Here is a 115,343-nt window from a genome sequence, read left to right on the forward strand (position 1 = left end):
TAAGATTGTTCGATTACTTCTAAATTTTCAGATTCTAAATTTCTTTTAAAGTAATCTACAACATATGTAGCATTAACATTCTGGAATTTTTGATTGATTGCCTGTAGCTCGTTTCTGTTTTTAGGTTGCAAATCATCATTATTACAACTGCTAATAATACATAATAACGCTACAGAAAAAATGGTTTTTAGTTCTTTTTTCATTTTTATATTTTTGTGATTTGATTGATTCAAAATTAAAAAAAATAAAATAAATGAACACTCTATCTTAATTAAAACATTGATAATCATCTCAATTCTCTCACTTCCTCATATCAAATCCCCTACAAATTATCAATTACAAATAATCCTTATTACTTAAATACATTCAAATCAAAAAGTCCCCAACAAGCCATGTCAGGGGAAATATTCAATTCATAAATTTCATTTCAATTATTCGGAAAGAAATTTATGTTTCCAGAAATTAATTAAAAGATGCTCTAAATTCTAATGGAGAGACGGAAGTACGATTTTTAAACAATCGATGAAAAGATTGTGGATGTTCAAAACCTAAATGGTAAGCAATTTCGGAAACAGACATTTCAGTAGTAGACAGCAATTCTTTTGCTTTTTCTATCAATTTGTTCTGGATATGTTGCTGCGTAGTTTGTCCTGTTTGTACCCGGAGCATATCACTGAGATAATTGGCACTCAGATGTAATTGTTCTGCAATAAAATGAACACTGGGAATACCTGTTACAATCTGTTTATCATTTCGGAAGTAATCATCCAATAAAGCTTCAAGTTTTGAAAGCAGATCGTTGTTAATCTTTTTTCTTGTCAGAAACTGACGGTTATAAAAGCGATCGCAATATTTAAGTAAAAGATCCAGATTAGATACCAACAAATCCTGTGTAAAGGAATCCATGTTAGCATCTATTTCTCTTTCCATATTATCTATAATATCCATAATGGACTTCTCTTCTTTCTCGGAAAGATTCAGTGCTTCATTTGCTGCATAAGAGAAATAACCATAATCTCTAATCACCGATCCCAATGTATATCCGTGCAGGAAGTCGGGATGCACAACCAGAATAAATCCTTTAACACTATCCAGCAATACATCTTCAAACTGTACTACCTGATGAGGGGCAATAAAGTACATAATTCCTTCATCAAAATCGTAATACTGCTGTCCATATTTGCATTTTCCACCAGCGCAATCTTTCTTTAAAACCACGACATAAAAATCTGTTGTCACCGCACTAAGAATAGTTTCCTGCTCCAGTTTTATATCATCAAAGCTGAATACACTAATAAGTGGGTTTGAAGGCTTCTTCAATCCTAATGCCTTATGCAGGGTACTTATTGACGAAACTTTTACAGGAGTTTTCATATATATAAATTGATATTCAGATTCAATCATCACTAAATTACTGATTTATTCTGTTGTTGAAACTGCTCTTTTTTAATCTGCTCTATTCCTTGCTGGTAACTGGTAACCTTAAATTCAGGAAATCTTTTCCTGAATTTTGAATCATCAAAAATATTATCGTGTTCATATCTCGGCAGAAGCTCCAATAATTCTTTTACTTTTTTATTGAATAAAGCCCCAATTCTAAATATAAATTTTGGTACAACCGAATACTCCAAATCCTTACCATAAATTTCGGAAGCTGTTTTGATAAATCCTTTATAGGTCGGATGGCTTTTGTCTACAGGAAGATGCCACGTCTGGCCAAATGCATCTGGTGTATTACCAATTAAAGCTGTGGCATGGCTTGCATCCGGAGTCCATATCAAGCTTCTTTTTTTATTGGCACTCAATGGCACTTTTAGTTTTTTACCTTCTTTGATATTGTTAAATACCAAAGTATTGGTAATACTTTGGGTTTTACCAGGACCATAAAATTCGGGCGCACGACAAATAACCGCATCCAGCTCGCCAGATTGTATTTCTTTTAGAACCATTTCTGCCATTTCTCTTCTTACCCTACCCTTTCTTCCTACCGGAGCAAATGCTGTATTTTCAGTTAAAATATGATTATTCTGAGGATACATATAAGTATTGTCGAAGAACACCAATTTTGCCCCGTTAATCTTACAGGCATCAATTACATTACGAAGAATAAGTGAAAACTGCTTTTCCCAAAGTTCGGAACTTATTGGCAATCCTAATGTAAAATAAGCTATCTCACTACCTTTTACTGCTTCAATAGCTTTTTCACGAATCGACAAATCTGCAGAAAATACCCCATCTGTATCATTTACCTTTTGAGCATGTCTGCTGACAATGCGTATATCCGAAGTAAAGTTTCTTTTTAGTTCTCTTGCCAGTTCCTCACCAATCTGGCCGTTAGCTCCTAATATCGTTTGCATGATGTTTATATTTTAAAAGTCTGATTCTTAGTTGTTTTTCACATGGCAAAGTTCGAAAGAACAGAAACAACAGGAGTATCCCAATTAAGGTAAGTTGTAACAAAATCTCTGCTGCATAATTATCGCAAAGTAAAATTGTAAATTTTAGTATCTTCACTCTCTAAGAAAAACACCATCAAAACACGATCTATGAAAAAAATATTATTCTACAGCTATATACTTATTCTTTTGTCTGCTTTTAATCTGGGATATTCGCAAAACACAAAGATAAATACCTCTAAAGAAAAGCACAGTACTACCCGATACGACATTGTAAAAGCCAAAGCAAGCTTCAATAAAGAAGATCTTCCGGTTAATGAATACCTTACAGACAAACTGAAACCTATACGGGACAACTTCAAAAGGATCAATTCCATAGAAAAATGGCATTTCATAAAACAGCGGGATCTTTTTGAATCTGCTGAAGGTGGAGAAGCCAAGTATTATTATCAGAAAAATAAACTCGAAAAGATAATTACCAGAATCTTTGGAGAAAGTGGCCAAACACTGACAGAATATTACCTTTTAAACGGACAATTGTCTTTTGTTTATGAAAAAAACTATAAATACAACAGACCTCTATACTATGACACAAAAGCTATGAAGGAAAATAATGATACCGAAGCTTTTGATTTTGACAAGTCTGAAATTACTGAAAACAGAAGCTATTTTGTAAACGGAAAGCTTATTCACATCCTAAACAGCGAGGATTGTGGCGCTCCGTTTAGTAGTGACTATATTGCTGAAGAGCAGAAAAGTATTTTAGGCGAATACCACAAGCTTCAGAAATTAGTCCGGAATAAATAAGATCAATTATTAATCGTAATGTATTCCCATAAAGCTGCTGGCACTTCTGGGATCGTAAACCGACCAGGCATTTCCCCATGGAAAATTAAATGTACAGCTAGGGTATGGTGTTTTTTTATTTTTTGTAGGCTTAATCCCTAATATCATTGATAAAAACTTATTATTTCGTTCAAAGACTTTCATCTCCTTTGCCTCGCTCCAGTCATCCCAAGCTTTTGCATCTGACTCTTTATGGGTATTCATAAAAACTTTGTCCAGCTTGTCCCCCAGAAAGCACAGATCGAAAGATAACTGATAGCCTTTTACATCAACTGCATCAAAATAATACCAGAAATAGCCTGTTTTAACATCACGCATTCCGTTATTATATTTTTTATAAAATTCCGTCTGCTGAAGATCCGACAGTAACATTCCCTTTTGTATCTGCAGGTGATGTTCTTTAAGTATTATACTCCCATTATCCACATTAATTTCCATTGCCCCGTATTATTAAAGCATAAATATACTTTTATTCCTTAACAAGCCGCTAACTCTAATGGAAAGAAAAACTATATCAGGGATTAGAAATGATTAAAGTAGATGGTATATCGGATAGCCATAGACTTTTAGTATCAATAAGATTTCTCCAGCTTTTACTGCTAATCAGCATCAGATCCTGAGATTCCAAAAACTCTCTTTCTATAGTCCTTTCGTTGTACAATGTAATGTGGTTCGGGGCAATCTGTTCGATACTTCTTATCAGCTCACGGATTTCAGTATTTCTTCGGATTTGTCCCACAACATCCAGAATGATAATCTGAGAGTCATTGTTATTAATCAGTCTTTTTGCATATTCTACAAGATAGAAATCATTCAGGTCGAAAATCGGAATAAATACTTTTTCGGCATTTTCAAAATTCTTGTCAACCATTATCCCTACAGGAATATTGGATTTGTCTAATATACCCAACGTAAAGTCGTCGAACGGCGAGTTATAGAACATATAAGACTTGCCTTTTACTGTATTCAGTAGTCTTTCAGGGTTGATTATTTTGGTGGTAAAACCTAATAATCTTCCCAATAAACTTCCTTCATATATAGATCTTCTGAGCATAATGAGCAACAGGTCATAGTTGCCTTTATTGGTAATATTTACGAGATCATTTTCTACATCATTAGAAGCTTTGAACAATGTTGTAATTTGTAATTTGAGTTCATGAGAAGTCTCTACCACGGCTTCAAACTGCTCATTCTCAAAATCCTGCATCTCAAAAGCATGAAGTTCCTGTACCGGCGCAATATTCATTGCAGTAATACTTTTATTTCCGTTCATTTTATGAGTAAAGTTATCAGCAAGCTTTAGCAATGTACTTCCAGATTCTGGTCCATCGAAGGACAACAATACTTTATATTTTCTGCCATTGTCATCTGCTTCTTCCTCATTTTCGGATTTTTTACCTTTGAAAATGTAATTGATAAAATCCAGTGATGGCCCGGTCATAAATGTAGTAAACAAAGCCATAATAACCATCATTGCGAAAATTTCCGGACTTAGTACACCCAAATCATATCCAATATTCAGGACAATAAGCTCCATTAGTCCGCGGGTATTCATCAATGCACCAATAGTCAAACTATCTTTCCAACCTATACGAAGGAACTTTGCTGTGAGTGCACTTCCTATAAATTTACCGGTAACAGCAACTAAGATGATTAATCCGGCTGTTATCCATAAATGCCCATGATTCAGAAGGCCTATTTCTGTCCTCAATCCTGTAAAAACAAAGAATAAAGGAAGCAATACAACTAAGGCTACATCTTCAACTTTTTCTATGAAAATATTTCTGAACTTAGTATTCTCAGGCATGATAGCTCCTGCCATAAAGGCTCCAAACAATGCATGAATACCAATAACTTCCGTTGCATATGCTGAAATAATAAGGATAAGGAAGAATATGGCAACAACAGATTTGCTCATAATTCCTTTTCCGGTCTGTAAATCAGCAATTCTTTTAAGGAACGGTCTCACAACTTTGATCATTAAAAACACATACGCAATTGCCATAATAATGACGTAGATGGAACTAGCAAATGAACCTGCTTTTACAATTGCAATAACCGCTGCCAAAATACACCATGCTGTAATATCATCGGCTGCTGCACAGGTAATAACAATAGTCCCTAGTTTTGTTTTTTGCAGGTTCCGCTCCTGAACAATCCTCGCCAGAACCGGAAACGCTGTAATACTCATTGCGATGGCTATAAAAAGTGCAAATGAGCTAAACTGTACACCATCTGGTGCAAATTCTTTATAAATAAAATAAGAAAGTCCTATTCCTAAAGCAAACGGAATAATAATACTGGCATGACTGATTACCACAGCATCGTGAGCTTTTTTCCGAAGAACACTAAGGTCAAGCTCCATTCCAACGATATACATAAAGAAAATAAGCCCTATCTGACTCAGAAACTGAAGATTTCCTAAAGATTCTTTTGGAAAAAGAAATGCAGAAAATTCCGGAAAATATAAACCTAGAAGAGATGGTCCAAGGGCGATACCCGCAATCATTTCACCAATCACCGAAGGCTGTTTCATCTTCATACAAATCCAGCCAAAGAGTCTTGCCACCAAAATAATGGTCACAATCTGTACCAGTAACAAAGCAAGCGGGTGATGCAAATTCACCATAAAAGAATCTACAAAATTATCCCATGTAGAGCCTCCACTCGTTTTTGATATAATGTTTTCTCCGGCCTCTAAAGTTTTACCTTCTATAAAGAACCAATACATTAATCCGGAGAAAAATATGATCGTTACGATATAAAAAATAATATTCCTGTAATTTTGCATTATGTTACTATTTCTTATCTGCAAAATTCAAAAGAAATTTAAAATTTTCAATACTTATTTTTCTAAAATGTAGTGAAAACTCTTTTTTTTGTAATGAAATTTCCACATCTCGTATTCAGACTTTTTTCGGACTCTATTTTTTAATACGCTTTAATATTTCAAATGTTTAATTACCAATCTTTTCCAAAAGATCCGCCTTATAGACTTCACTAATATGCAATCTGGCAAAGTTTTCTCCATCTTCAGAAATATTGGTAATAATTTCGTTAACAGAAACTACTTTTATAGATTTCAATGCTACAATTTCTTTCTTATTGATCTGTGAGAAGTCTTTTTCCGGAAGCATTTCCAACAGTGTCTTGAAATTGATATTTTTCAGAATAATCCCCGTCCCGTCATTCAGAATCATATCTTTGTCTCTACTATCTATTTCGGATGTTTTAATATAGGCGATCTGATCCGTGAAAATTCGACTTTTTCCCAAGTTGGTATTCCATTCTATAAAATTACTCTTAGGTGTTTCTACAAATTCTTTAGCTTTTGCAAATGCTTGTTGCAAGCGTTCTTTCTTGATAGGCTTTCTTACATAGTCTATAACATTCAGATCAAAAGCTTCGGCAGCATATTCTTTATAAGCAGTTGTAAATATGATCTTCTTATGGGAAATAAGCTCCGCAACCTGTAGTCCGTTTAGCCCCGGCATTTCTATATCCAGAATACACAAATCACAATCAATATCATTAATCTCATCGAGGAAATATCTCGGATTATTAAATACCCGCACCACTTCTACTCCTTCTATTTGCTCACAAAGAAGTTTGAGATAACTTATTGCAAGAAGTTCATCATCTAGTATAACGCACCTGATTGTATTTGTCATTGAGATCAATTTTTAAATATGCTGTATATACATTGTTGTGTATATCTTTACTTATAGAAAATTTCTTTTTGTAGAGCATTTTCAATCTCTGCTCCAGGGACTCTCCACCAAAACCACTATTCCCTTTTTGTAAAGGAGATTTAGGCGAAATTCTGTTCTCAACTTTTATTTCCAGCACTCCACTTTTTAGAGAAAGTAAGACAAAAATAAAAGAATCATCCGCCAGGAAATCTGTATGTTTAAAAGCATTTTCAATGAAATCTACAGTAATCAGCGGAGCTAAAACTTTTTCCTTATACACAGGATCCTCTTTGTCGATCTGTGCTTTTATTCTGAAGTCAAATAATGGATTTACCTTTATTTTATTAATCTCTATCAGATTGCTCGTAAAGTCCAGTTCACTTTCAGGAGTTACAAACTTTTCGCTGCTTTCATATAATATGTAATCCAGCACTCCAGACAATTTATCCAGAGATACATAGGTTTGATATGCATGAGACTGAACAGAATTCAGAATATTTTTGAAAAGATGTGGGTTCAGCTTTGTCTCAATATAGTCCAGTCGAATATTACCCAGCCTGTTCTTCAGCACTTTTTTCTCTTCTGATAAGGCTATTTTCTCTTTTTGTAGTATCCTCACTTTATAGATGAGAAATCCAGTTACTATTAATAACAGAAGTATTAATAACAGTACCAAAGTATTACCGGAAAGTACAATTCCTTCATGATTCATAAATCATTTCTTGTATCGTGCAAAGATATAGCTTAATTCATTACAAAATATTTACCTGATTTAATGATCCTGCAAATGGTGATCTGTAAAAAGTTTTATACATTTGTGTACGCTTTAGGGGTATTCTGAAAAGAATTGAGAGAGTCCCTTTGAACCTGATACGGCTTACACCGACGTAGGGAAAAGTAAAAAGAAAGCTCCCCGGGCTATTACTTTTGTCTCGGATATTTTCCTAAAGCCAGTTTAATAAATGACTATGGAAGAAATACTCTGGAAACACGTTCTGTCAGTAAGACAAAAATCCCCACTTGTACATAACATTACCAATTTTGTTGTAATGAATAATACAGCTAATGCATTATTGGCTGTAGGTGCCTCTCCTATTATGGCACATGCTTTATCCGAAGTAAAAGAAATGGTTAATATTTCTTCGGCTTCGGTTATCAATATCGGCACTCTTGATGAAACCTGGGTAAAATCGATGTTGCTCGCAGCACAGGAAGCTAATACTATTCAAAAGCCATGGGTTCTGGATCCCGTAGGCGCAGGAGCATCTTCTTTTCGGGATGAAACCCTCGGCCAATTATTAAATTACCACCCAACTGTAATTCGTGGAAATGCCTCTGAAATTATTGCACTGGCAAAAGTAAATAAAGCAACAACCAAAGGTGTAGATAGTACAGCTGCCAGCCTGGAAGCTCTAGACGCTGCTAAAAATCTCAACAGACAATACGGAACTATTGTCTCTATTTCCGGAGAAACAGATATTATTGTTGACGGAGAAAAATCTCTATTTATAAAAAACGGGCATGCATTAATGACAAAAGTTACCGGATTGGGTTGCTCCGCTTCTGCATTAATAGGCGCCTTTATAGCTTGTACTGAAAATAAAACGGAAGCTGTGGCTGCAGCAATGGCTTTATTGGCAATTTCTGGAGAAATTGCTGTACAGGAAATTAATGGCCCCGGAAGCTTACAAATAAATCTTATCGATAAGTTGTACAATATTACCAGAGAGGAATTTATAACCCATATAAAGATATCCGGATTATGAGTACCAATTCTTTATTCCCATACCAACTGTATTTAGTAATCTCGGAAGAAGCCTGTAAAGGAAAAAACTTTCTTAAAGTAGCTGAGGAATCTATCTTAGGTGGAACCGATATTATTCAGCTCCGTGAAAAAAATTGCTCAACTGAAGATTTTCTGATAAAAGCTCAACTACTAAAGGAAATAACGGATAAATACAATATTCCGTTAATCATAAATGATAATTTCGAAGTTGCTGAAACTTTAAATACATCGGGTATTCATGTAGGGAACAATGATATCTCTCCCATAGAGCTCAGACAACGGAACTTCTGGAAAGATAAACTTATTGGTTATTCTATTGAATACTTCGATCAACTCTCTAATGAACAAACCCATTTCTCCGATTATCTGGGTATAAGTCCTGTATTTGCTACATCAACCAAAACTGATACAGTGACAGAATGGGGATTAGATGGTATTGCCAGAATCCGTTCTGTAACTAGAAAACCATTAGTCGCTATCGGAAATATTTCAGCAAAAAATGCAGCCGAAATTATGCAAGCAGGCGCAGACTGCATTGCTGTTGTATCTGCCATTTGTAGTACAGATAATCCACAAAAGGCCACATATGAACTCAAAAACAAAATTTTAAAATGAAAAAATATACAAGTCCCTCCGTTTTAACCATTGCTGGGTTTGACGGCAGCGGCGGCGCCGGGATTCAAGCAGATATTAAAACCTTTTCTGCCTTAGGCTGTTTTGCAACATCTGTATTAACAGCTCTTCCGGTACAGAATACACAAGGCGTACGAAAAATATACTCGATTCCAGTGCAAGCTGTAGCTGATCAGATTGAAGCAATATTGGACGATATTTTTCCGGCAGCAATCAAAATAGGAATGGTACACACCCCGCAACTAGTCGACACCATTGTCAATACCTTGAGCAAATACGCCAAAATACCTATTGTATTTGATCCTGTAATGGTGGCAACAAGCGGACATCATCTTATAGAGAAAGAAACTATTGCAGCTCTTGCTCAGAAATTATTTCCTGTCGCAGATGTTATAACACCCAATATGGATGAAGCATCAATTCTGGCGAATATGCAAGTACGTACACTGGATGACATGTATATAGCCGGTGAAAAAATCCTGAATATGGGTTGCAAAAGTATTTTGCTAAAAGGTGGACATCAGGAGACAGATATGATAACTTCATTATACTTTGACGAAACCGGAAAGATATACACATTTGAAACTGAAAAATTCAAAACGAATAATACTCATGGTTCCGGATGCACCCTATCATCTGCCATTGCAGCATATATAGCACAGGAAAAAAATTTACACGATGCCGTTTCTATGGGGCAACAATATGTTTTTGAAGCTATTAAAAGTGGCAAAGACATAGAAATAGGCAAAGGCAATGGTCCTCTTAATCATTTTTTTAACCCTCAAAAATTAATTATACATGAAATGGTCTGAATATACCTGGAAGCAAATAGAAGGATATTACCAATCGATACTAGACATGCCTTTTGTTACTGAACTGGCAGAAGGAAATCTCCCTAAAGAAAAATTCCAGTTTTATATGGCTCAGGACTCATTATATCTTGAGCATTTTGGGCGTGCACTTGCGCTAATAGGAGCCAGAGCATATAATATTCAGGATGTTCTTTCTTTTATCCGTTTTGCAGAAAATACTATTGTCGTAGAAAATGCATTACATGAATCTTATTTTAAAGATTTTGATGTTACGGAAAAAGGAAAAATGCAACCCGTTTGCCATCATTATGTTCATTTTTTGAAAAGTACCGCTGCATTAAATTCTGTAGAAATTGCGATGGCTGCTGTTTTACCGTGTTTCTGGATTTATCAGAAGGTAGGTGACCATATTTATGAAAGCAGACAGTCTGAAGCCAATCCTTATAAAAAATGGATTGATACTTATGCCGGTGAAGAATTTGCTATTGCTGTTCAACAGGCCATTGAAATTTGTGATAAAGCAGCTGAGACGACAACTCCGGAAATCAGAACCAGAATGACTGAAGCTTTCATTACTGCAACACAAATGGAATATTATTTCTGGCAGGCTGCTTATGAATTAAAATCCTGGATATAAAACAAACCATGGATTGACTTCAGGGTTTTATTTTTGAAATAATATTGAGTATAAAAAAATGAATAGTAATATTCAAAAAAAATAAATTTCAAATAACTGATTTTATTACAGTTACACGTAATCAATAAGATAAAATCAATATGATTGGTATAATAGCAGAACTGGTTATTTCATGGCTTTTACTTTGGTTATTTGCTAAAACTAATCTGGAAGCATTAGGCCTTCTTCCATCAAAAAACAGATTAGCTAATGTAGGCATCGGGCTATTGTTATCAGGAATATGTTGTATACTTTATCATATATTGAAAACATATCCCGCAGATAACAGTTGGATACTAAATAAACAAATTTCCTTTATAGCAATATTAAAAAATATTTGGTGGGTTTTTAAATCAGTATTATTTGAAGAGCTTATATTCAGGGGTGCTATTTTATATTTACTAACAAAAGCATTGAATGTAAAAACGGCATGTATTGTATCCGCAGTTTCTTTTGGAATCTATCATTTATTTTCTTACAATGCCTTTGGTAATCCGGTACAGATGGTTATCATATTCTTAATGACAACAATCTTAGGTATGGCATTAGCCTACAGTTTTACTAAAACCCAGTCCCTTTATTTGCCCGTAAGCTTACACTTCGGATGGAATTTCTTTAATATCGTTGTTTTCTCAAGCGGACCACTTGGATCACAACTCTTTATAAAAGCAAATACAAATAAATTACAGGACGGCCTATCATTAGCAATTTTAGTATTTCAGGCAATAACATTACCTCTTCTTATATGGTGGTATTTAAGCTATATTTCAAAAAAAGCCTAAACAGATTTAAAACTCTGTTTAGGTTTCGTTAAAACTATTCATTTGTAGATGATTTCATTTCATCAATATCTTTTTTCCTCTTTTTAATAAATTCAGTTGGACGAAGTCCATTAATTTCCTGAAATAAATCGGAAAAATTCTGTCTTGAGGCTATTCCGCATTCATCTGATAAACCCTGAATGGTATAATTAAGATACTTTTCATTTTCATACATCAGCTGTGTAATATAATTTATTCTCAAGATTCCTAAGTACCTGCTAAAGTTCATTCCTTTTGTCTCATTGATAAATTGAGAAAGATATGTACTGTTTGTTTCAAAGATACCTGAAAGTTTATTTAATGTAACTCCCTTTTCAAGGAATTGTTTTTCTTTTTCAAATTTTTCTAATTTATCCTGAAGATCTTTATAAACATCTTCGCTCATTGTAGATTTACTTTGAGAAGAAATATTCTCATATGGAACCAAAGACGGTTCATTCTCATGATATTGAAGATTATCTTCTAGTTTTCTATATTTTGTTCTGATTTTCTTTTCGTTCTGATAATATTTCCAAACATTGTAAACCAATACGCTTACAATTATACATAAGAGTATAATCATTCCCAATCCCCATTTATTCTGATTCTCCAGTTTATTCTGAATATCTACAAGATTCTGCGTATCATATTCTCTGTGTATTTTAGAAGATAAATAGGTGAAGTCTCTGGTTAAAATCCCATCAGCTTTTAGCAGAACCTTTGTATAATATAGTTCCTGTACATGATCATTATGCTTCCTATAATAGCTAATCAAAAGTTCATAATTATCCCTTAATTCCGGAAATATAAAATTGTGTTTTTGGAAAATTGAATCTACTTTTTTAAATTGCTCTACAGCTTCATCTTCTTTATGAAGCCCCATATAACTTTTACCTATATAGAAATTTACAACTGCAATCCATGCAAAGTCATTATTATTTTCCATTACAGGAATAGTATGATTAAAAGTTTGGATTGCTTTACTAAACTGACCTTCATGGAATTCTAAAGTACCTCTACACTTTAATAAATATGCCTTCTCTAATGAAAACTCATTTTTCTTATCTCTATTAATAAATGCTAGTCCTTTTTCAGTTAAAAATTTGGCTTTTTCAAAATTTCCAAGATGGATATAACAAACTATAGCAAGATGCAAACTATTAAGATATATCCTACTATTATTATAAATTTCATTTGGATGATAATTCCCTGTTGTTCTTGGTTCAAAATATCCAATACATTCATTAAAGAGCTCTAATGCATCATTATAATAGCCTAAATAGCTTTTAACAACACCTAAAAAGTAGATTAATTGATTTTTCTGATAATCATTATTTCCTTTTTTAGAATATTCATACGCTTTCAGATATTCATCTAAAGCTGATTTGTATTTTTTATAATTATAATAATAAATAGACCCTTTTACCAGATATGCCCTACTAATAAGATCGTTATTCATAGTTTTCTTTGCTACCGCAATACTACTATCTGCATATATAAATTTTTTTTCGGGTGTTGGAGAATAATAGAAAGCATCTTCATAGGCACGCATTAATTCTTCGCTGTTCTTTTCTTTTTTTGCTTTTTCAATCAGTATCTTAACTATGCTAAGTGCTCTTTCATCATTTTCTTCTAAATTTTCATACTTTTTTCTCAAATCATCATACGATTGACCCTTCAAATTTTCAATCTGAAAAATAAAAATTAGTAATAAAAAGTATGATATGTATTTTTTTATATGCATTGCTGTTAAAAGTGTGCAATTTATTTACTTCAAAAATAATGAAAAAGCATTAAATAATAATATATACATCATAAAATTAAATAATAATATTTCATCATCAATTTAAACACAAGTACCTACATATCATTCATTTACATCTTAAACTACTGTCCTAATTTATAAATTAAGACGTCTTTATCTGTAAATTAACTAATATAGGACTAGTATTTCTTGTGGTTCAGAATATTCTCCCATAATTTAGTCAAAGCAAAAAGAAATGAAAATTGACCTTTGTAAAACACTGGTCAAATATAAATAAAATCAATTATGAAAAAGTTAATCTTATTAGCAACAACAGTAGTTCTATTATTTTCGAATATAGGCTGTAGAGAAGCAGAGGAGCTTGGCACTATAGGATCTACTCAAAATAATAATACAGCTAGTGCAAATGACACTAAATTAACAAACGATAGTATAATCAAAAACTTAAAAGATCAAGCAGTTCCAGAAAAGAAAAAAACAAACCCTATTTCAGAAACTGCAGAGTCTAGCGATACTCCTCCTATAAAAGATAAAATTCGCTATTAGAATTAGACCAATTTCACATTCATCATACATTTTAATCTTCTTCTTTATGGGGGTTTTCCTACTTGCGAGAGCACTTTTTGGAAAACCTCTGTTAAAGAGGTTTTTTCGTTTATATCAATGCTCTTATCCAGATAGATTATCAAAGATTAACAATTACTGATACCATATTGTAAAAATTATCTGAACCGACACTACAACATAGTATATTGTTTTGGATTAATTCCGATATGTTGTTTAAACACCTTGGAAAAGTGTCCTAGGTTTGTAAATCCTAACCTATATCCTACATCCGAAACCGAGGATCTATTTTCTTTCAATAATTTAGCAGCTTCTTTCATTCTAAATTCCTGATAATAGCTAAAAATACTATTTCCAAAAATCTGACTAAATAAACGTTTTAGCTTTGTTGGGCTCATTCCCGCAAGAGCAGATAATTCACTAATAATCGGAGGCTTTCCCAGATCTTCGAGCATTAATCCTCTTATCTTATAAATAGTTTCTATATCCTGAACATTTAGAGCATAAAGTTGTTTATCATCTCGTTTACCCAACTCCATCAATAGCCTGCAAATAAGTTCTTCTGCTTTCACTCTTAAAAAAAACAACTCAAATGCTTCCTCAGGATTTTCTGAAATTATATCATTAACTATCTCCTGCAAAGAAGGATAAAGTATTTGCTCAAAAAGATAAGGCTGTGTATTTTGTAGCAAGCCTTTTAAAATTGAAGACTTCTCATATGAATAAAATAAACTACCCAGATAACAAGCATCTATCTCTATATTAATAGTGGCAGTATTGGAATGGATAGAAATGACATCATCAGTATTCAACCGGCTGGTTCCAATCATAACGGAAGGAATTCCTGATTTTGAAAAAACATTCTGAAGCTTAAAAAATATCATCTTCTTAGCGACATCTATATCCGGATTCTTAATAGTTAGATCTTCATAAAGCTCATAATTACTTATAATCATTCGGATATTTTCATTAAAAACAAACCCTCGACAATATCCTTTGCCAAATTTGACAGGGATTCCTAACCTTCTATTTTCTATTTTCACCCCCAACAGATTGGAAAAAAATTCAATAACCTTTGGAACTGTAATATCTTTCATTCAATAAAAGTCTTTTACGACTATTTTCATGTCTAATGTAATTATTTTATCCATAACAATACTTTCAAATTTGTATCATAATCAAATAAGACAAAAATAATGTTACTAAAAGATAAAAAAGTCGCCATTATTGGCGCTGGTCCGGCAGGGCTAACTATAGCAAAGCTATTACAGCAAAAAGGAGCTGATGTAAAAGTTTATGAAAGAGATAAAAATTCTCAAACAAGAATTTGGGGAGGAACTCTCGATATCCATAAAGATTCAGGACAAAAGGCTCTTAAAGAAGCAGGATTATTAGAGAAATACTTTGCTCTGGCAACACCGATGGGCGCAACAATTACCGATGAGAAAGGAAATATCTTATCTGTAAAACAGGTCACATTGGACAATCAGCACGACAACCCCGAGATTAACCGAAATATGCTAAGAACAATGCTTTTAGACAATCTAACTGAGAACACTGTTATTTGGGATCAAAAATGCATTGATATTGAAGTAAGTCATAACAAGTGGTTATTACATTTTGAGAATGGGACCCATGACTTTGCTGATTTTGTAATTGGAGCAAATGGAGGTATGTCTAAAATAAGAAAGTATGTAACAGATGCTCTTGTTGAAGATACCGGAACTATAATTATTCAAGGAGATATCCAACAACCCGAACTAAATGCTGCCGAGTTCTTCCAGTTTTGCAATGGTAACAGAACTATGACATCATATCAAGGGCATTTATTGGTTGTAAATCCATATAACAACAACGAACTATCTTATGGTATAATTTTAAAAAAGCCGGATCCACAGGATATTGCTACTCAGGATTTACAGGATACAGAAAGTATCCGTGAATTCCTTTTAAACAGATTTATGCATTGGGATGAGCTTTATAAACGATTATTAAAGTCTACTCCCTTTTTCCGAAGTCTGCCCATAAGAAAATTCCCACTCGAAAAGCCATGGAAAAATAACCGTCCTCTACCGATTACCCTTATTGGAGATGCAGCGCATTTAATGCCTCCTTTTGCAGGTCAGGGTGTAAATACAGGTCTTATAGATGCTCTTGTATTATCTGATAATCTTACGAACGGAAAGTTTGAAACTATACAAGCAGCTATTAACGACTACGAGCAGCAAATGTACATCTACGCAGGTAAAGCTCAATTAGAATCCTGCAAAAATGAAATATTAATGCAACAACCAGATTTTTCTTTTCAGCAATTAATCTTGTAAATAAATAACAGAAGAAAAAACAGAAATGAACCAATATAGCACATATGATTATGCTATCTCTGGATAAAGAATGAGCGACGAAATGGCTATTAACTTAAACGAAGTAGACAATGGAAAATAAACTAATATCAATGGTAGCTTTCATTCAACAGCAAAAACAATTTTGGAGTGGTAATAAAAACGAATAGGAAGAAATAGGAAAAGACTGTGTACGTTATTCATCTTTCCTAAAACAGCCACTCATACTCGCAATGTTTATTCCAGCAGACGAAAACAATGTGCTCTCAGACAAACCTAAAAGCTGCAATAAGCCGTGTTCTTCTTCAGGCTGGAGTGAAACAAACAAATGTAAAAATTGTAGATTTTAATCAGGTAAATACAAACAGAAGAAAATGTACTTTTAAAGGGTTTGAAGTTGAACTATCTAAGAGTAGAGTAGATATTTATCTTCCAGAGTATAATCACATATCCTATTCTCGTATTCAAAACAATTTTTCGTCACCATCAATGTGGCTGGCAACAATTGAAGACTCGATAATGTATTTAGGAATCACCCTAGCCGCAACCGCAATATACAAATCTATGGAAGCAGTAATAAAAAAAGCTATGGAAATATTTAACGAGAGGAAATAAAAACGGCTGGGTTAATGCCAGCCATTAAATAAATTATTTCTTATCAAGTAATCTTAATTCTGCTCCTTCAACACAACTTGCATCAACTCCAGGCGCAACAGTTACGGGAGTGCTACAATTATTAGTGCCTGCCCAACAACATACATAAGTACAACCTGTGTCATAAGACGGTTGTAAAGGTCCTGCTCCTGTGAATACCTTTAAAGAATCTCTAGTTAATTTTTTCATTGTATAATATTTAATTGATTAGTCTTACCAAACTAACATTATATCTATTTGTTTTGATATATAAATTGATATTCGCTTGGGTTTATTAAATATTTGCTAAAGATTTTATAATATCCGACTTTTGTTTAGCCATCTCACTTATAATATTTTTCTTTTTTCGTTGAAAATTTAGCCTTTTGACTCATTTTAAGATATTTTCAACGGGTTCCTGGTCTTTTGTGAAGGCTATGCTATGACCTAGATCAGGAAATAACTTATATTGATTGGTACTTGAATTTGCACTTATTTATATGTCTAATATAGAGAGAGAATCTGAAAAAAACTTTTTTTTGATATTCTTCCAGTTCTTTTCTAAAGTGATCAATGGATTCAAACTCTTGTAAATATAGGAGCTTAGATTTTAATATACCAAAAAAGTTTTCTATAACTGCATTATCCAAACAGTTCCCTTTACGGGACATACTTTGTTTTATTCCCCTTTCCTTTAGTTTAAACTGAAACACTTTAATTTGATATTGCCAACCTTGATCAGAATGAATTATTAAATCGGAATTATCAGGAATGTGCTTTATAGCACTTTCAAGCATGTTCATTGTCTGAAGTGAAGTTACTCGCTCAGAAATATTGTAACTAACTATTTCTCTGTTATATAAATCCATGATAGGAGATAAATATAATTTCCTCCCAAATAAAGAAAATTCTGTCAAATCTGTCACCCATTTTTTATTAGGCTTATCCGCTATAAAATTGCGTTTCAATAGGTTTGGAACGACTCTGCCAACTGCCCCTTTATAGGAGCGATATTTACGCAATCGTACCATGCATTTTATACCACAAAACTCCATTAATTTGAGAACTGTTTTGTGATTAATTTTGTAACCACGGATCTTCATTTCCATCGTTATACGTCTGTAACCATACCTTCCTTTAAGCTACTTCAAGTGAAAAATCAAATGAGCACAATATTCCATTTGTCAGGAAATATTAAAATAACTGCTAAAATAACGGTATATTATTGTATAAAGCATTACATATTATGATGTATCGTATGAAAATAATTATATAGCGAAGTGATGCGTTCGCTGTCATATACATTAATATATTCCAGAAACATTTGTTCAGACGAATGGCCTGTGGCATGCAAGAGTAAAGGTGTAGGGATTTTTCCATAAAAATTTGTGGCAAAGCTCCTCCTTCCAATATGACTTGTTAGGGTTTGCCATTTTTCCATTATAAATGGTTGCGCCCTGTGCCCTATGCGTATTCTGGCATTTAAAACACTATTGATTCCTGCAATTTTTGCAATAAGTTTTATTTGTGCATTATAGGTTGAAATATTAAGAGGTTTAGGAAAGGAATTACCATTTCTGTTAATTATATTTACAACATTCGGATGTAGAGGTAAGGTAATTTCCTTTTTTGTTTTTTGTTGAGTAAATCGAATGCATTTTATACCATTGAAATTCAGAGTCTTACATATTGAGAACTTCATGAAGTCTGAAAACCGTTGCCCGGTGTAGCAGCTGATAATCAGCCAGTCTCTTGCAATTTTTAATTCTTCAGGTAATTTAGCATTATTAATCTTATGAATCTCTTTTTCAGATAAAGAAACAATTACCTTTTGTTGTTTTTCCCTTTTAATATTGATTTCTCTTACTGAAGTTCTGAGACCTTTTTTTTCTACAAAGTTCAAGATTGTCTTTACAAAATGAATCGTTCTGTAAATGGTATTTTCACTGTATTTTTCTTTCTTACCAAATATCATAAATTTTTTTACAAACTCCATATTGATATCCTCAATAGCTAAATATCCCATAAGATATCCCTCAAATCTCTGTATTAGATTATAAAATACTTTGTAACGCTTATAAGTGGAATAACAAATGAAATCCTTTCTATCGCTAATATAGCTATGCATAAAAAAAAGTAGTGTATTCTCAGGCAATGACATTTTATTTTGTAATGTAATTTTATGTATTACCTTGGAAAGAGCCTTTTGGTTAATTTCTTTTCTTTGAGTCTCCTTTTTACTTACATATAATCCTAACTCTTTTTTTATACAATCCAGCTTATTATTAAGTTTCTTATATTTTTTAAAATAAATATTTTTCGGGCGTCTTTTTTCATCATCCCATTGTTCATGGTGAATCCTTAGAGAAGTATAAAACTTAAATTCATTACTATTTGTATTTAATGTTAAATTAATGTTTTTGACGACAGTATTACCTGAGATATAGAATTCTAGAGTCATAGCTGAAAGTATTTTGAGAAGTTACTTGTCAGCTAATTTAATATAAAAAAATAGTCCTAACAAGACTATTTTATACCTGCAAATATAGAACATTTTTTCAAATAACCAAATAGAATAAAAAACTATAAACCAAAAGAATACGCCTGTTTTATTCTTTTGAGTATGCGATGGTATACAAGTAAGAAAACCCCACCAACACCTATATTTTCAGATTCTTTCAAGTAAAAGTATTGAGCTATAAATCAATAGATTATAAAAATAGTCTTGTTAGGACTATGTATTTAGTAAATGAAATTTTATAATGTGTTATTGAAATATAAAAAAGCAATTATCTGGCATTAGTGAAATTAAATAATAAAACAAAAACTCTTCTAAAATTAAAATATAAAAGATACTGATAAATATGTAAGATCATAACCCAAAATACATTTGTCAAATATCATTATTCATTTGTTTGTGAGAGTCTGTCAGGTCGATTTTAACTATCATCTTTTTTTGTTACCTGATGGACTGAAGGGGGTTTATACAAAGCCCCCTTTTCTCAAAACAAAAGGCATAAATAATATAGATTCTAAACAATTTAAAATTTTAAAATAAATATTATGAAAAAAAAACAAATTATGAAAAAAAAGCAAACCGTACACATAGAATTTCTTGAAGAGAATCGGGGAAAGAGAAAATATATTCCCCCGACATTAGATGTACTAATTGTAGAGATGGAATGTGGAATAGCCTCTAATTCAGCTGCTGTTTCTCCAGTGACTGTAGCAGGAAATACAGACCAGATCCAAACAGACTGGGGGAATAATAACGATACACCAATTGAGACGCCATTTTAGAAATATAAAAACCAAAAAATGAAAAAGAAAGTATATTTAATAAAAAATACGTTTGGAATTACATTGTTGTTAATTTTTAACGCATGCCGCAGTGCAAATTCGGATGATAATTTAATGGGAAACGGAAGTTCAGCAGTTAGTTTTAACCTTCTGGGCAGCGAATTTGGTGATTCCGATAAATTGGCAAATCAGGCTTCTCTAACCAAAGGGAATTTATCAAATTATGCAAATTCGGTTCAGCATCAGAGTGTTCTTATAACTCCCAGTAGCATAATTACAGTAGAACTATCACCTTCAAAAGAATCCCTAAAGGTTACTTCTTTAGGCGTAAACTCTACAGCAGCTATTCCCGGAAATCCCATTACATCAGGAATGAAATTTAGAGTAATTGCTTACCGCCAGAGTAATGGTAATTATCATACACACCAAGATTATACAGTTGGCCAACTTGCTGTACCAATGATGTTGGATAATGGAGCTGCATATAACATTATAGTATACTCTTATGGGACCACCAATCTTCCTTTGATAAGTTCAGGGGAGCAAAATAATCTGAGCAGTGCTACTATAAATTATGATGACAACCAAAGGGACTTTATGTATCAAAAGATTCCTTTTATTCCTATTAATAGTACTAACACTTTAAATATAACTTTAAGACATAAGATCGCACAAATTACAGCTATAGTAAATTCAGGCGGGATTGGAAATATTACAAATATTACTGGAGGATTACTAACACCTCATTATAGTAATGGCATTGTTTCTTTGTCTTCGGGAACGATGTCGGGAAGAACCACATCAAGTACAGGAGCTGTATTAAACTTTTCAGGATTTAATACAACAACTTCTACTTCAAATCCTGTATTTGTAAATATGGATACAGGAGGGAATACTACAGGCGGTTTTTCAGCTGCTATAACAATAGCAGGAATTACTAAAACGGTTAGCCTACCTAATTCTTTTAAAATCACTCCTGAGAATAAAAGTAATTTGACTATTAATTTAAAAAAATGTGGTGCTTATATTGGACCGAATACAGATCCTGCAAATTATAAGGAGTTTATGTGTCAAAATTTAGGTGCTACTGCAGGAGTAGATGCGTTTAGTCCTGAACCTGGCAATCATGGAGCCAAATATCAATGGGGAGCTCAGACCGGAGAAGCAGGGAGGTATTATACCCAATCTAATGATCAATCCAATTCAGGTACTATAAGCGGATGGAATGCGACAGCAAAGCCTAATGGCTCTTGGAGTGATACCAGTAAGACATCTAATGATCCTTGTCCGGCAGGCTACCGTGTGCCAACCAGAGCTCAATGGCAGGCTGTTTTAGCTAATAATACTCCAGACAAAGTGGGTTCTTGGAATGATGGAAATTATACGACTGCACTTTACTTTAAAAATCCTTCAAATATACGTACATTAATGCTCCCTGTTGCTGGTTTTCGTTACACGGCGAGCGGAAATCTGTTTTCTAGAGGTGTCGATGGCAGCTATTGGAGTTCTAGTCAGACTGGTAGTTCCAATGCGTACTACATGCAGATACTTCAATCTACCGTCCTAATGCAAATCATCGATCGTGATTACGGTTTTTCTGTTCGCTGTGTTGCAGAGTAGATTATATTATTTAACTATTTGGGTGGATTTTTTCTACCCAAATAATTATGATAAAATGTTTTATGAAATTATCTGATATTATTTCCAGGGAAAATTAGAAGCAAAAAATCAAATAGAGATCATTAGGCTTATGTTGAGAATTTATAAAGATTTGCATCAAATTTCGGTTAAAGATTATTTTAAAGTTTTGGAGAAATTAGAAAGTTGTAGTAAACAAGTTAATGTTTGGAATAAAAGTCAAAAGAAATAAAAGTCATCTACATAATGGAATTAATCGTTGTATGGAAGTGTTCATAAATATGCAGGAAATATAAAAAATAAAGTAAAATCATGAAATTGTTTAAATATTTGTTATTACTGATCGGCTTATTTAAGCTTCAAGCTCAACAGATTAGTATGAATTTTCCTAAATTTTCAGGAAAAAGTTATGATTTTATAATATTCCAGGGCTCAGAGCAAAAGACCATCATTCAAGGAATAATACCCACTGATGGAAGATTTACTTTATCAATTCCTAAGGAATATATACCCTACATTGGTATGAGTCGTTGGCTCATAACTGGAACTAAAGAAGGAGGAGGTCTTGATATGTATATTCCGGGACACGTTTTTTCAGTGAGTTGTTTAAGTGCTGAGCCTAATGAAAAAAATATTATTTATTCAAATAATACAGGGAATGATCAACTAAATGCTTTGAAGAAAGTACAAGATTCTATTTTACTACGACATCAATCAATGACTATGGCTTTAAGATCCTATGCTAAATCAAGTTCTTACTATAAGGCATTTGTTCGAGAAGAACAAATGCAAAAAAAGGTATTTGAAGTTTTTCAAAATGGTCTTAAGACTAAGGATAATTTTGTTAATAATTTTTTTGGGATAGTAAATATTGAAAATGGGATTACTAGCATCTTAACTGAAAATCAAAAAATTAAAGCTGATGAAATTGTTAAATATATTTCACAAAATTTAAATTGGGACACTTTATATACAAGTGGCTATTGGGCAAATATAATTCAAACTTGGATATATATTCACTGCAATGTATTAAAAGATGCAGTAAGATTCGAGAGAGAATTTAAGATTATTAGTGATAAAATAGTACTGATGGATCGTTATAGTGACTTTTTTAACAAATTGAACTTTTATCTTAAAGAACTAAATAAATCAGACTATCTGGAAAAGATAAACTCGGTAAAAAGAATTGATAATTGTAATAATAAACAATAACAATAGTGATTTAATGTATTTTACTACAGATTTAACATTGGCCAGGAATACTAATACTAGTTTAAATGGAACAATGCTGCATCAATTTGCTAGGCTAAAATTACATATAAATACTTCAAGCATAAATTCAATAACAGCAACACTTGGAAATATAACAGAAGTAGGAGGTATTTCTGTTTTACCTGTTGGGAATAGTGTTAAAAGTTTTAGATTTATACTTGGTCAATTACCTACGGCCCCGTAAATCGCGGTTATAAATAACCTTCACAAATCCTCAGTTAGCACGAATTTCCATTACAACAACAAGCAGATTTCCTGGAAATTCACAGTACGACAGCAAAGCACTTGTTTAATTAACTACAACTAACAGACAAATTACAATCAGCAGAGTTGTTACGGATGGAGTTTATGGGAAACATCACTATAAATAATGCAAGGATTACAGAGAAAACTGATTATGATATGAGTATAACACTGAATCTCAGTAATATTATATCTACTGGATCATATGGTTCTTTTTATAACTGTTCTACTGAAGGGAATAGTTTTAATAATACTTTTTCAAATGTTGTATTTAATGGTCGTAATGGAGGGTTGGCTTCTTATGCAGGGATCATGTTAGATGGATATGCTCGAACAGATGGCTATTATGTTCCAATGATAAGGAATATAACAGGTCTTCCAATTGCTTATAATCTTAAATGTCTTGCTTGTTACACATATAGTTAATAGAGAGCTTCAAGGAGTAGACAGGGATAAGAAGGCAAAAGGAATAAAGCTCCATATGATAATAGATGAGAATGGTTTTTTGATGATATGTGTAGCTAATATTCATGATAGTAAGACTGGATTGCTTTTGCTTATTATACTAAGGGAAGTTTCAAATGCATTCTTGCTGACGCAAGCTATAGAAGTGATTTTCCAGATATAGCTCATAAGCATTATTCATATCTGATAAAAGTTGTAAGCCGAGATAAAGAAAAACAGGCTAAAAAAGAGTTTAAACCTGTAGGCAAACGCTGAGTGACAGAAAAAATTTTTGTTTAGTTTGACAGTGATAGAAGACTTTACATAAATTATGAATTGCTTCATGAATCTTCCGAAAATATGATCAAGTTATCTGCTATAAAATTATTATTGAACAAAATTTAAACAGTATCTATAAACTCTAATCATTATTAAATAAAATGAGTGAACAAAAATTATTTCAGATTCAGTCAGAGGTCATCCAAACGCTAAAGGCTCCTCTTGTTATCTTAGTGGTGTTTTCACATATGTTGCCCTTTAATCAAGATCCTTTAAACCTCAGTTTTGAAAGTAAAGATATTTATCATTTTGTTTCAGAGTTAATATCCCATCACATCGCAAGGCTTACAACCTGTTGTTATTTTATTTTCTCTGGATACTTTTTCTTTATTAAAATGGACAGGTGGAATACATTGGATTATTTTAATAAATTGAAAAAAAATATTAAGACTCTACTGATTCCTTATTTAATTTGGAACCTAGCAATTATTATAGCTACCCATATCAAAAATTTACTATTTATTAAAGTAGGATTACCCCCGGAAGACTCCTATTCAATATTTAGTCATTTATCTTTGTATGAATTATTTTGGAAAATGCCAGTTAATTACCCATTGTGGTTTATTCGTGATTTAATCATCATGAGTATATTTTCACCTTTATTTTATCTGCTTTTTAATTACACGAAGTTTGGAGGACTAATCTTCTTGTTTGTGTTATATGTCTTAGTATTAGAGATTCCGGCTCCAGGGTTTAGCAGTATCGCTATGTTTTTTTTCGGACTAGGATCATTTATGGGGATGTTTAAATATTCTATGCTTAAAATATGCCTGTCATACTGGAAAATTGCAAGTCTGATGGGAATTGTATTTTTAGTTATAACCATGAGCTATATGGGAACTCCTCCATATGAACATTGGAAACGTATTTATTTAGTATGTGGTACTATTTGTCTTTTTTATTTTGGCATAAATCTTTATGATGTAATAAATGAGAGATTAAAAAAAAAATTGCTGCAATATCATCAGCTTCTTTTTTCATCTATTTAACACATGAAATCTACGTTATAAATTGGCTTAAGGGGGTACTGGTAAAATCTCCTTTGGCCAACTCGGGTTGGGGAATATTACTTGGATATTTTGTGGTTCCTTTTATATGTGTTGGAATTCTATTAATTCTTTATAATCTACTACGAAATTTTATACCTGAAATATTAAATATCCTTATCGGAGGGAGAGAGAAAAGAAATTAGTCGTGCAAACACAAACGATTAATGAACTGCAATAGTATTATTATGGATAATAATATTATATACGATATTGCCAAGAAAGAGGTTAACATTAGAAGTTTTATAAAATATTAGATTTGAAATCAGCAGCCAATATTTTGTACTCAATAGATGTAAGATTACCAAGTGATTCATGTGGTCTTTTGTGATTATATTCTTCCATTCAGTCTTGATTTAGTCCTCTTACCTGATCAAGACCAAAGAACAGGTAAGCATCCAATACCGCATCCCATACTGGGGTTCTTTTTTAGTCGTTTTTGCGGTGATTTGGTTTTAACAATACCTATCCAGACTACAAGATCTTCATGAAACAGGCTGTAAAAAGTTGCTGAATCTTTTTTTACGATACTTTCTTTAAACTGTTGAACCTCCTTTTCGATTTCAGTTTTTTCTTTTGCAAAATGTTGATCCATTGTCAGATTGGACAATAGCGTAACAATAATAAGATTAATGCTTTTCATATTCAAATATTATTGTTTTAATGTTCATATGTTACTTTTAGCCTTTGCTCTTTAGCTGGTTAATGGCTATTCAATGAATTTATTTTTGATTGTAGCCGAAGGTTTCTCAATGCAGTACCAGTAGAGTAGCAATACTTCTCAGATGATCAGTCCGTGGAACATTTCTCTCTCTCTCCATTAATTTTTCTGGCAAAATTCTGCTTATTGACAATAGATTTGAAACGAGTGATATATAATATGTGATTTTGAATGTATAAAGTATAAAGCATGATTTTATATTCAAATGCTATCTTTGCTATTCATATAAATCAAGTTTGAAATAAGAAAATTGTTTTATGAAATATAAGGGGCGTGGATTATTTCTCAGTTTTTATGTCACAAATATTTTAGCCCTATATTATTATAATGTAAGACATCATATTTATATACTCACTGTTTTTTAATTTAATCGAATTGGAAAATGTTCTGCACCCATATTACCCACAGTAAATCAATTAGTTAATTCAAAAACTGGATAGAGTGGATAAAGAACTGGATAACACCTGCATACTGAAATACCCAACCTTTGCAATGTAAATATAAAATCATTGCATATGTCTACAATACAATTCATCGGAACCATTCCAACCGACCTCATTAAAGAATTAAAAGAAGCTTTAATTCCGGAACTTAGGGAACAACTCTCAAAAGACTTTCAACCCAAAGAACCCACGCAATACTTAACACGCACAGAAGTTTGTGAGCTTTTGAAGATAAATCTATCTACTCTACACCGCTGGCGAAAAGAAGGACAGATTCCCTCTTATGGCTTCGGTAATCGTGTATATTTTAAACATGATGAGGTAGAACAGATCATAAACCAAAACAAGCTTTCCTAAGTTTTCGTATAGCTTTCTTTACAGATGTTTCTTACTCTTCGCCTGTTTACTTATGTTACTGGTATTTCATATTCAGCATTCAGTATTCCATTACCATACAATATTCAAAACTTCTCTATAGTACAATTACACATCACTACGAAAAAGAAAAGGGAGTAAAATAATTACTCCCTGTGTTCAAAATATTTGTGTAATAGTGGCAACCATTACAACCTTTCAAAGGTAGTGAAAAATAATAGTGTTAAAAATTATTATGTTGGACAATCTCAAATTAATAACTACCAACCCCGATATTATTCGTCGGCTATCTTTGGAAAATAAGTTTCCAAAGATAGCCGACGAATAATAATTACTTAAGTTTCGGAGTATATGGTAATAAGTTGAGGTTAGACTTTAGAAAAGTCATGCAGTACGGAAACCTCATCGGATTTGGTTCCGTAGCTGTCAATATCAGCCCTCACTATCACTTTAATAATTATCAACACAACGGAAACGATTTAACACCTGAAGACTGTATGACCTCCATTATCACAATTCTTAACAGTATTGGAATAACCCAATCAGAATACCTTGATTTTAAAGTCGTCAATATCGAATTTGGTATTAATATTATTCCTGATATAGGCATTGAAAATATTATTAAGGGTATTCTATACCACCGGAAAACACCTTTCATAATTAAAGGCTTTCCGTACTTTAAAAAATCAGATGCTACAGAATTTAAGCAAATCAAAGCATATGCTAAAGGCATACAGTTTATAAATAACCCGGAATATAATATTGATAAAGATATGTTCCGGTACGAAGTAAGAACCAAACAGACAAAGAATATATACAGGTATGGTATTTATACCGTAAATGATTTACTCAATCCTAAAGCATATAATACCTTATGTGGGGAGCTGGTAAAAGAATGGGAAAGTATGCTTATTGTGAACATTAATCCGGTTACTGATAACATTAATTCTAAAAATATGCAATTCCTTACAGAGAATTACCATGAACAGGGAAAAGTGCATTTTGAAAAAATACCCCAAAATAAGATAAACGTGGAAATTGCACATTTTTTATTAAAATAAGTAAGAGAAAAGTAGAAGAAAAACGAGAGAAAAAAGACCCGAAAAATTGAACCTAATTTTTGTTTAAAAGTGATGAGGTTTTACTACAAATAATTTACTGTAGTGGAATAATAAAATTTAAGATTATCCGAGTTTATTTACCCGTAAAAAAAGAAGAGATATTTAAACAGATTCTTAGAATATATCCGTATCTGTACGCGTAAAAAAAACTTCATTACTATCTGTTCATGTATTGAGAAGATTAATATAAACCCAAATAAAGCGATGGGTTTTTCTGGGTTTTAAAACACCCCCACAGCTCTTTGGAATAATCTCTATCATACTATTTCCCATTGTCTACTACCCAAGTTTATGCCTCTTAATTCATTGCAGTTAATTACATGTTTAATTTTTACAAGCTTCACAATATTAGCCCAATGTATTTTAAACTCTCTTTTAATGACATGAGAATAGTTAAGGTGAATGAAACGACTTCATTCGCTTTAAATATTTTGAAGGCATCATTCATGTACTACATAGTCATAATATCTGTTTGACAACTGTAGGATCTAAGTAGGATATTATTTAATTACATTTTACAAAAAAATAAAACCCAACTCCTGTAATTTAGTTTTTATGTAATTCTCTACATAGAGTTACGTGATTTGGTGAAAAGTCATTGCAATAAGGAAAGGGAGGTAGATACATCTTAATTTTTTGTATTAGCCATTAAAATATTTTAAACAGATTTTTGATATTTCAATTCCCTCTGTTCTGAATAATAGGTTATTTATAAATACTAATCTTTCCTTTTGCTTTGATGATTAATTGGGACAAATGTGCCTTCTCCTGCGTAAAACAAAAGTCAGTTTAAGAAAGCTAACAAACTGATTTTTATATCCATAATAAACTAGTTGAATTATTATAAATATGAAAAATCTTTACCTTATTGGTGCTGGTACACTTTTTTTTAGGAATGGATGTGTAGGCACAAAAAAAAGAAAGTGGACACAACTAAAACAAAACACATTGATGAAGTAGTTGTACTTGGTTACAATAGGAAGTTCACAAAATCAAAAGATGTTTCTGCTTCCTGTAGTGTTCGGGTGAATTACATTTGGAATAAATTACTCCTTGTAGATTTCTTTGGGACTTAAAATGGGTTCTACAATCTTCTTCTGTTATAAAATTTGTAGTAAAACTGAATATTTTCATCTTTAATACGGCTTTTATTCAAAGGCATGAAATTTAGGCTGTTTTGGGGATCTTTAAAACATTATGCGAATTTACTATTAAAATTTAAGAATATTTATTTTTTTTCACCAAATTAAATATAGTTAACACATATACAGTGGTTAAAAATCAAAATTATTAATATGAATGTAAAATTACGAGTACTAAGTGCAGGCGCTCTGTTCTTTATAGGGCAAGGCGCTATGGCACAAAAACAGAAAAAAGACACATCTTCTGTAAAAGAAATACAGGAAGTAACAGTGTCTACAGGCTATCAAAAACTGTCAAAAAGGACATTTACTGGTGCTGCCAGTAAAATTTCAGCAAAGGAATTAAAAGTCGAAGGAGTTCCGGATGTTAGCAGAATGATCGAAGGGAAAGTAGCAGGGGTTAATGTACAGAATATTACAGGAACATTCGGTACGGCTCCGAAAATTACCATTCGTGGAGCATCTTCGATATTTGGTGACACAAAACCGTTATGGGTTATTGATGGGATTGTTCAGGAGGATATTGTTAATGTTTCTTTGCAGGAGTTAGCTTCCGGTAATGCTGCAACTTTACTTAGTTCGGCAGTTTCGGGGCTCAACAGTTCCGATGTGGAAAGTATAGAGGTGCTAAAAGATGCTTCGGCTACTTCCATCTATGGTTCCCGAGCAATGAACGGAGTAGTTGTTGTAACTACAAAGAATGGAGGAAGAAGATCTAAAATGAATATTAGTTATTCTCAGGAACAAACCATTCGTGCGGTGCCCTCTTATAGTCAATACAATATATTAAATTCTCAAGAGACCATGAGTATTTTGCAGGAAATGGAGGATAAGGGTTTTCTCGGTACTCCATCCGTAATGCAAGGACGATATAGCGGTCCTTATGGCTTGCTCGCTAGAGAAATATTTCAATATGACACCAATACGAATTCTTTTGGGGTTAAAAATAATTTGATTGATAGAAATGCCTTTTTGAGAAGGTATGAAATGGCAAATACGGATTGGTTTAAGCAATTGTTTAGGTCTTCTATTACTCAGAATCACTCTCTTAGCTTTAGCGGTGGTGGAGAAAATAATGCTTTTTATGCTTCATTAGGTATGTATTTTGATCCGGGATGGTCTATTGCAGACAAGGTTTCCCGATTAACTTCAAATATCAAAAATACCTTTTATATTAGTGATAAGTTTAATGTAACCCTCTCTACAATTGCATCTGTACGGAATCAGAAAGCACCTGGGACTTATAATAGTACACCCGATGTTGTGTTTGGTAGTACTACCAGAGATTTTGATATCAACCCATTTAATTATGCTTTAAATACTTCCAGAGCTTTAAGACCCTATAATGATGCAGGGGAAAAAGAGTATTACAGAGCTAACTGGGCTAATTTTAATATATTGAACGAACTTCAGAATAATAAAATTTCGCTTGATGTAAAGGATATTCGTTTTCAAGTGGATGGAAATTATAAAATATTACCGGAATTAACCTATAATTTCAATGTTTCGGCCAGATATGTTACCTCGAAAACAACACATGATATGTATGAGGGATCAAATGTTGCAAAGGCTTATAATGCAGCAGAAACAACCCTGATAAGAGATGCAAACATTTTCCTGTATAAAGATCCAAATGATCCGACGGCTCCCAAAACAGTAGTACTTCCCAATGGTGGTATTAGAAAGAGGTTGGACAATTCTTTGGAATCATTTCTTGTAAGAAATACGCTTAATTACAGTAAAATTTTTAATGCAAGGCATGAATTAGACGTGTTTTTAGGTCAGGAAGTGAGATATGTCAACAGGTCTTCTGAGGATTATACTGCATTTGGATTGCAATATGACAAAGGATTGATTCCGTTCACAGATCCTAATATATTAGCGAAAATGATTAATGAAGGGAACAATTATTTTGGAATGAGTGAAGAGAGGGAAAGAGCTGTTAGTTTTTTCGGAAAACTGAATTATACTTTTGACCGGAAATATACACTTGCACTAACAGGTCGTTATGATGCTTCGAACAGACAGGGGCAAAGCACTTCTTCAAGATGGTTGCCTACTTATACCGTCAGTGGTAAATGGAATATGAAGAATGAAAACTTTTTGAAAAATAACCAAACTATTTCTGCACTGAATTTAAGAGGTTCTTATGGTCTAACGGCTACCTCCGGGCCCGCAACTAATTCACTTGCAATTTATAGAAACTCGGTTACTCTTAGACAATTTATAAAAGATAGAGAAAGTGCTCTTTTTATTGATCAGTTACAAAATGCAGATTTAACATGGGAAAAGCAGTATGAAACTAATATTGGGGTAGATTTATCATTGTTTCATAACCGAGTTCAGTTTGTTGCGGATGTTTACCAAAGAAAAGCTTTTGACCTTATAGACTGGGTAACTACATCGGGTATCGGAGGACAAAAACTAAAGCAGGGTAACAATGCCAACATGAAAACTAAAGGTATAGAATTTTCACTTACTCATGTGAATTTCTCAACTCATAAATTTAGATGGTCGAGCACCTGGAATGCGTCATATTATAAACAAGAGATTACCCATCTGGAAAATAAAGCAATGCTTTTTGATCTTGTTGGAACAACCGGGGGTAACGTAATAGGACGACCAAGAAACAGTATATTCTCATATCATTTTGAAGGTTTGGACAATCAAGGTTTACCAATCCTTGTAACCGCAGATGGCTCTAAAAATATTTTAGATATTAATTTTCAGGATAGAGAAAATCCTACAAAATATCTAAAATATGAAGGTAGTATAGAGCCTAATAAGACTATCAGCCTTACGAATACTTTTAAGTATGACAACTGGTCAGTTTCATTCTTGGTTGTAGCCTCAGGAGGTAATAAAATACGTCTGACTCCTGCGTTTGCAAGTGAGTATAGTGATATTACAGTGTTTACAAAAGATTATACAAATCGCTGGATAAGACCTGGAGACGAACAATATACTAATGTACCTGTTATTGCAGACAAAAGATTAATTAATCAAATTGGAGGATCTGACATCCAAAAACTATATAATGCTTATAATTACTCGGACGAAAGAATAGCAAGCGGAGATTTTGTAAGATTAAAAGATGTTTCTGTAGCCTATGAATTTCCACAAGAAGTGAAATCAAGAATCGGATTGACATCATTTGGACTGAAACTTAGTGCAGCAAATCCATGGCTTATTTATTCTGATAAAAAGCTAAGAGGTGAAGATCCTGAATTTTTTCGTTCTGGAGGTGTTTCAGCTCCTATTACTAAGCAATATACCTTAACCCTAAATATAGGTTTTTAAAATTTTAAAAAATGAAAAACAATAAAATATTCTTATCATTAGCAGTTATATTATGGCTTACAAGCTGTAATGATATGCTTTCGGAGTTGCCAGATAACCGTACAGTATTGGACTCTCCGGAGAAGATATCAGAGATATTGGTAAATGCTTATCCTAAAGGCACCTATATGGATTTTACAGAAACTATGTCTGATAATACCTACGATACAGAGCAAACCAATGTATCCAGAGAAGAAAATACGAAAGCCTTTAAATGGGAAATAATAACTACTACAGACAGTGATACTCCATCCAATTTCTGGGATGAGAGCTATAGTGCTATTGCTCATGCTAATCAGGCATTGGATGCTATTCAGAAATCTGACACCCCGGCATCTTTAGCTAAACAAAAGGGAGAAGCACTTGTTGCAAGAGCATACAATCATTTTATGCTATTACAAATTTTTAGCATGGCATACAATCCCAGTACAGCAGACAAAACACTGGGGATTCCTTATGTAAAAGAAGTAGAAAGTTCTCTGAAAAAACAATATACGAGACAATCTATGAAAGAGGTAATGGATAATATACAGCATGATCTGGAAGAAGGTTTACCGCTTATAAAAGATGATTATAAAGAACCCAAATATCATTTTACTAAAAATGCAGCTAAAGCTTTTGCTACGAGATTTTATTTGGTAAAGGGGGACTTTGCCAAGGTTGTAGAGAATGCGGGCTACTTGGGTACCAGACCGACAATAATAAGAAGTTGGGAGGGTTTTTCTGCATTGGGGATATATGAACGATTAGCAAATTATAGTTCTAGTTCGGTTAGTACCAATTTGTTATTATCAACTGAATACTCTACCTATGGTATGAGAAAATTACCAAGTGACAGATTTGCATTACCTAAAAAAATGGTAACACAAATATTTAGTTCGGGCAAGAATCCCACAGGAAAAGCTTGGTATTATTCAACGGTTTCTTCTAACCAAATAAATGATTTTATTCCAAAATTCGACGAATATTTCAAGATTACCAACCCAACAGCAGGTATAGGCTATGCAATGTATAATTATACTTTATTATCTAATGATGAAGCTTACCTTAATAAATTAGAGGCTTTGGTCATGTTAAATAGAATTGATGAAGCAGTAGATGGTTATAATTATTTTATTTCTACAAGAACTAGAGCATTCAACCCTGCTACAGATAATCTTACTTTTGACAAAATCAAGAGTTTTTATCAGACCAAAATCACTCCTGATGAAATGGCTCCTTTTTATGCACTAACAGATAATCAAAAAATTATGGTTAAGGCTATTTTAGAAATTAAAAAACTAGAGTTTTATCATGAAGGTTTAAGATGGTTTGATATAAAAAGGATGAATATGCCTGTATCTCATACCATTCTGGGAGAAGCACCAATGATACTTACAAAAGATGACCCAAGAAGAGCCGTACAGATCCCACAATATGTTATTGCAGAAGGTATACAAGCAAATCCAAGATAATAAGAAATAAAAAAATGAAAAAATATAATTTATTAAAAAAGGCAAGTCTACTATTGTTATTTGTTATCATCAGTAGTTGCAGACAAGATAATGAAAAACTAGGCGACAGTATTTTAGTTGATCAACTGCCTTATACCCCAAATGCGACAGATGTTTGGTTAAAAACAAATTTTGAAATCCCTTTTAATATTGCTGCGCTATATCGTTGGGAGCCACAGTATGTTGACTATAATAGGTATCTTTTCCCTCCGAAAGTTACTAGTGTCAAGCCAGCAATGGAAATTGTAAAGACAATGTGGGTTGATACTTATTCTAAAATAGGAGGTAATGACTTTCTAAAAAAGCTTGCTCCAAGAGAAATCATTCTAATTGGTGGAGTGAATAAGAATAAAGAAGGTACTATTACTTTAGGTGTTGCTGAGGGTGGAGTTCGTTTTACTCTTTTTCAGACGGATGATCTAATTGATAAGATAACGGATAAGAATGCAAGTTCAGATAGTAAAAAAGTTCAGATTAGACAATTTATCCATACCGTTCAACATGAATATGTTCATATCCTGAACCAAAATAAGCCGTATGATGAAAAGGCACTTCAGGCTATTGTTAGAGAAGGAGGATTAGGACAATATAAATCGGATTGGTATTCGGATAGTGATGATGTTGCAAGAGAGAAAGGCTTTATCACTGCTTATGCCCAGTCTAATATTGGTGAAGATTTTGCTGAAATGGCTTCTTTTATGCTTCAATATTCTAAAAGCGAATATGATGTAATTATAAATAATATAAAAGAAGCTAAAGCTAAAAATCTTATCAGAGCTAAAGAGAAGCTGGTTGTTGATTATTATAAGGACAAGTTCGATATTAATTTTTATGACCTTGTTGCGGAATCTGATAAAAATTCTCAAATAGTTTTTAATTTATATAAATAAGTAAAAATGACAACAAAATATTTTAAATTACATATTATACTTCTATTATTAGCGATGCTCTTATTCTGGGGGTGTAATTCTAACAGAGATTCTGAGAATTTTACTCAGACTCCGTCAGAACGTATAGTACAGGCTAAATCTGAGTTAAGGAATATACTGACGAACTCTAAAGATGGCTGGAAGATGATTTATTTTACAAAAGATTCAGAGTTTGGAGGATATACTCACCTAATGAGTTTTACACCAGATGGGAAGGTAACTATGGCTTCCGATTTTAACGAAGATGCCCTAACGGCAAGTGCTAGTGACTATGAGCTACAATCAAGCTATGCCCCGAATTTAGTGTTTACAACAAAAAATAAGATACATTTATTGTCAGATTCTAATAATTCTCCTGGTAGTCAAGCTGGAGCAGGTTATAAGGGAGATTTCGAATTCGTGTATCAGAAAACCGATGAAAAGGGGAATATCATTTTTAGGACAGCAAGAAGTAACACTATGATTATTTTTACGAAAGCCACCGCAGACGACTGGGCTAATCTTCCCAAGAACCTCAATACCGAAAACAATGTTTTTTCGCCAGATCCTGATAATACCCCGTATTTCAGTCTTATTCAAATAAAAAATGGGGATAAAGTATCGAATTATACATTCAGTTATAGCCAAATAAAAAGATTCTTAACCTTAGACAAGCAAAGTGCAACAGATGCTTTCAATGTTAAATATGGTGTAGGCTTCAAAGAGAATTCAATTGTATTAAGCCCGGCAATGAAAATAGGCAATGAAGAAGTATCAGAATTGGTATACGATCCGGTAGCTAAAAAATATATAGGTAAAACTGCACAGGGTGATGTGTCTTTAAACTTTACCAGTGTACCACCTAATACGGATATTTTTATGGGCAAGGAAATTGTAAATGGTCTATCGCTTACAAATGCTTATATTAGTCCTTACTCTATGCAAGATGCAATAGCTATGACTAATTTAGGTAGTAAAACTATTTCTGCTGTTAAGAATACCGGTAGCTATACTTATACTCTTAATCAGGTTACATTTTATTTTAATTATATGGAAAACGGACAAAAGATAAATAAAATTGTGTATCAATTAAATATCGGAAATATAACACACTATGTGGATATTGCCTTAGGAGCTAATAATACTGTTGTTTTAACCGACAAAAACTGGGTACCCGATTTTGTTACTACCCATCCCGATTTTGCTCCGTTAATGACTTTGGATAAATATCTAACGGACCCCAAAGGACTTTATCTGAAGAGAGAGAATTATACTGTAATTTATTCTAACCCAATTATTAGTTTAAAGGCAGCGTCTTCACTTGCTATTAAGAGTGGTGCATTCGGAATGTCTACATACAATCTGAATCCTTAAGGTTTTACAAGAAACTAAAAGAGGTCTGAAGACCTTGTTTCAATAAAATTAAAACAGATACTGAAGAGCTCTCTATATTGTAAATACAGTTTTGAAGATTTATATAATCTCATTAGGTTCTTCTAAAATATGACTAGTCCTAAATAAGCGTTACAGATTAATAGGATAAAAACACAAGTATATTATGAGATAGTTGCTGGGGCATCCAACAACTATCTCTGTTTTTATAGGTTCTTATTTTAACACGATCTTGTTTGTGTATTTGCGGATATTTCCATGAGGGATCAACTGTACAATGTATTAAGTACTGCTTTTTTCAGTGATTGGAATTGGGGAGGTTTCCTAAAAGCTATAGCATTTGGAGCCTTAGGAGGTGCTGTTTCTGTGGGAATAGGAAGTTTATTCCAGGCGGCTGCCCATAGTATCTCTCAAGGTATTTCTAAGTGCGGTACAAGGAGGAGACTTTTTACCGGCTTTTGCTTCAGGTGGCTTTAGGAGCTTAGGAGCAGGTGCATTTGGTCTTATGGGCGGTAGCTTTGCTAACAGTGCAGTTGGAACAGTTGTTTTCGGAGCAATCGCCGGTGGAATTGGTTCTGCACGAACAGGAGGAAATTTCTGGCAGGGAGTTGTCATCGGAGGTATTGTAGCTGGATTAAATCATGCATTTCACAAAACTAATGAGCCTCAAAATAAAGAAAATGATAATGGAGATGACAAAGGGTATAAAATTTTAAGGAAGGTTTTCACGTTTTCAAAAACCCAAGCACTATACGTTCTCGCTGAGAGGCTTGGAATAGCTGGCTCATTTACAATTAGTGGCACATTATATATAAATATAGCAAATATTAGAAATTGAAAACGCTTAGTCAAAAAAGCTAGAAAAGTACAAAGAGTAGTGCAAATGTCGTGCTATTATTAAAAACAAAAAAGCTAAACCATTGATAATAAATAGTTTAGCCTTTCATTCTGCGGAAAGTGAGGCTCTTGATTTACACCACATTAAAACACAACAAACAATCATTTCATTGAATTGCAGCATTTTACATACATCCATAACACAATAGAAATCAATAAAACACAATAAACCTACCCTGTTTTAGTCCCTGATTTTATAACTAGGGACTAAAAAAATTCCTACATAAATAGTTATACATATATACTTTTTATGGCTTTTTTCTCGCAAATTCGTACCCTAAATTCTCTACTTTTAAGTTGTCTCGTTTTTCGGGAAGAGGTCAACAACAAAAAAACATCCTCTACGAGGATGCTTAAATTTAATAAGATATATTAATAATACTATACCTATTTCAAAATCTTCACATCAGATTCCTTAATATTATAGTATTTAGCTACAGCATCATAGTCTTGATAGTTCACAGGTGAAGTTCCAACATTTCCTTTAGTACTTGCTTGTGCAGACGCAGACATGTTGCCTGGTATAATAACAGCTCTGAATCTCTAAGAAATAAAAAGCAACCTGAAAAAACTCAGAATAAACAGTTGCAATTACAAGATAATGTAGAGCAAGAGTAACAAAATTTTAACCTCATAATTTTGTACTTTAGCTAACTTCTTAGAGTTGTTTTTACTCTTACTTTTATATGGTCACTTTAAACAACATTTGACTGTTCACTTTCACAAGAATCTACAATCAACAGAATAAGATACAATCTTTGGAGTTGTACAGTGAAGTTCTTTTTTTTCATTGTCTAAGTATTAATTAGATTTTGAAAACTTCAAGTTGTCTGGGGAGACGGTAGATAGGTTTGTACATATTTTGTACACATCTACTATTAAGAAATTCAATATTGCCCTAATTAAAGGGCTTTACTGAAATAATGCGGAGAGTGAGGGATTCGAACCCCCGGACCTGTTACAGTCAACAGTTTTCAAGACTGCCGCAATCGACCACTCTGCCAACTCTCCTTTCAAATTCTGTTCTGAATTTTTAGTGGTGCAAATATAGGGGGATTTATCGTTACACTCCAAATATTTTACTTAATAATTTACAAATATACCTTTAAAATACTGGGGATCAATCACAAAAATTTCGTTACACAATTCCTACAAACCATTATACTCAGGCTGTTTTACAATTTTCACCAACATTAGAAAAAATAAAATGCACTAAGTCTTAATCAAAACTTAGTGCATTTTTATATTTAAATTTATTCAAATCGAATCTTAATTCTCAGCGTGCTCAAGACCGCTAAGATATTTCTCAGCATCCATTGCTGCCATACAACCACTTCCTGCAGCTGTAATCGCTTGTCTGTAGATATGATCCTGAACATCTCCTGCTGCGAATACACCAGGAAGGTTTGTTCTGGTAGAACCTTTCTCTGTAAGGATATAACCGTTTTCATCTAAATCAAGCTGACCGCCAAAAACTTCTGTATTAGGCTTATGACCGATAGCGATGAAAATACCATGAACATCTATTGTAGATTTCTCGTTGGTAACATTATTAATTGCTACGGCTCTTTCTACAAGGTTATTTTCACCTTCAATAGCTACTAGCTCATGATTGAATTTCACTTCAATATTAGAAGTATTCATTACACGATGAACCATAGCCTTAGAAGCACGGAAATGATCTTTACGAACCAGCATAATCACCTTATTACAGATCTTGGACAGATAAGTCGCTTCTTCAGCAGCAGTATCTCCTGCTCCTACAACAACAACATCTTTTCCTTTGTAAAAGAAACCATCGCAAGTAGCACAAGCAGATACACCTCCACCACTATATTTTTTCTCGTCATCTAACCCAAGATATTTAGCTGTTGCTCCTGTAGAAATAATTACAGTTTTAGCCAGTATTTCACGGCTACCTGTACTTAGCTTGTGTACCCCACCTGCTTCTTTAGCAAATTCTACAGTGCTAATCATCTCATAGTGAACTTTAGTTTCAAAACGCTCCGCTTGTTTTTGCAAATCCATCATCATTTCAGGCCCTGTAATTCCTGATGGATACCCCGGAAAGTTTTCTACTTCGGTTGTTGTAGTTAATTGCCCTCCCGGTTCAAGTCCGGTAAACAGTTCTGGCTTCATGTCTGCTCTTGCAGCGTAAATAGCTGCTGTAAATCCTGCAGGCCCAGAGCCTACGATCACACAATCTAAAATATTTTCCATATAATCTCAGTTCGGATACAAATTTCGGTAATCTTATATTACTTTGTCAAATTTTAATATTGAGTTTTATCAATAACTTTTATAGCAAATTATTAATAAAGTTTGTTGGATTTATAAATTATTAGATGTAGGTTTCAACACCATCATAATATACCTTTATATCTCCTATTATTAATCGTTAAATTTATACTTTTACCTTCGTCTTATCTACATTTAGTATCTTATAAACCATCTCGGTAAGCAACTCTGCATCATCTGTATTATGAGCTCCTAACCCTTTACTCTTCATATCCATTTCCCGCAGGACAGAAATAATACGTGTCGCATGCTTCATCGGATAAAATTTAGCCGATTGTTCATAGTCTTTCAAAAAGTATGGATTTACTCCCATTGCTGAAGCAATAGCTGCAGCAGGCTGTCCACGCATTGCATGATACATCAATATATTGTTGAAGTAATTGAATAAATTACCAATAATCAGCAGCAAAGGGTTAGTTTTCACATTTTTCCCCATATAATAGGCAATCCTCATAGATCTTTCAGCATCTTTTACTCCTAAGGCTTTTTGAAGTTCGAAGACATTATAATCTTTACTAATTCCTATATGAAGCTCTACTAACTTTCCATCCAGTTCTTCTCCGGGTTTCAGAATTAATTTTAGCTTATTGAGTTCATTTGAAATTCTAGACAAGTCATTCCCCAGATATTCAGCAAGAAGATGGGATATATTCGGAGCCGTTTTAATGCTGAAGGCCTGAATCTGTTGTTGGATCCAGGTTGCTAACTGATAGTCTTTAACGGGTTCACTGTAATACAGCCAGTTATTCTTATCAAGTTGTTTTACAAACTTCTTACGAGAATCAACTTTTTTATATTTATGGGCAAATACCAGGATAGTTGATTCTACAGGTTGCTCGATGTATTTTAGCAGAATATCCCCCTCCTCTTCATTTAATTTCAGATCCTGGGCTTCTTTTACAATAATCAACTGCTTATCTCCCATCATAGGATATTGTCTCGCAAGTGAAAGTACCTCACCATAAGAAGTATCTTTCCCATACACTACGGTCTGATTAAAAGCTTTTTCATCTTCTGTCAGCACATCGTTTTCCAGTGATTTAATTGCGACATCTGTAAAATAAGGTTCTTCACCATGAAAAAAATAGATAGGCTGAAATGCCTTATTTTTAATATTTTTGAGGATGTTTTCTAAATCTTTCATAATCTATGCAACTGCCTAAACTTAATTTCAGTAAACAATTTGATTTTCAATTCAGGCAGGACAAAGATAAGTTTTTTATTTATGATGTACTGCGCAAAAAGTACCTTTTGCTTACTCCTGAAGAATGGGTACGCCAGCACTGGATTCAGCACTTTCTCAGTCTAAAAACCTATGCGCCTTCAGCTCTTATAGCTGAAAAAAAAATAGAATTAAATGGACTCACCAAAAGAATAGATTTGTTGGTTACTGAAAAAACTGAACCCAAAATTCTTATAGAATGCAAAGCTCCGCAGATAAAACTTACCGAAAAAACTTTTGAACAAACCGCTCGTTACAATTCTGTATTGGGCGCTGGAGAAATTATTTTAAGCAACGGTTTACAACATATTTACGCTAGCTTAACACAAAATGGTTACCAGTTTAGTAATTTTGGTACTTAGATTCCTGATTGGGGCATAAATATTGATGCCACTTTTAAGAAACAACTATTCACCATGATCAGAAAATACTACATCTTTATACTTCTTATATTATTTTTTTTTACTAAAGCTCAGGATATTCATGAGATCAGACTCTTTCAAAAGAGTAAGAACTTTATTATATTCTTCAATATCGACAACACCTATATTGCAATGGATTCGCAAGGAAAAGTATTATCACTTTTTCAAAAAAGTAGAAACCCCGGATATTTCGATAACATAATCACACCAAACGGACAATCTGTTAGTACTACTGAAGATTCTGACTTTGATTATACAAAAGACAACAGTAATCCTATAATCAAAAATTCAAATAACAATAATATTGAGTACTACAACAGTTTTACATCAAATGATCGGGGTAAAATAAGAGCCGTTAATGGAGAAATATTTCAATATTATAGTGAACTTAGTGATGGTTTAGCCGGTAATATAAAATCTATAGGAAATATAAATTTCAATTATTATAGCTCTTTTAATAATTATGAAAAGGGAAAAATAAAATCCATTGGTAATATTACATTTTCATACTTCAATGAATTTGATTCATATAAGACTGGAAAAATAAAGTCAATAAAAGGAAATAACAACAACACCATTATCACCATTATCAATGATTATTAAGAACATTATATTTGACTTTGGGGGCGTCCTTATGGACTGGGATCCCAAATATCTCTATCAGAATGTCTTCAACACTGATGAAGAAATGAATTACTTTCTGGATCATATCGCTACACTAAAATGGAATGCTGAACAAGACCGTGGCCGCAGTTTTCAGGAAGCAACAGAAATCTTACAAAATCAATACCCAGAATTTTCAAAAGAAATAGCTTTGTATTATAGCCAGTGGCCTGTAATGCTAAAAGGAACCATTGAGGAGAATGTAAATATACTTCGTAATTTGCATGGCCGCTATCAACTATATGGCCTTACCAACTGGTCCGCAGAATCTTTCCCTTACGCTTATCAGAATTATGATTTCTTTAGTCTTTTTAATGGTATTGTGGTATCCGGAGAAGAAAAGCTTATTAAACCTGACGAACGTATTTATCAACTATTACTGAACCGATACAATCTCAATGCTTCGGAATGTCTGTTTATAGATGACAATTATGAAAATATTCGTGCAGCACAAGCTATGGATTTCAATACCATCTACGTGGGACCAGAAACAAACCTTCAGGAAGAATTACAAAAATTCAACATATAAAATTAAAGGGGCATTCAGAAAAATGATCCTTTATTTTTTTAATAAAACAGGCAGATACTATACAATAAACGACATTATGAGAAATAAATACCTGACATCCGGTAGGAAGTTGTTTGCAATATTTCAATGTATCTTATAAATCTGCTCCGGTAGTTATGATAATTGCTGATAATTTTATTTAATGAGAGATTCATTAGGTAATTAAAACCGGAGCAGAAGATCTGATATAAACTAAATAATTTATGTCTGTACAAGATAGATTTTACTATATATTTTCCAAAGAAAAATATATTTCATTTTCTTACGTTGCTCCTTCTGATTTACTATGCAAACGTTAAAACAAGTATATAGCTGAAGTTTTTTGATCAATATTTTTCACTTCTTTCGAAAAAAATACACAAATCGATATCTGAAAAAATATAATTATAACCTCGTAAATAAGAAATAGTAATAAGTCTAAAGTCCTGACTAAAAAACAAACGGGTCATCAAAAAGCTTTTTGATGACCCGTTTTATAAAAAAAACGATTGAAAAAATGATGACGAAGTTATTCTATCATCAGGATTTTAAAAATTCTATCTCAAATTGCTGATCAGTAAAAATGCTTTACGCAAATGAGATAGAATTCAGGAGACATATTTTACTGGTTGACAGTTAGCAGTATACAGTAGAAATTTATGGATATACTATTTTGGCAGGTACTGTTCACCACTAACCGACAACTCTTTAATTTATTTTTCCCATTTAACCTCTTCTCCCTGAGGGGAAGCTCCTCCTTGCTCAACCTTCACAGGAGGAGTTTCCTGATTAATATGGTATACATAAGCTGCAATCTTTTCTGCATCCCTGCCGGAGATAGTACCATCTTTAATAAATGGTCTCATCGTTGGATTATTTGGAGAGCCATTTTCCAGCATCCAGAATACATTATGAAATACATCCTTTTCTTTTACATTAATCCAATAATTGTCTGTCAGGTTTGGCCCTATTCCACCTTTACCTCCTTCCGAGTGACAGGTTGCACAATTGGTTTTGAATAACTGCTCCCCTTCAGCAATATTAGAAGGGTCATATTTAGCAGTTTCAAGTGTTATTTTTGGTGCTGTTTTCTCATATTCTTCAATAGAAGCCAGCATTGTTTTGTGTTCTTTTTCATATTCTGCATCCTGATGGGCATAATCTGTGAATACATAAGCCAACATATAAATAACACAGAAGATATTTCCGAAGTAGAATAAACCAATCCACCACTTAGGCAAAGCATTATCCAGCTCTGTAATCCCGTCGAAACCATGATCTATAATAAGATCTGTTTCTTCTTTCTGAGACTGCTTTTTAACAGCAGAATTCCACAATCTTCGCAAAAAGGAAATCTTTTTTTGCTCCAGATAAAGCTTCTTATCCTCATCAGTTAACTTCTTAAAATTTTCGTTTTCTACAAGATCCTGAAGTGAACTCACTATTAATAACAGCAAGGCTGACATAATCACTACAACCCAGAAATAGGGAGATGTAAGGTAATGAACTTCGGGAGCAAACATCTCGAAAGCTAAAGCTATCAGGCAGAATGTAAGTACTATATAAACTGAAATCGGTGTTCTTACTTTCATAACTAAATTATTTAAAGTTATTTAATAGAGGCTGTTTGTACATCTGTAGTCTTAATATCTACCCCAAGTCTCTGCAGGTAAGCGATAAGTGCTACAATTTCTCTCTTCTCAATCGGAATAAATTTGTCGCCTTTGGCAATTTTTTCCTGTGCTACCTGCTCTTTAATATCTGCAGCTTCGGAGTAAATTTTCTGTACGATTACACTAGCCTGATTATCGGCCCATGCGTTTGCAGAATCTATCTGCGCCTTGGTATATGGTACATCAAATGCATTTTTCATTAGCTTCATTTTATTTACCATTTCCGAGCGATCCAGTTCATTTGTAATTAGCCATGGGAAACGTGGCATAATAGAACCTGCTGATGTTACTCTTGGATTATACATGTGTTTAAAGTGCCATGAATCTGGGTTCTTATTACCTTCTCTCTGTAAATCCGGACCAGTTCTCTTAGATCCCCATAAGAAAGGTCTGTCGTATATAAACTCTCCTGCTTTGGAATATTGTCCGTTTTTACCATCAAATCTTACAATTTCATCACGGAAAGGTCTGATCATCTGGGAGTGGCAAGAGTTACATCCTTCACGAATGTATAAGTCTCTACCTTCTAATTCTAATGGTGAATATGGTTTAACAGCTGCTATATTTGGTACATTACTCTTTACACTCAGAGTAGGGATAATTTCAACCGCACCTCCTATTGCCAGTGTAACAAATGCTCCGATGGATAATACAGTTGGCATTCTTTCAATCCATAAGTGAACAGGCTCTCCATCTTTTCTGTCGTTACCAATAACTGCTAACGCTGGTGCTTCTGCCGGAACATTTTTCTCGAATACTCCTTTTCTTACTGTTTTGAATACATTCACTACCATCAATAGTGCTCCTGTCAGGTACAATATCCCACCAAGGAATCTCAACTTAAAGTATGGAATAATTGCTGTTACAGTATCTAACCAGTTTTTGTACATCAAAGTACCATCCGGGTTAAATTGTTTCCACATCAAACCTTGTGTGAAACCAGAGATATACATTGGTACCGCATAGAAGATAATCCCCAGAGTCCCCAGCCAGAAGTGCCAGTTAGCTAATTTCACAGACCATAGTTTGGTTTTCCACATTAATGGTACAAGGAAATAGATAATACCAAAGGCCATAAAACCATTCCATCCTAGTGCACCTAAGTGTACGTGACCAATTACCCAGTCGGTATAGTGACCAATTTTATTTAGAGATTTAGTTGCTAAAAGCGGTCCTTCGAATGTTGCCATACCATAACATGTAACAGCTACTACAAAGAATTTAAGTACCGGATTCTCTCTTACTTTATCCCAAGCTCCTCTTAGTGTCAGTAGTCCATTTAGCATACCTCCCCAAGATGGTGCAATAAGCATGATGGAGAAACCTGTTCCTAATGCCTGAGCCCAGCCAGGTAAAGAAGTATACTGAAGGTGGTGAGGACCAGCCCAAAGGTATACGAAGATTAGAGACCAGAAGTGGATAATAGATAATTTATAGGAGAATACTGGTCTGTCTGCTGCTTTCGGCATGAAGTAGTACATAAGCCCCAATACTGGTGTTGTCAATACGAATGCTACTGCATTGTGACCGTACCACCATTGCACTAATGCATCTTTTACCCCTGCATATACTGAATATGATTTCCAAAAGTTTAACGGAACTTCCAAGTTGTTTACAATGTGAAGTAAAGCTACCCCAATCCAGGTTGCAATAAAGAACCAAATGGCTACGTATAAGTGTCTTACTCTTCTCTTAGCAATTGTACCAAACATATTGATACCGAAGATAACCCATGAGAAAGTAATTAAGATATCGATAGGCCATTCATGCTCTGCATATTCTTTAGATGTATTAATCCCCATAAGGAATGTAATAACCACACTTACAATCATTAACTGCCAAGACCAGAAATGTATCCATGAAAGTGTATCACTGTACATTCTGGTTTTCAGTAGTCTCTGCATACTGTAATAAGCACCGCAGAAAAACGAGTTACACACAAAAGCAAAAATTACTGCACTGGTATGCAGCATTCTTATTCTGCCAAAACCAAGCGCTCCTTGTGTATTAATTAGTCCCTGAATATTTCCGCTTCTTAAACTCTGAATCGTCGTATCGTCCGTACCGAAAAGGAATTCCGGTAGCTCAGGGTAGAACAACATTAAAGCTGCCGTAAGCCCAAGAAGAAAGCCTACGAGACCGAACGCTATTGTTGCATATAAAAATGCCCGAACAATATTGTTGTCATAATGAAACTTTTGCGCCTCCATTTTTCTACTGTATTTATTTTATAAGGTTATATTCCACTAACTGATTAGCAAAAAATAGCTAAAGAATTACACTAAAAACAGTATTTTCCACCTGTTTTATTTGTGTTTCAAAGGTATTCGTTATCTTTGTGGTGTACCAGTAGACCAACTACTAAAGTATACCGAAATCTACTAAAAGCATAAGCGATGAAAGAATGTGGCAACAGTATCAGACAAATCCGGAGAAATAAAGATTTAACCCAGGAGTATATGGCTCTGGAGCTGGGTATTTCCCAAAAAGCATATTCTGATTTAGAAAACTGCAAAGTTAAAATGAACATGACAACCTTACTAAAAGTTGCAGATATACTGGAGATTAGCCCCTCCGAAATTTGCAGCCTTTCAGGAAATTGCACCAACGATATGCAGCAAAAACATGAAAGTCTTATAGATTATCTGAAGCAAAATAACATCCAGGTTCCGGATGAATACTTGTAATTACAATAAGAACAGTATATAAAAAAGCAGCGGGGAGTTTCTCCCCGCTGCTTTTTTATACGTTATGTTTATTTACTATCTAACGGCTTTTCATTGTCCTTTTCCTTCTTTCGTCCGGCTTTTATTAAAGCCTGATGAACAACAAATTCAATCTGTCCATTTACACTCCGAAATTCATCTGAAGCCCATTTTTCAATAAGCTTATAAGTTTCTTCATCAATCCGGAGGACAAAGCTTTTTTTTGCACTCAAAATTTTTATTTTTTCTGTTAAGCTTTCGCTTAGTCTACATTCTAATTATACAAAGTACCAGCATTTAGTATAGGCTGTGCAGCCTTTTCACCACAAAGTACAACCATAAGATTGCTTACCATAGCCGCTTTTCTTTCGTCATCCAACTCTACTATGTTTTCTTCCGATAGTTTTTTCAAAGCCATATCTACCATCCCTACAGCACCTTCCACAATCTTAGCCCTTGCTGCTACAATCGCGGTAGCCTGTTGGCGCTGAAGCATTGCTCCTGCAATTTCAGAAGCATAAGCCAAGTGGCTAATTCTGGCTTCCTGAATTACAATTCCGGCTTTTGAAAGCCTTTCTGTAAGTTCCTGCTCCAGGATCTGATTAATTTTTTCTCCACCTTCTCTTAAGGTTATCGGCGCATGATCATCTTCAAGATTATCATAAGGAAAACTCATCGCCAAATGACGAACCGCTGCTTCACTCTGCATTTTCACAAAATCGGTATAACGCTCCACCTCAAAGGCTGCCTTATAGGTATCTCCTACTTTCCATACAATAACAACTCCTATCTCAATAGGATTTCCCATTTTATCATTTACTTTCAGTGTTTGTCCCTGAAGGTTCTCTGAGCGAAGACTCATTCTTTGTGAAGAATAGAGAGGGTTGATAAAGAACAATCCATTCTCTTTAACAGTTCCTACATACTTTCCGAAGAAGTTAAGCACTCTGGAGTGGTTAGGCTGAATAATCATAAGACCTTTCATAAAAAATATTGCAAGAATAAAACACAATACCCCCACAACGGACAAGAAAGGGTTATACTGCATTCCTGTAAAGAAAAGAGTAACAGCACCAAATAATAATAAGATACTTATAAGTAGTGCCACATAACCAGACATTGGTTTCAGATTTTTTTCCATATTGATATTAATTTGATATCATAAAGATATGAAATTAATAATATAAAAAAGCAATAAAATTATTTCTCATAAAAAACTCACTACAGTTAGAAATATGAATAAAATCAGGTTAAGCTATTTTAATATGCTACTACTGGGAATATTCCTAATTTTAGATGCGAAATCACAACCCACTAAAACTACTATATATGCGCATAAACCGACTTTTTCTAATTATCCTTACTGGCTATTTAAGCTCTTGTAGCAACAATGACAACCGAGATGGTGGTGACAACACTAAACCGCCAATAACAATAGCAAAAAAAACATACACTTATCAGTTTAATAATAGCTATAAAATTGAAAACGGAGTTTCTTTAAAAGGACCAAAAGGGGCAGAAACATCAGTTGATGTAAATATGTTAAACCAATATTGGTTTTCAGTGGATACTTCGGATGATAAACTTGTTATTGATTACAAAAAAGACTCTTTGTTTGTTATAAATGGCAAATTGAAACTAGCCTACAAAATTAAAGCAAAACAAGATTCTATATTTCTTGAGGGAACTAAACCAGAATTCTTTGGATTGCATACTTCTGATAAAACAGGGCTTACAATTTACAAAAGAGTTATAGTCTATCACAGAGCTCCGAGAGAAAATGACAACTCTTCTTTATACAACAGAAGCGGCCTTAATTTTGGAAGAACCTCTCAGCAGGAAGTATCAAAAATAGCTCCTTTCAAAACACCCTCAGAAATGGTTTCGGCTCAGGATTTTTTAATATGGGCCAATCTTAGCTATTTCTATAAAGAAATCAAATAAGAATATTTACACAAACAAAAAAAGCCAGGAAATATCCTGGCTTTTTATTTTATTGTATACTGATTAAGGCTCAATCTCTGTTCTTTCTTCTGCTTTCTTCGATTTATTATTAGACGAAGATTTAGCACTGTGAAGCTTTTTGTATTTAAACCATGCTCCTATACTTAGAGCAAGCACGAAAGCTAAACTCAAGTATACCCATAACGGAACCGGAATTGGATCTCCTGCCGCATAGGAATGTAATCCTGAAAGATAATAATTAACCCCAAAATAGGTCATAATCATAGAACAGAAAGCAAACATTGTTACTACGTGGAATGTATATCTGCCTCTAAGCCCTGGTACTAAACGCATATGCAGTACAAATGCATAAATAATAATGGAAATAAACGCCCATGTTTCTTTAGGGTCCCAAGACCAGTAACGGCCCCAGCTTTCATTTGCCCAGATACCTCCAAGGAAGTTACCTACGGTAAGTGCAAACAATCCTATTGTCAATGACATTTCACTTACAATAGTCAATTCTTTAATCGTTTTATCATTATGCTCTTTATAGACCTTAGAGTTAGTTACAATATAAAAGAACAATGTAATCACTGCAATAATAGCCGAAAGAGCAAAGAATCCATAACTGGATGTAATAATAGCAACGTGTACAATTAGCCAGTAAGATTTAAGTACTGGTACAAGAGGGGTAATCTGTGGATCAAGCTGCGCTCCTCCATGTGCAAACCCCATCATAATAACAGCTACAAGGAAACCTGCTGCTGGTATAAGTGCATTAGAGTTTCTGTACAGGATAAGTCCTGCAGTAATTCCGACCCAGGAAATAAACATAATAGCTTCGTAACCGTTACTCCAAGGTGCGTGTCCGGAAACATACCAACGGCCTACAAGACCAAGGAAGTGTGCAACATATCCTACAATTCCGATCCAGATTATAATATTGATTGCTTTATTTAAATTTTTATTTGGTTTGAATAAATAAACGAAACCTAATATAAATATTAAACCACCGATTATCGTATAGGCAATAAGGAGCTTGAAGAATAAATTCAGATCATTCATAAATACCTCTACTTTCACCTTTGTGTCAGAAGGCATAATCTTAGATCCCCACTTGTGCTGATAATCTTGTAACTTTACTAGTTCTTTATCAGCAGTAGCCCAATCTCCATTTTTTGTAGCATCCAGAACACTTGCAAAATATGGTCCCATCACTTTCTGAGAAGCTTCATCTGGTTCGAATTTGTTATCTAACCATGAATGCCATGTATAGTTATTGTCATTTGGTACCGGAACAATACGCATATATTGTCCAGAAAGAATTCCATTGAAAACCTGAACCTGATCATTTAGTTCAATAATTCCCTTATCATACATGCTTTGTTCTCCCGGTTTTTTTCGGAAAGCTGTATTATAATCCTGCTCTAATACAAAACGAGGCTGTCCTGTAACAGGGTCCATCGGGAAAAGGTTTAGTAATGTTGTATACTCATCTTCATTTGCTTTAGTTTTCTTAAGCAATTCATCCCCACCCTTCTTTGGTACTTTAATAAGTGGTACCTGAGTCCACATAAAAGGATTAGTCGTAATGGAAAGGAACCACTGATTGGCATCCATTCCATGGAAAGAATCTTTCTTGTATAACTTTCTTAGTATATCTAAAGCGAGTGTATTAACAGGTACAATACGCCCCTCAACATTTTGTACCAAAGCATAGCCAAATTTATCAGCATGCTCTTTATTGACATTAGAATGCTGAACCACAGTTTCAGGATCCAAAACCTTAGGCTTCATAGGGCCTGCAGGCTTTCCTACTTCCATTTTCTCCACATTAGGAGCTCCGTGAGTCTCCTGTCCGTGCATGTCGATCTTACCTTTACTGCTGCCACCATCATAGGTTTGTGCATTTACACTACCAAAAGCAAACAATAGGAATGCTACAACTACAGCTTTTTTCTTGCTAATATCTTTCAACATTTTGTTCAGTTGCCAGAAACGAGTTCCTTTCCAGAACAATGAAACGAAGAGCCCAAGGAATAAGAAAGTATATCCTACGTAAGTAATGTTGGTTCCCCAGAAATCGTGGTTTACAGAAAGATGAGTTCCTTTTCTGTCAGGATCAAATCCTGCCTGGAAGAAACGATATCCACCGTGATTAAGAACGTGGTTCATATAGATCTTATATGGTGTTTGCTTTCCGTTTTCTATAATCTGTATATGAGATTCATATGCAGATGGGGAATTACTTCCCGGATAAGTTTCCATTACAAATTTATCAAGCTTCAGAGAGAATGGTGTCTGTAAAACTTTAGGACCAAATCCTAACATAATGTTTTTACCATCTACCATAATCTGCTTAGCCATATTAGGATTATTTTTATCAACTAATATATCAACAGGCTGTTTTGTCTTAGGACCTTCAACCATTAATCTCAAAAGATCTGGTGTTCCCTGATCTTTTTTCTTATCACCTTCATATTCTATAAGCTTCCCTTTCTTCACTCCTTCAGGTACAACTAATTTCAGATCACCAATTGTATATAAACTTCTTAGCTTTAGGGAATCTAGTGCATCTTTTTTAGCAACACCAGTTTTTTGCGTTGCCATCGTCATATACTGAGCATCGGATGGAGATTTGATCTGAAGGAATCCATTTTCATCATGAATTTCCACAGCACCTTCAATTTTACGGTTATAGGCAACCAACATACCATTTACGCTCTTTGCCTCACCCGGTGCAATGAATATATTTTCTCTCCCCTGATCGTTTGTGGAAACCAGGTGAAGATAATTTTTCCCACCCTCAGAAACTACTAGTGAATCTTTCTTTCTTTGGATATAGTCCAGTGTTTTCACTGTAAACTTTTCACCTCTGAAATCATAAGTAGCATTAAAATCATGATGTAATGGAGACATAATATAAGGTACATCCTCATAATTCAGAATATCACCTTTATCCTCTATCTGTATTTTGAAATATTGTTTTTCACTAACGATCTGATTAGATGTTTCACCTTCACGAATCAGCATCATTCCTTCAAAACTGATGTAACGTGTAATAGCTCCTCCGATAAAAATCAGAATAAAAGCCAAGTGGAATACTAACAACGGCCATTTTTCTCTTCTAAGAAGTCTGTATCGATTAATATTTCCGATAAAATTAATGATAAGAAGCAACATGACCAGCTCAAACCACTTAGCATTATAAATCAATGCCTTAGCTGCGGGTGTCCCGTGATCATTTTCTATAAACGTAGCTACTGCCATCGAGATGGCATATACCAGTAACAATACAGCCATTGTTCTGGTAGAAATAAGTATATCCTGTAATTTCTTCATTATGGGTACTCTAAAAACACATCCGGCAAAATTACACCAAAAAAACTATTATAAGCCAACATGGAGAAAAATCATGTCTATCGTTTTTCACTATATTTTCTATTACCCAAACGCTCTCTTTTTACAATCAAAACAACATTAGTTTTTTTGCTATTTTATTCTAAATTTGCAAAGACCTTATATAACACAGAAAAAGAATGAATCAAAAGCCAGAAGTTGCTAAGACTAAGACCATTTCGAAATTAAGAATTATCTCCGGCGTAACATTCGTTTTCCTTTCCATAGTGCTTACCCTCTCTTTCATTTCTTATCTTATGAAATGGAAGGCCGACCAAAGCCAGGCAGGGACAATGCTAGACAAGTCTATTAAATCTTCCAATGTATTTGGGAAGATTGGCGACTGGCTGGGTAATTTTTTCATTTTTGAATCTATCGGAATAGCAGGTTTCATTGTTGCTTTCTTATTATTTGTTTTCGGAACATTGATCCTGAAAAAAAATTATTTCAAGCCATGGAAAACTATTTCTCATAGTTTGTTTTTTATCTGTTGGCTGCCAATTTTCATGGGTGTTATTACAAAGGGGCAGGGTGTATTATCCGGCGTATATGGTTTCCAGATTATGGATTACCTAAATGCTATCATTGGAACTTTCGGATTATGGATGATACTTCTTTTAAGTATCGGATTATATTTCGTTTTAGAATTTAATTTGCGCCCATCCAACATCAAAGCAAAAATGGATGAACTAAATGAAAACACTTTAGGGAAATTCAAAAATAAAGTTTCTGCAATGGATGATGATTCTGATGACAATGAAGAGGAAGAGCTTCCAGTTGTGGACGAAACACCAAAAGAGGTAAACCTTACGCAGTCTAAAAGACCTTCTCCATTTGATAAAAAAGCTGAAGAGGCTGAAAATAAAATTGTAGTTACAGAAGAGCTTCCTAAAGCGGAACCTGTTCATATACCTACTCCTCCACCTATTATAGAGACTCCTAATCATACTACCACTCCAATATCGACTGTTGCAAGTAATGAAGTCTCTGTTCATAAAGTGACAAGCACGCCAGATATTGCTTTTACAGTAGAACAAAAGGAGGAAGAAGTTATAGTATTGGATGAGGCGGATAAAAAATCTCAAAGCCTGGTAGATCAGCATGGACTTTACGATCATAAATTAGAGCTTGCCAAATTCCAAATGCCTTCTGTTTCTTTGTTAAAAGACTACGGTAACGAGAATATTAACATTAATCAGGATGAGCTTGAAGAAAATAAAAACCGTATTGTCGGACTTCTTAAAAACTTCAACGTAGGTATTACCGAAATAAAAGCAACTATAGGTCCTACTGTTACACTATATGAAATTGTACCTGAAGCAGGTATTCGTGTAGCACAAATTAAAAAACTTCAGGACGATATAGCACTTAATCTTTCTGCTTTGGGCATCAGAATTATTGCGCCAATGCCAGGGAAAGGTACTATTGGTATTGAAGTACCAAACCAAACCCCATCTATGGTAAGTATGCGTTCGGTAATAGCTTCACCAAAGTTCCAGAATACCGACATGGATCTCCCTGTTGTATTTGGTAAAACAATTTCCAATGAGATCTTTATGGCCGATCTGGCAAAAATGCCACACTTACTAATGGCCGGAGCAACAGGGCAAGGTAAATCTGTAGGTATCAATGCTATTCTGACATCACTTATTTACAAAAAGCACCCTAGCGAATTAAAATTCGTAATGGTTGACCCTAAGAAAGTTGAACTTTCTTTATACTCAAAAATAGAAAGACACTATTTAGCAAAACTACCGGATGGTGGCGATGCTATTATTACAGATAATGCAAAAGTTATCAATACGCTGAACTCTCTTTGTATTGAAATGGACAATCGTTATGAATTGCTGAAGAATGCTTTCTGTAAAAATATTAAAGAGTACAACAAGAAGTTTACGGAAAGAAAATTAAATCCTGAAAACGGACACCGATATCTTCCTTATATCGTATTGGTTGTGGATGAATTTGCAGACCTTATTATGACTGCCGGGAAAGAAGTAGAGATGCCAATTGCCCGTTTGGCACAGCTTGCCCGTGCTATTGGTATACATCTTATTGTGGCAACGCAAAGACCATCGGTAAACGTTATTACAGGTATGATCAAAGCTAACTTCCCTGCCCGGGCTGCCTTCAGAGTAATTTCCGGAGTTGACTCCAGAACAATTCTGGATACCCCGGGAGCTGAACAGTTAGTAGGAAAAGGAGATATGCTGTACTTCAATGGAAATGATCTTATTCGTCTGCAGTGCGCATTCGTAGACACTCCTGAAGTAGAAAAAATCGCAGAATTCATTGGAGAACAAAAAGGTTATCCGGAAGCATATCAGTTACCTGAATACTCAGGAGATGAATCTATTGTTTCTGTCGGAAGTTTTGACCCTAATGAAAAGGATGTACTTTTCGATGAAGCTGCCAAAATTGTAGTTTCTACACAACAAGGATCAACATCTATGTTACAGCGTCAGTTGAAGCTGGGATATAATCGCGCCGGAAGAATAATGGATCAGTTAGAAGCCTCAGGTATTGTTGGAAGCTTCAACGGAGCTAAGGCTCGGGAAGTATTGATTACAGATCTGCATTCTTTGGAACAGTTTTTGGAAGAATTGCGCAAATAATCTAAAAAACAAAAAGATGAAAAACCTTATAAAGAAATTATCTGTCGGAATTTTTGCTGTGGCCTTTACTATGGGTTTTGGACAAAAAATAGATGCTAATGCAAAAACTATTTTAGACGGCGTTTCTGCGAATTACAAATCGAAAAAAAATAATTATTTCAAATTTGTTTACCGTAACGGAAGCGGTACGGCCGGAAAAGCAGTTACTGGTATTTTCTATTCTGCAGGGAGTAAATACAAGCTGAATATTATGGGTACGGAACAAATCTTCGATGGTAATAAAGTATACAGTATTAGCGGCGATGATAAGGAAGTTACTATTGCAAAACCTACAGGTAACGAAACGATGTTCTCTCCTCTTAATTATATTGACTCTTACAAAAACGGATATACAGTACAGTATATGGGTAAGAAAAACATTGGCGGAATCAATGCTGATTATATAAAAATGACTCCGGTCTCAAATAATGGGATAAAATATGTAAATTTGTTCGTCAATTCAGCTAAGAAACAATTGGTGAAATTAGAACAGTTTTCGGAGAACAATGAGGTTGCGGTAATTGAGATTTCAAAATATATAGAAAATCAAAACCTTTCTCCTTCAGTTTTCACTTTCAACAAAACCAATTATAAAAATTATCTGATTACAGAATTGTAGTTATAATAAAATAAGCAAAGCATAAAAAAGTCACACAAAGATGTGGCTTTTTATATAGAATATATGATAAAAAAGCTTGACCAATACATTATAAAGACCTTTTTCGGTCCTTTCCTGTTTATCTTCAGTGTCCTTTGTTTCATCTTCATTGTAAACATTATCTGGACACAGATGGGGCAGTTGGCCGGTAAAGGATTAAGTGCCTGGGAAATTTCAAAACTGCTTTTTTACATGGGCGTTACCGTCGTAAAAATGGTACTTCCGTTGACGATCCTGCTTGCAGCTATCATGACTTTTGGAGACTTTGGGGAACGGTATGAACTGGCCGCCATGAAGTCTGCGGGGATATCACTACTCCGCGTAATGAGGCCACTGCTCATTATGGTTATTCTACTTTCCGTACTCCTCTACTTTTTCTCCAACAATATTATTCCGGACTTTCAGCGTAAAGCAAAGAATATGCTTTATAATATTGCCTCCTCTCGTCCTGCACTAAACTTTACACCAGGACAGTTTATCGACACGGTACCAGGAATGACGATAAAATTTGATGAAATAAAGGGAGAAAACGGAGAAAATGTAAATGGCGTATTTATCCACAAAGTAGCCAACTCATACGAAGATAACCAAACAGTAGTTGCCAAGAACGGAAAATTCGTTCAGGCTGTAGACAAACACTATCTTAAACTGATTCTGTATAACGGATATATCTTCCAGGATCAGATTGCTAATAAAGATTTTAAAGAAAGAGAAAAACAAGCTAATCAAGCCATAAAGTTTGATTCACTTGTACAACACTTCGATGTTTCTTTACTTTTAAACAAAGCTCTGGAAGAGCAAAATATTACAGACGATTATCAGTTCCAGACTTATAATCAGATTGCCAAAACACTGAAAAAGAAAAGAAAGGATGACAAAGATGCTTTCAATACAATTTCTCAGGATATTGTAAGTCAGCAAAACGGTTATGTATCCTATATTGATAAGATTAAGACAGATAAAAAGCTGGTTAAGCAACCTTTTAAACTTGACTCTCTGAAGGGAGACAAGAAAATGGAAGCCTTGTATTATGCTCATAATAAGTTGCAGGCTGCTAAAAGCGCTTATCAGATGAAGAACGATCAGATTATAGATATTATTAAATACTACACCAAGGTCGTAATGTACCAGCAGCGTATTATTTCTTATTCCTTCACCTGTGTAATTTTCTTCCTGATTGGTGCATCCCTTGGATCTATCATCAGAAAAGGAGGAATGGGTCTCCCTGTAATCATAGCCATTGTGATATTCATCTTATTTTATGTTATCAACCTAATGACGGAAAATATCGCATGGAAAGGAGAAATGAATCCATATCTGGCTACATGGCTGCCCAATATGATCTTACTTCCGTTCGGGGTATGGATGACTTATAAAGCACTAACAGACTCTCAGTTGTTTGATGCCGAAAAGTACAAGGCCTTTTTCAAGCCAATCATTGATCGTTTTTCCAAATCAAAAGAGCATCAGCGCTATCAGTAAAATACAATTGGAAATAACACTTTAAAAAGCTACTTCTGATTTATTATTTCAGAAACAGCCTAATATTTATAATTCAGTATGAAAAAAAATATTTCGACTTTCGTTTTTGGAATTCTGCTTACTACAAGTACATTATCTTTTAGTACAGCTGTTAAGGCCCAAGCTGTAGCCTCACAAAAAACAGATGGCTATGCTATTACAGAACAAGTTTTAAAAGATATTCTGGAAAAAAACCGTTCTTATTACCAACAGGGAAAAGTTGCGGATTACATTCCGGAACTAGGTAAAGCAGATGCAAAATCTATTGCCCTATCTGTCATTGGTGAAAATGGAAAAATTATAAATGTAGGCGATACCAATAAGAAATTTACCATTCAGAGTATCTCAAAAATTATATCATTAATGATTGCTGTCCGGGAAAAAGGAGAGCAGAATATCTTTGATAAAATGGGCTACTTTGGTACCGACAAACCATTCAATCATTTTTCAAATCTGGAAACAACCGGAAAGCCATTAAATCCTATGATGAATGCAGGTGCTATTTTAACAACTGCTCTAATAGACGGAGAAGGTGAGTTACCTTTCAAAAAAATACTGGAAATGGTACAGTACATTACCAAAAACAGCAATATAAACTACAGCAGAGAAGTTTATAATTCTGAACGGGAAACCGGACACCGTAACCGTGGAATGTTTTATATAATGAAAAACAGCGGACTGATAACTGGTAATGAAGAAAAGCTGAATAACTATTTTAAGCAATGCTCGATAGAAGTTACCGCCGAAGATTTGGCTAAGATAGGCTATTTTTTTGCCCACCAATGCACACGTTATGATGGCGATACTACTTATAAAAATGCAGATATTGCCCAGCTGATAGAATCTCAGATGCTAATTGCCGGAATGTATGAATTCAGTGGAGAATATGCACGGACAGTCGGTTTACCAAGTAAATCCGGAGTCGGTGGTGGTATTACAGTAAGTGTTCCCGGAAAAATGGGAATTGGAGTTTACAGTCCTGCCCTGGATCAGCATGGGAACTCCTTAGCTGGCTACCATATGATCCTTGATCTTGTAAAAAAATATAACCTGAGTCTGTTCAGATAAAATTGTTCTGATCGGTTATTTTATATACGACCAGACTTTCTCTGGTCCATAATGTATAAATTTAATAGTGTTTTTAAATTTTTCACACAAAAATTATATTCAAATGAATCAATATTTTTGTATATTTGCCAACTGAAAATTAAAATAAATGAGTACGATATTTAGCCTTTTCATGGTTCTTATTATCATTGCATGTGTGCTTCTGATCATTGTTATCATGGCCCAAAATCCAAAAGGAGGCGGTCTTTCTGGTACATTTGGAGGTACATCTTCAGCTTCTTTCGGAGTACAGAGAACCAATGAATTTATGGATAAGGCTACATGGTCATTAGGAATTTTTATCATTGTTCTGATTATGTTGAGTGTTATTCTTACAGGGAAACCATCAACAGTAATTCCTCAATCACAACCAACAAAAAAGGAGCTTCCAAACAACCCACAAGCCCCGGTTCAGAAACCTACGGCACAAGCTCCACAAACACAGCAATCCTCTGCGCCAGCGCAGACTGCAAAATAGATAGATTTAATAGTTTAGTTTAGAAGAAACTGCTTACTAGGGCTCTTACGAGTTTTTTTAAGCAGTTTTTCTTTTAATAAGAACTGTGATTCCTGAACAATGTTCAGAAATCACACCAGTTTTCTATACTCTTTTATTCCTGATATGGTAATCGGTATTTAATAGATCTTCCTAAAGAAACCTCATCTGCATATTCCAGCTCATCCCCTACTGCAATCCCTCTTGCAATAACAGAAAAATTCAACGGATAATGTTTCAGTTTCTTGTATAGATAGTAGGCTGTTGTATCCCCTTCCATAGTAGCACTTAGTGCAAATATAACTTCACTTACACCACCAGCTTCTACTTTACTGATCAGACTTTCAGTCTTCAGCTGATTAGGACCTATACCCTCCATTGGAGAAAGTTTTCCACCCAGAACAAGGTATTTACCATTATACTGCCCTGTATTCTCTATAGCCATTACATCTCGTACATCTTCTACTACACATAGCAGGCTATCATTACGGTTACTATTCGCACAAATTTCACAAATATCGTGGTCAGAAAAATTATGACAGATCTTACAATATTTAATATCATTTACCAATCCCTGAATAGCATTTCCCAATGCCATTCCCTGAGACTGAGGTTGCTTTAACAGGTACAAAGCCAATCTTGTTGCCGATTTCCGTCCTATTCCCGGAAGCCCTGAAATCTCTTCAACGGCCTTTTCTAAAACTTTACTTGGAAAATTCATATCTGCAAAGGTATCATTTTACCTTCTTTCTATAAAAAAGTTTGTTGACCATTTATGTTTACGCTATTTTTGCAGGCCCTAACTATAATATATTATTGATGAAAAATCCTGAATACCCGCTATTCTTACAATTCAAAATTACAACCCTGGCCAACGATTTTGTTGCAAAAGACAAAAATGACAATACAATCGCATATGTTCGCCAGAAAATGTTCAAATTAAAAGAAGATGTAATTGTCTTCAACAACGAAACCAAAGCTGAAGAACTTTTCCACATTAAGGCAGACCGTTGGCTGGACTTCAATGCAAACTATTCAATTTCTGAAAGCAAAACGGGAGAATCTCTTGGTAAAATTGGACGAAGAGGAATGAAATCTATATGGAAATCCACCTACATCGGAATGGATAAGGACGGAAGCGAAGATTATACCATCCGTGAAGATAATGGCTGGGTAAAAGTATGGGATAACATGATCGGTGAATTGCCTATTATTGGAATGTTTACAGGCTATATACTAAACCCATCTTACACCTTAACAGACAAAGAGGGCAACAAAATCTTTCAGCTAAAGAAGATGCCTTCATTTTTCGGAAGAAAATTTATGCTGCAAAAGTTTGCTGATGTACCTGACAATGATGAATCCAGACTTATTCTTTCATTCATGATGATGGTTCTGCTGGAAAGAGCAAGAGGCTAAATTTAATTTGATAAAAAATACACACCGTCAATTCTATATTGACGGTTTTTTATTTTGTAAATTTGTCTGTATGATGAACTCTACTTTTCTTTCTAATCTTCCATATCCTATAATTTTGGCTCCTATGCTGGGTGTAGTAACACCTAAGATGGTAGCTGATGTATCGGAGATGGGCGGACTGGGTTCTCTTCCGTTAGGTGGACTTTCCCCGGAAGTGTCCTACAGACTGATTCAGGAGACAAAGCAGCTCACTAAAAATGAATTCGCTGTAAATCTTTTTGTCAATACAGCCCCGGATATCAATAGTAATAAAATTGCAACGGAAAAGATGGCTCATTTTATTCAGAGCATTTTAAAAGAAAAAAACTGGGCCCAGGATTTTGAATTCAATTATCAGTTCTATCCATACCAGGATTTAATTGATCTGATTATTGAGGAAAAGATAAAATATGTAAGTTTTACCTTTGGAATGCTGGATGAAGAAAGTATAAAGAAGTTGAAGACTTATCATATCTATACTATTGGTACTGCCACTTGTGTAGAAGAAGCTGTAGAACTTGAAAAATCAGGTGTTGATGCTATCGTTGCACAGGGAATTGAGGCCGGAGGCCATCGTGGTAGTTTCCTTAACGAAAAATGCCTTCCATATATAGGGCTTATTGCACTTGTTGCACAAATAAAAGATGCTGTGAACATTCCTGTGATTGCTTCTGGCGGTTTGTATGATAAAAGAACTATAGCTGCAGCGTTCGATATGGGTGCAGATGCAGTACAAATCGGCAGTCATTTTATTTCAGCAGAAGAAAGCGCCGCTACCGATGTTTACCGGGACTTAATTAAAGAATCTACAGATACATCTACCGTCTTAACCAGAAGCTATACCGGAAGATGGGCACGTGGTATTTGCAACGATTTCATGAAGCTAACAGAGCTTAATCAGCTGACAATACCTGAATATCCTATTCAGAACGTTCTTACACAGGCTATGAGAAGCCTGGCAAAAAAACATAACGACACTCAATTCACAAATTACTGGGCTGGACAAAATGCAAAATATGCCAAGCATATACCAACCGCTGAAATCATGAACGAGTTAATTTCAATTTATAAAATAATCAAACAATAAAATGGATTTATTACATCTGGAACCAAAAGCCATTTGGAAAAACTTCGCAGCACTTAATGCTATTCCAAGACCATCTAAAAAGGAAGAAAAAGTTATTGCTTTCATCAAAAATTTTGGAGAATCTTTAGGTCTGGAAACTTCGGAAGATGAAACAGGAAATGTTATCATCCGCAAGCCTGCTACTCCAGGAATGGAGAACAGAAAAACGACGATATTACAGTCTCACCTGGATATGGTGTGTCAGAAGAACAATGATACAGATTTCGACTTTGATACTCAGGGAATCAACATGCTGGTTGATGGTGACTGGGTAAAAGCCGACGGAACAACATTAGGAGCGGACAACGGTATTGGTGTTGCTACTATTATGAGTATTCTAGAATCTTCAGATATTGCACACCCTGCAATAGAAGCTTTGTTTACTATCGATGAAGAAACAGGAATGACCGGAGCTTTCGGTCTGAAGCCGGGAGTTTTACATGGAGATATCCTTCTTAATCTGGATACAGAGGAAGATGATGAAATCGATATAGGCTGTGCCGGAGGTATTGATGTAACTGCATCAAAAGAATACAATACTGTAGCTATACAGGGAGAAGGAATCGCTATTGAGATTAAAGGTCTTACAGGAGGACATTCCGGAATGGATATTGATAAAGGCAGAGGAAATGCAAATGTTCTATTAGGGAGATTCTTATTTACAGGTATTGGTCAAAGCATCCAATTATCCGACATTAATGCAGGAGGACTAAGAAATGCTATTCCACGTGAAGCAAGAGCTAGCTTTAGTGTAGCAAATGCAGATACATTTTTAAAAACTGCAGAAGCTTTGAAGGCTGATATTCTTAATGAATTCAAATCAGTAGAAAAAGATCTTACGATTACTATCAGCAAAGCTCAGACAAACGGATCAGGAATAAGCACAGCAGATTCAGAATCTTTCATCAAAGGACTAAAAGCTGCTCATAACGGAGTTTACAGAATGAGCCCGGAGGTAGAAGGTCTTGTAGAGTCTTCTAACAATATAGCAAAAGTAGAACTGAAGGAAGGAAAACTAAGAGTACTTAATCTTTCCCGCTCTTCTGTAGATTCAACTAAAATGGCAGTGGCCGATCAGCTGCGTGCATCATTTGAATTGGCAGGTCTGGATGTAGCATTCACAGGATCTTATCCGGGATGGCAGCCTGACCCTAATTCTAAAATTGTATCAGTTCTTGAAAGAATTTACACTCAGAAATTTGGGGAACAACCACGTGTTGTTGCATGTCACGCAGGATTAGAATGTGGTATTATTGGTGCTAATTACCCAGAAATGGAAATGGTATCTTTCGGTCCTCACATTACTGGTGCACACTCGCCGGAGGAAAAAGTAAATATAAAATCTGTACAGAAGTTCTGGGGCTATCTTCAGGATATTCTGAAAGAAATTCCGACGAAATAATATAAAATAAAAACCCGCTTTTGGCGGGTTTTATATTTTTAAAACATAATCTGTGGATCAATTATGGTTCCGGAGCTATTTCTACTTTTAATCCCTCTATATCCATAGTAATTGGGATCTGGCAGCTTAGGCGGCTATTTTCTTTTACATTTACGCCATCACTATATAACAATGACTCTTCTTCATCTCCCATTTCAGGCACCTCTGTGTCGCTTAGTTTATAACACTGACAAGATGCACACATTAGCATCCCGCCACATATTCCAAAAGTTCCTTCTTCTACAAGTTCATAGGCTCTTATGGTTTCCATAAGATTCATCGACATATCTGTAGGTGCCATAATTTCATGTTCAACACCTTCTCTATCTATAATGGTTACTTTAACGTCTGACATAATAATTTAAATCTTATCCACAAATTTACGAAAGAAAAAAGCATACTTGTCTATCAAAAAGGTAATTTAAATCAGCTACAAAGAAGCTTCTGTAAAGTATTTCTTATTAGATTTTGTTTTATCTTTGTCCCCGACTATGGCAATAAAAAGCTATTTACTATTATTTCTGATGTTTCTGGGGGCATTTATGTACCCGGATCAGTTCTCTGCAGCTGTACCTCAGAAAATGGATTGCCATACTACTGAAAAATCTGCAGAAAGCTGTTGTCAGCATGAAGACAATCATAATGGAAACTGTTGTGATCAAAACTCCGGACATGCCGATAAATCTTGTAAAGACAGTTGCAAAAGCTGTCAAACCTGCTCGAGCTTTGTCAATAATATTATTTTAGAACCAATAGAGACTTCTTTGCATAATTCCATTATCAAAGATTCCTCTGTTTTCTCTTATTCATTCCCTGTTATTCCAAACAGGACATTCAATATCTGGCAACCGCCTAAACTCGTTTAGTTTTATTTCCAGAAAGCAGCAAAAAGCTGCACTTAACCGATTAGAACTAAATTATTTTACAGAATGAAATCAATTTTAAGATCAGGACTGTTGCTCCTGAATCTATTTCTGTTTATGAACATCAATGCTCAGAGCTCTCTAAAAAAGGAAACTTATGTTGTAAAGGGAGCTTGCGAAATGTGTAAAGCCAGAATAGAAAAAGCAGCAAAAACAAAAGGTGTAAAAACTGCACAATGGAGTCCGGAAATGCAGATATTAACAGTGGAATACAACCCGGACAATACGAATACCGATGCAATCCTTCAGCATGTAGCCGATGCAGGACATGATAATGAAAAATATACTGCAAAAGATGCAGTTTATAACAAATTACCAACATGCTGCCACTATAGCAGAGATGCTAAACCGGTTTCAGAACATACGATAGACAAAGTTTCTTTCTTTGTGAAAGGAAACTGCGATATGTGCAAAGCCCGTATAGAGAAAGCATCTAAAGATGCTGGTGCATTAAGTGCTGAATGGAATGCAGATGAACAGAAGCTTTATCTGGAGCTAGATCCAATAAAGGCGACTGCTGAAAAAGTTTTGCAGAAAGTTGCAGATGCCGGGCATGATAATGAAAAGTACAAAGCCGACGACAAAACATACGCAAAATTGCCTGCATGCTGTCATTTCGATCGTACTACTGCATTTGGAGAAGTTAACACAAAAGTACACTCCGATAAAGTAAACACTGCTGTACAAGAAGAGGACCACCAGCAACATGATAAAGGAAAAGAAAAACAGATTGGTGGTGTTACGATTACAAAAGCTTCAGAAGCAACTGCCCTTAATAAAAAAGAAGTAGGTTTAACTTTCAATATTAATCCTAAAGAATTACTAAAGGCTGCTTGTTGTAATCTTTCCGAAAGCTTTGAAACGAATGCAACTGTAGACGTTTCATTCAGTAATGCTGTAACAGGTACCAAGCAACTTAAGATGCTGGGATTGGACCAGAAATATACCAGCCTTACCAAAGAGCAGCTTCCGGAAATACGAGGACTGGCATCAGCATACGGATTGAACTTTATACCAGGACGCTGGATTGGCGGTATCCAGTTAACAAAAGGAGGAAGTACAGTAGTTAATGGATATGAAAGTATCACAGGACAGATTAACACCGAACTTTTGAAATCTGAAAATGAAAAACCAACAACAGAACTTAATCTGTTCTCTGATTTTAACGGACGTGCAGAAGCCAATATTACCCATACTTCTCAGGTTGCTGAAAAATGGAACCAAAGTATATTATTACACGGTAACGGAACTTTTGGGGATACCGATATGAACAATGATGGTTTTCTGGATCGTCCAAAGGGAACGCAATTAAATGCTGCTTACCTGCTTAATTATAATGACCTTAGTAATAGCGGATTCGGTTCTCATTTCGGAATTAACTTTGTAAAAGATGAAAGAACAGCAGGTCAGATTGGCTACAACAAAAGACTTAACCAGGGTCAGCAAAATTTATATGGTGTAGGAATCGATATTTCCCGCTTCCAGGTATGGAATAAGACCGGCTATGTTTTCAAAGGAAAACCTTATCAAAGCTTAGGCTGGATGAATCAGTTTACTTATCACCAACAGGATAGTTTCTTCGGGTTGCGCAATTACTTTGGGAAGCAGTCTACTTTTTATTCCAACTTAATTTTTGAAAGTATTATTGGAAATACCAATCATAAATACAAGGTCGGAGCTAGCTTTTTATTGGATGATTACAATGAAGATTATCTGACGGCTAATTACAAAAGACAGGAGACTGTTCCCGGCTTCTTTGCAGAATATACCTTAACAGGAGCTAAATATGTTTTGGTAGCAGGTGCGCGTGTAGACTTTCATAATCTGGCAGGCACTCAGTTCACTCCACGGCTTAATTTCAAATACGATATCACTCCTAAAACTATTCTGAGACTATCTGCCGGCAGAGGGTTCAGAACAGCCAATATTTTTGCGGAAAGCCAGCAATATTTCGCATCCAACAGAAGTATTGAGATTTTATCCAATAATGGAAATATCTATGGATTAAAACCCGAAATTGCATGGAACTACGGATTGAGTCTACAACAGGAATTCAGAATTTTCAATAAAAAATCTACAATCATAGCCGATGTTTTCAGAACGGATTTCCAAAATCAGGTGATTACAGATCTGGACCAGTATACCAATAAGATTCTGTTTTATAATCTGGAAGGAAAATCTTTTGCTAATAGTGTACAAGTACAATGGGATCTTACTCCTGCCAAAAATCTGGATCTGAGATTGGCTTACAAATATTACAATGTAGAAACCGATTATCTTTCCGGAAGAAGAAAGGCTCCCTTCATGGCAAAGCACAGAGGCTTCTTCAATGCCGCTTATGCTACTAATAAAAATGATAAAGGCGGCTTCTGGAGCTTCGATGCTACACTAAACTGGATCGGAAAACAAAGGATTCCTTTTACACAGAGTAATCCACAAGAATTCAGGCTTCCGGATTATTCCAATGCATATACAACTTTAAATACCCAAATTTCGAAAAACCTGAATGAAAAGGTAAGAATATATGCCGGTGGTGAAAACCTAACTAATTACAAGCAGAAAAACGCTATTCTGGATGCTAAAAATCCTTTTGGTAATTACTTCGATGGCGGAATGGTTTACGCACCAATTATGGGCGCCAACTTCTATATAGGTTTAGACCTTAAGTTTTAATTATTTTTCTCTTAATATAGCCTCAGGTTATTTTTCTAAGAGAGCCTTCTGTTCAGAGGGCTCTCTATTTTTTAATCATCTTTAATCTGTATAACAAGAAGCGCCCGGAAAACCGGGCGCTTCTTCAACTATATATGTAAATATCAATTAGTCAATTGACTTCACTACTGCTTTTTCAGCTTCTTTTCTGGTACCGTCAAATCCATCTACCCCACTCACTGTTGTATATTTCAGTACGAATTTTTTCCCCGGATTTAAACGGTTATAAATCCCCTGACACATTAGAGTAGCTTCGTGGAAACCACAAAGGATTAACTTCATTTTACCTGGGTAAGTGTTGATATCCCCAATTGCATAGATACCCTCTACATTCGTTTGATAATCCAATGCATTGTTTACTTTAATAGAATTCTTCTCTATCTCAAGTCCCCAATCAGCAATAGGTCCTAATTTAGGTGTCAAACCAAATAATGGAATCAGATAATCTGTTTCAATAGAAGAACGCTCACCGTCTTTTTCAATCTCGATTCCTGAAAGTGTTCCGTTCCCTTGCAAACCTACTACTTCAGCAGGAGTAATAAGATTAATCTTACCTTCTTTCTTCAGCTTTTGTACTTTTTCTACAGAATCCAATGCACCACGGAATTCATTTCTTCTGTGGATTAAGGTAACATCAGAAGCTACTTTTGACAAGAAAATAGACCAGTCCAACGCTGAATCCCCTCCACCAGCGATAACAATTTTTTTATCTCTGTACATTTCAGGGTTTCTCACAAAGTATTCTACTCCTTTTTCTTCAAAAGCTTCGATATTATCAATTTGTGGCTTTCTCGGCTCAAAACTTCCTAAACCACCGGCGATAGCAATTGCCTTACCTTTTATCTTAGTCCCTCTACTGGTTTCAACGATAAAATGGCCGTCTTCAGTTTTTTCATAAGACACCGCAGTTTCACTTAAAGAGAAACCTGGTTCAAACTGCTTAATCTGCTCCATAAGATTATTAACCAAAACCCCCGCATCTACCGAAGGAAATCCCGGAATGTCAAAGATTGGTTTCTTAGGGTATAATTCAGCCAACTGACCTCCTGGTTGTGGCAAAGCATCTATAATATGGCATCTTAGCTTAAGTAATCCTGCCTCGAAAACGGCAAATAGTCCTGTAGGACCTGCTCCTATAATAATGATATCAGTTTCAATCATATCGCTCAGTTATTATTTAGAAAAAACAAAGATAGGAATACCATTGCAAATAGCCTGATTGGTTTTCATGATGTTCGTCATTGAATTCATAAAACATTAATAATTTTTTCATCGCAAATACCGATGAAATTTGTACTTTAGGCTTTGGCAAAGTTTTTGAAAATATATAGCCATAAAAATTGTGTATGAGGAATTTTTTTACAGCAATATTTGTATTTAGTATCGTATTTATAAATGCTCAGTTCGACAGTGTCAATTCAGGGGAAATATTAAAATATCGTATCCATTACGGTTTTCTCAATGCGGGGTTTGCAACACTCTCCACCAAGAAAACTACATATAATGGTGCGCCACATCTATACGTAAGAGGCGAAGGAAGAAGTTCTGGGGCTGTACGTGCATTTTTTAAAGTGGATGATATCTATGAAAGTTACATCAATCTAAGAACTGACCAACCAAGTTTCTATGTAAGAAATGTAAGCGAAGGAAGTTACCGCAAAAATCTGGCTTCTACATTCAATCATAGTAATCATACTGTAAGCCTGCATGACAGAATCAAAAATGAGACCCGTAACTTTAATGTAAATAATGATATACAGGATATGCTGTCATCGTTCTATTACCTGCGCACACTGAGTACCGACCAACTAAAAGTTGGCAGCTCTGTAAAGCTGAACGTATGGATCGATGATGAAATCTATCCTTTTATGCTAAAAGTTGTTGGTACTGAAATGATGAGCACAAAGTTTGGAAGAATCAACTGTCTGAAAATTATCCCTTCAGTAATGAGCGGACGTGTTTTCAAGGCTAAAGAAGGGGTAACGATGTGGGTAACAAATGATGCCAATCATATTCCAATCCAAATGAAAGCCGAACTGGCAGTTGGATCTCTAAAGGCTGATCTTATAGAGTATTCTAATGTAAAGAATCCGCTACGTTTTGCTAAGTAACCAACTATTCTGGTTGATCATAATCAGATAAAAAATATTTTAACCTTTGTGGTTATCAAAATAAAATGGCCGGAAATATCCGGCCATTTATTATTTTATATCAGAATAATCTGAATATTACAAATGTTTGAACTGCTCCAACATACGTACGTCATTCTCAAAGAACATACGGATATCTGACATTTGGTAAAGCAACATTACGATACGCTCGATTCCCATACCAAAAGCAAATCCACTGTATTCATCAGGATTAATGTTTACATTTTTCAGAACAGCAGGGTCTACCATTCCACAACCCATAATTTCTAACCAACCTGTACCTTTAGTAATTCTGTAATCGGTTTCAGAATTTAGTCCCCAGTATACATCTACCTCAGCACTTGGCTCAGTAAATGGAAAATAAGAAGGACGCATTCTGATCTGAGATTTACCAAATAATTCTGTAGTAAAGTACTGAATTGTTTGTTTAAGATCTGCAAATGATACATTCTTGTCTATATACAAACCTTCTATCTGATGGAATATACAGTGTGAACGGGATGAAATAGCTTCGTTACGGAAAACTCTTCCCGGCGACAAAATTCTCATCGGAGGTTCGTTGTTTTCCATATATCTGATCTGTACAGAAGAAGTATGCGTTCTTAAAAGAATATCCGGATCTTTCTCAATAAAGAAAGTATCTTGCATATCTCTTGCCGGATGATATTCCGGTAAGTTCAATGCGGTAAAATTATGCCAGTCATCTTCAATCTCTGGTCCGTCTGCTACAGCAAAACCAATAGATTTAAAGATTTCAATAATTCTGTTCTTAACCAGATTAATAGGATGTCTGCTTCCTAACTCTTCAGGAAATCCAGGTTTTGTAAGGTCTATCTTCTCAGTAGTCGTTTCTTCAGAAATACCTGCTTTCAGATCTTCAATCTTAGTATTTACAGCCTGCTTCAGGGTATTAATTTTCTGTCCGAATTCTTTTTTCTGTTCATTCGGAACATCTTTAAACTTCTCAAAAAGCTCTGTTACACTTCCTTTCTTACCAATAAAGGCAATACGGAACTTCTCGATTTCTTCTTTATTTTTGGTATGAAATTGTTGTACCTGACCCAGTAATTCTTCTATTTTCTCTAGCATCTTATAAAAATTGCAGCACAAATTTAAGGTTTTTATCGGACTTTTATAAAAAAGAAAATCCACTCTTGTTTCCAAAAGCAGATTTTCTCCATCACATATTACTTAAAACTATCTCTTTTCTAATGCTTTTACGTTAATCTGCAAACTTACTTCATCTTTAATAACACCATTGCTGGCAGGAGAAGTAAAGTTAACACCAAAGTCACGTCTGTTGATGTCTTTTTTCTCAGATTTAATCGTCGCTACACCATCTTTCACCACTACATTGGTATTAAAGCTTATTGGCTTAGATACTCCTTTTAATGTAAGGTTTCCGTCGATAAGTGTATTATAATCTCCGGTTTCATTCGGAGTAACTTTAGTAATCTCGAAAGATGCTGTAGGGAATTTCTCTACTTCAAAGAAATCACCACTCTTAAGGTGGCCATCAAGCTTTGCCTGGTTTTCTTTGTCATCTTTTAAATCTTCAGAAGTTAAGGTATTCATGGATGCTACAAAATTACCGGATTCCAGTTTACCGTCTTTCACAGTAACTTCGCCACTTTCAAACTTAATAGTCCCGAAATGAGAAGTATTATCTGATTTAAAAATCTTATAACCTGTCCATTCGATTTTACTATTTAGTGTATCAACTGCGAAAACGGCTCCGTCTTTAGTTGTAGTTACTGCACCGGACTCACTTGTTACTGGTTTATCTTTCCCGCAGGAAATAACCAGAACAGTTCCCATAAGAGCCAACGCAGACACCCATAAAAATCTTTTTTTCATTATTTTGTAATTTATTTTAACAATTAGTTTCGTAAATTTAATAAAAAAATACTAATAAACCTACAAAACATTATTTTTGCAAAATGTTACTCAGTATACAGGGAATAGACTTTGGTTATAGTCAAGACAAACTTATTTTCAACAATCTTCATCTCGGCTTAGAGCAGGGAAAGATTATGGCGTTGATAGGTGAAAGCGGATGTGGAAAGACAACATTGCTAAACATTATATATGGTTTAAGCGATTGGTATAAGGGAAAAATATTCTTCGACAATAAGGAAATATATGGTCCGAAAGCAAATATAATCCCGGGTGAAAAAGACATGAAACTAGTGGCTCAGCATTATGATCTGATGCCCTACTCTACAGTTTATGACAATGTGGGGAAATTTCTTTCGAATATTAATCTTAAGGCAAAGAAGGATAAAGTTTATCAGCTTCTGGAAATTGTCGGACTGGAAGATTATATGGATGAATATCCTAAGAATCTAAGTGGTGGACAGAAACAGCGTGTTGCTATTGCACAGGCCTTGTCTCAGTTGCCTAAATTATTGCTTCTGGATGAACCTTTCAGTAATCTCGATTTTTCAAGAAAAACACAACTACGGGATAAGCTATTTGCCTATGTTCGTGAACAAAATATCAGTCTGATTATCAGTACGCATGACATTACAGAAATTCTGCCATGGATAGATGAAGTGGTTGTTTTACAGGAAGGACGTCTTATTCAGAAAGATTCGCCTGAAGCTTTATTTCAATCTCCATACAATCCTTACGTAGCAAGATTGTTGGGGGAAGTAAATCTTCTAACACCTGAACAGCAACAGGAACTTGGTTTATCAAATTGGTTTTATTTTCCACATCAGTTAAAATTTACTGAAAATGAAGGAACAGATGCCGAAGTTATAGAATCTGGTTTTTCGGGAGGTTTTTACAGAAACCTTGTCAATATTAAAGGCCATACATTTATTGTATATACCGCTCAAAAGAAAAAAGGAAAATTGAAAATAAGTTTCCTTTAATAAGCTTTAAAAACTTAAATATTAAATATTTACATCCAATATTTTTGGTTTGTAAACATTTTTTTTATCTTTGCCCAAGAAGATATTCAAGGAAATTTTTGGTTATTCTCTTTCTGCCTTGTAAAACTGAAATTAGCGTTCGCAATGAAAGTTTTTTGAAAGTTACCCTGCCAAATTTTTCCTTTTTTTATTTTCTGTGTACTATACTTAATCTCTCCCCAATATTATTCAGTTCCATATAACGCTAGATTATTTTCTAATCCGAGCAGAAGATCTATTATTGTAGTATTTTGAAGCTAAATGTAATAAAAAAAGACTTTATCCTAATGGATAAAGTCTGTATATGTAAACTTAAATAAAAGTTATTGATTAACCTTTTTTCACAAATTCAGATTTCAAGGCCATTGATCCGAATCCATCAATTTTACAATCGATGTTATGATCACTTCCTGGTCTCAATCTAATATTTTTAACCTTTGTTCCAGCTTTTACTGGCTTTGGCGCACCTTTTACAGGCAAATCTTTTACTACGACTACAGAGTCCCCATCCTGCAATTCATTCCCATTGGAATCAAAAACTTTATCATCACCGTCTGCTGAAGCATCTGCCGGATCCCACTCGTGAAAACACTGGGAACACACCATAAGATTATCCTGCGGATAAGTAAATTCCGAATTACACTTCGGACAAAGTATCGTATCGCTCATAATAATTATATTTTTTGCAAAGATAAGATTTCTGAGACCCAAGTCAAATCTTTCCTTTCTCAGGGCTTAATCTAAGCATTTTTGCGTTTCCTCTAATTTAAATGTATTTTTGCAGTGCAAAACTGCAGATCTAATTATGGAACTTATTCACAGAAACCTACTTATTGGCATCCACGATGCACTACAGGAAACCTTTTTCGAAAAAAACAAATATGCCGACAAGGTTATCGAGAGACTTCTTAAAGCACACAGAAAATGGGGAAGCCAGGACAGAGCTGTTGTTTCTGAGATTTTCTATAATATTATCCGTTGGAAAAAACGTCTTGAATATTACATGGGCGAAGGGGTGAAACCTGGTAATATTTACAGAATGATCCTTGCTTATCTTTTGTGGACTAAAACACACTACAAAAAGTTTGAAGAGTTTGAAGGTATTAAAATTGCCGACATCCTTAATAAATTAAAGAAAGGAACTGTACCTACAAAAGCAATACAGTACTCAATTCCGGAATGGCTTGCTGAAACTCTTGAAAAAGAATTAGGCGCTAATTGGGAAAAAGAAATGGATGCATTAAATGATCCGGCTCCAACTGTACTTCGTGTAAATACCCTCAAAACAACAAAAGATAAACTAATTGAAGAGTTACAGAAAAGCGAAATAGAATCTCACGCTGTTCGTGGTTATGAAGATGCTGTGGAACTGGAAGAAAAGAAAAATGTTTTCCTTACTGAAGCCTTCAAAAAGGGAATGTTTGAAGTACAAGATGCTTCTTCACAGTTAATCGGAAGATTCCTTGATGTAAAAGAAGGGATGCGTGTAGTTGATGCCTGCGCAGGTGCAGGTGGTAAAACATTACACATTGCTGCTTTAATGAAGAACAAAGGACAAATTATCGCTCTTGACATATTCGAATGGAAACTGGCTGAACTTAAGCGTAGAGCTAAAAGAGCTGGTGCCCATAATATTGAAACCAGAGTTATCGATGACAATAAAGTTATCAAAAGACTTCATAATTCTGCGGACAGATTATTGATAGATGCTCCATGTTCCGGATTAGGAGTACTAAAAAGAAATCCGGATAGTAAGTGGAAAATTGATCAGGACTTTATAGACAGAATTAAAAAGGAACAAGAAAACATCCTTCAGGATTATTCTAAAATTATAAAGAAAGGTGGACAAATGGTATACGCTACATGTTCTATTCTTCCTTCTGAAAATACATTACAGACTAAGAACTTTATTGAAAAGAATCCGGAATACGAACTAATCGGTGAAGAAAAAATTATGCCTAGTCATGGTTATGATGGTTTCTATATGGCATTAATTCAAAGAAAAGGCTAATATCAGCCCAAAATATAGTGAAGAGCATTTTCCGGAAAGGTTAATGCTCTTTTTTTTACCTTTGCCAAAAACTAATCTTATGCAAAAAATTTTCCTGTGTAGCCTTATTACAGGCGCTCAGATGATTTTCGCCCAGACTTATGAAGTTACTTATCAGAATTCGTTCGAAGGAAAAGTAAATCCTGGCCAAAACCACATCATCAGCATTACCAATAGTGATAAAACACTATTATTCAATGAGAAAATAAAAAACAAGAAAGCCAATTTCCCTTTTGAGGTTAATGAAATTAACAGAAAAAACAATGAAGTTAGCCAGTTTGCCTTTCTTAATAACAACGAAATTGTAAAGACAAGCGATAATACCATCCTGGCCAAACAGGAGTTCAAACCGACCTCCGAAACCGGAAAAATACTGGGTTATAATGTAAAGAAAGCGGTAACAAGTGTAAATTCCAATACTATAGAAGTATGGTATACGAATGATCTTAAAGTAAAAGGCGGTCCCAGCATATTAGGACAGGATCTGGGCTTGGTACTGAAGACGGTAAGAAATGGAAGCTCTGTCGTTGAGGCAACTTCGGTAAAAAAAATAAAGACACTGGATGACCAGTCATTATTTCAGGGCAAAAATATTACAGAAAAAGATGTACTGACTTATAAAGATATGATCTGGAAGAGCAGATTTATAACTATTCCTGTTTTCGAAAACGAAACCATCAACTTTAGTGATGCTTCTAAATCTGATCAGTATATTCAACGTTTCGGCAACGGAACTATTATTCTGAAGAAAGTAAAAATTCCTGAAATTAAACAAGGCAATACAATCTTTGTAGAGCTAAAACAAAAATCTAATGGTGATGCATACGACCGAACCGGAGATGTATTTATCATTCCACAGGAAAGGGCTACATCTTATTATACAGGTCTAACGCAGGGGGTAAAATCACTTCCGGTATACCAAAACGGAAATGGTAAATCCTATCAGGGTGTTGCTTTAACTCCGGACTATCTTCCGTTTATTGAATTGATGCGGTTTTTCACCCCTTTCGGAATTGGTCATTTTAATGAAAAAATTCAACTGAAAGGAAAAAACTGGCACAACAATACGCCATACCGCCAGGATATCACCGAACTTCGTCCGCAACTAAGCGGAAAAGAGATACTGGTAGGAGCATTTATCGGAAACTATGATAAAGGCGGACATCAGATAAGTTTAGAATTAACTATTCACCCGGATCAACAGAAAATTGTAAACAACAATTTTGTATTACCTGTTTTCAATACTACCAATGTAATGGAAATGGCAGGTCAGGACTACCCTACTATGTTTAGCTCTGACAAAGGAGTTGAAGTTGAATTCACACTGGTCAAAGATCTTAAAAATGCACAACTGCGCTATATCACAACCGGACATGGTGGCTGGGGAGAAGGTGATGAATTTGTACCAAAAGAAAATTCTATTTATCTGGATGGCAAATTAGCCCATGCTTTTACACCTTGGAGAACAGATTGTGGATCTTATAGATTGTTCAATCCTGCATCAGGTAACTTCGAAGACGGTCTTTCTTCATCAGATCTTAGCCGTTCCAACTGGTGTCCGGGCACTACTACTAACCCCGTTTATATCAATCTGGGAAACCTTAAAACAGGTAAGCATACTATACAGGTAAAAATTCCTCAGGGAGCTCCGGAAGGCAGCAGCCAAAGCTTTTGGAATGTTTCTGGTGTTCTTTTAGGGCTGGAATAACGAATAGGTCAATGGGTCAATAAGTGAATATATAATCTTTTGTAAATTCACCCATTTACTTATTCACATATTGACTTAATTGATCATCCCCTCATTGCCCATTGACCTAATTGACTTTCACATTATTGATAATATAAATTTCCCATCTTAATTTTTTTCAGTTAGGGTGGGATTCTTTTTTGTGATTCTTAAAAAAATCCTGTTATAAAATTAATTCATGTATTTTTTCCTAAATCAAATATTTTTACTTGTTTGAAAAATAATCAAACCCCATATTTGCATTAATAAAATAAATTAAAAATTAAAAACATAAGAAAATGTGTGGGATAGTATGCTTATTTGATGCAAAACAAAAAACAGAAACATTAAGACCTCAGGTACTGGAAATGTCTAAAAAAATAAGACACCGTGGGCCGGACTGGTCGGGCATTTTTCAGGACGAAAAAGTAATTTTCTCTCATGAGAGATTGGCAATTGTAGACCCTACTTCAGGGAAGCAGCCACTTTTCTCTAAAGACGGAAATCTTGTTTTAGCAGTAAATGGTGAGATCTATAACCACATGGAACTAAGAAAAGAGTTTCCTGAATACGAATTCCAGACACAATCCGATTGTGAAGTAATTTTAGCACTTTACCAGAAACACGGAAAAGATTTCTTAGAAAAACTAAACGGTATATTTGCTTTTGCATTATATGATATAGAAAAAGGTACTTACCTTATCAGCCGCGACCATATGGGAATTATTCCTTTGTATCGGGGATGGGACGCACACGGAAACTTCTATGTAGCTTCGGAACTTAAAGCTCTGGAAGGCGTTTGCAACAAAATTGAAGAGTTCAAACCCGGCCATCTGTTATACAGCGAAGATGGTGAAGAATATCAGCAATGGTACTCAAGAGACTGGGAAAGCTTTGATACAGTAAAAGATAATCCTACTGATATAGTAGCCCTTAGAAAAGGATTAGAAGATGCAGTGCACCGTCAGCTGATGAGTGACGTTCCATACGGCGTACTTTTATCCGGCGGACTGGATTCTACTATTATTGCTGCTGTTACAGCAAAGTTTGCTTCTAAAAGAATTGAAAGTGGTGATACACAGGAAGCCTGGTATCCGCGTTTACATAGTTTTGCAGTTGGACTGGAAGGATCTCCGGACCTTGCTGCTGCCAGAAAGGCTGCGGACCATATAGGCTCTGTTCACCACGAAGTAAAATATACTATTCAGGAAGGTCTGGATGCAATCCGTGATGTTATTTATCACCTGGAAACTTATGATGTAACTACTATCAGAGCTTCCACTCCTATGTACCTTCTGGCAAGAGTTATAAAATCTATGGGAATTAAAATGGTACTATCCGGAGAAGGATCTGATGAACTATTCGGAGGCTATCTTTATTTCCACAAGGCACCAAGTGCTCAGGCATTCCATGAGGAAAACGTGAGAAAATTGGGCAAGCTTCATCTTTACGATTGTCTTCGTGCTAACAAGTCTTTGATGGCATGGGGTATAGAAGGTCGTGTACCATTTCTGGATAAAGAATTCATGGATGTTGCAATGACAATCAACCCTCAGGACAAAATGATAACACCTGAAAGAATGGAAAAATGGGTTCTGAGAAAGGCTTTCGAAGATATCTTACCGGAAAGTATTGCATGGAGGCAGAAAGAACAGTTTAGTGATGGTGTAGGTTACAGTTGGATTGATACCCTGAAACAAATTGCAGAGGATGAAGTAAGCGATGAAATGATGGCAAATGCTAAATACCGCTTCCCTATCAACACTCCTATGAGCAAAGAAGAATACCGTTACAGAAGCATATTTACAGAATTATTCCCTAGTGACAGCGCAGCGCAGTCTGTACCATCCGTACCTTCTGTTGCTTGCTCTACGCCCGTAGCTCTGGAATGGGATGAAGCTTTCAAAAAAATGAATGATCCAAGTGGGCGTGCTGTAAAAGTACACGAAGTAAGCTACTAACAATCACAGATATTTCAATCAACATCAAAGCGCAACCTTTCGGGGTTGCGCTTTACTTTTATCTATGATGTTGTTTTCTGTTTAAGAGCTTATTTCTTTACCGTCTTAATCTCTCCCTGATATTGGTTATCTACTACAAGAATAAGGTTTGGTCTCATTGAATAACTTTGTTTCCCTTCCACCTTTTCTTCATAAGCCAGTGTTATAATATTTCCACTTTTAGAAAGTGTTGGCATATTCAGATTTGTTAGCATTTCTGTAGAAGGATTGATTACAGCAATAACGTATTGCTTAGAGAAATCAATTTTTGTAGGCATATTATTCATGGTTGCCGCTGCTCCAAAAAGTTTTTCGAAAGCCTCTTCTGATGTAATTTTTTCTACAAAAGTTTGTTTGTCTTCTACAGTATTTTTGATAAAATAGTTTTTAGCAAGTGTAAAAGGAACTTTCATATTCATTCCTGTTTCTTTTGTCGTTTCTTTCTCAGTAGTTTTTTTTGTACTCTGACAAGACATTACCGTAAGCGCTGCTACCAATAAAATGGATGCTGTTTTTTTCATTATAGTTTGTTTAAAATATATTTTTTAGCTAGTTCTCCTGTTATCTCTTTACCATTCTGGTCAAGCTGAATGATGTATCCTTCTGCAACCTTATATTTCTGTACACCATCTTTTAGTTTCAGAGTTATAATACTACCGTATTTATCCCATTCAAAGCTTCCTTTTTCCTCAAAAGTATTATCTTTTCCTTTTCCCTTATATTCACTTTTCTGAACAAAGGTATTGTCATTTTTAAGCTCAATAGTTGTGGCAATCCCTTCACAATCTGCACATGGCAAATCGCCTTTGTAGATTCCATTCCAATCTACAGAATTTTCGGTAGTATCTCCCATTTCAGATGCTACCGGTTCAACTGTTGTATTCAGAGAATCTGTTTTAGCAGAAATTATCTTTTCCGAATCTTTCTTTTTTTCACCACATGAAGCTACAGCCAGCAATGTAACCACTATTGCTGTTAATAACAAATTTGTATTTTTCATTTATATTAAAAATTATTTGTGTTTTCAATTCATAAAAAATAGCCGTCTTTGACTAAAATTCCCATCGACTAAAATTACAACTTATGAAATGCTTCTTTGGGATTTTATACGACAGCTATCCTTTCATCAAATGTGTTTTCAAGATTGCAAATATTATCATAATTAGTGAAAATCAACAAAAAAAACAATACTACACATATACCTCATCAACCACAATGTGCTGATTTACAGAAATATAATTATTTTAACTCAGGTTCTGAAAAAAAACATATAAGTCCTGATTTGTCGGCACATCGAGCTTTTTACGGAGCCTGTGTTTCTTTTGTTGCACCGATTTATGTTGGATAAATGTATAGTTCGCAATTTCTTTTGAAGTAAAATTCAGTTTGATCATAGCACAGAAAGCAAGTTCAGAACTTACAAGATTAGGATTTATTTCGAGCAGTCGATCTATAAATCCTGGATATAATTCCTGAAATCTTGTGAGAAAGGTAGAATCATTCTGCTTTGCCAAAATAACAAGCTCATCAAAGATATTTCCATATGCTGGCTTAGCAGCTTCTCCTTTCACCTCTTTCACATCATGCTTTACAGTATATTTCTTAAGCAATAATTTCCGGTTTCTTTTGTATAGATAAAAGGAAATAATAAAACTTAAAGTAACACCTAAAAAAATATAAAGGAAAATTTTATTCTTATCAGTTTTAAACTCTTCGTCTTTAGCCGCTAATAATTTTTCTATTGAAAGATTAAGCGTTTCATTCTGCCTTGAATTGAGATTGTCTTTAGCCTCTGCATATTTCATCATAAAATCGTGCTCCTGCTCAGTATTTCCCAGACTTTTATAAATACCTGCAATATTCTGATACACAAACGGAATCTGATAAATCCTATTGGTTTCTGTATAAAATTTTAAAGCTTTTTCATAATAATTCAATGCTTCTTTGGGCTGATTTATAGCATTATAATATTGTCCTGAAATCTGATATACCATTCCTGCCTCTGAAGTTACTACAGGCGTTTTCCCCAGTTTGGCTACAGCTTCTTTTAAATAAATATTAGCAGAATCTTTATGTCCCGTATATAACAAATGATGTTTAGCTATAAGAGACATATACAAAGGAGTTCTTTCTATATTCAGGGCATTATGAAAATAAATCAGAGAAGAATCCGAACGTTTCTTAGCATACATAAAATCCGCTCTGTTAGCATATACCCTTCCCAGGAAATAGCTTTTTCGGTCTTCAGCAGATACTTTACGCATAAAGTACATGGCTTTGGTATTATAATTCAAAGCATTATCATGCAGTCCAAGTACTTTATTTAGCTGTCCGTATTCCTGGTATAGTTTAGCAGAAAGCGGAGGATAAGATTTATCTTTCAGCAGATCTTCAGCAGTTTTAATATACTCAAGACCTTTTTCGTAGTTGCCAATTGTAGAATACATATTGGCAATATTGATATAGCATAGAGCTTCCCCCTCATGATATTTTTTTTCCTGAGCTTCGGCAAGATAATGCTGATTAAGTTTCACCAAACTTTTATAATCTCCCGAAAGACGAAGTTGTTCGTTTTTTTTAAGCAAAGTTTTATTAAAACTTTCTCCTGAAAATTGTTTTGACTGTTTATTACATCCCAATACAAAACATAACAAAAAAAAGCTTAAGTATCCATAGTTAAAAAACTTCTTCTTAGCAGATCTCATGTCTAATTTTAATATTTACGCTATTGCAAACATTATTCCCAAAAAGCATTTATTTACCCTTCAATATACATATATTTATAGATATATTTCGATATAAACATCATGAAAATGATATTATAAATAATTAATATACAATTAAAAAACACTTGATAAGCTTCAGAATTCACATTTAATTCCGAGTTTATTATTCCCTATCTTAGTTTTCTCATTTTTTAACCAACAGCTTTGAAAGACAGTATAACAATACATCCACACACTCCTGAAACATCGGTTCCTTACGATATTTTATTACTGGCCGATCCGTCAAAAGAATTAATTGACCAGTACATCACTACCGGACAGCTTTATCTGGCAAAATACAACAATGAGATTATAGGATGTTATGTACTTTACCCGTGGGATTCTGATACCACAGAAATTAAAAACATTGCCGTACACGAAAAATTTCAAAATCAGGGAATTGGAAGCTTGTTACTGAAAGACGCAATACTAAGAGCTAAAAATAGTCTTTATAAAAAACTAGTTATAGGAACCGGAAATTCCAGTACAGGGCAACTTTACCTGTATCAAAAATCCGGATTCAGAATTTCAGAGATCCGAAAAAATTTCTTCAAAGACAATTACCCTGAACCTATATGGGAAAATGGTATTGAATGTACAGATATGATTTTGCTGACAATGGAGTTATAAAAAACTGATTCCGTCGGAATAATACCCAAGTTATAATTTTTACAGACAATAGTATAATAACTACATCTGTACTGGCAGAGCAATTGGTATTTTTGCTATTAAAATTTTAGTATCATGAATACTTCCGGTATTACCCGCAAAGATTTTATTAAAAGTTCAGCCTTAGCTGTAGCAGGATTAGCAATAAGCCCAGGCTTGTTGGCAGCCAGTCCTTTTAATCTTACTAATGATAAGACGCTGAAAGGAGCAAAAAATATATTACTGAAAAATATAAGGCTGGAAACCGGATTTGAATACGACGGAAATGAAGTAGTTGCAACAAAAACCGGATTATTCTGTGTTGAAATGGCTAATGGGAAAATTAAGACTGTAACGCCTAATAATCCTTCCGCAAAAGCAATTGATGCTAAAGGTCTTCTTATGCTTCCGGCATTTAAAGATATGCACATCCATCTTGATAAAACATTTTATGGTGGTCCGTGGCAGGCAGTAAGAAAAAGACAAGGCGGTGTAAAGGGGATGATAGCTCTGGAGCAGCAAATCTTACCAGAAATGCTGAAAACATCTACATATCATGCCGAAAAGCTAATTGAATTACTACAATCATGTGGCACATCTTATGCAAGAAGCCACGTAAATATAGAGCCTACTTCCAAACTGGATTCACTAAAGAATCTGCAAAAAGCTTTGGATAATAAGAAGGCAACTTTTGGAGCAGAGCTTGTTGCTTTTCCCCAACACGGTGTTTATTATACTGATTCCGCACCATGGATGAAGGAAGCCGCCCAAACAGATATAGATTATATTGGCGGGGTGGATCCATACAATGTAGATGGACAGATTGAAAAGACAATGGATTTTACTATTCAGTTGGCACTAGATCACAACAAAGGGATCGATATCCATTTGCATGAAACAGGAGAATCTGGTCTCAAGACAGTGGAATATCTGATTAATAAGGTAAATGAGAACCCTGCACTGAAAGGTAAAACCTTTTTGAGCCACTGTTTTGTTCTGGCAAAACTGGACAAGTCCAAGCAGGAAGAAATGGCGGAAAAGCTGGCTAATGCAAAAATTGGTATTATGTCTACAATTCCTTTTGGAGGCCTTATTATGCCTATACCTACACTTTACAAATATGGTGTAAACATCGGAACCGGAAATGATAGTATTATTGATCATTGGAATACATGGGGAAGTGGAAGCGTTTTGCAAAAAGCAAATCTTATGGCTCAGCTTTATGGTTATTCAACAGAATTCTTATTATCCAGAAGTTTAAAACTGGCAACTTATAATATATTGCCTTTGGATGATAAAGGCACACAACAATGGCCTAAAAGCGGAGATATGGCAAATGTTGTACTAGTAGACGCCAGTTGTTCTGCAGAAGCGGTATCTAGAATATCGCCTGTAAAATCACTGATCCATCAGGGGAATGTTGTTTTTTAATCATCATTAAAATAAAATATATGAGAGTCATTCTTTTTTTGCTTTCTTTCGGCATTCTAAGTAACTGCCACTCTCAGGTAAGAGAAGACAAAGTGGAAAGCACATCAGTACATATTATAGACGCTGTTAAAAATAATCAGCCGGCATTAGTCGAGAAAGCCTTAAAAGAAGGTGCAAACGTTAATACAGAAGACAGAAACAAACGTTCTCTATTACTCATTGCTACTGTTTCCGGAGCAACAGATACTGCAAAATTACTAATTCAGTATGGTGCGGACGTCAATCAGCAGGATGATAAGTTAGATAGTCCATTTTTATACGCAGGGGCTAGCGGACAAACGGAACTTGTAAAACTATACCTTGCTCATGGTGCTCGTTTCGACATCTTCAACCGATACTACGGAACAGCACTTATTCCTGCTAGTGAGCGCGGACATGTAGAAACTGTAAGGCTATTGGCCAATACAAAAGGTTTTCCTTTAAATCATGTTAACAGACTAGGCTGGACAGCCCTAATGGAAGCTGTTATTTTAGGTAATGGTGGTACAAAGCACCAGCAAGCTGTACAAATATTAAAAGATGCCGGAGCCGACCTCAATATTCCGGATCATGACGGAAGAACTCCTTTACAACATGCAAAATCTTTAGGTTTTAAAGAAATTGTTAAAATACTCGAATCTTAGAATTCTCCTGAATGTGATATGCTAAATTTTTTTCATCCATGCAGAAACACTGAGACAGTTTAGATTGATATTATATAAATCATGTTTCTGTATGGTTTTTAAGATTAGTGCACTTCACATAATTCAACACAAAAAATATTATTAAATACTATAAAAAATCACTATTTTTAAAAATAAAATAGCGCATATGAATGATCAATCCGATCATTTTCCTGTATTAGGTATTCAGGAATTCAATCGTGGAATTCCTGCCGATTGTGATTTACTCTTCCATGAATTACACGGAGAAAGATCTATTGACTCTCCACATAAGCACGATTTTTTTATTATTCTCTTGTTTAAAAATGGTGAAGGGGTTCACAATATAGATTTTATAGACTATTCTTTGTCAGATTATCAGGTTCATCTTTTATTTCCCGAACAGGTACATCAATGGGAAATAAAGCCTGAAACCATAGGCTATCAACTTATGATAGGCAGAACTTTATTTGAGGGAATGTCTCCGTCTCTGCGTTTTCCACTGGCTTATTATTACAAGCATCCCGTTATCAGTATTTCGGAAGAGGAATTCGATACGCTTCTGTACGAATTTAGCGCTATTCACAAAGAATTAGAAATAACACCTATTTTTTGGGATATCATCAGTACCCGATGTAAGCTTATTGCACTTATTCTTAGTAGAATTGCCGAGGGTATTTTTAATGATTTTAAAATTTACAGCTCCTCTCCCCTGTTATCAAAATTCCTTGATTTAACGGATCAGTTTTTCAAACAAGAACGTTCTGTTAACTTTTATGCAGACAAACTAAGCATTTCACCTAACTACCTCAACATTATCTGCAAGAAGCACCTGAATTCCTCCGCATCGTCCCTGATTCAGAACCGTACTTTATTAGAAGCAAAAAGGCTTTTAATGTCTACTGATATATCTGTAAAGGAAATTGTATACGAGTTAGGCTTTTACGATCATGCCAGCTTTTCCAAGTTTTTCAAGATGCATACCGGAATGACTCCTTCACAGTTCAAGGAGAAGAAATAAATTATACACCATAAAGCATAAATTGTACACCTTCTACAAAAGCAGGGTGTAATAACTTTGTCATTATTAATTACATTCCTATGTCACAAACAAATAATTATACCTTAAAAAACGTTCTTTTAGAAACTGGTTTTGAGTATGATCAGCAGGAAGTTATCAGAACAAAAACCGGACTTTTCTGTGTAGAGATCGAAAACAATACAATAAAAGCTGTTACACCCAACAATCCTAATACAAAAGCTATAGATGCCAAAAAGCGCCTGATGCTTCCTGCATTTAAGGATATGCACATTCATATCGACAAAACATTATTCGGACTTCCGTGGAAGGCTGTTTCGCAAACCAGAAGAACTGTAAAAGATATGATCACTTATGAACAGAAAATCATTCCTGAATTACTAAAAACTTCTGTAGAACGCGCAGAAAAACTGATAGAGTTTATCCAATCTTATGGTAGCCATTATGCCAGAACGCATTTCAATGTAGATCCTACTTCCGGATTAAAATCCCTGGAACATCTGGAAGTGGCACTAAAGAATAAAAAAGATTCTTTTCAGGCAGAGTTAGTAGCTTTTCCTCAGCATGGTGTATACTATACCAATACGGCACCTTTAATGAAAGAGGTAGCACAATTAAAAGGTGTTGACTTTATTGGAGGTTTAGATCCTTTCAACATCGACGGAAATATCGAAAAACAAATGGACTTTATCGTACAGCTGGCTTTGGATAACCACAAAGGAATAGACATCCACCTTCATGAAACAGGGGAATCCGGAATAAAAACAATAGAATTTTTAATTAATAAAGCACTGGAAAATCCTGAACTGAGAGGCAAGACATTTGTGAGCCATGCATTTGCATTGGGGCATCTTTCTCCTGCTGAAACTGAAAAAATTGCAGAGCGACTGGCAGCAGCACAGGTTGGCATTGCCTCTTCTATACCGTTCAAAAACACTATTATGCCTATTCCTACCCTAATGAAGTATGGTGTAAATGTATTAATTGGTAATGATAATGTACAAGATCATTGGGGAACCTTTGGTTCAGGAAATATACTTCAAAAAGCAAAACTGGCTGCCGAACTTTATGGTTACGGAACCGAATATAATCTTTCCAGAATGCTAAAACTGGCAACCCAGAATATTACTCCTTTGGATGATAAAGGAAATATGCAATGGCCAAAGGCCGGAACTGCCGCCAATATTGTTTTGGTAGATGCAAGCTGCTCTGCTGAAGCGGTTTCCAGAATGGCTCCCGTTCATACCCTAATCCATGAAGGGAATATTGTTTTTCAAAAATAAATTGGTTTGTGAGTAACTCATAATGAGCAGTTAAAATAAATTTCCGTATTTTTCCACCCCAATGGAGCTAAAAGTTCTGGAAAAAATACGGAAATTTGCATCCCCATAATTGACTCTCATGAAGTTGTGTATTGCCGAAAAACCAAGTGTAGCTAAAGATATCGCCAAAGTATTAGGCGCTAATACTCCTATGCAGGGTTATTTTGAAGGCAATGGCTACTGGGTCACTTGGACCTTTGGTCATCTATGCACACTTAAAGAGCCTCATGATTACGGACCTCAGTACAAATCCTGGAATTTAATTTTCCTTCCTATTATCCCACAAAACTTTGGTATAAAGCTTATTTCCAATGGCGGTGTACAAAAACAATTTAAGGTTATTGAAAAATTAGTCGGCGACTGTGAAGAAGTAATTAACTGTGGTGATGCCGGCCAGGAAGGAGAATTGATACAACGATGGGTATTACAAAAAGCAAAATGTAATAAACCGGTAAAAAGATTATGGATTTCTTCACTTACCGAAGATGCCATAAAAGAAGGTTTTGCAAGTCTGAAGCCAGCTGAAGATTACAAAAATCTATATCTTGCCGGCAATGCCCGCGCTATAGGTGACTGGCTATTGGGCATCAATGCAACTCGATTATTCACTAAGAAGTTTGGTGGCAACAAAGCTGTTCTTTCTATCGGAAGAGTTCAGACTCCAACACTGGCAATGCTGGTACAGCGACAAAAGGAAATAGATGCTTTCCAAACGGAGGAATACTGGGAACTAAAAACAACTTATCGGGAAGTCCTGTTTAACGCAGCTATCGATCGTTTAAAAACTCAGGAAAAAGCAGAAAAAGGACTGGAGTATCTGAAGCAGCATCCTTTTGAGATTGTTTCATTTGAGATCAAAGAAGGAAAAGAGAAAAACCCGCGTCTTTTCGATCTTACCGGATTGCAGGTGGAGGCCAATAGAAAATATGGTTTCTCCGCAGAAAGCACGCTGAAATATATCCAGAGTCTATACGAAAAGAAACATACAACATATCCACGCGTAGATACGACATACTTATCTGAAAGTCTGTATCCAAAAATTGGCGGAATCCTGCGCAGTATGTATTTCTACAGAGAATATACAGAATCGTTACTATCACAGCCTATACCTATGTCTAAAACGGTATTTGATGATACCAAGGTAACAGATCACCATGCAATTATTCCAACGGAAGTACCTCCTTCACAAAATCTGAGTAAGGAAGAGAAACTTATTTATGATTTGGTAGCAAGAAGATTTATTGCGGTGTTCTATCCGGAATGTAAAATATCCAATACATTAGTAGAAGGAAAAGTTGGTACTATTCCTTTCAAAGCAAACGGAAAGCAGATACTGGAACCTGGTTGGCGAATTGTTTACGCTAAGGACAAGAAGGAAAGTTCCGAAAAAAATAAAGAGGAAGAACAAAATATCCCTGAATTTAAGGTTGGTGAAAGTGGTGAACACATTCCGGTTATTCATCAGGGAAAAACATCTCCTCCAAAACCTTATACCGAAGCTACATTGCTACGGGCAATGGAAACCGCAGGAAAACAGGTTGAGGATGAAGAGTTGCGCGAATTAATGAAAAACAATGGTATCGGGAGACCTTCTACCCGTGCTAATATTATCGAAACGCTCTTTAAAAGAAAATATATCGACAAAAAGAAAAAGAATCTATACGCAACCAATACTGGTATAGAACTTATTGATACTATTGAGGATGAGCTTCTGAAAAGTCCTGAACTTACAGGAGAATGGGAATTTAAGTTGCGAAAAATAGAAAGCGGAACTTACGAAGCAAACCATTTCAAGGAAGAACTGATCCAAATGGTTACAGATCTTACCCGAAAGGTGATTAATGAAAAAGCCAAGGTGATATCGTTACACCAGATTCCGGAAGTTAAAGAGAAAAAAGAAAGAGCTCCAAGAAAAAATACAGTCATTGAATGGGAACAGGAAAAGTGCCCTAAATGTAGAGATCAGCATCTGATGAAGGGCAAGACCGCTATCGGCTGCTCCGATTTCAAGAATTGTGGTTTCAAAGTTCCTTTCGTTTTGTTTGGTAAGAAAATTACCGAAAAACAAATACAGGATTTAGTCTCAAAAGGAAAAACTTCTAAACTAAAAGGTTTTACAGAACATCCCACAGACCTGAAAGAAGGTATTTTGTCTCTTGATGAAAACTTTAATATACAGTTAGCATAAATAAAATAGCCAGAACTTATTCTGGCTATTTTTATTAGTTAAAGATCTAATCAAGAATTGGCGGATCACAAAGATATGGTCTTGGCCCTGTATTAGGCCCTCTTCTGCAAACTCCATTTGAGCAACATTCTCCTGGTCCACAGCCATCCATGCAACTACGCAAACCTCCGGCAACAGATCTCAGATTTTCTCTGGAAAGTTTTTTTAAATTTTTCATAATATTTTATTTTAGATTGGTTGTTGTCTACTTCTATAAAAAAGCAATATTTTAAATATTATCAATAATACTCAATTACTAATATTTTAAACACATATCATATATACTCGATAAGTGTCACTAAATTAAAAATTTATTTATTACTATCATAATGTTTTGTGATTTATTTCAAAAATATGTGAATTAAAAGCTTTGACATAGGTTGTATCATATTAATTTCAAAGTTCTTCCTATGTATATTCAAAAAAAACTACATTTGTGAAATTTAAAATTTCATTAATGTCTCCAGTTATACTGCTATTAATTGTTTTCGCCTATTTTGCTATTCTACTTTATGTTTCTTACAAAACAGGAAAAGGAAGTAATAATGAAAGTTTTTTTATCGGAAACCGTAATAGTAACTGGATGCTGGTTGCCTTCGGGATGATTGGCACCTCCTTATCTGGTGTTACGTTTGTGAGTGTACCGGGTGCAGTTGGAAAAGATAACTTCGGCTATTTACAAATTACACTGGGATATCTTATAGGTTACATCATTATTGCTTATGTCCTTCTTCCACTTTACTACCGCTTAAAACTTACGTCTATATACAGCTACCTACAGCAGCGAATGGGGAAATTGTCCGAAAAAACCGGAGCTACAATTTTCATTATTTCCCGTTTAGTAGGTGCTACTGCCAGACTTTATCTGGTTGTTAATATTCTGCAGATGACAATCCTGGACAAACTAGGTGTTCCTTTTATTGCTACAACTATTATTATTCTGGGAATGATTATTCTATACACCTACGAAGGTGGTGTAAAAACTATTGTATGGACAGATACACTCCAGACTTCTTGTATGCTGGGTGGATTAATTATCTGTACAATTTACATGCTTTCACATATGGGGATAAGTGTAGGTGAAAGTTTTACAGCAATGCATGAGAAAGGCTATACCCAGATATTTGGTACAGATCCTATGGAGAAAAATTTCTTCATTAAACAGATTATCGCCGGAGCTTTTATTACGATTACCATGACAGGTATAGATCAGGAAATGATGCAGAAAAGCCTTTCTGTAACCAACCTGAAAGATTCTCAGAAAAACATGGTAAGCCTTGGCTTTATTATGTTAGTGGTTATTGGATTATTCCTTTATATGGGTGGATTATTACACCTGTATGGAGCCAAAGAGCATGTTTCAGCGGTTGGTGACGGTTTGTTCCCGGCTATTGCTCTGGAACATATGTCCCCTGTAATTTCTGTTATCTTTATCATTGCATTAATTTCAGCCTTATTCCCAAGTGCAGATGGTGCGATGACAGCTCTTACCTCTTCTTTCTGTATTGACATTCTGAATATTAAGAATAAAGGTTGGGAAGAGAAGAAGCAGGAAAAAGTAAGAAAAAAAGTGCACATTATTGTTGCAATATCTTTCCTTATTATGGTGCTTGTTTTTAAATGGATTAATGACAGTTCCATGATCGGAATAATCCTAAAATTAGCAGGCTTTACATATGGACCATTATTAGGTTTATTTGTTTTCGGAATTTTCACAAAATACAAAGTAAAAGACCATTTGGTTCCTTACGTATGTATTGCAGCACCTGTCATCAGTTATTTTATCGACAAATATCAGGAGCAGATTTTCGGAGATTTCAAAATAGGATTAGAGCTATTGCTTATCAACGGATTATTAACATTTATCGGATTATTTCTGATTAGAAAGAAATAAATACTAAATAAAAAAACCTGAAGTAAAATCTTCAGGTTTTTTATTTTTATACCTTATAACCAGCCTTGCGCTTTCATCCATTCATCATTGTATATTTTACCTACATAGCGGCTGCCATGATCGTGTAGTAATACAACAACAACATCATCTTTTGTAAAGCTGTCTTTCATCTGTACCAGAGCTGCAATAGCACTACCTGCAGAATACCCACAGAAGATACCTTCTTCCAGAGCCAACTTTCTGGCATAGATTGCTCCGTCTTTATCTGTTACTTTCTCGAAATGGTCGATAACACTCATATCATAATTCTCTGGGATAATATCCTCTCCAATACCTTCTGTAATATAGGTATGAATTAAAGATTTATCAATTTCTCCGGTTTCGTGGAAGTGTTTCAAAATAGAGCCATAAGTATCTATACCGATTACCTGAATATCCGGATTCTTTTCTTTGAAGAATGTTCCACAACCTGTAACAGTTCCGCCGGTACCAGCTCCGGCAACAAAATGAGTAAGCTTACCCTCGGTCTGTTTCCAAATCTCTGGTGCTGTACTTTCATAATGAGCCTGTCTGTTGGATGGATTATCATACTGATTTACATACCAGCCATTAGGTGTTTCCTGTGCTAGTCTTTTAGATACAGAATAGTAAGATCTCTTACTTTCCGGCGGTACATCGGTTGGACATACAATAACTTCCGCTCCAACAGCTCTCAGTATATCGCATTTCTCTTTAGACTGCTTATCATTTGTTACAAAAATACACTTGTATCCTTTGATAATTGCAGCTAAAGCCAGTCCCATTCCAGTATTTCCGGACGTTCCTTCAATAATAGTTCCGCCTGGTTTTAGTCTTCCGTCCTTTTCTGCATCTTCTATCATTTTCAGAGCCATACGGTCTTTCACCGAATTGCCCGGATTAAAGGTTTCTACTTTGGCCAAAACCAAAGCAGGGAAATCCTCACCCAACACTCTGTTTAGTTTTACTAATGGTGTATTTCCAATAGTTTCCAGAATATTATTTGCGTATTCCATTTATAATTTAATTTATTATTAGGGTAATTGTTTTTGTAATAACTAAAGATAAAAAAGCATCTAGTTATATTTTATAGACTTTACAGGCGATATTTTACTAATCAGGTAGCTTGGTACAATCATCGCTAAGGCAGCAATCAGAAGGATTCCTACAGAAATCCCAAGAATATAAAGAATATTAAGATCTACCGGTACTACACTGATAAAGTAGTTATCTGGGTTTAGTTTTATAATCCCAAAGTATCTTTGGATAAATAATAATCCTAATCCAATAAGATTCCCGGCTACAAGCCCCGGAACCATAATAAGAAGTGTATTATTAATAAATACCGAACGAATCTGAAAATTAGTTGCACCCAGTGTCTTCAGTACACCAATAGAATTGGTTCTTTCAATAATAAGGATTAGCAACACCATAATAATATTGATAACAACGACTATAAGCATAATAGCGATAATCAGTCCAATATTGGTGTCAAATATATTCACCCAGTCATTAATCTGCGGATACATTTCCGTAGCTTTTTCCGCATAATTTTTATAGCCTATCAGCTCTTCTATTTTAGGGTATTCTTTATCAATATTGTCTATATCATTCAGGTAAATGTCCAGACCACCGATGTCGGTTTTTTCCATTCCCTGAATCTTACGAACCTGATTAATGTCTCCTATTACAAAAAGATCATCAATAAGCTTGATATCTGTTTTATAAATCCCACCTACTTCAAATTTTCGGTAAACTGGTTTTTGATCTTCTTTAGAAAATATGGCAACTATAGAATCTTTTACCTTTAGTCCAAGGTCTGTAGCAATTTTGCCAGATATGATAACCTGATTATTATACCCATCCTCATCATATTTAGGAATACTTCCGGAAATCATAAATTTCTCAAAACGTTCCCTGTCAAAATCTTTTCCCACACCTTTATAAACAACCCCATCAAAACTTTTCTCGTTTCTCATAATACCACTCACCATGGCATAAGACTGTACAGAGGCAACGGAAGGCATTTTCTGAATTTTATTATATTCCAATCCTGCTTTATTCAGTACAGAGGAAGTATAGGAGTTATCCGACTGTGCGGACTTTACAGAAATATGACCGGAAAAGTCTGCCATTCTTTCCTTAATCGCTTTCTTTGCTCCTAATCCGGTACAAACCGTAATCAGAGATACTATAATTCCTAATGCTACAGAAAGCCTCCCGATGAATATGATAATTCGGGAAAGGTTATTTTTGTTATCCTTGGAAAATGCTATCTTGCGTGAATAATATAAAGGAAATTTCAAGCGTATGAATTTTAGCCTCAAAATTAAAAATTTAGTTCTGATCTGCCTAATCTATTTTGGGTTTCAGTCATTTTTTAATGCCCAGAGCACCAATACATTTAAAACCGGAGCCGATCAGCCGGAGATATACATGCCTTTGCTAAAAAATAAAAAAGTAATCGTACTCACCAATCAGACAGGAGTACTAAGTGATAGCAAACATACACATCTCGTAGATTTTCTTATTTCTAAAAAGGTAAATATTACTAAAATATTCACACCGGAACATGGCTTCAGAGGAAATGCAGATGCTGGGGAGCACGTTAAAAGTGATATAGACAAACAAACAGGTTTGCCTATTGTTTCATTATATGGAAACAACAAAAAGCCCAAACCGGAACAAATCAGTGATTCTGATATTATCCTTTTCGACTTACAGGATGTTGGAGTAAGATTTTACACTTATATCTCAACATTAACTTATGTAATGGAGGCTGCTGCTGAAGCTGGTAAAGAAGTTATCGTACTGGACAGACCTAATCCACACGACGGCTATACTGACGGACCGATACTGAACAAAAAATGGACTTCTTTTGTAGGCATACACGAGATTCCGGTTATATATGGTTTAACTATTGGTGAGTATGGCAATATGGTAAATGGTGAGGGTTGGCTCAAAAATAATATTAAAACTAAATACACCGTTGTGAAAATGGCTAACTACCACAAGAAGCAACGTTATGGTATATTGGAGAAACCATCACCTAACCTTCCAAATGATAAGGCAATAAACCTGTACCCAAGTCTTTGCTTTTTTGAAGGCGCTAATATATCTTTGGGTCGCGGAACAGAATTTCCTTTCCAGGCTTATGGATCCCCTTATACAAAAAACTTTAGCTTTAAGTTTACCCCAAAACCTTCTTATGGTTCCAAAAATCCACCTCTTAATGGCCAGGAATGTTTTGGTGAAGACCTTAGAAACTATCCGGAAGCATTAACGGGAATTAATTTGGAATGGTTAATCAAAGCCTATAAAGATTACAAAAGCTCTGCCAGTAAAGGGGATTTTTTCCTAAAAAACCTTTTCTTTGATACACTTGCGGGATCTGATCAGTTAAGAAAGCAGATTATAAGCGGACAATCACAGGAGCAAATTAAAACTTCCTGGAAAAAAGGACTTGAAGACTTTGAAAAGATTAGACAAAAATATATTGTCTACCCTAACTAGTTATGAAGTTAGTGCAAAGTTAATTGTATTATTATCTGTTGCTAAATATTTTATATAGACCATTTGTATAAATAGTTTTGCGATTTTACAGTCTACATAACACTAGAAGTACAAAATTTCAGAATATAAATACTCAAACAATTTATAAAAAAGGCTCCGGAATTTCGGAGCCTTTTATTTTTCAGTCTATATCGTGATGTTTATTATCTCCGCCTTTACCACGCTGATAAATAATAAGTCCAATAGCAATTCCTACTGCTCCGGCTCCACCATTCATCAGTGCTCTGGATAATTTATCAGGTGCATCATTTCCTATATAATTCATCAGGAAAACAATAACAAAGGTTAAAACGATAATAACGTAATATTTGGAATTATTAAATAAATCTTTCATCATTAAAATTTATAAGAAATCATTGCTCCGCCGCGGAACGGAATAAACTCACCACTCTTATTCCAAGCCTGTGCAGAATCATAGCGTTGTCTCGGGTATTTGTCTTTATACCACCCATGATAAAAACTCTGAGAAGCACCACCACCAACATATAAATCTATGCTCCAACGATCGTTTAGCTTCACCTGATAACCAACAGTTGCACCTAACATAAAGTTAAATCCTTTCTGATACACATCAGAATTCCAATAGTTCCATTTCTGCATATTGTAAACTCCCATACCCGCATTAGCTCCTACATACCATTTCTCCATAGCTTTTGTAAAATAATAACGAGCCTCCAGGTGCCCCATATAAATTTGCAAGTGCCTTCCTGCAAAAGATTTCCAAGGAGAGATAAAAACATCAGCCTGGCCTGTCCAGTGCTGATTAAAAGCGTGTTCATATCCTACATTCAAAATCCCAAGAGGTGCAAAAAGCATATTTCCCTTTATCTGATTCTTATACTCCTGCGCACGAATTCCGCCAAGGGAAAACATTAGGATAAAAACCGCTAATATTTTTTTCATAAATAAATTTTCGGTACGAAATTATTGATTTTAGATCTTGCCCACAAAAAAAGCTGCCCAAAAGCAGCTTTTTTAATATAACTTTAATACTTTTAAAGTCTATTTCTTTAAACTATCGAGTAACTTCTGAGTTTCAGCAGCATCTTCACCAGATTTCTTAGCTAATTCAACAGACTTTTCAGCCCATAATCTAGCATTCTTTTTATCTCCGACTTTATTATACAAATTAGCCAAAGTATCAGTATTAGCATAGCTTTCATCTTTCTTCACAGATTCCTGTGCCCAAAGGATTGCTGTTTGCAATGATTTTTTATCTTTAATATTCTCGAAGAAGTTCCATGCAACAGAATTAAGTTCGTTTGAATTGGCTTTAGAAAAGTCTTTGTATTGCTCTAGTGTTAGTTTCTCGTAAGTAGCAAAATCCTTATTTTTCAAAGCATAACTCGCTTTAACTCTTGTCAGCATTTTTTCTGCCTGCTCTTTCCCGAACACTTTTTCCGTCTCTGTAAGGAAATACTCTGTATTCAATGTTTTAGTATCCGGATTGTATGCTTTTTTAACAATAGTATTCATTTTGATATTTTTATCAAATGCTTCATATTGAGCAGCCGGTAATATTTTTACAATCTCTTCTTTCTTACTTTTAAAGATTTCGTATCTCGGATCTTCAGTATTCATTAATCCAGTTAAAAGCAACTGGATATCTTCCTGTGTAAAATCTTTATTTGGCTTTACTGCAAAATATTTTTGTACAACTTTACCCGAAAGATTAGCATCTTCATACATCGTCAGCATAGCCAGATTCTTAAGAAACTCTGGGTCTGTATCTCCTTTTTCGAATCTCGCCTTCAATGCACCAATATTTCTTTTAGGATCTTCTGCATCTTTAGCAAACTGGATGAATGGTTTTTCTTCAACATATCCCAATACGCGGTGAACGATTTCTCCGTCTCCGTTTATAAACAGATAAGTTGGATAAGCTCTTACATTATATTTTTTTGCAAGGGCTACACCTTCTCCTTTCTCCATATCCATTTTAGCATTCACAAAATGGCCATTATAATAATCACCAACAGATTGTAATGTAAAAATATTTTTAGCCATTAATTTACAAGGCCCACACCAGCTGGCATAAGCGTCCAGAAAAATAAGTTTATTTTCTTTTTTAGCTTTAGCCAAAAGACTGGAAAAATTACCTTCGTCGAATTTTATTCCGGCCTGAGCAAAAGCTAGTAATCCTATAAACAGGAATAATGTAGAGATCAGTTTTTTCATTTTCAATATTTCTTTTAAACAATAACAAATGTAACATACATCTCTGACATTATCCCTATCTGAAACTTAAAAATTAAACTATTGCAGCAAATTCTTTCTGCATTTCTTTCGCTGCATTAACCATCTCAATCAAAGCTTTTTCTGTTTCATCCCAACCTCTGGTCTTTAATCCACAATCAGGGTTTACCCAAAGCTGGGCAGAAGGAATAACTTTCGCAGCTTTTTCTAGAAGCTTTACCATCTCTTCTTTCGATGGTACACGTGGCGCATGGATATCGTAAACACCAGGACCTATATCATTCGGGTATTCAAAATCCGCAAATGCATCTAATAATTCCATCTGGGAGCGCGAACATTCTATAGTAATTACATCTGCATCCATATCCGCAATATGATTGATAATATCGTTGAATTCGGAATAACACATGTGGGTATGAATTTGTGTATCGTCTTTTACCGAAGAAGCCGAAATACGGAATGCCAAAACAGCCCATTTCAGGTAAGCAGCAGCATCTTTTCTCCTTAATGGCAATCCTTCTCTTATTGCAGGTTCATCGATCTGAATAATTCTGATTCCTGCTTTTTCCAGATCCAATACCTCATCACGGATTGCTAATGCAATCTGATTGGCGGTATCTTTACGTGGCTGATCATTTCTCACGAAACTCCATTGTAAGATCGTTACCGGTCCTGTAAGCATCCCTTTTACCCATTTGGAAGTTAATGATTGTGCATACTGAGACCAGAATACCGTTAAAGGTTCCGGGCGTGAAACATCACCATAAATTATCGGTGGTTTTACACAACGGCTTCCGTAACTCTGTACCCATCCGTTTTCAGTAAAAGCAAAACCTTTCAGTTGTTCTCCAAAATACTCTACCATGTCGTTTCTTTCGAACTCTCCATGTACCAATACATCAATACCTATTTTTTCCTGACGCTGAATTGTATTTTTGGTTTCTTCTTTCAGCAAATCTGTATAACGTTCAGCAGAAATTTCACCTTTTTTAAACTGAGCTCTCCAACTTCTCACCTCTTTTGTCTGTGGAAAAGAACCAATAGTAGTAGTTGGAAAAAGTGGTAATTTAAGGATTTCCTGCTGCTGCACTTTACGTTGCACAAAAGCAGATTGACGGGATACCGGGATAGCTGCCAAGGCATCCATTTGCTGTTGTACTTTAGCGTCGTGAATCAGTGTTGAAACTTTCTTGTTCTCTATAGCCTTTTTATTTTCCCCAAAAGCAACTAAACTTTCAGCAGAAGGATTTTCTAAAGATAAATCTCTTAGTAATGCTACTTCTTTTATTTTCTGTTTAGTATAAGCCATCCATTGTTTTATTTCCGCCGGTAAGCTTTCTTCTTTTGTTTCCAGATCCAAATCATACGGTACGTGCAACAATGAACTGGACGGTGCAATCAGAATACGTTCCTCGCCTAGTTGTTCCTTAGCTTTCCTGATGAGTTGAAGTGAGCTTTCAAAATCATTCTTCCAGATATTTCTTCCGTCTACAACTCCCAAAGAAAGTTTCAGGTTTTCGGGTATAGCTTCCAGTATATTTTCTAACTGCTCTGGCTTTCTCACCAAATCCACGTGAAGTGTATCCACAGGTAATGACAATGCTAAAGGCAGGTTGTCTTCCAAACCTTCAAAATAAGTGGTCAGAATAATCTTTAGATTCGGAAGTTCTTTCTGAATTTTAGCATATACAGCGGTATAGACTTCTTTTGCTTTATCTGTAAGATCCAATGCTAAGAAAGGCTCATCAATCTGTACATATTCAGCACCATGAGACTGTAAGGATTTTAGTATTTCCAGATATACCGGCAACAGATTATCAATAAGATCCAATTTTTCAAAACCTTCTTCTTTTTCTTTCCCTAATAATAAATAAGAAACCGGTCCTATTATTACAGGCTTAGCATTTATTCCTATTTGCTGTGCACCTATAAACTCATTGATAATCTTGTTGGAGAATAATTTAAAACTCTGTCCTTTGCAGAACTCCGGCACAATATAATGATAGTTGGTATCAAACCATTTTGTCATCTCCATAGCTGTGATGTCCAGTCCGTCTTTCTGGTAACCACGTGCCATTGCAAAATAAAGATCCAGCTCGTTATTGGCCTTATTCAGGATTACATCGTGGTAACGTTGTGGAATAGCTCCCAGAGTAAGAGTAAGATCCAATACATGGTCATAAAACGAAAAATCGTTAACCGGAATAAGGTCTATACCTGCTTCCTGTTGTAATTTTAAATTTTCGTTGATAATTTTACGACTTACATCCAGTAATTCTTTCTGAATAATTTTTCCGGACCAATACTGTTCACAGGCTTTTTTTAGCTCTCGCTTTTTCCCAATACGTGGGTAACCCAGGTTGTGTGTTTGCATTTTATTATATTTTATTAGTTATCTCCTGTATTCACAGCCAGACAACTCTCACACGCCCAAAGGCCGTAAGCAGTAGTATAAGTCCATTGTCTGAAGACTTCCCTCAGACTAAAGTACTGTAAGACCACAACTCCAAATCGCGAGAGTAGTTGCCTGTTCAGAAATTGGCAGGTCTCCTGACTTATACCATTTTATCCTCCTTCCCATATACACAGTGGACTACGGATAAAACCTTGTATGGTATTCACAGTTGCGCGACAGCTCATGATTTTCACATGATTCCCTTTTCATTCACCGCTTAGGTAAAACCAAATTCTACAGATCTATTTTTATTTTTCACAAAGTTAGTTTAGCCAATTTATATTCCATAATATCATATAAAATTCAGCATAATAAATTATAAATATTATTTAAACAGAATATCATTCTGTAAATATCAAAATATTGTACCTTTAACCAAAAATTATTCTATGCTTCAACTGGATGAAATTGATTTACGCCTTCTAAAAATCCTTCACAACGACTCAAAACTAACCGTAAAAGAGCTGGCCGCACAGGTAAATCTGTCACCTTCTCCGGTTTTTGAAAGGATTAAACGTATGGAAAAAGAGGGCTATATCAAGAAGTATATTGCCATTCTGGATGCGGAAAAGCTAAATCAGGGACTTATTGTCTTCTGTAATATCCGACTAAAGCAGCATGACCGTAATATTGGTCATACTTTTGTTGATGATATCCACAATATTGATGAAGTCGTTGAATGTTATAATGTCTCTGGTGATTACGATTTCCTGTTGAAAGTTCATGCCCGGGATATGAAGCATTATCAGGATTTTGTTTTTAACAAATTGGGGTCGCTTACGAGCATCGGAAATACACACAGTACTTTTGTAATGGCTGAAGTGAAGAATACATACGGCGTACAGCCTTTTGAAGATATGGCATAATCGAATATAGTTATAAATTCTAGCTTAATCTAATTTATCTAACCACAAAGACACAAAAGTATTATTGACATACCACTGCTTTTAGGATACAAAGGTTTCATCTAGAGGTAAAATTATTTTCATTATTCAGATATTAAGGCAGTTAAATTTTTAGTGGCCATTACTAAGTTAGCGGCTTTGCATTCCAGTCCAAACTCGATATTTAAAAGCGCCTTCAATTTTGCAGGCGAGTGTCAAAAGCTTGAAAAGCTCGTTAAAAAATGATCATTGTTTGAGCATAGCGCGTTCTGAGCATTTTAGAGATTGAAAGCTAGTTTGACCGCCGAGAAACTAAGGCTTGATCTTTTGTAACTTTTGGATCAAGCCAAAAGTTTAAGAATACAATTAGAAAAACTAAAAATACTTCTATCATTTAGATATTAAGACAGTTAAGCTTTCAGTGATCATTACAGTTTTGCATTACTTTAAAGCATTATAATAAGAATGAAAACTTTGCGATCCATACTAAGCTATACGTTCTTTTACTTTAATGCAAAAGAACCAAAACATCAAGGCCTGGAAACTCCGACTAAATTGTATCTTTATTTTCTAAAATCCCAGAAACTCGCGCCATCACCTTCCCGTTCCAAATCAAACAACTGGTATTTTTCAACGAAAATAATTCCACAATTCTTAACGTCTATATTTCCTGGCTGATTAAAAGTTATATTAACCACAAAGGCACAAAAGTATTGTTGATATATTACTGTTTTTAGGGCACAAGAAAATCAAAGATTTTCATCAGCCTTTGCAAAGGCTACATAGTCAAAGAATAAACAATATTTTGTGGTTAATCCTAAACTATCTAAACTTCTTAATGTTTAAACAAGTTCTCGACACAAAATTATTCTCCAATTCGCTATGTTACAATTATAGAAACAAAAAATGCTTCTACCATTTAGGCATTAATATAATCATCGGCCTTGGCAAGGGTCAAGGCCTTAATAAGGCTATAAAGAATAAAGTATTGCGAAGTAATTCGTGCCTTAAGCAATATCTAAAATAAGCATGATTTGTGCCTTAGTGTTGAATATAATTTCCAAACCGATTAAATACATTTACAATTTTACGATTTAACATTCCCTCAACTTATTAAAATAAAAAAGCCCCGGAAATCCGAGGCTCTTATAATATATTTGGTTGAATATTAACCTAAATAAGGGTATTTGTAGTCTTTTGCCGGAACAAAAGTCTCTTTAATACTTCTTGCAGATACCCAACGAAGAAGGTTCATTTTAGATCCTGCTTTATCGTTAGTACCAGAAGCACGGCTACCACCGAAAGGCTGCTGACCTACTACTGCTCCTGTTGGTTTATCGTTGATATAGAAGTTACCGGAAGCATTTTCTAATGCTTTGTAAGCTTCATTGATTGCATAACGATCCTGAGAGAAGATAGAACCTGTTAATGCGTATGGAGAAGTACTGTCTACTAACTGAAGTGTTTCAGCCCATTTCTTGTCTTCATATACATAAACTGTTAAGATTGGTCCGAAGATTTCCTGCTCGATACTTTCGTAGTGTGGATTTGTTGTTTCGATAACAGTTGGATGTACAAAGTAACCTTTCTTATCATCGCATTTACCACCGATAATTACCTCAGCATCTTTAGCTTTCTCAGCTCTGTCGATGTAACCTTTACATTTATCGAAAGAATTTCTGTCGATTACTGCATTTACAAAGTTAGACGGATCTTCAGTAGTTCCTACTTTGATAGTCTTCATTTGTTTTTCCATTACCTTCTTCACATCTTTCCAGATAGATTTAGGAATGTAAGCTCTGGAAGCTGCAGAACATTTCTGTCCCTGATATTCGTAAGCACCACGTACTAACGCTGTAGCCAAAGCTTCAACATCAGCAGACGGGTGAGCCATTACAAAGTCTTTACCACCAGTTTCACCAACGATTCTTGGGTAAGATTTATAATTATGGATATTGTCACCGATCATTTTCCACATTCCCTGGAATACTTTTGTAGAACCTGTAAAGTGAAGACCTGCAAAATCAGGGTGAGCCAATACTCTCTCAGCTGTTTCTTTACCATCCGTGAAGATCATGTTGATTACACCATCCGGTACACCAGCTTCTTTGAATACTTCCATAATAACGTGAGCAGAGTAAGCCTGCTTATCGGATGGCTTCCATACCACAACGTTACCCATCAATGCCATACAAGATGGTAAGTTAGCAGAAATAGCTGTAAAGTTGAACGGCGTTACTGCAAAACAGAAACCTTCTAAAGGTCTGTATTCAGCTCTGTTCCAGATCCCTGCATCGGATATCGGCTGCTCAGCATAAAGCTCAGTCATAAACTCTACATTGAAACGCAAAAAGTCAATTAATTCACAAGCTGCATCAATTTCTGCCTGATGAACATTCTTAGACTGTCCGATCATTGTAGCTGCGTTGATTCTGTCTCTGTAAGGTCCGGCAATAAGATCTGCTGCCTTCAAGAAGATCGCTGCTCTTTGCTCCCATCCAAGGTCGTTCCATTGTTTTTTAGCGGCCAATGCTGCTTTAATAGCCTCATCAACATGCTTCATAGTTCCCTGGTGGTAAAAGCCTACAGTATGTTTGTGGTCGTGCGGCGGATGGATCGTTACTTTTTCTTTCGTCGTAACGTTTTTCCCACCGATAACCATTGGAATTTCCAGTTCTTCAGCATACATTTTTTTGTATGTCGCGATCAGGCTTTTCACTTCTTCAGAGCCTGGAGCGTAAGTTTTTACCGGTTCGTTTTGTGCAAAAGGCACTTGCGAAATTGCTTTTGACATAATTTTTTAGATTTATTCTCACAAATTTACGACATAAAAGCCACTTTATAAAATATATCAGATAAAATATCTATTCCACCCTGCAGGCTGAAAACGACAAAAGTTTTGATAAAACCTTACTAAAAACAAATGTCAGAAATCATAAGGCCTGGAAGCCATTTAAAAATAAATATTGTTAAATTTTATCCCTTTGTGTTCACCGTTATACTTTCGTAATTTCGTAACTTCACCCCGCAAAATTCAATCTTAGTTATGACTTCAAAAGAAAAAATTGCAGCATTGCGTAGTGCCATGCACAACAATAATATCGACGCTTTCATTGTCTATTCAGCAGACCCGCATATGAGTGAATACTTACCGCAGGAATGGCAGGAAAGATCATGGCTTTCAGGTTTTACAGGTTCCGCAGGTTTTGTGGTTATCACCAAAGACAAAGCCGGACTATGGACTGACGGAAGGTACTTTACACAAGCTCCTATTGAACTGGCAGGCTCAGGTATCGATTTATTCAAAGATGGTATCGAAGGAACGCCAAACTATATCGACTGGATTATTTCTGAAATCCCTGCAGGTGGTAAAGTAGCAGTAAATGCACTGGCTACTTCTCACAGCAACTGGGAGGCTCTTGATTCAAAATTCAGTGCTAAAAATATTACCCTAACAGATCTTCCTTTACTTAAAGAGATCTGGACAGATCGTGGTATTGCAACAAAAAATCCAATCTATGTACATCCGGTAGAAAGAGCCGGACAGTCGGTTTCGGATAAAATTGCAACTATTCGCCAGAAAATGGAAGATCAGCATGCCGATGTGCATATTATTTCCAGTCTGGATGATGTAGCATGGACACTGAACCTTAGAGGAAGCGATGTGCAGTCTAATCCTGTATTCTTAGGTTATATTGTATTGTCTAAAAACGATGCTATCCTTTTCACTGATCTGGAAAAATTGGATACCGATGCCCGCAGGCAAATGGATGAGTCTGGTGTAAAGATGATGCCTTATGATGAATTCTTTAATCACCTGAGACAGATAAAACAACAAAATATACTTGTTTCACCAAACAGCAATCAGTCTGTTTTCGATACATTAAAAGATGCAAACACTTTCATCAAAGCTGCTGTTCCGGGAAATCTGATGAAAGCTCAGAAAAACGAAGCTGAATTAAATGGTTTCCGTACCGTAATGGAAAGGGATGGTGTAGCTATGGTAAAGTTCCTTTACTGGCTAACGCATCAGGCAGGTAAAGAACCGATGAATGAATACAGCATTGGTGAAAAACTAAGGGGCTTTCGCGCAGAAGGTGCTAACTTTGTAGGTGAAAGTTTTGGCAGTATTATCGGTTATAAAGGTAATGGCGCTATTATCCACTACTCAGCAAAAGCTGAAGGCAGCAAGGAGGTAACCAATGACAGCAGTATTCTTGTAGATTCTGGTGGCCAGTATCTTGAAGGAACTACTGATATTACCCGTACTCTGGCATTAGGAGCTGTGACCGATGAGTTTAAGAAAGATTCAACATTGGTATTACAAGGCATGATAAGACTTTCTATGGTGAAATTTCCGAAAGGAACCAGAGGTGTACAACTGGATGCTTTTGCAAGATTACCATTATGGATGGCAGGGAAAGATTACAATCACGGAACCGGACATGGTGTAGGAAGCTTTATGAATGTTCATGAGGGTCCTCAGAGTATTCGTAAAGACCTTAATCCACAAGAATTGCTTCCGGGAATGGTATTATCTAACGAGCCTGGTTATTATGTGGTTAATCAATATGGTATTCGTCATGAAAACCTTATTGCAGTAAAAGAGGCTGAAACAACAGAATGGAATACTTTCTATGAGTTTGAAACGTTAACTTTATGTCCGTTCTTCAAGGATATCATTGTAAAGGAGATTCTTTCTGCAGATGAAATTCAGTGGCTGAACAGCTACCATAAAACTTGTGAAGAGAAGCTTGCTCCTCATCTTGAAGGGGATGTTAAAAACTGGTTCTTGGAATTAGTAAGTCCACTTTAGCCAATAGGGCTTTTCAACAATATTAAAATCTCGTAGCCTGGCTATGAGATTTTTTGTTTTGTTAATACCATAAAAGAGAACGATATCTGTCACTTTATATGAATACCAAATATTTTCTTCACACTGAGCTAATATGCAATTAATATTAGTAATCTATGCAATTCTTCGCTGGTATAAAAACCTATGTTCCTATGTGGTTTAGTATTTAAGCATTCTATATGTTCTTTTACCTTAATGCAAAAGAACCAAAACATCAAGGCCTGGGAACTTCGACTAAATTGCCTCTTTATTTCCTAAAATTCCAGAAACTCGCGCCACTGCTCTTCATTCTACAGCTCAAACAACTGGTATTTTTTAACGAAAATAATTCCGCAATTCTTAACGTCTACATTACCCTGACCGATTAGAAATTGATATTAATCACAATGGCACAATTTATTTGTATTAATAAATAATGTTTTAAGGCACAGGAAAATCAAAGATTTTCAGAGATTCAAAATAGATACTCTGTGTCGTAACCAAAAATCTTACTAAACTATAAAATATTGCGAAGCAATTCGTGCCTTAAAAATATAGCAGGCATAAACCTGTTTGGTGCCTTAGTGTTAAAAATAAATTCCTTAATGTTCAAAAGGAATTCTCGATACAGAATGATTCTTCACTTCATTTCGAATAATTTCACTCGAACTGATGATATGTATTTCCCAAATAAGCCATTTACCATACCAATGAAAAAAGCCGTAAATTTGCACTTATGAATAAAGAGACTATCTGTGCTTTAGCTACTGCCAACGGAATGGGTGCTATCGGGGTGATCCGGGTTTCCGGAGACGATTCTTTTCTTATCGTTAATAAGGTATTTGAAGGCAAAAACCTGGAAAAGGCAGCTTCCCATACTGTACATTATGGCTTTATAAAAGATGCAGATGAAGTAATTGACGAGGTGATGGTTGCGGTATTTCATGCGCCAAAAACTTTTACCACCGAAAATTCTGTGGAAATCTCTTTTCATGGTTCGCCACACATTGCCAAAAGAATACTGGAGGTGCTGATTAAAAACGGTGCCCGCATGGCAAAAGCCGGAGAATTCACCCTTCGTGCTTTTATGAATGGCAGAATCGACCTTTCACAGGCGGAATCTATTGCCGATCTTATCGCTTCGGAAAATGAGGCTTCCAGAAAGGTGGCTTTGAATCAGCTGAAAGGTGGTATTTCTCAGGAAATATCCTTATTGCGCACAGACTTATTGAACTTCACTTCGTTGATTGAGCTGGAGCTTGATTTTGCTGAGGAAGATGTGGAATTTGCAGACAGAACCGCACTAAGCGGACTGCTGAATAAAATAGAATATAAACTCAGTTCTCTTATCGAGAGCTTCCAATATGGAAATGCCATTAAAAATGGTACTGCCGTGGCCATTATCGGTAAGCCTAATGCAGGAAAATCGACTTTACTGAATGCTTTATTAAAAGAAGAGCGCGCTATTGTCAGCAATATTGCCGGAACTACACGTGATACTATTGAAGAAGTTTTACACATCAAAGGTCATGCTTTCCGATTAATCGATACGGCTGGCCTTCGTGAAACAATGGATGAGATTGAAGCGATTGGTGTACAAAAAGCTAAAGAAAAAGTGGCACAAGCAGAGGTTTTGGTTTATCTGGCAGATGCTGCAACAGCTGATTTCTCTGAAGATTTCGAAATGCTGAGATCTCTTCTGCGTGAGAAACTGGAACTGATTATCTGCCTTACTAAAATAGATGAAGTTATTCCTACTCAGTTTGAAGCGATTGAAGCCCTTTTCCGTCAGGAAATCAGTCATCCTTTTGACTTTATTAAAATATCGGCACTGGAAAACCGTAATATCCAGGAGCTTAAAAATGAGTTATCTTCTTTTGTAGAGCAAATGAAATCGGAAGAAGGCAATGTGGTGATTACCAATCAGCGTCACTTCGAAGCCTTGCAAAGATCTCTGGATGCCGTTAATCGGGTAAAAGAAGCGGTTTCTTCTCAAATTACTACCGAACTCCTCGCCTACGAACTCCGAAACGCTATAGAATATCTTGGCGAAATCTCTGGGGAATTTACCAACGACGAGGTACTGGGGAATATCTTTAGTAAGTTTTGTATCGGGAAATAGAATACATAAACAACTGATATACAGTCAATTGCTCTTTTCACCAACATTTCAACAACACCTTGATTTTGTGCAACTTATGTAATTTCGCAATTTTTAAGGTAAGAATTTTTGTCCCTTTTCTTGTCCCTTTGGCATAAAATCACAAAAATTCGAGCAAAAGAAATTGGAATGGTTATAGAATTCCTTGGTCTAAAATAGTCTAATGATTATTAAATGATCTTTAAAGAGGACTAATGGATTCTATATGCCCTTAATTTGGAGAAATCATTAATTTCTGACCTCTAAAGTTTGATGATTTATAAAAATTGCAATCAACCGAAAAACCTATTTAATTTGAATCCCCCCTTAAAAAACTAAATTTTAGAATTATTTTTCACAGATTAACCTAATCTTTGGGCTGAATTTTGTATCCATTTAATTGAGTTGCCCTGAATAAAGGAGTATAATGACATCCCTAATGTCATTATTGAAGCCTATGGCCTGAATTAGTATTTTTTTTTGGACTTAAAAAATCTGATTATGAGCTCAAATATCAGAATTGACAAGGTCTGCCAATATTGTGGTGCAAAATTTATAGCCAAAACAACCGTTACCCGATATTGCAGTCATACCTGCAATAAAAAAGCCTATAAACTCGAACAACGAAATACAAAAATAAGCTATGCCAGGTACAACGCACGCAATATTGAGGAACGACAGCATCCACCAGTACCCCATCCGGTATACCTCACTGTAAAAGAAACTTCTGCAATATTAAAATGCAGTACTAAAATGGTGTATTTCTTAATCAGTATCGGCCGCCTGAAAGCCATCAACCTATCTGTGAGAAAGACAAGAATCAATGTATTGGATCTGGCACTACTCTATTAGAATCAATGACATCCATATCACGGATGAGATTGACTTCATGATATTTTAGAGGACTTCAACAGCATTTGCTATGGGTCAGTTTGACAAACACCAACTATAATCCAATCCCTAATACCAAGATCATGGCAAAAGTAACCCTACGCCATAAGCCGATAGGTAAAGGAAGAAAAAGCCTGTACTTAGACATTTATCCCCCTATCCAAAGTGAAACAACCGGCAAGCTACTTAGAAAATTTTATCTTAAACTATACATTTACAATCGGCCGAAATCCGAATTTGAAAAACTTCATAATAAAAAAACCGCTTCATTGGCTCAGCATGTACGTGCCCAGCGGCAAATTGACCTTGATAATGCTGACTATGGATTTCTAATTAAAACAAAATTGAATGCTGATTTTGTAGAATTTTTTCAAAAAGAAGCAGATAAAAGACCAGGATCCGTGCACTGGAGTATGGCAGTCACCTATTTTAAAAAATTTGTGGGCAAAGTATTTCTCTTTAAATATCTTAATGAAACACTCTGTGAGGCGTATAAGAATTATCTACTATCTTCACCTGCGCTTGGACGCTCAAAGAGGAAAATTCAAAAGAATACTGCTTCCACCTATTTTTCAAGATTTAAATCCGTTCTTAAAAAAGCCTATAGAAACAAATACATTTCGGCAGATCTGGGAAATGCCATTTACAATATCAAAATGGATGATACCCATAGACCTTACCTTTTTAAGGATGAATTACAAAAAATGGCCAATTCTGAATGTAGCTCGCCTATTGTTAAGAAAGCAGGCTTATTTTCTGCATTAACCGGACTTCGCTTTTGCGATATTGAAAATCTAAAGTGGTGCGATATACAGGGTACATCCGGAAATTATTATATTTTATATAAGCAGAATAAAACAGGAAAGGCAGAGTACTACCCTATTTCAGATGATACCCTTTCGCTATTAAATCCTCATGGTGAATATGATGCAAAAGTTTTCGAAGGCCTAACCTATTCTGATGTAATCAAATTCCTCCCTGAATGGATTAAAAATGCCGGAATAAAGAAACATTTTACATTCCATGGTTTTCGTCATACATTCGCAACGTTGCAGCTGACATCAGGTACGGATATCTATACTGTATCAAAATTACTAGGCCATAAAGATGTTAAGACTACAGAAGTATATGTGAGAATTGTGGATGAGTTGACAAAAAAGGCTTCCGAAAAAATTAAATTAGATTTGAATGAAAAAACTAATTAATTTAAATTGTAATAGCCATTACTTTATCTGACAGTTAACGGCTTTTTTTTCGTAACACTGAACACATTAGTTATAATTAACTTAGATATTTTTACCATTCGTTCATCTTCAAATCCTCCGTAAATATATTATATATTCTTAAGAAGTTGATATATTTGCATGAAATGCAGATTAGTATGAGTAAGATGCCCATAAATAGACTTAAAGCTGTTTTAGCTGAACAAGGAAAGACAAACAAATGGCTTGCGGAGCAGTTAAACAAAAACGAAACTACTGTTTCTCGTTGGTGTACAAACGAAGTGCAACCATCTATAGACATCTTCGTAGCGATTGCAACTCTATTAAAAATTGATGTAAGGGAATTGATTAACCCAACTAAAACAGAACAATAATGCGCGTAGAAATAAAAGGTAATAAAATCAAAGCTCCATTAAAAGGCAACGATGTTTGGATACCTATTACTCCAGAGGAGGAAATCCGTCAAAAATATATATGCAGATTGGTCAATATATATGGTTTTACGACTAGACAAATGACTCAAGATTACGATTATTCTAAGCTAACGGATAAAAAAATAAAGACTGATATTTTAGTTTGGAAAAATGAAATGAGCTTACAGAATAATGAAAAACCTTTAATTTTCATTGAGTGTAAATCAGATAGCATAATAATAAGACCTGAAGATTATTTCAAAGGAATTGAAATTTCAAAACAAATTGGAGCAGATTTTTTTGTAGCTACCAATTCGAAACAAACTAAAATTTATTCCAAAGTTTTCAAGATATCTGAAAAAAAACAGCCTCATGAACTAATAAATATTCCCACAAATGAACAGGCTCAAGATGACCGTATAGTCTCTGTTCTATTAGGACAAACAAATGAATTTGCTCGAGATGAATTTAGTAAAACACTTACAAGATGTCATAATATAATTAGGAACAATGACAAATTATCGCCAGAGGCTGCATTTGATGAAATAAGTAAAATTTTATTTGTCAAAACGTTATATGAAAGATCGAATAACGAAGGCAATATATTTAGCAAAAAAACATACTTAGATTTAAAACAAAATTTTGCAGACTTACCTGTAAATAAAAATTTCCCATTCTATCAAGAGCTTTTTGAAAAAGTAAAAAAGGAACTAATTAATGACGACCTATTTGAACCGAATGAAATTATTCGTATTAGAGAAAACAGTTTTGAATCTATTATAGAAGAATTGGAAACTTATAACCTTTCCACAACTTCTGATGACGTAAAAGGAATTGCTTTTGAACAGTTTTTAGGTAAAACATTCAGAGGGGAACTAGGCCAATTCTTCACGCCAAGAACGATTGTGGATTTTATGGTGGAAGTTCTCGACCCCCAAGAAAACGAAGTGATTTGTGATCCTTGCTGTGGTTCAGGAGGTTTTTTAATCAAAGCTTTTGAATATGTCAGAGCAACAATTGAGAATGAAATCCATTTAGCAAAAGAGAAGATCAAAAAGGAGTTCTATGATGCGAAGTATGAAAAACTAACAGAAAAAAAGAAAATAGAAATTGATGAAAAAGTAAACAATCTTTTTAACAAGCTAAATGCTGAATTAGATGTTAACAACCCCCAAAGTAGAATCAGAGAATTGAGCTACGAATGTATTTTTGGAACAGATGCCAATCCGCGCATGAGTAGGACTGCAAAAATGAATATGATAATGCACGGAGACGGTCATGGTGGTGTTCATCATAATGATGGCTTACTAAACGTAAACGGAATCTTCGAAAATCGTTTTGATGTTATTTTGACCAATCCTCCTTTTGGAAGTCGGGTTGAGAAATCTCTTAAAATAACGGAAGCGGACAAATACACGGATGTACATAGAATTGCAAAGTACCGTGAAAGGTATGGTAAGGATTATGATGAAGCCCTAAAACAAATCAATGACAACATAGACAAACCACTGTTGGATTTGTACGATACAGGAAGTATGAGTACACTTACTGAAGTATTGTTTATTGAACGTTGTCTAAACTTGTTAAAAGCAGGTGGACGAATGGGAATTGTATTACCCGAAGGTGTACTAAATAATACCAATTTGCAAAGAATCAGAGATTATATAGAAAGCAAAGCTAAAATTTTGTTTATAGTTTCTATTCCGCAAGACGTATTTATAGCAAGTGGGGCGACGGTAAAACCAAGTTTACTTTTCTTTAAAAAGTTTACCGAAGAAGAAGCTCAACAGTACAAAAAGATTACTGCAAAAGCCGAAAAAGAAATTACTAAAAACTATGAGCTGAAAACTAATCCAATTCTTGCAAAGTTGAAATTAAAAGGTGAAGAAGGACTTAATACCGAAGAAAAAAAGAAGCTACGTAAAGAATTAAAACAAATTAGTGAAAGCATTACAGTAGAAATAAAAGCGCTGGTTAAAAAACAATTTAACTATCAAATTCCGATTGCCGAAGTCAAAAAAGCAGGTATAAGTACTACAGGTGGACAAATTGAAAATGAATTAGAGCCATTAGCAACTGAATTTAAAAAATATAAAGAGCAAAATCAACTTTGGAAAAATTATGTAAAAGAGATTAGATACCAAATAATCGATGAAGAAATAGATCGACGAAGTATTATTGATGGAATTATTTCAGAGCCAGAAGTTTTTTATGCTAAAACAAATAATTAATGCAGGTAGCCGAAAAAAAATATTTAAAATACATAGACTATCTTCAATTAGACAATTGGAGTGTTCAAAGTTTGCTTGATCCTGCCTTCAATTATTCTAACAAATTTTCATTATCAAGAATTGGAGATTTTTTGATAAAAAGTAGAAGTATTATCAATATTGACGATCACATAATTTATAAACGGATAACTGTTAGAATCAATAATAATGGAGTGTTTTTGAGGGATAAGGAAAAAGGGGTAAGTATTGGAACGAAAAGACAATACTTAACCAAATCAGGTCAATTTATTGTTTCCAAAATTGATGCAAGAAATGGTGCCTTTGGTATTATTCCAAAAGAACTTGATGGAGCAATAGTAACCAATGACTTCCCTTTGTATGATGTTGATACAACTAAAATAGATCCTCGTTTTTTACTACTAATAACTACAACCAAAGAGTTTATAAACTTTGCTCAAAGCTGTAGTAGTGGAACAACTAATAGACAAAGAATGGATATTGATATGTTCTTAAACCAAAGAATACCTCTTCCCTCTCTTGTTGAGCAAGAAAAAATCGTAAAAAACTATTATAACAAAATCGAAGAAGCAGAAAAGCTGAACCAAAAAGCAAATAATTTAGAAAGAGAAATTGAACAATATTTATTTGAGGAACTAGGTATTCAAAAAGACATCGTTCCTAAAACCAAAAATAAAAGTATAATGTTTGTGGATTTTTTTAAGATTACAAAATGGGGATTAGATTTTATTGGGAAAAGTATCAATAAAAAACAATTATATAAAGAATTTTCGATTGATCAATTATGCAAAATAGGTAGCGGTGGAACACCATCTAGAACTAGAAAATATTTTTATATTGGTGGAAATATCCCTTGGATAAAAACAGGTGAATTAAATAATGCTGTTTTATTTGATACAGAAGAAAAAATCACAGAAGAAGCAGTAAAAAATAGTAGTGCAAAATTGTACAAGAAAGGAAGTCTTGTAATTGCAATGTATGGAGCTACAATTGGGAAAACAGCTAAATTGGGAATTGATTCAGCAACAAATCAAGCATGTGCCGTATTATTTGATATTGATAACACACTTGTATTGACCGATTTTTTATGGGAATATCTACAATCTCAAACTGATAATTTAAAAAAATTAGCATACGGAAGTGCTCAACCAAATTTAAATGCAGGGATTATTAAATCTTATTTAATACCTATTCCTCCAATTTCAAAACAGGAAGAAATCATTAACGAAATATCAGAGATAAAAAATAAAAAATTGGTATCGGAAACAGAAGCAAAGAAACTTTTAATTGAAGCTCAACAAGAGTTTGAACAAACAATATTTAGCTAAGACATGAAAATTAAGCAATTAAAAATAAGCGACTATAAAAACTTAGATGCCCATTTAATACATAATTCAGATATCATTGCTCTAATAGGTAATAATGGTAGTGGAAAGAGTAATATTTTGGAAGCGATAAGTCATATTTTCAGAAGTCTTTACGTAGCAAAATATAAAGTTACATTCAACTACTTTATCGAATACATTACATCTAAAAATAATCTAGTTAAGATTGAAAAAATTGGCAATGAAATAAAATATCATTTAGATGAAGTGGAAAAATCAGCATTAGAGATTAGTAATTATTTGCCACAAAAAGTAATAGGTATTTACAGTGGTGAAGAAACAAGATTATATGATGACTGTTTTGGTCCATTTTATCTCGAATTTGTTACTAATATAAATAAAGCGCAAATTCAGAAAACAGTATATTCTGATTTACCAAAAATGCTTTTTCTAAACAGCTTTTATTGGAATATTTCGCTATTATGCCTACTAATATCTGATTCTACAGACAATCAAAAATTTGTTGAACAAATTTTGAAAATACAGGACTTAGATAGCATTAAAATTAAAATAGACTTTATTAAAAGAAATTACGCTAACTACAATGACAATCAAGCTCTTCGTTTAGTTAGAGATATTGATTCGAAATCAGAATATACATTAAAAGAGTTCAAAAAACTACTGAGTGAAAAATTTTATACACCACTTGATGTGTTTAAATATCTTTATTTAGCTTATACTCCCAAAGATGCAAAAATTATTGACGGAATTATTATTGAATTTACCAATAATTTAACAGTGTCGGACTTAAGTGAAGGTGAGAAAAAGCTACTTTTAATAAAAGGAGCTTTAGAATTTGCAGGGCAAGAGGATAGCATCTTTATTCTTGATGAACCAGATTCACATATTCATATCAATAACAAAGAGCAAATTACAAACAGTTTTATTGATTATTTGCATAATCGCCAAATAGTAATAACTACGCATTCTCCAACATTAACTCAATGCGTTAATGATGAAAATGTATATATGCTTAGTAATGGAAAAATCATTGATAAAAACAAACAAGAAATTATTGAAGAAGTAACGGGAGATTTCTGGAATAAACATCAACAAAATAGTTTTATTTCCTCTAAAAAGCCAATAATTCTTTTAGTTGAAGGAAAACATGATAAAGAACATATTAATAATGCTTTTGAAAAATTAAAAGATGAATATACTGATTTGAAATTTGACATCTTTTATATGAATTCAGCATGTAATATTCCTTTAATGATGACAGGATTAAGAACAAGTGAAATAGAATATAAAAAAATATTCATTGGTATATTTGATGACGACCAAACTGGAAGAACCGAACTTAGTAATACAACTTGTAAATTTCCTGACAACCAAAATAAAAAAAGGCACAAAGAAGGCTACTACGCATTTATCTATCCTAAACATGAAAATCATAAAAGCTCAATTTTTACAGTTGAAAACTTTTTTGATTCTTTACATTTGGAAACAGCATATAATTTAGCCTTATCTGAATTATCAGGAAAATTTACAGGTAAGTCAATAGAAACTATCAGTGAAGAAATTAGAGAAAAAGCAAAACAAAAACTTTTTGAAAGCAGTAGAAGCTTTGCCAATAAAGAAGATTTCAAAAATTTTAGAAAATTATTTGACTTAATCAGAGATATTAAAGATAAATACTATGAAAGCCTAATTGCTATTCATGATCCTAACCCTATCAACGAAACCGAAAATAAGAATAATAAATCTAATGTTAAAGAAGACGACAATATTGAAATTTACACAAAACGTAGAAATACGGAAGTAGAGGCCAGATATTATAATGATAAGAAAATTGTATTAATACAGGGAAGCAAGTTATCTGTTGATGTTGTCGATAGCTATGGAAATAGCATTGAAAGAAATAAAGAGTTAAAAAAGATTGCTGATTTGCAGGAAAATTGTTGGGTACTAAAGGAGGACAAAACTTTTAATTCAGTTTCAGGTGCTATAAACTATGCAACTGGTGGGAATATGAATGGTTGGGCTCATTGGTTAATTAAAGAAAATAAGAAACCCCTCGAAACCATAAGAGAAAAATAGCATAAGAAGTCCCAAAAATATACAAACAATAATAAATAGTGAAAAATGCAGATAACATCATTGTATATTAACAATTATAAGCTACTCAAAGACTTTACTATTAATTTCAAGAAAGATGTTTCTATCCTAATTGGTATTAATGGTTCAGGAAAATCAAGTATTTTAGAAGTTATTGCTCAAATTTTTAGTGATTGTTATCTTGATGAAAAATCTAAGTTCGGTTTTTCTATCGAGTACGAAATACGTTTAGAAGAAATCCTTGGACAAACAACTACATCTGCTGAATTCAAAACAGAATATATTAAAGTTCAGATAAGTGCAGAAAAAGTAAGACAAGAACTAAAATACAAAGTATTTAGTGGACAGCAAATATTAGAAGATAGTCGTTCTATTGAACGAAAATACGGCTCTATTGAAAAAATATTGCCAAGCAACATAGTAATCTATTATAGCGGTTTGGCAGATATAATGAAAAAAATATGTCTTCCTCACGATGAAAAACTATCTGTCAATTATCGAAAAGGAAATACAGCAATACATCGTCCGTTTTTTTATTTTGAACCACCTTTATTTAATTTAATACTAATCACGCTTCTGTCTTATGAGTATGGAGATATTCCACAATTTCTATCCGATAGAGTAAAAATTGGAGGAGTACAAAGCATTCAAATTAATCTTAAAAAGCCTGCTTGGGGCAAAGGTAAAATCAATGATTGGTGGGGAGCTAAGGGAGAAGTGAAGACATTTTTGGATTTATTAGACACTTTAGATTCTCCTTTAGAAATTAAGGAAGATGATTTGCTATCTGAATCAAAAGGAAATGTAATAATAGAAAGTTGGCAAAATGAAAATCTCATCATTACTATTCTTGGGCAAGAAAAGCTGTTTCAAATAAGAGAATATTTTGTTGAAGAAAAGACCCTGTTTAAAGTTCTAAATACACTTTTAATAGATGGATTTCAACCTGAAGTGAATTTTTCATTTTTCCATGGCGATGATACAGAGAAAATAAATACTTTCGGTACACTTAGTGAAGGAGAGCAACAATCAATTATTATACGAGGATTAATAGAACTTGTCAATAATGAAAATACCCTGTTTTTATTTGATGAACCTGATACTTATTTGCATCCTTCTTGGCAAAGAAAATTCATAGAAAATATTAATGAATTGGCTGAAAATATAGCATACAATAACAGTCAATTTCTCATCACTACACATTCGCCACAACTATTGAGCAATGCTGACCCTGAGAATAGTGATGTACAAATAATGGAAGATGGAGAGATCATAAAAGTTACGCCTAAATATTATGGCAAAGACATCAGTACAATTTTGTACGAAATGATGGGTGTGGAAAGAAGAAATAAAAAAGTGTCTAAGCTATTAAGTTCTTTGTTTAATGCCATAGAAGACGAAGAAATCGAAGAATCACAAAAACAATATAATAGTCTTGTTGAACTTTTGGGAGATAATGACCCTGCATTAGTTAGAGCAAAAACACAGATTGATTACTTAGAAGAAGAAGTCGATGAAGCAGATAACTAAACTTCAAGAACCAAATTCAATGCTTCAACATAGAGCCCAACAGTTCGCTAATTTTGATAATATACCAAATATAACCAAAGAAGAACTAAAGCAAAATCTTCTATCAGAACAAGGCTATATTTGTTGTTATTGTATGAGAAGAATTCCAGAAAAGTCCACGCCTTATATGAAAGTTGAGCATTACAAATGTCAAGACCATTTTCAGGATTTCCAATTAGATTATAGAAATTTATTCGGTGCTTGTACAGGAAATGAAGGACATCCTAAAAAACTTCAGACTTGTGATACCCAAAAAGCTAATGAAATTTTAACCATTAATCCGCTCAATACAAATCCGAACTGTGAAACATTCTTTAAATTTAACTCAGAAGGAGAAATGAGTTCAATATCTGACGACGAAGTTGTAAATAAACAAATAAATGCTATTCTAAATTTGAATATGCAATCTTTAAAAGATGCTCGAAAGGAAGTTTACTATGTTGTGCAAGAAAGAGTCAGAGCAGAAAGTAAAAGAACAAAAAAGGATAAACCTGCATTTGTAAGGTTTCTTAATCAGGAACTTCAAGTGTGGCAGAGCAAAACAAACGGCAAAT

The 115,343-nt window shown here is 34.7% G+C and carries 99 protein-coding genes, 1 tRNA gene, 1 pseudogene and 2 riboswitches (1 of these 103 running past the window's edge); of the genes and pseudogenes, 62 read left to right on the forward strand and 39 right to left on the reverse strand.

The window, feature by feature from the left end:
* The 3 genes from C8J95_RS12895 to C8J95_RS12905 form a co-directional block, all read right to left on the reverse strand.
* On the reverse strand, positions 1–203 hold a 203-nt coding region (locus tag C8J95_RS12895), incomplete at its 3' end, for a hypothetical protein (RefSeq protein WP_146165484.1).
* Positions 204–462: 259 nt separating this feature from the next.
* Positions 463–1,374, reverse strand: coding sequence for an AraC family transcriptional regulator (locus tag C8J95_RS12900; protein ID WP_107810155.1), 912 nt, complete (start codon positions 1,372–1,374; stop codon positions 463–465).
* Between the two features lie 32 nt (positions 1,375–1,406).
* Positions 1,407–2,357: an NAD-dependent epimerase/dehydratase family protein gene (locus C8J95_RS12905; protein ID WP_107810132.1), complete on the reverse strand. Its 951-nt coding sequence runs from the start codon at positions 2,355–2,357 to the stop codon at positions 1,407–1,409.
* A gap of 189 nt (positions 2,358–2,546) precedes the next feature.
* Here C8J95_RS12905 and C8J95_RS12910 point away from each other — a divergent pair, with 189 nt between their 5' ends.
* Positions 2,547–3,203, forward strand: a complete 657-nt coding sequence (locus C8J95_RS12910; protein ID WP_107810133.1) for a hypothetical protein — start codon at positions 2,547–2,549, stop codon at positions 3,201–3,203.
* Positions 3,204–3,212: 9 nt separating this feature from the next.
* Here the strand turns inward: C8J95_RS12910 and C8J95_RS12915 are convergent, their stop codons facing one another.
* From C8J95_RS12915 to C8J95_RS12930, 4 genes are all read right to left on the reverse strand, one after another.
* The gene (locus C8J95_RS12915; protein ID WP_107810134.1) at positions 3,213–3,680 is read right to left on the reverse strand and encodes a hypothetical protein; all 468 of its coding nucleotides are present in this window, start codon (positions 3,678–3,680) and stop codon (positions 3,213–3,215) included.
* A gap of 76 nt (positions 3,681–3,756) precedes the next feature.
* Positions 3,757–6,033, reverse strand: coding sequence for a cation:proton antiporter (locus tag C8J95_RS12920; RefSeq protein ID WP_107810135.1), 2,277 nt, complete (start codon positions 6,031–6,033; stop codon positions 3,757–3,759).
* Positions 6,034–6,199: 166 nt separating this feature from the next.
* Positions 6,200–6,913, reverse strand: coding sequence for a LytTR family DNA-binding domain-containing protein (locus tag C8J95_RS12925; protein WP_107810136.1), 714 nt, complete (start codon positions 6,911–6,913; stop codon positions 6,200–6,202).
* Positions 6,879–7,646 carry a histidine kinase gene (locus C8J95_RS12930; RefSeq protein WP_107810137.1) on the reverse strand — a complete coding sequence of 256 codons (768 nt, stop codon included), beginning with the start codon at positions 7,644–7,646 and terminating at the stop codon, positions 6,879–6,881. The genes C8J95_RS12925 and C8J95_RS12930 overlap by 35 nt, the downstream gene beginning before the upstream one ends.
* A 106-nt stretch (positions 7,647–7,752) precedes the next feature.
* A riboswitch (TPP riboswitch) is annotated at positions 7,753–7,845 on the forward strand.
* Positions 7,846–7,896: 51 nt separating this feature from the next.
* Between C8J95_RS12930 and thiM the strand changes: the two genes are divergently transcribed.
* The 5 genes from thiM to C8J95_RS12955 all read left to right on the forward strand — a co-directional run bounded on the left by thiM (position 7,897) and on the right by C8J95_RS12955 (position 11,623).
* Positions 7,897–8,700 (forward strand): hydroxyethylthiazole kinase, encoded by an 804-nt coding sequence (thiM, locus tag C8J95_RS12935; RefSeq protein WP_107810138.1) that lies wholly within the window; start codon positions 7,897–7,899, stop codon positions 8,698–8,700.
* Positions 8,697–9,335, forward strand: a complete 639-nt coding sequence (gene thiE / locus C8J95_RS12940) for a thiamine phosphate synthase (protein ID WP_107810139.1) — start codon at positions 8,697–8,699, stop codon at positions 9,333–9,335. Before thiM ends, thiE begins: the two co-directional genes overlap by 4 nt.
* Positions 9,332–10,165 carry a bifunctional hydroxymethylpyrimidine kinase/phosphomethylpyrimidine kinase gene (thiD, locus tag C8J95_RS12945; RefSeq protein ID WP_107810140.1) on the forward strand — a complete coding sequence of 278 codons (834 nt, stop codon included), beginning with the start codon at positions 9,332–9,334 and terminating at the stop codon, positions 10,163–10,165. The genes thiE and thiD overlap by 4 nt, the downstream gene beginning before the upstream one ends.
* On the forward strand, positions 10,152–10,802 hold the full coding sequence (gene tenA, locus C8J95_RS12950) for a thiaminase II (RefSeq protein ID WP_107810141.1): 651 nt from the start codon (positions 10,152–10,154) through the stop codon (positions 10,800–10,802). The genes thiD and tenA overlap by 14 nt, the downstream gene beginning before the upstream one ends.
* Before the next feature lie 140 nt (positions 10,803–10,942).
* Entirely contained in the window at positions 10,943–11,623 is a 681-nt protein-coding gene (locus C8J95_RS12955) for a CPBP family intramembrane glutamic endopeptidase (RefSeq protein WP_107810142.1), read from the forward strand.
* A 34-nt stretch (positions 11,624–11,657) separates the two neighbouring features.
* On the opposite strand, the gene C8J95_RS12960 is transcribed toward C8J95_RS12955, so the two are convergent.
* Entirely contained in the window at positions 11,658–13,298 is a 1,641-nt protein-coding gene (locus tag C8J95_RS12960) for a helix-turn-helix domain-containing protein (protein WP_255412808.1), read from the reverse strand.
* A 393-nt stretch (positions 13,299–13,691) separates the two neighbouring features.
* On the opposite strand from C8J95_RS12960, the gene C8J95_RS12965 reads away from it, so the two are divergent.
* Positions 13,692–13,952, forward strand: a complete 261-nt coding sequence (locus tag C8J95_RS12965; RefSeq protein WP_107810144.1) for a hypothetical protein — start codon at positions 13,692–13,694, stop codon at positions 13,950–13,952.
* Between the two features lie 191 nt (positions 13,953–14,143).
* On the opposite strand, the gene C8J95_RS12970 is transcribed toward C8J95_RS12965, so the two are convergent.
* Entirely contained in the window at positions 14,144–15,067 is a 924-nt protein-coding gene (locus tag C8J95_RS12970) for an AraC family transcriptional regulator (protein ID WP_107810145.1), read from the reverse strand.
* A 99-nt stretch (positions 15,068–15,166) separates the two neighbouring features.
* Here C8J95_RS12970 and C8J95_RS12975 point away from each other — a divergent pair, with 99 nt between their 5' ends.
* Both C8J95_RS12975 and C8J95_RS12980 read left to right on the forward strand, forming a co-directional pair.
* Positions 15,167–16,294, forward strand: coding sequence for an NAD(P)/FAD-dependent oxidoreductase (locus tag C8J95_RS12975; protein WP_107810146.1), 1,128 nt, complete (start codon positions 15,167–15,169; stop codon positions 16,292–16,294).
* Positions 16,295–16,570: 276 nt separating this feature from the next.
* Positions 16,571–16,927 carry a hypothetical protein gene (locus C8J95_RS12980; protein ID WP_107810147.1) on the forward strand — a complete coding sequence of 119 codons (357 nt, stop codon included), beginning with the start codon at positions 16,571–16,573 and terminating at the stop codon, positions 16,925–16,927.
* Positions 16,928–16,960: 33 nt separating this feature from the next.
* On the opposite strand, the gene C8J95_RS12985 is transcribed toward C8J95_RS12980, so the two are convergent.
* The 3 genes and pseudogenes from C8J95_RS12985 to C8J95_RS12995 all read right to left on the reverse strand — a co-directional run bounded on the left by C8J95_RS12985 (position 16,961) and on the right by C8J95_RS12995 (position 19,406).
* Positions 16,961–17,155, reverse strand: coding sequence for a hypothetical protein (locus C8J95_RS12985; protein WP_108454155.1), 195 nt, complete (start codon positions 17,153–17,155; stop codon positions 16,961–16,963).
* Between the two features lie 332 nt (positions 17,156–17,487).
* Positions 17,488–18,081, reverse strand: a pseudogene (locus tag C8J95_RS12990) (IS3 family transposase); the annotation flags it as partial.
* A 101-nt stretch (positions 18,082–18,182) separates the two neighbouring features.
* Positions 18,183–19,406: a phage integrase SAM-like domain-containing protein gene (locus C8J95_RS12995; RefSeq protein ID WP_107810149.1), complete on the reverse strand. Its 1,224-nt coding sequence runs from the start codon at positions 19,404–19,406 to the stop codon at positions 18,183–18,185.
* Between the two features lie 602 nt (positions 19,407–20,008).
* On the opposite strand from C8J95_RS12995, the gene C8J95_RS13000 reads away from it, so the two are divergent.
* The 5 genes from C8J95_RS13000 to C8J95_RS13030 all read left to right on the forward strand — a co-directional run bounded on the left by C8J95_RS13000 (position 20,009) and on the right by C8J95_RS13030 (position 25,170).
* Positions 20,009–20,245: a hypothetical protein gene (locus C8J95_RS13000; protein ID WP_255412809.1), complete on the forward strand. Its 237-nt coding sequence runs from the start codon at positions 20,009–20,011 to the stop codon at positions 20,243–20,245.
* A gap of 18 nt (positions 20,246–20,263) precedes the next feature.
* Positions 20,264–21,865, forward strand: a complete 1,602-nt coding sequence (locus C8J95_RS13005; RefSeq protein WP_107810150.1) for an FISUMP domain-containing protein — start codon at positions 20,264–20,266, stop codon at positions 21,863–21,865.
* 396 nt (positions 21,866–22,261) lie between these two features.
* Positions 22,262–23,095 (forward strand): alkyl hydroperoxide reductase, encoded by an 834-nt coding sequence (locus C8J95_RS13015; protein WP_107810157.1) that lies wholly within the window; start codon positions 22,262–22,264, stop codon positions 23,093–23,095.
* Between the two features lie 390 nt (positions 23,096–23,485).
* Positions 23,486–23,824 (forward strand): hypothetical protein, encoded by a 339-nt coding sequence (locus C8J95_RS18995; protein WP_255412810.1) that lies wholly within the window; start codon positions 23,486–23,488, stop codon positions 23,822–23,824.
* 458 nt (positions 23,825–24,282) lie between these two features.
* A complete protein-coding gene (locus tag C8J95_RS13030; protein WP_107810152.1) occupies positions 24,283–25,170 on the forward strand; it encodes an acyltransferase family protein in 888 nt (295 codons plus the stop codon).
* A gap of 430 nt (positions 25,171–25,600) precedes the next feature.
* Here C8J95_RS13030 and C8J95_RS13035 read toward each other — a convergent pair whose 3' ends face one another.
* On the reverse strand, positions 25,601–25,870 hold the full coding sequence (locus C8J95_RS13035) for a hypothetical protein (protein ID WP_107810153.1): 270 nt from the start codon (positions 25,868–25,870) through the stop codon (positions 25,601–25,603).
* A 593-nt stretch (positions 25,871–26,463) separates the two neighbouring features.
* Between C8J95_RS13035 and C8J95_RS13040 the strand changes: the two genes are divergently transcribed.
* The 9 genes from C8J95_RS13040 to C8J95_RS13075 all read left to right on the forward strand — a co-directional run bounded on the left by C8J95_RS13040 (position 26,464) and on the right by C8J95_RS13075 (position 36,999).
* On the forward strand, positions 26,464–26,748 hold the full coding sequence (locus C8J95_RS13040) for a helix-turn-helix domain-containing protein (protein WP_107810154.1): 285 nt from the start codon (positions 26,464–26,466) through the stop codon (positions 26,746–26,748).
* A 404-nt stretch (positions 26,749–27,152) separates the two neighbouring features.
* Positions 27,153–27,827, forward strand: a complete 675-nt coding sequence (locus C8J95_RS13045; RefSeq protein WP_107809248.1) for a hypothetical protein — start codon at positions 27,153–27,155, stop codon at positions 27,825–27,827.
* Positions 27,828–28,810: 983 nt separating this feature from the next.
* Positions 28,811–28,963 (forward strand): hypothetical protein, encoded by a 153-nt coding sequence (locus tag C8J95_RS19155; RefSeq protein WP_158267949.1) that lies wholly within the window; start codon positions 28,811–28,813, stop codon positions 28,961–28,963.
* A gap of 219 nt (positions 28,964–29,182) precedes the next feature.
* A complete protein-coding gene (locus C8J95_RS13050) occupies positions 29,183–32,329 on the forward strand; it encodes a SusC/RagA family TonB-linked outer membrane protein (protein WP_107809247.1) in 3,147 nt (1,048 codons plus the stop codon).
* An 11-nt stretch (positions 32,330–32,340) separates the two neighbouring features.
* Complete coding sequence (locus C8J95_RS13055) at positions 32,341–33,822, forward strand: RagB/SusD family nutrient uptake outer membrane protein (protein WP_107809246.1); 1,482 nt, start codon at positions 32,341–32,343, stop codon at positions 33,820–33,822.
* Positions 33,823–33,836: 14 nt separating this feature from the next.
* Positions 33,837–34,751, forward strand: coding sequence for a substrate import-associated zinc metallohydrolase lipoprotein (locus C8J95_RS13060; RefSeq protein ID WP_107809245.1), 915 nt, complete (start codon positions 33,837–33,839; stop codon positions 34,749–34,751).
* A gap of 6 nt (positions 34,752–34,757) precedes the next feature.
* Positions 34,758–36,143 (forward strand): DUF4302 domain-containing protein, encoded by a 1,386-nt coding sequence (locus C8J95_RS13065; protein ID WP_107809244.1) that lies wholly within the window; start codon positions 34,758–34,760, stop codon positions 36,141–36,143.
* Positions 36,144–36,419: 276 nt separating this feature from the next.
* Positions 36,420–36,638 (forward strand): hypothetical protein, encoded by a 219-nt coding sequence (locus tag C8J95_RS13070; protein WP_107809243.1) that lies wholly within the window; start codon positions 36,420–36,422, stop codon positions 36,636–36,638.
* Positions 36,639–36,666: 28 nt separating this feature from the next.
* Positions 36,667–36,999 (forward strand): hypothetical protein, encoded by a 333-nt coding sequence (locus C8J95_RS13075; RefSeq protein ID WP_107809242.1) that lies wholly within the window; start codon positions 36,667–36,669, stop codon positions 36,997–36,999.
* Positions 37,000–37,445: 446 nt separating this feature from the next.
* Here C8J95_RS13075 and C8J95_RS19005 read toward each other — a convergent pair whose 3' ends face one another.
* From C8J95_RS19005 to holA, 4 genes are all read right to left on the reverse strand, one after another.
* Positions 37,446–37,571, reverse strand: coding sequence for a hypothetical protein (locus C8J95_RS19005; protein ID WP_255412811.1), 126 nt, complete (start codon positions 37,569–37,571; stop codon positions 37,446–37,448).
* A 413-nt stretch (positions 37,572–37,984) separates the two neighbouring features.
* Positions 37,985–38,069, reverse strand: a tRNA-Ser gene (locus tag C8J95_RS13080).
* 258 nt (positions 38,070–38,327) lie between these two features.
* Positions 38,328–39,278 (reverse strand): thioredoxin-disulfide reductase, encoded by a 951-nt coding sequence (gene trxB / locus C8J95_RS13085; RefSeq protein WP_059324413.1) that lies wholly within the window; start codon positions 39,276–39,278, stop codon positions 38,328–38,330.
* 184 nt (positions 39,279–39,462) lie between these two features.
* Positions 39,463–40,500, reverse strand: coding sequence for a DNA polymerase III subunit delta (holA, locus tag C8J95_RS13090; RefSeq protein WP_107809241.1), 1,038 nt, complete (start codon positions 40,498–40,500; stop codon positions 39,463–39,465).
* Between the two features lie 5 nt (positions 40,501–40,505).
* Between holA and C8J95_RS13095 the strand changes: the two genes are divergently transcribed.
* From C8J95_RS13095 to C8J95_RS13105, 3 genes are read left to right on the forward strand one after another with little or no spacing between them, the layout of a single operon-like run.
* A complete protein-coding gene (locus tag C8J95_RS13095; RefSeq protein ID WP_107809240.1) occupies positions 40,506–40,940 on the forward strand; it encodes a type I restriction enzyme HsdR N-terminal domain-containing protein in 435 nt (144 codons plus the stop codon).
* A 54-nt stretch (positions 40,941–40,994) separates the two neighbouring features.
* On the forward strand, positions 40,995–41,603 hold the full coding sequence (locus C8J95_RS13100) for a hypothetical protein (RefSeq protein WP_107809239.1): 609 nt from the start codon (positions 40,995–40,997) through the stop codon (positions 41,601–41,603).
* The gene (locus C8J95_RS13105) at positions 41,593–42,192 is read left to right on the forward strand and encodes an HAD family phosphatase (protein WP_107809238.1); all 600 of its coding nucleotides are present in this window, start codon (positions 41,593–41,595) and stop codon (positions 42,190–42,192) included. The genes C8J95_RS13100 and C8J95_RS13105 overlap by 11 nt, the downstream gene beginning before the upstream one ends.
* Positions 42,193–42,923: 731 nt before the next feature.
* On the opposite strand, the gene C8J95_RS13110 is transcribed toward C8J95_RS13105, so the two are convergent.
* The gene (locus tag C8J95_RS13110) at positions 42,924–43,802 is read right to left on the reverse strand and encodes a cytochrome c (RefSeq protein WP_107809237.1); all 879 of its coding nucleotides are present in this window, start codon (positions 43,800–43,802) and stop codon (positions 42,924–42,926) included.
* A gap of 17 nt (positions 43,803–43,819) precedes the next feature.
* Positions 43,820–46,093: a cytochrome-c oxidase, cbb3-type subunit I gene (gene ccoN / locus C8J95_RS13115; RefSeq protein WP_107809236.1), complete on the reverse strand. Its 2,274-nt coding sequence runs from the start codon at positions 46,091–46,093 to the stop codon at positions 43,820–43,822.
* A gap of 186 nt (positions 46,094–46,279) precedes the next feature.
* On the opposite strand from ccoN, the gene C8J95_RS13120 reads away from it, so the two are divergent.
* Complete coding sequence (locus C8J95_RS13120; RefSeq protein ID WP_021346350.1) at positions 46,280–46,570, forward strand: helix-turn-helix transcriptional regulator; 291 nt, start codon at positions 46,280–46,282, stop codon at positions 46,568–46,570.
* Positions 46,571–46,638: 68 nt separating this feature from the next.
* Here C8J95_RS13120 and C8J95_RS13125 read toward each other — a convergent pair whose 3' ends face one another.
* Both C8J95_RS13125 and C8J95_RS13130 read right to left on the reverse strand, forming a co-directional pair.
* Positions 46,639–46,821 carry an Arc family DNA-binding protein gene (locus tag C8J95_RS13125; RefSeq protein ID WP_034866084.1) on the reverse strand — a complete coding sequence of 61 codons (183 nt, stop codon included), beginning with the start codon at positions 46,819–46,821 and terminating at the stop codon, positions 46,639–46,641.
* 41 nt (positions 46,822–46,862) lie between these two features.
* Positions 46,863–47,729, reverse strand: a complete 867-nt coding sequence (locus tag C8J95_RS13130) for an SPFH domain-containing protein (RefSeq protein WP_107809235.1) — start codon at positions 47,727–47,729, stop codon at positions 46,863–46,865.
* 188 nt (positions 47,730–47,917) lie between these two features.
* Between C8J95_RS13130 and C8J95_RS13135 the strand changes: the two genes are divergently transcribed.
* The gene (locus tag C8J95_RS13135) at positions 47,918–48,532 is read left to right on the forward strand and encodes a hypothetical protein (RefSeq protein ID WP_107809234.1); all 615 of its coding nucleotides are present in this window, start codon (positions 47,918–47,920) and stop codon (positions 48,530–48,532) included.
* A 63-nt stretch (positions 48,533–48,595) separates the two neighbouring features.
* Here C8J95_RS13135 and ccsB read toward each other — a convergent pair whose 3' ends face one another.
* Entirely contained in the window at positions 48,596–51,877 is a 3,282-nt protein-coding gene (gene ccsB / locus C8J95_RS13140) for a c-type cytochrome biogenesis protein CcsB (RefSeq protein ID WP_107809233.1), read from the reverse strand.
* A gap of 197 nt (positions 51,878–52,074) precedes the next feature.
* Between ccsB and C8J95_RS13145 the strand changes: the two genes are divergently transcribed.
* The 5 genes from C8J95_RS13145 (at position 52,075) to secG (ending at position 58,352) form a co-directional block, all read left to right on the forward strand.
* Positions 52,075–54,549, forward strand: coding sequence for a DNA translocase FtsK (locus C8J95_RS13145; protein WP_107809232.1), 2,475 nt, complete (start codon positions 52,075–52,077; stop codon positions 54,547–54,549).
* 16 nt (positions 54,550–54,565) lie between these two features.
* On the forward strand, positions 54,566–55,207 hold the full coding sequence (locus C8J95_RS13150) for an outer membrane lipoprotein carrier protein LolA (protein ID WP_107809231.1): 642 nt from the start codon (positions 54,566–54,568) through the stop codon (positions 55,205–55,207).
* A gap of 63 nt (positions 55,208–55,270) precedes the next feature.
* The gene (locus C8J95_RS13155) at positions 55,271–56,728 is read left to right on the forward strand and encodes an LptF/LptG family permease (protein ID WP_185124618.1); all 1,458 of its coding nucleotides are present in this window, start codon (positions 55,271–55,273) and stop codon (positions 56,726–56,728) included.
* A gap of 78 nt (positions 56,729–56,806) precedes the next feature.
* Positions 56,807–57,835: a glutaminase A gene (glsA, locus tag C8J95_RS13160; RefSeq protein ID WP_107809229.1), complete on the forward strand. Its 1,029-nt coding sequence runs from the start codon at positions 56,807–56,809 to the stop codon at positions 57,833–57,835.
* 148 nt (positions 57,836–57,983) lie between these two features.
* On the forward strand, positions 57,984–58,352 hold the full coding sequence (gene secG, locus C8J95_RS13165; protein WP_009092010.1) for a preprotein translocase subunit SecG: 369 nt from the start codon (positions 57,984–57,986) through the stop codon (positions 58,350–58,352).
* 133 nt (positions 58,353–58,485) lie between these two features.
* Here secG and recR read toward each other — a convergent pair whose 3' ends face one another.
* Positions 58,486–59,091 (reverse strand): recombination mediator RecR, encoded by a 606-nt coding sequence (gene recR, locus C8J95_RS13170; protein WP_107809228.1) that lies wholly within the window; start codon positions 59,089–59,091, stop codon positions 58,486–58,488.
* A gap of 98 nt (positions 59,092–59,189) precedes the next feature.
* Between recR and C8J95_RS13175 the strand changes: the two genes are divergently transcribed.
* The 3 genes from C8J95_RS13175 (at position 59,190) to C8J95_RS13185 (ending at position 62,356) form a co-directional block, all read left to right on the forward strand.
* On the forward strand, positions 59,190–59,789 hold the full coding sequence (locus tag C8J95_RS13175) for a hypothetical protein (protein ID WP_107809227.1): 600 nt from the start codon (positions 59,190–59,192) through the stop codon (positions 59,787–59,789).
* Between the two features lie 70 nt (positions 59,790–59,859).
* Positions 59,860–60,915, forward strand: coding sequence for a nitronate monooxygenase family protein (locus tag C8J95_RS13180; protein ID WP_255412812.1), 1,056 nt, complete (start codon positions 59,860–59,862; stop codon positions 60,913–60,915).
* A 1-nt stretch (position 60,916) separates the two neighbouring features.
* The gene (locus C8J95_RS13185; RefSeq protein ID WP_107809226.1) at positions 60,917–62,356 is read left to right on the forward strand and encodes an aminoacyl-histidine dipeptidase; all 1,440 of its coding nucleotides are present in this window, start codon (positions 60,917–60,919) and stop codon (positions 62,354–62,356) included.
* A 61-nt stretch (positions 62,357–62,417) separates the two neighbouring features.
* Here the strand turns inward: C8J95_RS13185 and C8J95_RS13190 are convergent, their stop codons facing one another.
* Positions 62,418–62,750, reverse strand: a complete 333-nt coding sequence (locus C8J95_RS13190) for a ferredoxin (RefSeq protein ID WP_009092021.1) — start codon at positions 62,748–62,750, stop codon at positions 62,418–62,420.
* A 136-nt stretch (positions 62,751–62,886) separates the two neighbouring features.
* Between C8J95_RS13190 and C8J95_RS13195 the strand changes: the two genes are divergently transcribed.
* Positions 62,887–63,261 carry a hypothetical protein gene (locus C8J95_RS13195; RefSeq protein WP_107809225.1) on the forward strand — a complete coding sequence of 125 codons (375 nt, stop codon included), beginning with the start codon at positions 62,887–62,889 and terminating at the stop codon, positions 63,259–63,261.
* Positions 63,262–63,324: 63 nt separating this feature from the next.
* Positions 63,325–65,991 carry a TonB-dependent receptor domain-containing protein gene (locus C8J95_RS13200; RefSeq protein WP_107809224.1) on the forward strand — a complete coding sequence of 889 codons (2,667 nt, stop codon included), beginning with the start codon at positions 63,325–63,327 and terminating at the stop codon, positions 65,989–65,991.
* Between the two features lie 147 nt (positions 65,992–66,138).
* Here C8J95_RS13200 and C8J95_RS13205 read toward each other — a convergent pair whose 3' ends face one another.
* On the reverse strand, positions 66,139–67,191 hold the full coding sequence (locus tag C8J95_RS13205; protein WP_107809223.1) for an NAD(P)/FAD-dependent oxidoreductase: 1,053 nt from the start codon (positions 67,189–67,191) through the stop codon (positions 66,139–66,141).
* A gap of 185 nt (positions 67,192–67,376) precedes the next feature.
* Between C8J95_RS13205 and C8J95_RS13210 the strand changes: the two genes are divergently transcribed.
* Complete coding sequence (locus C8J95_RS13210) at positions 67,377–68,141, forward strand: DUF3108 domain-containing protein (protein ID WP_107809222.1); 765 nt, start codon at positions 67,377–67,379, stop codon at positions 68,139–68,141.
* A 117-nt stretch (positions 68,142–68,258) separates the two neighbouring features.
* Here C8J95_RS13210 and pheS read toward each other — a convergent pair whose 3' ends face one another.
* Positions 68,259–69,269, reverse strand: a complete 1,011-nt coding sequence (pheS, locus tag C8J95_RS13215) for a phenylalanine--tRNA ligase subunit alpha (RefSeq protein ID WP_107809221.1) — start codon at positions 69,267–69,269, stop codon at positions 68,259–68,261.
* A 108-nt stretch (positions 69,270–69,377) separates the two neighbouring features.
* Positions 69,378–70,037, reverse strand: coding sequence for a YceI family protein (locus C8J95_RS13220; RefSeq protein WP_059154599.1), 660 nt, complete (start codon positions 70,035–70,037; stop codon positions 69,378–69,380).
* Between the two features lie 83 nt (positions 70,038–70,120).
* Here C8J95_RS13220 and C8J95_RS13225 point away from each other — a divergent pair, with 83 nt between their 5' ends.
* Entirely contained in the window at positions 70,121–71,059 is a 939-nt protein-coding gene (locus tag C8J95_RS13225; protein ID WP_107809220.1) for a sulfate/molybdate ABC transporter ATP-binding protein, read from the forward strand.
* A 369-nt stretch (positions 71,060–71,428) separates the two neighbouring features.
* On the opposite strand, the gene C8J95_RS13230 is transcribed toward C8J95_RS13225, so the two are convergent.
* On the reverse strand, positions 71,429–71,767 hold the full coding sequence (locus C8J95_RS13230) for a zinc ribbon domain-containing protein YjdM (protein WP_107809219.1): 339 nt from the start codon (positions 71,765–71,767) through the stop codon (positions 71,429–71,431).
* Positions 71,768–71,903: 136 nt separating this feature from the next.
* On the opposite strand from C8J95_RS13230, the gene C8J95_RS13235 reads away from it, so the two are divergent.
* From C8J95_RS13235 to asnB, 3 genes are all read left to right on the forward strand, one after another.
* Positions 71,904–73,109, forward strand: a complete 1,206-nt coding sequence (locus tag C8J95_RS13235) for an RsmB/NOP family class I SAM-dependent RNA methyltransferase (protein WP_059324390.1) — start codon at positions 71,904–71,906, stop codon at positions 73,107–73,109.
* 79 nt (positions 73,110–73,188) lie between these two features.
* On the forward strand, positions 73,189–74,856 hold the full coding sequence (locus tag C8J95_RS13240; protein ID WP_107809218.1) for a PNGase F N-terminal domain-containing protein: 1,668 nt from the start codon (positions 73,189–73,191) through the stop codon (positions 74,854–74,856).
* 317 nt (positions 74,857–75,173) lie between these two features.
* On the forward strand, positions 75,174–76,835 hold the full coding sequence (gene asnB, locus C8J95_RS13245; RefSeq protein WP_107809217.1) for an asparagine synthase B: 1,662 nt from the start codon (positions 75,174–75,176) through the stop codon (positions 76,833–76,835).
* Between the two features lie 89 nt (positions 76,836–76,924).
* Here asnB and C8J95_RS13250 read toward each other — a convergent pair whose 3' ends face one another.
* From C8J95_RS13250 to C8J95_RS13260, 3 genes are all read right to left on the reverse strand, one after another.
* Positions 76,925–77,395 carry a hypothetical protein gene (locus tag C8J95_RS13250; protein WP_107809216.1) on the reverse strand — a complete coding sequence of 157 codons (471 nt, stop codon included), beginning with the start codon at positions 77,393–77,395 and terminating at the stop codon, positions 76,925–76,927.
* Positions 77,395–77,874: a copper resistance protein NlpE gene (locus tag C8J95_RS13255; RefSeq protein ID WP_221407243.1), complete on the reverse strand. Its 480-nt coding sequence runs from the start codon at positions 77,872–77,874 to the stop codon at positions 77,395–77,397. The genes C8J95_RS13250 and C8J95_RS13255 overlap by 1 nt, the downstream gene beginning before the upstream one ends.
* A gap of 244 nt (positions 77,875–78,118) precedes the next feature.
* Positions 78,119–79,459, reverse strand: coding sequence for a hypothetical protein (locus C8J95_RS13260; protein ID WP_255412813.1), 1,341 nt, complete (start codon positions 79,457–79,459; stop codon positions 78,119–78,121).
* A 345-nt stretch (positions 79,460–79,804) separates the two neighbouring features.
* Here C8J95_RS13260 and C8J95_RS13265 point away from each other — a divergent pair, with 345 nt between their 5' ends.
* The 6 genes from C8J95_RS13265 to C8J95_RS13290 all read left to right on the forward strand — a co-directional run bounded on the left by C8J95_RS13265 (position 79,805) and on the right by C8J95_RS13290 (position 86,968).
* Positions 79,805–80,269, forward strand: a complete 465-nt coding sequence (locus tag C8J95_RS13265; protein ID WP_107809214.1) for a GNAT family N-acetyltransferase — start codon at positions 79,805–79,807, stop codon at positions 80,267–80,269.
* Positions 80,270–80,383: 114 nt separating this feature from the next.
* A complete protein-coding gene (locus C8J95_RS13270; protein WP_107809213.1) occupies positions 80,384–81,718 on the forward strand; it encodes an amidohydrolase family protein in 1,335 nt (444 codons plus the stop codon).
* A 20-nt stretch (positions 81,719–81,738) separates the two neighbouring features.
* Positions 81,739–82,401: an ankyrin repeat domain-containing protein gene (locus C8J95_RS13275; RefSeq protein WP_107809212.1), complete on the forward strand. Its 663-nt coding sequence runs from the start codon at positions 81,739–81,741 to the stop codon at positions 82,399–82,401.
* Between the two features lie 187 nt (positions 82,402–82,588).
* Entirely contained in the window at positions 82,589–83,440 is an 852-nt protein-coding gene (locus C8J95_RS13280; RefSeq protein WP_107809211.1) for an AraC family transcriptional regulator, read from the forward strand.
* A gap of 80 nt (positions 83,441–83,520) precedes the next feature.
* Positions 83,521–84,741, forward strand: a complete 1,221-nt coding sequence (locus C8J95_RS13285) for an amidohydrolase (protein WP_107809210.1) — start codon at positions 83,521–83,523, stop codon at positions 84,739–84,741.
* A 118-nt stretch (positions 84,742–84,859) separates the two neighbouring features.
* Positions 84,860–86,968 carry a type IA DNA topoisomerase gene (locus tag C8J95_RS13290; protein ID WP_107809209.1) on the forward strand — a complete coding sequence of 703 codons (2,109 nt, stop codon included), beginning with the start codon at positions 84,860–84,862 and terminating at the stop codon, positions 86,966–86,968.
* Positions 86,969–87,014: 46 nt separating this feature from the next.
* Here C8J95_RS13290 and C8J95_RS18690 read toward each other — a convergent pair whose 3' ends face one another.
* The gene (locus C8J95_RS18690; RefSeq protein ID WP_158267948.1) at positions 87,015–87,185 is read right to left on the reverse strand and encodes a hypothetical protein; all 171 of its coding nucleotides are present in this window, start codon (positions 87,183–87,185) and stop codon (positions 87,015–87,017) included.
* A gap of 279 nt (positions 87,186–87,464) precedes the next feature.
* On the opposite strand from C8J95_RS18690, the gene C8J95_RS13295 reads away from it, so the two are divergent.
* Positions 87,465–88,901, forward strand: coding sequence for a sodium:solute symporter (locus C8J95_RS13295; RefSeq protein ID WP_107809208.1), 1,437 nt, complete (start codon positions 87,465–87,467; stop codon positions 88,899–88,901).
* A gap of 53 nt (positions 88,902–88,954) precedes the next feature.
* Here the strand turns inward: C8J95_RS13295 and C8J95_RS13300 are convergent, their stop codons facing one another.
* The gene (locus C8J95_RS13300) at positions 88,955–89,935 is read right to left on the reverse strand and encodes a PLP-dependent cysteine synthase family protein (RefSeq protein WP_107809207.1); all 981 of its coding nucleotides are present in this window, start codon (positions 89,933–89,935) and stop codon (positions 88,955–88,957) included.
* A gap of 60 nt (positions 89,936–89,995) precedes the next feature.
* Positions 89,996–91,225 (reverse strand): ABC transporter permease, encoded by a 1,230-nt coding sequence (locus C8J95_RS13305; RefSeq protein ID WP_107809206.1) that lies wholly within the window; start codon positions 91,223–91,225, stop codon positions 89,996–89,998.
* Positions 91,226–91,229: 4 nt separating this feature from the next.
* Here C8J95_RS13305 and C8J95_RS13310 point away from each other — a divergent pair, with 4 nt between their 5' ends.
* Entirely contained in the window at positions 91,230–92,432 is a 1,203-nt protein-coding gene (locus tag C8J95_RS13310) for an exo-beta-N-acetylmuramidase NamZ domain-containing protein (RefSeq protein WP_107809205.1), read from the forward strand.
* Between the two features lie 181 nt (positions 92,433–92,613).
* Here C8J95_RS13310 and C8J95_RS13315 read toward each other — a convergent pair whose 3' ends face one another.
* From C8J95_RS13315 to metE, 4 genes are all read right to left on the reverse strand, one after another.
* On the reverse strand, positions 92,614–92,826 hold the full coding sequence (locus tag C8J95_RS13315; RefSeq protein WP_059323295.1) for a hypothetical protein: 213 nt from the start codon (positions 92,824–92,826) through the stop codon (positions 92,614–92,616).
* Positions 92,827–92,828: 2 nt separating this feature from the next.
* The gene (locus tag C8J95_RS13320) at positions 92,829–93,395 is read right to left on the reverse strand and encodes a DUF3575 domain-containing protein (protein ID WP_107809204.1); all 567 of its coding nucleotides are present in this window, start codon (positions 93,393–93,395) and stop codon (positions 92,829–92,831) included.
* A 99-nt stretch (positions 93,396–93,494) separates the two neighbouring features.
* The gene (locus tag C8J95_RS13325) at positions 93,495–94,670 is read right to left on the reverse strand and encodes a thioredoxin fold domain-containing protein (RefSeq protein WP_107809203.1); all 1,176 of its coding nucleotides are present in this window, start codon (positions 94,668–94,670) and stop codon (positions 93,495–93,497) included.
* A 73-nt stretch (positions 94,671–94,743) separates the two neighbouring features.
* Entirely contained in the window at positions 94,744–97,062 is a 2,319-nt protein-coding gene (gene metE, locus C8J95_RS13330) for a 5-methyltetrahydropteroyltriglutamate--homocysteine S-methyltransferase (protein ID WP_107809202.1), read from the reverse strand.
* Positions 97,063–97,210: 148 nt separating this feature from the next.
* Positions 97,211–97,390: riboswitch (cobalamin riboswitch) on the reverse strand.
* 142 nt (positions 97,391–97,532) lie between these two features.
* Here metE and C8J95_RS13335 point away from each other — a divergent pair.
* On the forward strand, positions 97,533–98,009 hold the full coding sequence (locus tag C8J95_RS13335; RefSeq protein WP_107809201.1) for an Lrp/AsnC family transcriptional regulator: 477 nt from the start codon (positions 97,533–97,535) through the stop codon (positions 98,007–98,009).
* Between the two features lie 1,186 nt (positions 98,010–99,195).
* Here the strand turns inward: C8J95_RS13335 and pruA are convergent.
* Positions 99,196–100,821 (reverse strand): L-glutamate gamma-semialdehyde dehydrogenase, encoded by a 1,626-nt coding sequence (pruA, locus tag C8J95_RS13340; RefSeq protein WP_078404017.1) that lies wholly within the window; start codon positions 100,819–100,821, stop codon positions 99,196–99,198.
* Positions 100,822–101,073: 252 nt separating this feature from the next.
* On the opposite strand from pruA, the gene C8J95_RS13345 reads away from it, so the two are divergent.
* From C8J95_RS13345 to C8J95_RS13395, 10 genes are all read left to right on the forward strand, one after another.
* Positions 101,074–102,843 (forward strand): aminopeptidase P family protein, encoded by a 1,770-nt coding sequence (locus C8J95_RS13345; RefSeq protein WP_107809200.1) that lies wholly within the window; start codon positions 101,074–101,076, stop codon positions 102,841–102,843.
* A gap of 754 nt (positions 102,844–103,597) precedes the next feature.
* On the forward strand, positions 103,598–104,983 hold the full coding sequence (gene mnmE / locus C8J95_RS13355; RefSeq protein ID WP_107809198.1) for a tRNA uridine-5-carboxymethylaminomethyl(34) synthesis GTPase MnmE: 1,386 nt from the start codon (positions 103,598–103,600) through the stop codon (positions 104,981–104,983).
* Between the two features lie 519 nt (positions 104,984–105,502).
* Positions 105,503–105,853, forward strand: coding sequence for a helix-turn-helix domain-containing protein (locus tag C8J95_RS13360; RefSeq protein WP_107809197.1), 351 nt, complete (start codon positions 105,503–105,505; stop codon positions 105,851–105,853).
* Between the two features lie 122 nt (positions 105,854–105,975).
* Positions 105,976–107,097 (forward strand): site-specific integrase, encoded by a 1,122-nt coding sequence (locus tag C8J95_RS13365; protein ID WP_146165464.1) that lies wholly within the window; start codon positions 105,976–105,978, stop codon positions 107,095–107,097.
* Positions 107,098–107,273: 176 nt separating this feature from the next.
* Positions 107,274–107,489: a helix-turn-helix transcriptional regulator gene (locus tag C8J95_RS13370; protein WP_185124617.1), complete on the forward strand. Its 216-nt coding sequence runs from the start codon at positions 107,274–107,276 to the stop codon at positions 107,487–107,489.
* On the forward strand, positions 107,489–109,759 hold the full coding sequence (locus tag C8J95_RS13375; protein WP_107809194.1) for an N-6 DNA methylase: 2,271 nt from the start codon (positions 107,489–107,491) through the stop codon (positions 109,757–109,759). The genes C8J95_RS13370 and C8J95_RS13375 overlap by 1 nt, the downstream gene beginning before the upstream one ends.
* Entirely contained in the window at positions 109,759–111,105 is a 1,347-nt protein-coding gene (locus C8J95_RS13380) for a restriction endonuclease subunit S (RefSeq protein ID WP_107809193.1), read from the forward strand. Before C8J95_RS13375 ends, C8J95_RS13380 begins: the two co-directional genes overlap by 1 nt.
* 3 nt (positions 111,106–111,108) lie before the next feature.
* A complete protein-coding gene (locus C8J95_RS13385) occupies positions 111,109–113,202 on the forward strand; it encodes an AAA family ATPase (RefSeq protein ID WP_107809192.1) in 2,094 nt (697 codons plus the stop codon).
* 45 nt (positions 113,203–113,247) lie between these two features.
* The gene (locus C8J95_RS13390) at positions 113,248–114,750 is read left to right on the forward strand and encodes an AAA family ATPase (RefSeq protein ID WP_107809191.1); all 1,503 of its coding nucleotides are present in this window, start codon (positions 113,248–113,250) and stop codon (positions 114,748–114,750) included.
* On the forward strand, positions 114,734–115,343 hold the 5' portion of the coding sequence (locus C8J95_RS13395) for a retron system putative HNH endonuclease (protein WP_107809190.1). 59 nt of this gene lie beyond the right edge of the window; 610 of the gene's 669 nt are visible here — the first part of the coding sequence; the start codon lies at positions 114,734–114,736; its stop codon lies off the right edge, out of view. Before C8J95_RS13390 ends, C8J95_RS13395 begins: the two co-directional genes overlap by 17 nt.

The sequence above is a fragment of the Elizabethkingia sp. YR214 genome (assembly GCF_003058195.1).
Lineage (GTDB): Bacteria > Bacteroidota > Bacteroidia > Flavobacteriales > Weeksellaceae > Elizabethkingia.

Bases quoted from the DNA above. Each gene is read 5' to 3' on its own strand.
- thiE (WP_107810139.1), top strand. From the start codon at position 8,697: ATGAGTACCAATTCTTTATTCCCATACCAACTGTATTTAGTAATCTCG.
- C8J95_RS13300 (WP_107809207.1), bottom strand. From the start codon at position 89,935: ATGGAATACGCAAATAATATTCTGGAAACTATTGGAAATACACCATTA.
- C8J95_RS13095 (WP_107809240.1), top strand. From the start codon at position 40,506: ATGCAACTGCCTAAACTTAATTTCAGTAAACAATTTGATTTTCAATTC.
- C8J95_RS12900 (WP_107810155.1), bottom strand. From the start codon at position 1,374: ATGAAAACTCCTGTAAAAGTTTCGTCAATAAGTACCCTGCATAAGGCA.
- C8J95_RS13035 (WP_107810153.1), bottom strand. From the start codon at position 25,870: ATGAAAAGCATTAATCTTATTATTGTTACGCTATTGTCCAATCTGACA.
- C8J95_RS13275 (WP_107809212.1), top strand. From the start codon at position 81,739: ATGAGAGTCATTCTTTTTTTGCTTTCTTTCGGCATTCTAAGTAACTGC.
- C8J95_RS13375 (WP_107809194.1), top strand. From the start codon at position 107,489: ATGCGCGTAGAAATAAAAGGTAATAAAATCAAAGCTCCATTAAAAGGC.
- secG (WP_009092010.1), top strand. From the start codon at position 57,984: ATGAGTACGATATTTAGCCTTTTCATGGTTCTTATTATCATTGCATGT.
- C8J95_RS13345 (WP_107809200.1), top strand. From the start codon at position 101,074: ATGACTTCAAAAGAAAAAATTGCAGCATTGCGTAGTGCCATGCACAAC.
- C8J95_RS13220 (WP_059154599.1), bottom strand. From the start codon at position 70,037: ATGAAAAAAAGATTTTTATGGGTGTCTGCGTTGGCTCTTATGGGAACT.
- C8J95_RS12915 (WP_107810134.1), bottom strand. From the start codon at position 3,680: ATGGAAATTAATGTGGATAATGGGAGTATAATACTTAAAGAACATCAC.
- C8J95_RS13000 (WP_255412809.1), top strand. From the start codon at position 20,009: ATGAAAAAAAAACAAATTATGAAAAAAAAGCAAACCGTACACATAGAA.
- C8J95_RS12970 (WP_107810145.1), bottom strand. From the start codon at position 15,067: ATGAAAGATATTACAGTTCCAAAGGTTATTGAATTTTTTTCCAATCTG.
- C8J95_RS13195 (WP_107809225.1), top strand. From the start codon at position 62,887: ATGGCAATAAAAAGCTATTTACTATTATTTCTGATGTTTCTGGGGGCA.
- thiM (WP_107810138.1), top strand. From the start codon at position 7,897: ATGACTATGGAAGAAATACTCTGGAAACACGTTCTGTCAGTAAGACAA.
- C8J95_RS13055 (WP_107809246.1), top strand. From the start codon at position 32,341: ATGAAAAACAATAAAATATTCTTATCATTAGCAGTTATATTATGGCTT.
- C8J95_RS12905 (WP_107810132.1), bottom strand. From the start codon at position 2,357: ATGCAAACGATATTAGGAGCTAACGGCCAGATTGGTGAGGAACTGGCA.
- C8J95_RS13240 (WP_107809218.1), top strand. From the start codon at position 73,189: ATGCAAAAAATTTTCCTGTGTAGCCTTATTACAGGCGCTCAGATGATT.
- C8J95_RS13315 (WP_059323295.1), bottom strand. From the start codon at position 92,826: ATGAAAGATTTATTTAATAATTCCAAATATTACGTTATTATCGTTTTA.
- C8J95_RS13175 (WP_107809227.1), top strand. From the start codon at position 59,190: ATGAAAAATCCTGAATACCCGCTATTCTTACAATTCAAAATTACAACC.
- C8J95_RS13050 (WP_107809247.1), top strand. From the start codon at position 29,183: ATGAATGTAAAATTACGAGTACTAAGTGCAGGCGCTCTGTTCTTTATA.
- C8J95_RS13385 (WP_107809192.1), top strand. From the start codon at position 111,109: ATGAAAATTAAGCAATTAAAAATAAGCGACTATAAAAACTTAGATGCC.
- C8J95_RS13155 (WP_185124618.1), top strand. From the start codon at position 55,271: ATGATAAAAAAGCTTGACCAATACATTATAAAGACCTTTTTCGGTCCT.
- thiD (WP_107810140.1), top strand. From the start codon at position 9,332: ATGAAAAAATATACAAGTCCCTCCGTTTTAACCATTGCTGGGTTTGAC.
- C8J95_RS13015 (WP_107810157.1), top strand. From the start codon at position 22,262: ATGAATTTTCCTAAATTTTCAGGAAAAAGTTATGATTTTATAATATTC.
- C8J95_RS12995 (WP_107810149.1), bottom strand. From the start codon at position 19,406: ATGACTCTAGAATTCTATATCTCAGGTAATACTGTCGTCAAAAACATT.
- C8J95_RS13390 (WP_107809191.1), top strand. From the start codon at position 113,248: ATGCAGATAACATCATTGTATATTAACAATTATAAGCTACTCAAAGAC.
- C8J95_RS12980 (WP_107810147.1), top strand. From the start codon at position 16,571: ATGTGCTCTCAGACAAACCTAAAAGCTGCAATAAGCCGTGTTCTTCTT.
- C8J95_RS13225 (WP_107809220.1), top strand. From the start codon at position 70,121: ATGTTACTCAGTATACAGGGAATAGACTTTGGTTATAGTCAAGACAAA.
- C8J95_RS13320 (WP_107809204.1), bottom strand. From the start codon at position 93,395: ATGAAAAAAATATTAGCGGTTTTTATCCTAATGTTTTCCCTTGGCGGA.
- C8J95_RS19005 (WP_255412811.1), bottom strand. From the start codon at position 37,571: ATGTCTGCGTCTGCACAAGCAAGTACTAAAGGAAATGTTGGAACTTCA.
- C8J95_RS13360 (WP_107809197.1), top strand. From the start codon at position 105,503: ATGAGCTCAAATATCAGAATTGACAAGGTCTGCCAATATTGTGGTGCA.
- C8J95_RS13060 (WP_107809245.1), top strand. From the start codon at position 33,837: ATGAAAAAATATAATTTATTAAAAAAGGCAAGTCTACTATTGTTATTT.
- C8J95_RS13100 (WP_107809239.1), top strand. From the start codon at position 40,995: ATGATCAGAAAATACTACATCTTTATACTTCTTATATTATTTTTTTTT.
- C8J95_RS12955 (WP_107810142.1), top strand. From the start codon at position 10,943: ATGATTGGTATAATAGCAGAACTGGTTATTTCATGGCTTTTACTTTGG.
- C8J95_RS13365 (WP_146165464.1), top strand. From the start codon at position 105,976: ATGGCAAAAGTAACCCTACGCCATAAGCCGATAGGTAAAGGAAGAAAA.
- C8J95_RS13210 (WP_107809222.1), top strand. From the start codon at position 67,377: ATGAGGAATTTTTTTACAGCAATATTTGTATTTAGTATCGTATTTATA.
- C8J95_RS13045 (WP_107809248.1), top strand. From the start codon at position 27,153: ATGCAGTACGGAAACCTCATCGGATTTGGTTCCGTAGCTGTCAATATC.
- recR (WP_107809228.1), bottom strand. From the start codon at position 59,091: ATGAATTTTCCAAGTAAAGTTTTAGAAAAGGCCGTTGAAGAGATTTCA.
- C8J95_RS13235 (WP_059324390.1), top strand. From the start codon at position 71,904: ATGGAACTTATTCACAGAAACCTACTTATTGGCATCCACGATGCACTA.
- C8J95_RS13150 (WP_107809231.1), top strand. From the start codon at position 54,566: ATGAAAAACCTTATAAAGAAATTATCTGTCGGAATTTTTGCTGTGGCC.
- metE (WP_107809202.1), bottom strand. From the start codon at position 97,062: ATGCAAACACACAACCTGGGTTACCCACGTATTGGGAAAAAGCGAGAG.
- mnmE (WP_107809198.1), top strand. From the start codon at position 103,598: ATGAATAAAGAGACTATCTGTGCTTTAGCTACTGCCAACGGAATGGGT.
- C8J95_RS13075 (WP_107809242.1), top strand. From the start codon at position 36,667: ATGGGCGGTAGCTTTGCTAACAGTGCAGTTGGAACAGTTGTTTTCGGA.
- C8J95_RS13065 (WP_107809244.1), top strand. From the start codon at position 34,758: ATGACAACAAAATATTTTAAATTACATATTATACTTCTATTATTAGCG.
- C8J95_RS13105 (WP_107809238.1), top strand. From the start codon at position 41,593: ATGATTATTAAGAACATTATATTTGACTTTGGGGGCGTCCTTATGGAC.
- C8J95_RS12930 (WP_107810137.1), bottom strand. From the start codon at position 7,646: ATGAATCATGAAGGAATTGTACTTTCCGGTAATACTTTGGTACTGTTA.
- C8J95_RS13325 (WP_107809203.1), bottom strand. From the start codon at position 94,670: ATGAAAAAACTGATCTCTACATTATTCCTGTTTATAGGATTACTAGCT.
- holA (WP_107809241.1), bottom strand. From the start codon at position 40,500: ATGAAAGATTTAGAAAACATCCTCAAAAATATTAAAAATAAGGCATTT.
- C8J95_RS12965 (WP_107810144.1), top strand. From the start codon at position 13,692: ATGAAAAAGTTAATCTTATTAGCAACAACAGTAGTTCTATTATTTTCG.
- C8J95_RS13145 (WP_107809232.1), top strand. From the start codon at position 52,075: ATGAATCAAAAGCCAGAAGTTGCTAAGACTAAGACCATTTCGAAATTA.
- C8J95_RS12925 (WP_107810136.1), bottom strand. From the start codon at position 6,913: ATGACAAATACAATCAGGTGCGTTATACTAGATGATGAACTTCTTGCA.
- C8J95_RS13120 (WP_021346350.1), top strand. From the start codon at position 46,280: ATGAAAGAATGTGGCAACAGTATCAGACAAATCCGGAGAAATAAAGAT.
- C8J95_RS13040 (WP_107810154.1), top strand. From the start codon at position 26,464: ATGTCTACAATACAATTCATCGGAACCATTCCAACCGACCTCATTAAA.
- C8J95_RS12985 (WP_108454155.1), bottom strand. From the start codon at position 17,155: ATGAAAAAATTAACTAGAGATTCTTTAAAGGTATTCACAGGAGCAGGA.
- C8J95_RS13180 (WP_255412812.1), top strand. From the start codon at position 59,860: ATGATGAACTCTACTTTTCTTTCTAATCTTCCATATCCTATAATTTTG.
- C8J95_RS13205 (WP_107809223.1), bottom strand. From the start codon at position 67,191: ATGATTGAAACTGATATCATTATTATAGGAGCAGGTCCTACAGGACTA.
- C8J95_RS13285 (WP_107809210.1), top strand. From the start codon at position 83,521: ATGTCACAAACAAATAATTATACCTTAAAAAACGTTCTTTTAGAAACT.
- C8J95_RS13290 (WP_107809209.1), top strand. From the start codon at position 84,860: ATGAAGTTGTGTATTGCCGAAAAACCAAGTGTAGCTAAAGATATCGCC.
- tenA (WP_107810141.1), top strand. From the start codon at position 10,152: ATGAAATGGTCTGAATATACCTGGAAGCAAATAGAAGGATATTACCAA.
- pheS (WP_107809221.1), bottom strand. From the start codon at position 69,269: ATGCTAGAGAAAATAGAAGAATTACTGGGTCAGGTACAACAATTTCAT.
- C8J95_RS12975 (WP_107810146.1), top strand. From the start codon at position 15,167: ATGTTACTAAAAGATAAAAAAGTCGCCATTATTGGCGCTGGTCCGGCA.
- C8J95_RS13200 (WP_107809224.1), top strand. From the start codon at position 63,325: ATGAAATCAATTTTAAGATCAGGACTGTTGCTCCTGAATCTATTTCTG.
- trxB (WP_059324413.1), bottom strand. From the start codon at position 39,278: ATGGAAAATATTTTAGATTGTGTGATCGTAGGCTCTGGGCCTGCAGGA.
- C8J95_RS13185 (WP_107809226.1), top strand. From the start codon at position 60,917: ATGGATTTATTACATCTGGAACCAAAAGCCATTTGGAAAAACTTCGCA.
- asnB (WP_107809217.1), top strand. From the start codon at position 75,174: ATGTGTGGGATAGTATGCTTATTTGATGCAAAACAAAAAACAGAAACA.
- C8J95_RS13030 (WP_107810152.1), top strand. From the start codon at position 24,283: ATGAGTGAACAAAAATTATTTCAGATTCAGTCAGAGGTCATCCAAACG.
- C8J95_RS13130 (WP_107809235.1), bottom strand. From the start codon at position 47,729: ATGGAAAAAAATCTGAAACCAATGTCTGGTTATGTGGCACTACTTATA.
- C8J95_RS18690 (WP_158267948.1), bottom strand. From the start codon at position 87,185: ATGAAAAATTTAAAAAAACTTTCCAGAGAAAATCTGAGATCTGTTGCC.
- C8J95_RS13110 (WP_107809237.1), bottom strand. From the start codon at position 43,802: ATGAAAGTAAGAACACCGATTTCAGTTTATATAGTACTTACATTCTGC.
- C8J95_RS13005 (WP_107810150.1), top strand. From the start codon at position 20,264: ATGAAAAAGAAAGTATATTTAATAAAAAATACGTTTGGAATTACATTG.
- ccsB (WP_107809233.1), bottom strand. From the start codon at position 51,877: ATGAAGAAATTACAGGATATACTTATTTCTACCAGAACAATGGCTGTA.
- C8J95_RS13310 (WP_107809205.1), top strand. From the start codon at position 91,230: ATGAATTTTAGCCTCAAAATTAAAAATTTAGTTCTGATCTGCCTAATC.
- C8J95_RS13070 (WP_107809243.1), top strand. From the start codon at position 36,420: ATGAGGGATCAACTGTACAATGTATTAAGTACTGCTTTTTTCAGTGAT.
- pruA (WP_078404017.1), bottom strand. From the start codon at position 100,821: ATGTCAAAAGCAATTTCGCAAGTGCCTTTTGCACAAAACGAACCGGTA.
- C8J95_RS13250 (WP_107809216.1), bottom strand. From the start codon at position 77,395: ATGAAAAAAACAGCATCCATTTTATTGGTAGCAGCGCTTACGGTAATG.
- C8J95_RS12920 (WP_107810135.1), bottom strand. From the start codon at position 6,033: ATGCAAAATTACAGGAATATTATTTTTTATATCGTAACGATCATATTT.
- C8J95_RS13190 (WP_009092021.1), bottom strand. From the start codon at position 62,750: ATGTCAGACGTTAAAGTAACCATTATAGATAGAGAAGGTGTTGAACAT.
- C8J95_RS12910 (WP_107810133.1), top strand. From the start codon at position 2,547: ATGAAAAAAATATTATTCTACAGCTATATACTTATTCTTTTGTCTGCT.
- C8J95_RS13270 (WP_107809213.1), top strand. From the start codon at position 80,384: ATGAATACTTCCGGTATTACCCGCAAAGATTTTATTAAAAGTTCAGCC.
- C8J95_RS13370 (WP_185124617.1), top strand. From the start codon at position 107,274: ATGAGTAAGATGCCCATAAATAGACTTAAAGCTGTTTTAGCTGAACAA.
- glsA (WP_107809229.1), top strand. From the start codon at position 56,807: ATGAAAAAAAATATTTCGACTTTCGTTTTTGGAATTCTGCTTACTACA.
- C8J95_RS13380 (WP_107809193.1), top strand. From the start codon at position 109,759: ATGCAGGTAGCCGAAAAAAAATATTTAAAATACATAGACTATCTTCAA.
- C8J95_RS13135 (WP_107809234.1), top strand. From the start codon at position 47,918: ATGCGCATAAACCGACTTTTTCTAATTATCCTTACTGGCTATTTAAGC.
- C8J95_RS13280 (WP_107809211.1), top strand. From the start codon at position 82,589: ATGAATGATCAATCCGATCATTTTCCTGTATTAGGTATTCAGGAATTC.
- C8J95_RS13255 (WP_221407243.1), bottom strand. From the start codon at position 77,874: ATGAAAAATACAAATTTGTTATTAACAGCAATAGTGGTTACATTGCTG.
- ccoN (WP_107809236.1), bottom strand. From the start codon at position 46,093: ATGGAGGCGCAAAAGTTTCATTATGACAACAATATTGTTCGGGCATTT.
- C8J95_RS13230 (WP_107809219.1), bottom strand. From the start codon at position 71,767: ATGAGCGATACGATACTTTGTCCGAAGTGTAATTCGGAATTTACTTAT.
- C8J95_RS13335 (WP_107809201.1), top strand. From the start codon at position 97,533: ATGCTTCAACTGGATGAAATTGATTTACGCCTTCTAAAAATCCTTCAC.
- C8J95_RS13295 (WP_107809208.1), top strand. From the start codon at position 87,465: ATGTCTCCAGTTATACTGCTATTAATTGTTTTCGCCTATTTTGCTATT.